This is a genomic window from Neorhizobium sp. P12A (genome assembly GCF_008365395.1).
Classification (GTDB): domain Bacteria; phylum Pseudomonadota; class Alphaproteobacteria; order Rhizobiales; family Rhizobiaceae; genus Rhizobium.
The window spans coordinates 230,687-314,844 of record NZ_QOVX01000007.1; the positions used below are offsets into that span (position 1 = coordinate 230,687).

The following is an 84,158-nucleotide window of genomic DNA, read 5'->3' on the forward strand; positions in this document are numbered from 1 at the left end:
CTGACGACGCTTTGCGGCAACCGGCGCCTGGCGCAAATGTATCTCGGGCTTGCGCGCGAGCTGCACATCCAGCGCTACAGGGCGCTCGCCAGCGGCGATGTCCTCAACACTTCCAATGCCGAGCATCGAGAGATCCTCGACGCCGTCAAAGCGCATGACGAACAGCGCGCCTTTGCGGCGGGCTATGCGCATATCGCCAACGGCACGGTTCGCACGCGCCGGGCAGCCTGGGCACGTCATCCCGCCTAAGCGCAGTCATCGGCGACTGGTCGGAACACTCCAACCTTCTTTGGCATCCTGAGCCTTCGAAAACCTACGCTCTTGCCCTGGCCGGCGCCGTAAAGGCAGCGATTGCCGTCTCGTCATGCCCTGCTTCCACGAGGAGCCGCCGTGCAAGTTCCATCGCCGGCCCGCTCAGGGCACCGTCAGGCCGGACAAGGTGAAATGCCACGTGGTAGTCCAGGGTCCGGTCAGAAACCGGGACCAGGCGGCCGGACGCAAGCGCTGCATCCGAAAGCGGAGGCCGCGCCAAGGCAATGCCGACGCCCTGGATACAGGCATCGATAACGAGATTGTAGTCCTCGAAGCGGCGATCCTGGCCGCGAGGCAGATACTCGACATCCTCGGCCGCAAGCCAGCGGCGCCAGCCCTCGATATTTGAATCGTGCAGGATCGGTATCGTCAGCAGCGATCGTGCATCGCAGCTCTGCCCGAGCCGCTTCGCTATCGAGGGAGCCGCAACCGGAAACGATTTCTCGTGCCACAGGGCCACTGCGCGCACGCCGGCCCAGGGTCCCTTTCCGCAACGGATCGCAAGGTCCGTTCCCTCGCTGAACTCCGCCAGCCGGTGTTCGAGCAGGAGATCGAGATGAATGTCGTCGCCTTCGAGATCAGGCAGTCGCGAGAAGAGCCAGAGGGAAGCCACGGACGGTATCAGCGAGAGACGAACCGTCGTCTTGTGCCGCCGGGGGATCCAGCGCTCATCCGTGTCGCCGAGAAGGGCAAGCGCCTCTTGTGTACGGGCGAAAAAGCGGATGCCCTCCGGGGTAAGGCTGACGCCTCGGGCCTGTCGCGCAAAGAGCCGCAAACCCAGCCAACGCTCCAGCCGGGATATCTGCCGGGAGACCGCGCCATGGGTGATGCCGCCTTCCTCCGCCGCCGCGGAAAAGGAACCGAGGCGTGCTGCGCGGGCGAAGGTCTCGAGCGTATCGAGTGGCGGCAGGCTTTGCGAGCTGTGAACCATAGGCACATCAGATCACTGATTGCGGTGCTTTTCAAGCCGTAGCCGAACGCCTATTCAGCTTTCGAAACGGGTGGGAGGAGAGCATGACCGCAATAACCGGTGATACCGGGGCAAAAAGCAGATTTGACGTCGTGGCCTTTTTGGCAATCGTCGTGACGATCGTCTTCTGGGCCTCGTCATTTGTCGTCATCCGTGTCTGCCTCGGGCCTTTGACGCCGGTTGAACTTGCGACCGCGCGTTATGTAACGGCCGGTCTCATTGCCTTTGGCTATCTGGCGTTCCGATGGATTGCGCCGAGCAGGCAGGATTTTCTGCGCATCTCGGTCGCCGCGATTCTGTTCATCGCGGCTTACGCCGTTCTCCTCAATACCGGGGAGCAAACCGTGCCGGCGGGGCCTGCGAGCTTCATCATCAATACGATGCCTGTTTTCACCGCGTTGATCGCGACTTTTGTCCTTGGAGAGCGCTTCGGCCACTGGGGATGGTTCGGCACAGCCGTGTCCTTCGGCGGCGTTGCCCTGATTGCAGTTGGTGCGGATGGCGGGTTCGGGCTTGATCCCAATGCCGTCCTGATCCTCGGCGCTGCCCTTTGTTCCGCGGTCGCAAGCGTGCTTCAGAAGCCGGTTCTTGGCCGCATGCCGGCGCTGACCGTCACCGCCTGGGTTCTGCTGATCGGTTCGGTTCCGCTTTTCCCCGCGGTTCCCACGACCGTCAAGGCGCTCATTGCAGCGCCGGCGATCGTGAACTGGAGCGTCGCCTATCTGGTGATCTTCCCGACAGCGATCGGCTATGTGACCTGGGCGATCGCCTTGAAGCGCCTGTCGGCCGCGCGTGCCACCAACTTCCTCTATGGTGTACCGCCGACGGCGACGTTGGTCGGTTTCCTATGGCTGGGCGAAGCCCCTTCGCTGGTTGGAGCGATCGGTGGGGCCATGGCGATCCTCGGTGTCGTCATCGTCAATGTGATGCGACGCAGGTAAGCACACCGTAGCGAGTTCAGGCTCTTACAAAAGCAAGAAGCCGCCCTTGTTGGGCGGCTTCTTGTCATTAGGCGTCACATCTCAGTGGAACAGGTTCTGGACGAACATCGACACGCCAGGGATGAGGGTCACGATCATCAGCGTCGTCCAGAGCGCCACCATGAAGGGCCAGATCGAGCGGACGACCTTGCTGACCGGCACTTCGCCGATTGCGCAGCCGAGATAGAAGGCAGCGCCGACCGGCGGCGTGTTGAGACCGATGGTGGAGTTCAAGAGTACGATGATGCCGAACTGGACCGGGTCCATGCCGTAATGCGTGACGATCGGCAGGAAGATCGGCGTGCAGACCAGGATGTGTGCCGCCATGTCCAAGAAGATGCCGAAGATGAAGAGCGCGATATTGACCAGGATGAAGATCACCCAGGGCTGGCTGGAAATATCGCTCAGCGCATCGCCCACCATGTCGGCAACGCCATAGATGCTCATCAGATAGCCGAACATCGTCGAAATGCCGATCAGCAGCAGGACGACACCCGTCGTCTTCGTGGCCTTTGCGACCGCCTTCAGGAAATTGTCGAGCGACAGGCTGCGATAGACAAAGATCGTCAGCAGCAGCGCGTAGAGAACCGCGACTGCACCGGCTTCGGCGGCCGTGAACACGCCGGAGAGAATGCCGCCGACGATGATCACGATGATGAACAGGCCCGGCACTGCCGAGGCAAGGCTGCGGAAGACCTCTTCCCAGCCCGGAAACTCGCCGCGGGCATAGCCGCGTGAGCGGGCGACGAAATAAGCGGTCAGTACGTTGGCGATGGTGAGGATGACCGCAGGTACGGCGCCGGCCATGATCAGCGCGTTCATCGATACGACGCCGCCGGCGGCCAGCGAATAGATGATCATGTTATGGCTGGTCGGCATCAGCGCGCCGACGAGCGACGAATAGGTGGTGACGTTGACGGCGTAGTCGGAATCGATGCCCTCGCGCTTCATCAGCGGGATCAGCGCTGAGCCCATGGCCGAGACGTCGGCGACCGGCGAGCCGGAGACACCGCCGAACATGGTGCAGGCGACGACGTTGGTCATTCCGAGACCGCCCCGCACATGGCCGACCATCGCCTTCGAGCAGCGGATGAGGCGGTCAGCAATGCCGCCATACATCATCAGTTCGCCGGTGAAGATGAAGAACGGAATGGTCAGGAACGAGAAGGTGCTCATGCCTGATGCCATGCGCTGGAAGACGACGGCGAGCGGCAGGCCTTCGTAAAGCACGGTCGCAATGGACGACAGCCCGATCGCGAAAATGACCGGCATGCCGAGCAGCAGCCCGACGATGAAGGTAACGCAGAGAAGGATCAATGCCATGACGGGATAACCTTGATATGCAGGACGGCAGCAACGATCCGCTCGACTGCGAAGAGGGCGATCAGCAGGCCGCCGACGACCAGCGGCACGTAGCTCCAGGCCTGCGAGATCGGCAGGCCGGGATTGATGTAGGCGGCCATTTCCATGGCAAGCTCACCGCCGCTCCAGGCCATGGCGAGGCCGAAGGCGATCATGCCCAGATAAACGATGATCTCGGCGCAGAGATGAAAGAAGGGCGGCGCCAGCTTCAGCAGCGAGTCCATGCCGATGTGGCGACCGTCGCGCACGCCGACGGCGGCGGCAAAGCAGGTCACGTAGAGCATCAGCACCAGCGCGAAGATTTCGGTCCAGGCCGGCGAGTCATTGAGAATGTAACGTCCGAAGATCTGGTAGAGCACCGCAGCGACGATCAGCAGCGTGCCTGCCACCGCGACCATGAGGCAGATCTTGGAAAGCCACGCGTGAATGGCGAAATAGACACCGAGGGCGCCTGTTGTATTGACGGTCGTACGGATCTCGCCGGATTCAATGCTGGCCCCATCGGGCGTGACATGCGCATGCGCGACCATGGCTTTCTCCTCGAATAGACTGAGAGAAGAGGAAAAGCCGGGGCCGCTTGTGTGCGACCCCGGCGGGCAGGATTACTTCGTGGCCTTGATCTGCTTGATCATGTCCTGCAGCTTGGGGTCGGTGACGAACTGGTCGTAGATCGGCTTCATCGCCTGCTCGAAGGGTGCCTTGTCGAGCGTGATGACTTCGACGCCGGCTGCCGTGACCTTCGCCTTCGAGGTCGCTTCCATCGCGTCCCACTGCTGGCGCATGTAGGTGACGGACTGCTTGGCGAGCTTGCGGATCAGCTGCTGCTCGTCCGGCGACATGCTGTCGTAGAGATGCTTCGACATCAGCAGCACGTCAGGAGACATGGAGTGTTCGCTGAGCTCGTAATACTTGGCGATCTCGAAGTGGTGGAAGTTATAGAAGCTGGACCAGTTGTTTTCTGCGCCGTCGATCAGGCCGGTCTTGAGGCCGGTGAAGACTTCGCCCGTTGCCATCGGCGTAGCGTTGGCGCCGAGTGCCTTCATCATGGCGACCCAGACGTCCGACTGCTGCACACGGATCTTCATGCCCTTCAGGTCTTCGAGCTTGCGAACCGGCTTGGTCGTGTAGAAGGAGCGCGAACCGCTGTCGTAGAAGGCGAGGCCGACGAGGCCGTGCGCATCGCAATCGCCGAGGATCTGGTCGCCGATCGGGCCGTCGAGAACGGTACGCATCTGTGCCTGGTCATGGAACATGAAAGGCAGGACCGGAACCATCATGGCCGGGCAGATGGTGTTCAGCGTGCCGGCGTTGACGCGGATAAAATCGAGCGCGCCGAGCTTTACCTGCTCGATCGTGTCCTTCTCGGAGCCGAGTTCCGAATTCGGGAATACCTTGATGGTGTACTTGCCGTTGGTCGCCTTGCCAAGCTCATCGCTCAGATACTGCACGGCCTTGACGGTCGGATAATCCGGCGGCTGAACGTCGGCCGAACGCAGCGGACGTGCTTCTGCGGCGGTGAATGCGCCGAGGGCCAGAAGGCCGGCAAACGCGGTGCTCAGGAGTGTATTGCGAAACATGGATGGTTCCCCTTTCCCTATGAAAAGACATGACCCGACCCCTCCGCGCCCTGCGAGGCAGGCGGCCGGTTGGAATGCTGCAATGATGATCGAAAGGATAGGATCGGCGCGGCTAGTTGCGATCAGCCGCCCGAACCCTTGAAATCAGGTTCGGCGGGACCCCCGCCACGCGGTCTATTGTCATGATGTCTTCCTCCCTTGGGCACCGGAACCCCCTCGTTCCGGTAAGATGTTGTTATTCCTGGTAAGCCGTCAGACCAAAAAGCGCTTCCGAATTGTCGACCAGCGCCAGCTTCCTTGCATGCTCGTCCGGTAGCCAGCCGAGTACGGTGTCGGTCAGGTCGGCATCGTCAGGATAGTCGGCCTGTTGCTTGGCAAGATTGTGCGGCCAGTTCGTGCCCCAGACGATCCGCTCGGGCGCATAGGCGGCAAGTTCGCGCGCCACGGCTGCGATATCCTCATAGTCAGGCCCACCCGACTTGGACGACTCGTAGCAGCCGGCGAATTTGAACCAGCAGCGGCCCTTGTCGATGAGCCGCTTCAGCGCATCGATCTGCGGGCTGTTGGGTGTCACGCCGGAAAAGAACTTGCCGTGATGATCGAAGACCCAGCGCGACTGCATGTTCGAAAGCCGCGCTTCGTGGTCGAGAATGTTGCTGCCGTCGAATTGCACGGCGACCATCCAGTTGCGAGCACTGGCCCGCGCATCGACGGCTTCCAGCGCGCTGAGACCGACGGCTCCGCCCGGGAGATCCATGATCCGCGCGCCGACCACGCCGGCTGCGGCCAATGCATCGAGTTCGGCGTCCGCTGTGGTTTCGTCGATGACGGCGACGCCCTTGGCGACCGATCCCATTTCGGCGAGGCAGGCGATGAGATTGCCGTTGTCACGCTGATGCGCATTGCCCTGCGTGACGATCACGCGATCGATGCCGAGCCAGGTCATGAACTGACGGTATTGCTCGGGGGTGGGCAGCGATCCGACGGGAAGGCCGGGACCGCCCGGCTGGGCGGGATAACCGGGCAGATATATGTGTATCTGCGTATCTACAGCACCCCTGGGTAGAGGAAGACGAGGCAGTCGGCCTGTGAGGGGACGAACGAGCATCTCAGGCGTCCTTCATACGGAATTCGGTGAGCGCATCGCGATTGATCTCGATGCCGAGACCCGGGCCATCAGGGATGGCAACCACGCCGCCGACGTGCTCGATCGGCGTCTTGACGATCGCCTGACGGAAGGGATTGTCGGTCCGGTCAAATTCGAGAATGGGCTCGATCGGATTGACCCGAACCGGGTTCGGGATCATGGCCGCCATGAATTGAAGGGCGGCGGCGATGTGAACGGCCGTGCCCCAGACGTGCGGCACGACGCGAATGCCATGAAGTGCGGCAAGATCCGCGACTCGCTTGGCCTCGGTAAAGCCGCCAACGCCGGCCAGATCCGGCTGGACGATATCGATGGCGCGGGTCTCTATCGGCTCGCGCATACCCCAGCGCGTGTGCCAGGTCTCGCCGCCGGCAACCGGGATCGGCTGGTTGGCGCGAACCTGGCGATAGGCGCCGAGTTGCTCGGGCACGACAGGCTCTTCGTACCAGTCGATGCCGTATTCAGCGGCCCGGCGGCCGAGTTCGACCGCCTCCATCGCGTCATAGCCATGGTTGGCGTCGATCATCAGCCTGACATCGGAACCGATCGCGTCGCGCACGGCACGGATGACACGAAAATCCTCTTCGACATTGAAGCCGATCTTGATCTTGACCGCGTGGAAGCCGGCTTCGGCATGGCGCTTGGTCTCGGCAGCGTTGTCCTCGACGCGGTCGACGCCGTCGCGTTTGAAGCTGCCCGTCGCATAGGCACGGACGCTCTCGCGAAAACGACCGCCGAGGAGGGTCGAGACCGGCACGCCGAAATGCTTGCCCTTGATGTCCCAGAGCGCGATGTCGATGCCCGAAAGCGCCGTGATCGTCAGGCCGCGCTGGCCCTGATCGCGCAGCGCATTGTAGAGCGTGGCCCAGATCTTCTCGGTTTCGAGTGGGTCGGCGCCGATCAGCCTGGAAGCATAGGCTTCGACCACGGCCGCATTGGGCCGCGCCGGACCGAGGCATTCGCCCCAGCCCGTCGTGCCGTCGTCGCAGACGATCTCCACCAGGATGTGCGAGCGGCGGTCGAAGCGCATGGAAGCGCTTTCGAACGGCGTCGGCAGCCGGTAATCGAGGAGATGGGTGCGGACGGCTGATATCTTCATGGTCTTAGCGCTTCCAGGGCGCGATCAGCTTGTCGAGCATGGCGTCTTCTTCCGCCGTCAGGTCGTCGAGCGGCGGACGAACCTTGCCGGCGGCAAAACCCTGCAGGCGGACGCCGGCCTTGATAGCGGCAACCGCATAGCCCTTGCGGCGGGCGCGGATCGCCATGAAGGGATAGAAGAAGTCCTTCAGGATTTCCTCGCAGCGGGCACGTTCCCCAGCGCGCAACGCCTTGTAGAATTCGACGGCCAGCGCCGGCACGAAGTTGAAAACGGCCGAAGAATAGGTGGTAAAGCCGGCGCCGAGATAGGCTTCGGCATAGAGCTCGGCCGTCGGCATGCCGCCGAGATAGGTCAGGCGGTCACCCATGGTCGCCGTGATCTGGCGCACGAGGCCGATATCGCCCGTGCCGTCCTTGAAGCCGACGAGGTTCGGGCATTCGTCGCAAAGGCGCTTCAGCGTATCGACCGCCAGCACCGAATTGTCGCGGTTGTAGACCATGACGCCGATGCCGACCGACTGGCAGATGCGCTTCACATGAGCGTAAAGCCCTTCCTGCGGTGCATCGATCAGATAATGCGGCAGAAGCAGGATGCCATCGGCGCCTGCATTTTCGACATTGCGGGCAAGCTCGACGCCGACATGGGTGCCGAAACCGCAGCCGGAAACGATCGCCGTCTTGCCGGCGGCTTCCTTGGCCGACTTGACGATGCCGGGGATTTCGTCGGGAGACAGTGAGAAGAATTCGCCCGTGCCGCCGGCGGCGAACAGGACGGGAGCATCATAGCCGGCAAGCCATTCGATGTGGCGCTGGTAGGTGTCCTGACGAAACTTTCCTTCGTCGTCAAAATGCGTCACGGGGAACGACAAAAGGCCTGCGCCGAGCGCTTCCTTGATTTCTTGCGGGGTCATCTGGCTTTCCTCTTCTGCCTCCTCAGGCAGGATTTGTCATATAGGCACGCGAAATGCCTGTCAACAACTTATCATACAGGTTTCCGCTGCTCGCGAAGCAGGGCGCGATATCTCTCCTGGCTGCCGCGCAAGTGCCGCCGCATCGCGTTGCGAGCCGCCTCTTCGTCGCCGTCCGAGATGGCAACGACGATCTCGTGGTGCTCCGCATCGATGAGTCGGATATAGTTGATCTGGTCGGCTTCGGTGTCACCGTCGCGGACAGCGGCGCGCGGGATGACACGCGGGCCGATCATGGCCAGAAACTCCCGGAAGCGCGGGTTGTTCGTCGCCTCGGCGATGGCGAGATGGAGCGCGAAATCCGCCTCGCTCGTCGGTGCGCCGGCCTCAAGACATTGGCGCAGCGCGTGGTGGCGCTCGAAGATCGTTTCCTCCTGCGCCGGTGAGCGCCGAAGCGCTGCAAGCCCTGCTGCCTCGACTTCAACGGCGGTTCGCAGCTCCAGCAATTCGATGATCGAAGAGACTCTGGCCAGATCGGGTTGTAGGAGAGGCTGGGCCGGTTGGTCCAGAACGAAGACGCCGGCGCCCTGTTGCGCTTCCACCAGACCGTCGGCGCGGAGTGCTGCGATCGCCTCGCGCACGACAGTCCGGCTGACGCCATGCGTCTCCGTCAGCTGCGATTCGCTCGGCAGTTTTCCACCCGGCGGGAACTGTCCCGTGATGATGGCATGGCGTAGGGTATCGCTCAGCCGCGCAACCAGCGTCTTCGATCGTGATTCCGTCTGCGGCTTTGCCTGGATGGCCACCCTTGCTTCTCCCAAACCCAATGTGGCTGAGAAGGAAAACACTGAGGGAACTCATATGTCAAGTTGATCTCATAAACCTGTGCATCGTCAGTTTGTTGACGGAAGCGTATCAACATGTATGATGAGTTTAGATAACAAGATTGCATATTCGAAGGAGGATTATTGTGCGACGTTTGCTGATCACGGGTGCAGGCGGGGGATTGGGCCGCGCTATGCGCAAAAGGCTTGCATCCATGGCCGAGACGCTTCGTCTTTCCGACATCGTCGATCTCGGAGAGGCTGCGCCGAATGAGGAGATCGTCACTTGCGATCTCGGCGATGCAGAGGCTGTTCATCGGCTCGTCGAGGGTTGCGATGCGATCCTGCATCTCGGCGGCATCTCCGTCGAGGACAAGTTTTCCAAGATTCTCAACGCCAATCTTCTTGGGCTCTACAATCTCTATGAGGCGGCACGCGCCCATGGAAAGCCGCGCATTCTCTTTGCAAGCTCCAACCACACAGTCGGTTTCTATCGACAGGACGAGCATCTCGACGTGACCGATCCGATGAAGCCGGACGGGCTTTACGGCGTGTCGAAATGCTTCGGCGAAGCACTTGCGAGAATGTATTTCGAAAAATTCGAACAGGAGACGGCGATCGTCCGGATCGGCAGCTGCATGGAAAAGCCGACCAACTACCGCATGCTCTCCACCTGGATGTCCTACGACGATTTCACCGACCTGATCGGCTGCGTCTTCCGCGCGCCGATGCTCGGCTGCCCTGTTATCTGGGGTGTGTCGGACAACAATAGCCGCTGGTGGGATAATTCCGCAGCAAGCTTCCTCGGCTGGCGTCCGAAGGACAATGCGGAACGTTTCCGCGCCGAGCTTGAGGCCACCGTTCCGAGGCCGGATCCGGATGCGCCGATCGCCAAATATCAGGGCGGCCAGTTCACGCAGGATCCGATCTTTTCGGAAAACTGACCGAGGGAGAGGAGGCTGTAGCTTCCGATTCCATCTATCGATTGCAGCGGCGCGGGATTTTGGTCCCTCGCCGCAAGTCTTTCTGGATGGCTCTGCCTCTTGCGCCTCAGGCTTTGCATCTGATCGCGGAATCGTCGAAATCCCGTTCAAAACAACCCGCATTTGTCGCCCGATGTCTTGACATAAGCATTGACGCCAGCCACGGTGAAACCGGTTTCAATCGGGATCGAGGAGGAGATCGTGCGGTTCGACCTTTCGATTCTTTGGCCCCATCTTGGCTTCCTTGCCAAGGGTGCGCTTCTGACAGCGGAAGCCTGCGCGCTGGCTTTGATAGGCAGCGTCGTGATGGGCGCTCTTGTCGCCATTGCCCGCACATCAGCCTCGAAGTCCGTCCGTAACGCCGCCTTCGTCTATGTCGATATTTTTCGCAATGTCCCGTTCATCGTCCAGCTGTTCTTCTTCTATTACGGCCTGCCCGAAATAGGGATCTATGTCGACGCCTTCACAACGGGGGTGGTCGCGCTTTCGATTGCCGGTGGCGCCTATGCCTCGGATGTCATTCGCGCCGGTATTCTCGCAATCGACCAAGGCATTATCGAAGCTGCCGAGGTGAGCGGTCTTTCGCGGCGGATCATCTTCACGAAGATCGTGCTGCCGATCGCGCTGCGTACGTCGATCCGGCCGCTCGGCTCGGTGCTGATCAACATGATCCTGACTTCCTCGATCCTCTCGACCATTACGCTGAACGAGTTGACGGGCTCGGCGCAGATCGTGGTCTCGCAAACCTATCGGCCCTTTGAGGTTTATGTCGTGCTTCTGGTCGCCTACGCCGCGCTGACCTATCTCGTCTCGCTCGGCATTGCGCTGCTTCACCGCCGTCTCAACCGCGACATGATGGAGGCGGTGGACTGATGCGCTTCTCGGATTTCACGCCTTATGATATCTGGCTGCTGTTGCAGGGGCTTGGCGTCAGCGTAGGTCTGTTCCTTGTCACGTCGGCGATCGGGCTTCTCATCGGCACCATCTTCGCTGTCTGCCGCTTCTATCGCATTCCGATATTGACTGCGGTCATCGGCTTCCTGACCGAGCTTTTGAAGAATTCGCCGGTGCTGGTGCAGCTCTTTCTCGTCTTTTTCGGGCTTCCCGGCCTTCTTCATATCCGCGTCACGCCGGCGACGGCTGCTACGATCACGCTTTCGGCCAATACTGCCGCCTTCGTCTATGTCATCGCGGTCTCGGCTATCGAATCGATCGGCCGCGACCAGATCGAGGCCGCACGTGTCTTCGGCCTTACCCGATGGCAGGTGCTGCGCCATGTCGTAGCGCCGCAGGCTATGGCCTTTGCCATCGGGCCGTTGACGGCGCTCATGGTCAACCAGTTGCAGGTCACCTCGCTGATATCTGTCATCGGCGTTGTCGATCTGACGAAGATCGGCAACATCCTCAACATGCGCACGCTGAAACCCTTCATCGTGTGGACCGCCGTTGGCCTGCTCTACTACGTCTGCGCGAAGCTTCTTGCCAAGCTCGGCACCCGATTTGAAAACCGGCTCAGGGCGCATGCCGCCTGGAGAGGGCTCTGATATGCTGAAAGTCGAAAATGTCCGGAAATCCTTCGGCTCCGCTACCGTTCTTGACGGAGTTAACCTGACGATCAATCCCGGCGAAGTGGTCTCTATCCTCGGATCCTCGGGTTCCGGCAAGTCGACGCTGATCCGCTGTATCAACGGGCTGGAGAAGCTGAATGGCGGTGCCATCACCGTCGACAATTTCGATGTGAGCAAGCCGAATGAGCTGGCCGAAGCGCGCAAGCGCTCCGCCACGGTGTTCCAGCTCTTCAATCTCTATCCGCACATGACAGTGATTGGAAACATCACGCTGGCGCCGATCGAGGTGCTCAAGAAGCCACGGGCCGAGGCCGAAGCTGCGGCGCGTGCGCTCTTACAGTCCGTTGGCCTCGGTGACCGCGCCGAGGCCTATCCGGCGCAATTGTCCGGCGGTCAGCGGCAGCGCGTCGGCATATGCCGGGCGCTGGCCATGCAGCCGCGCTATCTGCTGCTCGACGAAGTGACGAGCGCGCTTGATCCGGAAATGACGGCAGAGGTCTTGACGATCCTCGCCAAGCTGGCGGCTGAGGGGACGACGATGCTGTTCGTCACACATGAGGTCGAATTTGCCAGGCAGATTTCCAACCGCGTCGTCTTCCTCGACAAGGGCAAGCTGCTCGTCGACCTGCCCACCAAGGATTTCTTTTCCGCCGAAGGCGGCATGGCGAATTCGCGCATCGCCCAGTTCCTTTCCAAAATGCGCAAAGATTAGAGGTATTCATGCTGCTCTTGGCCAATAAAGAAGCCTGGCCCGGTTTCCCGACAACGGTGCAGATGCTGCGAGATGGCGCCATCAGCCTCGACGCCATGGTCGCCGGCATCAGCAAGGTGGAAAGCGAAGTGAAGGTACGCAGCGTCGGCTACGGCGGCTGGCCCAATATGATCGGCGACATGGAGCTCGATGCGGCCGTCATGGACGGCAACACGCGTGATGTCGGCACCGTCGGCGCCGTACCGAACACGCTTCCCGTTGCCCGTCTTGCACACGAAGTGATGAAGCGCCTGCCGCATGTCATGCTGACGGGAAATGGCGCACGGCGGTTTGCAAGTGAAATCGGTTTCGCCGAAGATGACGTGTTGTTTGCCGATAGCAAGCGCGTCTGGTGGGAGCGGCTCGAAAAGGAATTGTCGCCGGAGGATCTAGCGAAGTTCCCGGATATCCCGCTCGCGCCGCTCAGCCGGGCGATCACCGATCCCGAGCGCGTGCGTGATACGACCGTCTTCCTCTCGGCCGACCCGGCGCGCGGCATTCATGCGGCCACGTCAACCTCCGGCTGGGCCTGGAAATATCCTGGTCGCCTCGGCGACAGCCCCATTCCCGGCGCCGGCTTTTATGCCGATAGCCGTTACGGCGCGGCGGCCTGCACCCATACCGGCGAGATGACCATGCGCTGCTCGACGGCACGGACGGTCGTTCTCGCGCTCAAATTCGGCTATTCGCTTTCCGACGCCGTCAAGCTGGCGGTCGAGGAGCTCAACGAACTGACCTCCGGCTTCTTGGCAGGCGTTGTCATTCACGCCGTCGATGCAAAGGGAAACCATGAGGTGGTGAATTTCAGATGCGAGGGCGAGATTCGCTACTGGCTCTGGGAGGACTCGATGCCCGAACCTGAATTACGGGCAGCGAAATCGGCATAAACAAAAGAGGGAAATCAATCAATGAAACGCATTCTCACTGCTGTGGCAGCGCTGGCAATCGTTGTCGGTTCGGCACTGCCGTCCGTTGCCGGCATGCTGGACGATATTCGCTCCCGCGGTACGATCCGTATCGGTGTTTCGCTTGGCGGAGAGCCGATCGGCTTCCGCGACGATCAGAACAATCCTGTCGGCTATGACGTCGACGTCGCCAAGCGGCTGGCGGAGAAGATCGGCGTGCCTGTCGAATTCACCGACGTTTCCGGCGATGCGCGTATCTCCATGCTGGTGTCAGGCCAGATCGACGTGGCGATCGCCAATACCTCGGCCACGCTCGAGCGCGCCAAGGTCGTCGATTTCTCGATTCCCTATAACCGCGCCGGCCTGCGTGTCATCGTCCAGAAGGATGCCGGCATCAAGGATCTCAAGGATCTCGCCGGCAAGAAGGTCGTCGTCGGTCGCGGCACGACGGGTGAAACCTTCCTGAAGACGGCCGTGCCGGATGCGCAGCTGGTCTATGTCGATCAGTTCGCGCCAGATGGCGTTCTCCAGCTTCAGCAGAAGCGTGTCGATGCGGCAATCGAGGACTCTTCGCTGCTCGACTACCTTGCCACCAAAAACCCGTCGCTGGTGACCCTGCCGGGTCTTTATTCCAACGATCCGATCGGCATTGCCGTCGCCAAGGGCGACCCGGAGTTCGTCCGCTGGCTCGACATGTTCGTCTCCGACTACATTCAGTCGGGCGCCTATCAGGCAAATTACAAGAAGTGGTGGGGTCCGGAATCCAACCCGCCGGCATTGAACCCGCAGTGGTAATGTGAGGGGCAGGCCGCTTTCGGGCGGCCTGTCCCTCTACGACGTCAATCGCGGAAAGAAGCGCGTCGGTACGATGACAGGCGGCTGGCCGGCGTGGAATTCGCAGGGATTGGCGATGAATTCGACCATCTGGCGCGCATAGACATTCTTGTCGTAGCCGATGGAGGAAATCGGATAGGCGTCGAAATCCGTCAGCGACAGATTGTCAAACCCGTAAAGCCTGAAGCGGCTTGGCTTGTTCTTGGGAAAATCCGCTCGGCATACGTCGAGAATACCCATTGCCATCGCGTCCGACGTGCAGAAGATCGCCTCCGGACAGTCATCGCCGGTAAGGATAGCCGCGGCGGCATGACCGCTCTCATAGGAATAATCGCCTTGGACCGTCCTCACCAGCTCTATGTGGTTTTCGGCAAAGCCTCGTTTGTAAAAGGCTATGCGTGCCTGCTCGACGGGCGAGGATGCACGGCCGGTCACAAGCCCGGCGCGCTTGACGCCCTTGGCGGCTGCATCGGAAACTGCTTCCGCAATGCCGCTGCCCTCGTCGGGAATGACGACGGGCGAAAGGTTGTCGTGCAGTCCGTTCAGCATGACCACGAGATCAGAGCGGAACATGCGCCGCACGGTCGCCGCATCAGCGAAATCGGAAAAGACCAGTGCCGCGTCGACATGATAAGCGACACCGTTGCGCAAAAATTCCTCGACGTGGCCGACCGAGCCGATGCGGATGATGACGACCTGCTTGCCGATCGCCTGGATCTGGTCGATCAGCCGGTCGAAAAGATCGAGATCGGAAAGATCGTGAATATGGTTGACGACGACAGCCACCAGATTGACCGTCTTGGTGGTCAGGCTCTGCGCGAGCAGGTTCGGCTTGTAACCGAGCGAGGCTGCGGCCTGGATCACGCGCTCGCGCTTTTCGGCCGAAATCGGCCTCGGCTCGTTCGAAAGCGCCCTGCTTGCGGCCGCGCGCGAGACACCCGCAAGCTGCGCAACATCGGCAATCGTCGGAGCGGACTGGCGGCCTGGTCTGTCGTTCATGCTAAGCTTTCCCAACTGTCATGGCGTGATAACACACGCGCCAGCATCTCCGTCACCGGAAACACGCATTCATCCATTGAGAAACAGCGGAAAGCAACTCGCGCCTCGCTATCCGCTACATCTCGTCAAAGTTCGCAGATCGCCTAAAGGGAGGAACCAATATGCCGATTAAGCTTGCCCCGGTCGCCTTGCCGGATTTTGGACCGCTCGGTGAACAGCCGAAGATACTGCCGCAGACCTATGCCGCCCGCGCCGATGCGGCGTTGAAGGCGTCCGGCACGGATTGGCTTGTCGTCTATGCTGACCGTGAGCATTTCGGAAATATCATATTCCTCTCCGGCTTCGAGCCGCGCTTCGAGGAAGCTCTGTTGCTGCTCGGACCGAACGGCAAGCGGATCATCATCACGGGCAATGAATCGGTCTCCTACACGGTGCTTGCCGGCCTGCCCGGCATCGAGGTCTTACGCGCCCAGACCTTCAGCTTGATGGGCCAGACGCGTGCGGACGATCCACGTCTCAGCGATCGCCTCCGCGACGCCGGCTTGAAACCGGGCGACTCGATAGGGCTCGTCGGCTGGAAATATCTCGGCGCAGACGAGGATCAGGATCACTCCAACCTGTTCTTCGTGCCGGACTTTGTCGTCGCGGTCCTTCGACGGTTGATCGGGCCGAACAGCACGCTGAAGGACGCCACCCCGGTCCTCATGCATGCGGAAAAAGGCCTGCGCGCGGTTGTCGATGTGGACCAGCTCGCTGCGTTCGAATGGGCGGCGGCGCGCTGCTCTACTTCCCTCTGGCGCGTCGTTTCCGGCGTGCGCGAAGGCGATAGCGAGTTCGAGGCGCTCGGACGTCTCGGCTACGAGGGCGATCCGCTGAACGTCCACACCATGTTTGCGTCGGTCAGTGCCGGAGAAAACATGGTCGGGCTGCGCAGCCCGACGGCTCGCCGGATGAAGAAGGGCGATGGTGTGACGACTGCCCTTGGTTTCTGGGGTGCGCTCTCCTCGCGCGCAGGCCTGCTGACCGATCACGACGAGAGCTTCCTGACGCCCGCCAAGGCCTATTTCGAGGCTTTGATCACATGGTACGAGACGGCCGATATCGGTGTCGAAGGCGGCACGCTTTTCAGCGCGGTCACCGAGAAGCTGAAGTCTGCCGGGCTCGATTCCGCATTGAATCCAGGCCATCTCGGAAGCCACGAGGAGTGGCTGCATTCTCCTGTGCGTCCAGGCTCGACGGAGAAGCTGCGATCCGGCATGCCGTTTCAGGTGGATGTTATTCCCGTGCCGATGCCGGCCGGCTGGGCATTGAATTGCGAGGACGCCGTTGCCTTCGCCGATACCGATCTGCGGGAGGCCATCCGCACGCGCTATCCCGAAATGCACGCCCGAATTTCCGCTCGCCGGGCCTTCATGGCGGACGCGCTTGGCGTGTCGGTCAACGAGAATATCCTGCCGCTTGCCAATACGCCGCTCTATCTGCCTCCCTTCTGGCTGAGGTCGAACCACGTTCTCACACGGGCCTGACGGTTCGAATCGATTGGCCACGGCCCCCCAAGGTTTCCGCCGCGGCCAATGGGTCGCGTTTCAGGGAGAAATGCACAGGCTGAAGCGGATGCTGTCGCGCGATCAGGTCGCGTCAAGATAAGGCTTCAGCGGCATGTCGTCGTGCCTGGGTACGGTCTGCCGTTCAATCATATGGTGGATTATCGGCGACTGTTCACCGCGGTGCAGCGCGTTCAGCCTTTCGGCGATCTCCGCATCGGCATAGGTTTGACGTTGATTGTGTCGCACATAGTCTATCCAGGTCGGTAAGTGATAGCTTTCCGTCCAGACGCTTGGCTTTTCGAGATCGCGGAGCAATGCCCATTGCTTCGCGCCGTCGCGAATTCTCGCCTTGCGCCGCAGGGCCATCATCGAGAGGAAGTCTGTAATGTCCTCCTGGTCGATATTGTAATCCACCATGACGAGGATCGGTCCGCTCCGCGATCGCAAATCGAGCTGCAATTGCGGTTCGCTGAACAGGTTTGCCGGATCGAGATTGAGCGACTCAAAATCGGGTTGGCGCAGGACAAGACCGAGCAGCCCGCCGACTGCCAGTGCACAGCTGGCGACAAGAAGCGCGCCGGTCACGCCGTGAATGTCGGCGAGCGCGCCCCAGGCCCAGCTTCCCGCCGCCATGCCGCCGAAGGTCGCCGTCTGATAGAGCGAGAGCGCACGTCCGACGACCCAGCGCGGCGTGGACAGCTGCACCGTGACATTGAACAGGGAGAAAGCCTGGACCCAGGCGACCCCTGCGGGCATGAGAATAAGACAGCTCAGCCATAGCTGATGGCTCAGCGCCAGACAGGCGCAGCTGACTGCCAGCGTGAAGAAGGCGCCGCGGATGACCCATTCATTGCTCAGGAGATCGCGAATGCGCCCGATCAACATCGCGCCACAGATTGCGCCGAGGCCGAAAAAGCCGAGCATGATGCCGTAGGTGATTGCCGTGCCCCTGATGTGGTCGCGCGCCACGAGAGGCAGCAGCGCCAGGATGACAATCGCGGTCAAACCAAAGACGAATCCGCGGCACATGACCGTCAGAAGGTTCGGCGACATCAGGACATAGCGGAATCCCGCCGACATTGCGCCACCGAAGGGTTCGCGCGGGAGCGTGCTTCTCGAGGCGTTGGTTTTCCAGCGTAACAAAGCGAAAATGAGCGCGAAATAGCAGAATACGTTGAACAGAAAAGCGAAAGGCGCGCCTGCCGTAGCAACGATGACGCCACCGATCGCCGGACCGATGCTGCGCATAAGATTGTAGCTCATGCTGTTCAGCGCGACGGCGCCCGGCAGATGCTCCCGCGGCACGACATCTCCCATGGATGCCTGCCAGGACGGATTGTGGAGAGCGCCGCCGCAGCCGATCAGGAAAGTGAAGCAGAGGAGCAGCCATGGCGTCAGGGCATGGGAATAGGAAAGTATCGCCAGCGTCGCCGATACGGACAGCATCAGCAATTGGGCGATCAGCATGATCCGCCTTCGGTCGAAATTATCGGCAAGAGCGCCGGCGGCAAGCGAGAAGATCATGACAGGCAGGGTGGTCGAGGACTGGACGAGCGCCACCATCCCGTGGGAGGTCGCCAGGCTTGTCATCAGCCAGGCGGCACCGACGCCCTCGACCAGGCCGCCGAGATTTGAAATCAGCGTTGCCGACCAAAGCAGACGAAATGTGTTCGATTGGAACGCGACGAGCGGAGAGATTCTTTTGGGCATGAGGGATTGTCGTTGTTGCTGGTCCTCGTTGCTGCGGCGCAACGTCGCCAGCACAACCGAGTCGGTTACGAACGTAACGTGGTTTGCTAAGTTTGGGAACGATTATGGAAGAATATGCTCAGAAACCGGAGCCATGCGACAAATTGCGTTAAGGGACGCTAGCGGCGGGTGTGAGTCAGAGGGAAACCGTGCGGCGGCACCTTTCCGAGCCTCTACTAACTTACTTTCGACTCTATGATGACGAAATTCCCGCTGATTAATGCGATCAGCGAATCTGGCCCATGATGCTTCATGTGCCATACTGCCTGCTTCCTGCAAGCGCTGTCATGATTGATCAGATAGTTGCATAGCCGTCGCCATCCTTCATGCGAGAGCGCGATCTTTTCGGCCGTAGAGATATCCACCCCCGATGCGGCCCTGATCTCTTTGATCAGTGCCGGCCAGGTGGCCTTGTCCTGGAAAAGTCTGTCGACCAGCACTGCAACGTCATCTCGCATTTGCATAGTGAACGGCTGCTCCGTTTCAAAGTCAGTAAGAAATTCCAATCAAAGAGCATTTTGTCAACGCCAGCGCTTGCCCGATGGATAGACCGGGAACCGGCAGTTGCCGGATTAAAGTTACGGTGCACCAAAGTGCCATTGGAACGGCTTGCAAAAGTATCTATGTTCAGGTTCGCAACCTTCCGATTGTGGTCGCCTCCAGGGACCGGCCGCTAACCAGCACGGGCATTCATCCATGACCAAAGGCTCTGATCTCCTCGTCGCCGCACTTGAGAACGAGGGCGTCGACCGCATCTTCGGTATTCCCGGCGAAGAGAACCTCGATGTCGTCGAGTCCATTCGCAAATCATCAATTCAGCTCGTGCTTACCAGGCATGAACAGGCCGCCGCATTCATGGCAGCGACCTACGGTCGTCTGACGGGAAAGCCAGGCGTGTGCCTGACCACGCTTGGGCCGGGAGCGCTAAACCTTTCGACGGGCGCTGCCTACGCGCTGCTTGGCGCGATGCCGATGGTGATGATAACCGGCCAGAAGGGCATCCTGTCGTCCCGTCAGGCACGATTCCAGGTGGTTGATATCGTTGCTTCGATGAAGCCGCTCACCAAACTTACGCGACAAATCGTTTCGCCGCAGATGATCCCGACCATGGTCAGGGAAGCATTCAGAATTGCGCAGGAAGAAAGACCCGGACCGGTTCACCTCGAGCTTCCGGAAGATATCGCGGCCGAAGAATGCGAAGAAGTAGCACTTATAGCGCCGCATCAGCTCGAACTGCCGACGGCGAGCGACGTTGCGCTGGACCGCGCAGCCGCGCTGATCACAGCCGCCAAGCGTCCACTGCTGATGTTTGGAGCGGCGGCTTCGCGCCCCCGCTCGACCTCGGATATCGCGCAGTTCGTCATCCGAACCCGCATTCCCTACTTCACGACACAGATGGGGAAGGGGACGGTTCCGGGGGGAACCGAGCTCTATATGGGCACCGCCGCACTATCGGAGCGCGACTATGTCCACGAGGCGATCGAGCAGGCGGACCTCATCGTTACGATCGGCCATGACACCATCGAGAAGCCTCCGTTCATCATGGGCAAGGGCGGTCCGAAAGTCGTGCATGTGGGATATCAGCCGGCGACCGTCGAACAGGTCTATTTCCCGCAGGCTGAGGTCATCGGCGACATGGGCCCGTCACTGAAGGCTCTGGCCGATCGCCTCGAAGGCAAGCAGCCCAACGCTGGGGCTCTCATCCACTTGCGGGAGCGCATTCTCGAGCGGATTGCGGCAAGGGCGACGGAGGATCGCTTTACGCCTCAACGCCTCGTCCACGACATCCGCGAAGTCATGCCGCATGACGGCATCCTTGCGCTCGACAACGGCATGTACAAGATATGGTTCGCCCGAAACTACCGGACGCGGATGGCGAACACCCTGCTTCTCGACAACGCCCTTGCAACGATGGGGGCAGGGCTTCCATCGGCCATGGTTGCCTCGATGCTCTATCCGGAGCGGCGCGTAATGGCGATCTGCGGCGACGGCGGCTTCATGATGAATTCGCAGGAACTGGAAACCGCCGTCCGGCTGAAATTGAACCTCGTCATCCTTGTCATCGAGGACGACGCTTACGGGATGATCCGCTGGAAGCAGGCCGTCGATGAGTTCCCCGATTTCGGGATGACGTTCGGCAATCCTGATTTCGTGAAATATGCCGAATCCTATGGTGCCAAGGGCACCAGGGTGGATGACATCGGTCAGTTCAAGCAGGCTCTTGAAAATGCGTTCACGGGCGGTGGCGTCCATCTGGTGAACGTTCCCGTCGACTATTCTGAAAACGAACGTGTGTTAGTGAAGGAGCTTCGCGAGCGGCTCCCTGCAATATTGGAGTCGTGAAATGTCACTTACCATTAAGGTTCACCAGGCATTTGATCGCGCCGTCATCGCGGAGGTGCCGGCAGACGATGCGGCCGCTCTCGAACGCAAGCTTGATATAGCCGCGAAAGCTTTTTCCGATCGCGATGCCTGGATGCCGGCGCATCAGCGTATGGCGATCCTGAGGAAGGCGTCGGAACTGCTGCAAAACAACCGCGACCGTTTTGCCGTGATGATCGCCCGCGAAGGCGGCAAGCCGCTGACGGATGCGATCATCGAGGTGACGCGGGCGATAGACGGGCTCGTCAATGCGGCTGACGAACTCCGCAATTTCGGCGGCAAGGAAATCCCGATGGGGCTGACCGCCGCCAGCGTCAACCGCCTGGCCTTCACCACAAAGGAGCCGATCGGCGTCGTTGCGGCGATCTCGGCTTTCAACCACCCGCTCAATCTCATCATCCACCAGATCGCTCCGGCGATCGCCGTCGGCTGCCCCGTCATCATCAAGCCTGCCGCAACGACGCCGATCTCCTGCATCGAAGCCGTCAAGCTGCTCCGGGAAGCCGGCCTCGACGAGCGCTGGTGCCAAACATTCATTACCGACGACAACGCACTGGCCGAGGCGCTCGCAACGGATCGTCGCGTTGCGTTCTTGAGCTTCATCGGTTCGGCCAGGGTTGGCTGGTATCTGAAGAGCAAGCTGCCGCCAGGCACGAGATGTGCGCTGGAGCACGGAGGCGCTGCCCCTGTCATCGTCGATCGAAGCGCAAAGCTGGATGCGGTCGTCGGTCCGGTCGTCAAGGGCGGCTACTACCACGCCGGGCAGGTCTGCGTTTCGGTGCAGCGGATCTTCGTGCACGAGGAATTGGTCGCGGAGTTCACCGAGAGGCTTGCCTCCAAGGTCGCGGCTCTTCATGTCGGCGATCCCACCCTGAAAGAGACCGAGGTCGGTCCGCTTATCCTGCCGCGCGAGACCGAACGGGTGGCAAACTGGATCAAGGAAGCGACGGACGCCGGAACAGTGCAGCTTGGGGGAGGGCGGTTGTCGGAGACGACGCTTCTTCCTTCGGTTTTGGTGAACCCTCCTGCAGACGCCAAGGTATCGCAGCTCGAGGTCTTTGGGCCGCTGACCTGCGTCTATGGCTACCGGGAACTGGACGAGGCAATTCGCATCGCCAATTCGCTGCCCTATGCGTTCCAGGCGAGTGTATTTTCATCGGACATAGCGGTTGCTCTGAAAGCCGCCAAGCATCTGGACGCCGCCGCCGTTCTCGTGAACGACCACACGGCGTTCAGAACGGACTGGATGCCATTTGCCGGACGTCGCCAGTCGGGATATGGCGTCGGTGGCATTCCATGGACGATGGAAGAGATGGCCGACGACAAGATGGTGGTGTTCAACGGCGTGGGATGAGTGAGGCCGGCTTGTTTCGCCGGCCCCGCCCTGATCAACAATCACGGCAACAATTTTCGTCTCCGAGGACGGTGAGCGTTCATTCCGCCGCCACCAGCGGTTGACAAATTGCCGCAGGTCCATAATCTGCGTTCAGCTTTGGTAATTGTCGTTTTTCGGAGACGAAGACAATGCTGGTGCCTTTGCGCGGCATGCAGATCTGGCCAAGCGTATGAGATGGTTGCGGCTTGCCGGTCTTGTTGGGTTCATGGCGGCCTCCGCTGCGAGTGCCGGGACCGTTGATGCGGTTACCCAGCGCGGCAGCTTGAGAATTGGCTACATCGCCGACGAAGCTCCATTCTCCTCCAGCAAGCCGAACGAAAAGCCGATGGGATACGCCATCGACCTCTGCGAAAAGGTGGCTAACGAAGTCGAGCACGCGGTTCCCAACGTGAAGCGCGAGTACGTCGAAATGACGCTCGCGAACGGCTTCGATGCGGTCAAGAGCGGTCAGATCGACCTGCTTTGCGGGGCGATCACTGTTAATCTGCAAAGGCGAGAAATCGTCGACTTCTCGCAGCCCATCTTCCTGACGGGAGCAAGCGCTCTGTTGCGCAAGGATTCGCCCGACTATCTGCAAAACCTTTTTCTCGACAGACCCGGCGCCCGTGCCGTCAGCCAGCCTGTCGCCACCAGCGTCATCGGCGTGCGCGCAGACACGACGACGGGCGCGATTTTGGGTGAGGCGCGCAGCATGGAAGAGTCGAAAACCCGGATCGCCGATTTCGACACCCATGAAGACGGGCTTAGGGCGCTGGAGGAGCACAGGATCGATGCCTATTTCGCCGATCAGGTGCTGCTTATGAGCCTGATCAAGCGAGCCCGCAATCCATCTGCGCTTGAGGTTGGCGACCGCCTGTTCACACACGAACCATATGCAATCGCCCTGAAGCGCGACGACGCCGACTTCCGGCTGCTGGTCGATCGAGCGCTGACGGACTTCTACCTGTCGGACGATTTTCTGCCGCTGCTCAAGACCTATTTCGGCAACGAAGCGCCGATGTTGCACACGCAAATCCTGATGGAGCATGTGCCCTAGCATCCAGGAAAGTCGTGTCTCAGGACGACGGTACGCGCGGGTCCTCTACCAGGTAGAACTCGGGAACCGGTGTCAGGTCGGTGATGAAAAAGCCAAATGCCGCCCTGTCCATGGGATCGACGTGACCGTCGTCAAAGCGCAGCATATCGGCGCTCTCGAAGTGGTTCTCGAAATGGGCGAACCGGTCGGACGAGATGAAGTCAGGATTGGGGTTCATCTGGTCGAATGACAGACCATCATAGAAGTCGCTCGGTTTGCCGCGAATCTCCTGAAGTTCGAAGTCGAACCCGATCCAGCCCAACCCGCTCTTGTTCCGAGTGACGACGCGCAGATGGAAGGCGCCCTCGGGAAACTTCAGAGATTCAATCGGCTTTGCGGCCCTCATGACGAGAGTTACGGGGTTGACTGTATAGAGCTCCTCGCTGATTTCGATCGGATCGATTGCTGTGCCTGAGCCCTTGATCGACAGGATGCGAAAGCCGCCAAGCTCATCGGAGAAGGAATAATCCCCGGCATACCAACGTCCATCGTCAGCCGGCCCGGCACTGATGAGTGACAGTGACAGCAGCGCGACCGGAATTCGCAAGCAACGCGTCATGGATCCGCTCCCCTGCTGGAGTATCGCACCGGAGCGGCGAATTTCAATACTGTTGCAGCGGGTGAAGTCGCCTAAAGGGCGCAATAGTGTGGAGCGAAATCCAAAACTCAAAGACGTGATAGGGCGGCATCGCTTTGATGGCGACGCCGATCTGCTTTATCGCTGAATTCGACCCGGGATGCTTCCCACAAAGCCTCTCGAAAGGATGCACCAAGAAAGAAGGCGTGGGAGCACGGGGCCTTATCTCTGAAATATCGCCAGTAGCCGACCTACCAGACCCGGCGGCCGCATAAGCGTCGTGCGGATGTGATGGGCAGCCGTCGCCGCGCTCACCGTCGTACCGAAATGGCAATAGCAAACGAGGTTGTGCAGTTGATTGTCTGAGAGTTCGAAGAAGCGCTTCGCTTCGCCGTAGCTGTCATTTTCCAGGCCGGCTGCTCTGAGAATTGGATCATCAAACGCGACCGATATCGGCGAACCGTTGCCGCGCATTGCGTAGCGTTCCGCGATTGGCTGATGTTCCGTCTGGTGCAGCGTCGCCAGGGCGCGGGTGGGATTGCGCTCGAGAAGCTCCGCCCAGCGTTCAAGGCGTTCGATGCGTGTGGCGGCGCGTGGGTAGTTCTGGTCGATCTTGGCGACAGTCTGCAGTTGCTCAATTGCATGGTGCTTCATCTTGGCCTCCTGTTCAGACGATAGCTGGTCCATCCATTTGGGAATTCATCCCACGATAAGGGTGACTCCATTGGGCTGCGAAGTCCAATCACGATAGCACCCGGCCTGCTCTCGGCTGGCTGACGCATCCAGTCCGCAGAGATTACACAGGAGTTCAGTGACCGGGGCTACGTTCATCATTCCCCAAGAATGAGGCTTGCTGCGCCTATGAGACCGGAATGGGGGCCGAGTTTAGCAGGGACGATGGGAACGTCGCGATAGGCAGGCATGGCACGATCGCGAACCGTCGCGACAATGGCTTCACTCAGAAGATCGAACCCATGGGAGATACCGCCGCCAATGACCAGTATGTCGGGGGAATAGAGGTGAAGGAGGTTGGTAAAGCCGATTCCCAGCCACCGCGCCTCCTCATTCAACAGTTCCATGGCCCGCGCGTCGCCCTTTCGCGCGGCCTCGACGACATGCCGTCCTGTAACATCCGCACCGGCCGAAAGTTCGCGCAGCAGGGAACCGTCGGCGTGTCCGGTGCAGGCCGTTGCTCGTCTTCCAAGCGCCGTGCCGGAAGCGACGGCCTCAAAGCAGCCGATCGCGCCGCAGAAGCAGCGCTCTCCTTCGCTGGTAATCGTCATATGGCCGATTTCAGCAGCCAGGCCGCGCCTGCCATGCAGGATGCGTCCGTCAGCGATGACGCCGCCGCCGATACCGGTCGAGACGGTGACGAACACCATGGACCGTGCACCGCGGCCGGCGCCATATCGCCATTCGCCGAGCGCTGCCGCATTCGCATCATTTTCGAGGCGGACCGGTAGCTGGAAACGGGTGGAGAGGATATGGGCGAGCGGTACCTCGTTCCAGCCTGCTAATGTCGGTGCTGCAATCACGACGCCGGCTTCAGGATCGAGAGGGCCGGGCGCGCCGATGCCGATGCCGATCGGAGAAAGATCAGGTGCCTTTGTTAGTATCGCGGTCGCCAATTGTTCGATCTGATCGATTACGGCCGCCGGTCCGTCGGTCGCGCGTGTGGGTACCGCCGAAAATGACAGAAGGTCTCCCGCATCGTTCACCAGCGCAGCGCGAAGCTCCGTCCCACCAAGATCGAAGGCGAGGGCGACCTTTGTCACTGGAATCTACTCTCCAGTCCATGCAGCCAGGCCATCCTGCTTCCGAGATCCTTGTCCCCAAATGCAAGCGAGCCGAGCACGACGGTCTGCGCGCCTGCGGCGCGCAGGAGTGGCACGGTCTGTTCGCGGATACCGCCGTCAGCGGCTAGAACGACATGATCCTCGCGGTCGGCGTCCCTAAGCAGCGCGCGCGCTTCCAGCAGCCTGTCGCATGCCTTTTCCGAAAGGCTCTGGCCTTTGACGCCGATCGAGGTTCCAAGCAGGGTCACGAAGGCGACCTGATCGAGAAACGGCTTGACCGCCGAAACGGGCGTTTCCAGCCGCAGCACCACGCCGGCCTCGGCGCCCAGCGTCTTTGCAAGGGCAATGGCGCGCAGGCCGGCCTCGCCGTTCTCGGCATGGACGCTGACGAGATCCGCGCCCGCCTCAATGAACTGACGCACCTGCTCTTCGACGATCTCGGCCTCTATCATGAGATGGACATGGATCGGTTTGGCGGTCGACTTGGCGATGCGCGCGACAAAGTCGGGAAAGAATAGGAAGCCCGGCGTGAAGCGCGCATCGGCGACATCGATGTGATGCAGGTCGACATAGGGTTCTATGCGCTTCAGGTCGGTTTCCATATTGGCAAGGTCGGCCGACCAGAGCGAGAACTCGCCAAGCAACCGATTGCGCGGTAATGCGGCGATGGCCGCCGGGCCTGAAAGGGTCTTGGACGGCATCATGAAATGAGGCTCCGGATTGTTTTGGAAGCAAGGAAAAGGCCGATGGCATCCTGGACTTCGGCGAAATGCCGTTCCTTATCGGCAGCCTTGGCAGCGACCTCGACAAAGGTCGCGTCGGGAATGGTCTCCGCAAGTACGCGCGCATATGAGAGCGGATGAATGGCGTCCTGCTGGTTGCCGATGACAAGCGTGGGAATGGCAAGGGCCGCAGCTGCCGCTTGCGAAACGCCCGGGCCATCCGACGCGATATCCGCCAGCACGGAGGCGAATTCAAACCCATTTGGTCGGTCGAAATAGCCAAGCAGGGAGGCGAAGTTGTCGGGAGAGCCTGCCTTCATCTGCATACCGATTTCGGAGCGTTCGAAAAGGCTCCTGGCCTCCTCAGGAGGATGCGAGTGGATCGAGGAGGCGACAGCGCGGGCGGCCGCCATATTGTCCGGCGCGACGTCAAACATCCAGGCAGGACGAACGAGGACGAGTGCGGCGACGCGCTCCGGATGATGATGTCCGAGATGCAAGGCAATCGCCGCACCCATCGAGATACCGCCAACGATGAAGCGATCGAGCCCACGATCCTTCGCGGCGGCCAAAACATCTTCGGCAAACATTGCAATCGAGAACGGCCGCGTGCTGCCAAGCGATGATGCACCATGTCCGCGGCACTCGACGGTGATACGCCTCATGTCTCCGGTTTCAGGAAAATTTTGCGCCACTTGCGCCTCATCGCCGCCGAGGCCATGCTGGAAGAGGACCGGAAGCCCTTCGCCGTAATCATAAACGGCAAGGCTTGCATCGTCGCGCATGAGGGTTGTCTTTTCGCCCACTAGACAAGCTCCTTGAGGAAGCGTGCGACACCGGGGGCCTCTTCGGCCGACAGGCCGTGAGTGATAAGCGGTCCATCGAAGCCGACGGACTTCAGCCGAGCGATGAAATCGGGAAAATCGACCACGCCTTGGCCAGTGGTCGCGAACCGTCCGTCAGCGTAGCGATCCTTGGCGTGCGCCATGGCGATATGCCCGGCAGCCGTTTCAACAGCCCGCTGGACGATCGAAAGCGCCTCGCGCTGCGTTGCCGTCTCGAAGAGATTGGCAGGGTCGAGGACGATACGCAGCCGCGCGGAGCCCATCTCGGCAATCAGTCGCCTGGCGTCAGTGGCCGAGGTGACGATGTTCGCCTGTTCCGGTTCGATGCCGAGATCCACGCCATGCTCTTCGGCCAGAGCCAGAGCCTTCGCCATTTCCCTTGCCATATCGGCCCATGCCAGCGGATCGCCATTGTCGGGATGATAGGCCCATTGATCGCTTGCATGGCGCGTCCCCGTGCACAGCGTCACCAGCGGAATGGATAAAGCCGCCGCGGTTTCAATGACCACGGAGAGCTGGCGCAGGCCTGCCTCTCGAACCGAGATATCGGGATGAGCCATGTTGTAGGTTCCAGACAGGGCCGCAAGCGAAATGCCCGCCTTCTCCGCCGCTAAGCGCACCGCATCAACGACGGAACTCGGTACCGCGTCCGGCATGGATGGAAGTCCGCAGCAGGCAAGATTGAACTGCGAGGTGGCGTAGCCGCTGTCGCGCACGGCAGACAAGACTTCCAGAGGATCCGTTCCGGGAAAAGTCTTGGCGAAGATACCGATCTGCATCAGACCGCCCCCGTTACCGAGGCGAGCGCGACCCGTTCGCCTGTCCCCACCGATCGCGCGATCGCCACCATCGCGCGAATGGAGGCGATGCCGTCTTCGACATCGGCTCCCCGCATCGGCGCGCCGTTGAGTACTGTGTCAGCGAGGCCTTCGAGCTGCCTGCGGAAAAAGTGTCCATCGGCGCCAAGCGGCTTTCTGCTCGTTGCATCTTTCTCGTGGAAGATTTCAACCTCGCTGGAGCGAAAATACCAGGGATTGAAGGTCTTTGCGAGAACGGAGCCATTTTCGCCGTAGAGCTGGAAACCCTCGTGCCAATCCATGCGCACGGCGACTGTCAGGTCGAGGTGACCCAAGGCACCATTGGCGAATTCGGTCTCGACAAACCAGCAATAGGCGCCGGCACGCTGCAGCAGGCGCGCTCGCACGGCGACGATATCGCCGCAGAAAAAGCGGGCGGTGTCGACCAGATGCGAACCATGTGCCAGCATGAAATATTGCCGCAGATCGGCCTTGGGATTGCCGGCCGGCTTTCGTGCCAGCTTGCTGGTGACCGGGAGCGGCTGGATCGCATCGGTATTGGTATAGCGGTGTGTGGAGTCGCAATACCAGGCCTTGAGTGCAAGGATCTGGCCGATATCGTCGCGGACGAAGTCACGCGCTGCCTCAAGCGCCGGATCGAAGCGCTTCATGTGCCCCACCTGCAGGACCTTGCCCGAGCGCTTGACGGCAGCCGCAAGCGTCTCGCCTTCTTCGACCGAAACGCCGATCGGCTTTTCGCACAGGACATGCTTGCCGGCATCGAGCGCCTTGATGGACATCGGTACGTGATAGGCATCCGATGTGGCGATGATCACCGCTTCCAAATCGGGGTCGGCGAGCATGGCGTCGAAATCGCCGAACATCTTCTGCGGCTCGTAGGTCGCTCCCATGCGTGCCAGCAGGTCGGGTGCGGCGTCGCAGATCGCGTAGAGATCGGCATTCCGTGCTTTCACGCAGGATTCCAGATGGGCAAATTGGGCAATCGGCCCACATCCCAGCACGCCGACGCGGAGACGGCGATTTTCCTTCTCGATCATGGTCCCTCCTCAGGCGCCATATGCACATCGTTTCGCGAGGCTGATCGAACGGCCGCAATGGCCGCTCACACAAATCCAGACATCGGAATCTCGTCGAGAGAAACGGCTATCCGCCGATCATCAGCTTGACGACTTCGTCATGCGTCGTTTCGCTGATCTTCCGTTCTCCCGCCACGATCCCGCGGCGAAGGACGACGATGCGGTCGGAGACGGCGAATATGTCCTGCAGGTTATGCGAGATAAAGATGACGCCGTGCCCCTTCGCTTTCAGCGACTTGATCAGGGCAACGACCTTCCGCTGCTCGGGAACGCCGAGGGCAGCAGTCGGTTCATCCATGATCAAAATGCGGGCGTTCCAGTAGACCGCACGTCCGATCGCGACCGCTTGCCGCTGGCCGCCGGAAAAGTTGCTGACCGGTGCCTTCAATCTCTTCACATGGAAGTCGAGTTGCTGCATCGTCTTGGCAGCCGCATCGGCCATCGCCTTGCGGTCGATGACGGGGAGAAAGCCGAAAAGCTTCTTCATCGGCTCGCGACCAAGGAAGATATTGGCGCCGATCGTCAAATTGTCGGCGAGCGCCAAGTCCTGGTAGATCGTCTCGATCCCTTTCTCCCGCGCATCCTGCGGCGAGGAGAAGGTGACTGCCTGGCCATCGATCAGGATCTCACCGGCGGTCGGCGGATAGACGCCCGAGATCGCCTTGATCATCGTCGTCTTGCCCGCGCCGTTGTCGCCTGCCAGCGCAACCACTTCGCCGGCATGAACGGTCATGGAGCAATCGTCCAGCGCGCGGACGGCGCCGAAGTACCGCGACAGGTTCCGGACTTCGAGGAGAGGGGCTGCACTATTCATCCTGTTTTGCTCCGCTGAACCGGCGCTGCGCCTGATCGATGAGAACCGATATGATGATGACGATGCCGACGGCAATGAACTGCCAGAACGGTTCGACGTTCATGAAGACGAGGCCGTATTGAATGACGGCAATGACAAGCGCGCCGGCAATGGTGCCGATGATCGTGCCGGAGCCCCCAAACAGGCTGGCGCCGCCGATGACGACCGCAGCGACGCTGTCGAGCAGCAGCGGCTCACCGGCCTGCGCAGCGCCGGCAGTGAACCGGGCGGCATAGAGCGCGCCGCCAAGACCTGCGCAGACCGCCGACAGGATATAGAGCCGCAGGATATGGAATTTTATGTCGATACCCGCGCGCCGCGCCGCCTGCACATTGGCGCCAATCGCGTAATTGTGCTGGCCAAAGCGCGTCTGGCTCAAGATGTAATGCATGATCACCACGAAGAGAATGGTGACGATGACGAGGTAGGGCACGCCGTAAAAGCGGCCGTTGCCGAGTTCGGCGAAATAGGAATTCTTGACCGGCACGGTCGTGCCGCCGGCCAGAAGAAAAGCGGTACCGCGGGCGACGCCGAACATGCCGAGTGTCCCGATGAAGGGCGGTACCCTGAGGCGGGAAATCAGCAAGCCGTTGATAAGGCCCGGCACAGCGGCAGCAACCATCGCAACGAGAATTCCGATGATCATCGCCACCGGCAGCGGCATATAGAGGCCGGCAACATTGGTGATATGTGCTGCGACAACGGCAGCCATGCCCATGATGAAGCCGGTCGAGAGGTCGATGCCTCCTGAAATGATGACGAAGGTCTGCCCTATTGCGAGCAGGAGCGGCGCCACGGCAAAGACTGCAACCGACTGCCAGTTGTAGGCCGAGCCGACAAAGGTGCCGCCGAAATCAATCCGCGCCCAGATCTCAAAGATAACGACCAGCGCGGCCAGGAAGAGCCAGGCGCGCAATTGGGCGATGTAGTTGACGATGGTGTTTGCCTGGTCGGCGTGGTCTGCCTGCGGCGCCACATGCTGGTCCGCCTTGCCGGCCTCGATGTTGTCGATTGTCATGGATCAACCCAAACTCAGGCGAGACGTACGGATCGCCACGCCCTTTCCTCTACTGTGGCCAAGGATGTGCCTCGCTCCGTGAGCGAGGCACCTGACGTCATCCGATCAATCGGAGTAGATGAATTTCGCGACGTTCTTGTCGGTGACATTCGATTTGTCGATGACCGTGAAACCGGTGCCGATTGCGGTCGGGATCGAGTTGCCGGTCAGATGGGCATAGGCTGACATCACCCCGTAATAGCCGATTTCGGCCGGATGCTGGGCAATCGCAAGATCGACGAGGCCGGAATTGATGTTGTCGATGATTGTCGTCGGAGCGTCGAAAGCAACAACACGGATCTTGCCGGTCTGGCCCGCCTGCTGCACGCCGTTCGCAGCGCCGAGGGCCGAGAACAGGTTGGCACCGAACACGCCGTCCAGATCAGAGTTGCGGGCGTAAACTGCCTGCAGCTGCGACGCTGCCTTGTTGGCATCGTCATCATTGTACTGCGTTTCCAGAACGGTGATGTTCGGATATTTCTTCATCTCGTCCTTGAAACCCTGCTCGCGCTGGTCGGTTGTCGAGATGCCCGGCTTGACGTTTGAAACGTAAACCTTGCCTTTTTCACCGACGGCCTTTGCAAGTGCGCGCGCAGCAATTGCGCCGCCCAGCAGGTTGTCCGAGGCGATGTAGGCGAGCGGGAAATCGGCGTCGCCGGCACCCGTCTGGTATACACCGGTGCCGATGAAAGTATCGACGGTGATAACGGGAATGCCCGCATCGAAAGCCTTCTTCAACGGCTGGATCAGCTGATCCTTGTCGGTCGGCGCGATCAGGATCGCATCCGGCTTCTTGGCGATGACGGCATCGAGAACCGGCACCTGGGTAACCGGGTTGAAGTCCGGTGCGCCCTGGAATACGAGCTGCGCACCAACTGCCTTGGCGGCGGCTTCGGCACCCTTGCGCATGGTGATGTAGAAAGCATCGGTCGTCAGGCCCGGAATAAGGGCAATCGTGAACTTCTTATCCTGTGCCTTGACGCTGCCGGCGGCGGCCACGCCAGTGGCAAGCGTCGCCACAGCGGTGGCTTTTAGAAATGAACGGCGTTCCATAATTTCCTCCTCTGGAAACCGGACCTCCCCTGTCCGGCGGAATAAATAATCACGTAGCGGGCATAAGGTCGTCAAGTAATTTTTTTCTGTAATTAATTGCTTTCTGATGAATAACAGTGCGCTTAGCCGGCTTTTATGGCGCAATATGATTATGATCTGCGTCGGCGGAAAAGCGCAGACGCATCCATGACGAGCTTTGGCTGACGGCATAGCGCAGCCGTCTTCAATCCGGATCAAAAACCCCTAAAATCCAGGCCATCACTTCGTCCATGTCCGGTTCTTTGGTCTGATCAAGCATCATCGCGGGACTGCATCCCATGGGTTCTGCCTGATCTGCGAGCACCACCAGTTCCGAAACATATTCAGCGCCGGGGTGGCCCGGTAGTCTGTCTTTCAACCGGCTGGCGTACCGTTCTCCTGCGACCGTCCCGGGAACCTTGCACCAAAGCTCTGCCACGCGATCGACACCTGCCTTTTCGATATAGGCCTCGAGCAAGGCTTTCGATTGAAAGCCAAACCATGCATCGACGATGAATGTGGACCCCGGTGGCGCTTCACGAATTAGTGACCAGATCGCCTGATAGCTGGCCTTTCCCAATGTGCGATTAAACTCCCGGTCCACACCGCCGATATGCTCCAGGAAAGGATTCTTGATGCCATCTAGGGAGATGACCGGCCATCCGGTGCGTTGCGACAGCAATTTCGCAAGGCTGCTTTTTCCCGATGCCGGCACACCGTTGACGAGTACCACGCGCTTTTCGGCAAGGTTGCGGTCAGGCGTCAACACCGATAGGCCAGCGCCGATCACGCCCGCGTCGTCTCCGAGTTTTGCGGGCAGGATCGTCGGCCGAAACCAAGGCGCTACCGCCGGAAGGCAAGCGACGGCTCGTGCGGCATCGGCGCCAAGGCCGCCGCCCAGAACGATGACCTCCGGATCCATCGTCGCGGCGATATTGTCGAGGGCAGCCCGCAGCGGCGACGCCCATGCCTGCAGGACTGCCTCGGCGGCGGAGTTTCCGCTCTCAGCCATTTCAAAGACTTCGCCCACGGATGAGGCTGCCAGCCCGGCCTCGGTAATGTGACGGCGCAAAGCGGTTCCGGAGCTGAAGGTTTCCACGCAACCACGTCTTCCACATGGACATAACGGGCCTTCCTGCAGGACGCAGATATGGCCCAGCTGCCCGGCCGCCCTGTGGCCGTGATAGATATTGCCGTTGCTGGCAACTGCGCCGCCGATGCCTGTGCCGATTGTTAGCATCGCGACGTTTTTGTAGCCTTTGGCAGCACCGATCCTCATTTCAGCAATCAGCGCCATGCTGCAGTCGTTTTCGATGACGACGCTCTTGCCAACAATTGCCTCGAGGCGATCGGCAAAATCGATGCCGGCCAAATTCAGAATACCGCCTGATAGGATCGTGCGGCTGGCACAGTCGACACGACCCGGGATGCCGATACCGACCCCGGTTACACCAGCCATATCGAGTTCGCCCGCCATCGCCGCGATACGCTCGACGACCTGCAAAGGATCGGATGGTGTCCGCTCCGACAGCTTCCTCAGTATTTCGCCCCGATCGGAGACCAGAGCGGCACGAATGTTCGTGCCACCAATGTCGACACCGATGGCGAGTTCAGGCATTTGCTTTCTGTCCCCGGTCGATGCCTGCAGACCGGGCGCCTTTAAAATGGGCCGCGATCACAGCCTGAATTTCACGCAGTCGCGGAACCGCGACCGATTCCAGTCTATCCTTGGTGATCGACCGGTCCAGCGAAATGCAGTCCTTCCACAGAGAGCGGCCCGCGATCACACCGGAGGCTCCGTTGCGCATGGCATCCTCGACCTGGCTCAGGAACGTCGAATGGTCGACGCCGGCCGACAGGACAGCCCACGGCACGTCGCCTGCGAGCCTTGTGACTTCCGCGCAGGCTTCCGGAGTGCCGGGATAGGGGATCTTTAGGACCTTCGACCCGCAATCCAGGCAAATTTTGCTCCCGCCGACGATCAGCGATGGCAGCTTCGCCTTGTAGTCGGCCTCGTCTTCGCCATCGAACCTGTATGTCAGGAATTCGACGACGAGCAGCAGATCCTCGTTTGCGAAGTCCTCGATGCATTGGCGCAGGATCTTGATGTTATGAACGTTGGCTTCATCCCGATCCGAGCGCAGATAGACCATGATCTTGCCGCCGGTTGCCCCAAGTTGGCGGACACGTCGGGCGGAAATGCCAGGAACCAGCTTGGAAAGGCGATAGCCTTCCGGCGACGTATCCCACCCGGAGGCGTCTAGGCCGATCAGAAGCGCGGTATCGCGTTGAATGATACGATCATCCACCAGGGCTGGAACAGCGCAGATCGGATCGACAAGAACGCAGGATGCCTTGCTTGCAAGAAATTTCGCGATGTCGGCCTTTGTGTCACCGAGGGTTTGGTCGGAGATCGCCGCCTGCGCCTCCGGTTCCTTCGCAAGCAGGCTGCGCATACCGCCGCGCTGATCACAGGCGATAACCATCATGGCTCCGTCACTGCCGCAGATTTGCTGGTAGCCACGCATCTCCGCTGTCGTTAATCTCGACATCTGTTCCTCCCTGCTAGCTTAATATCCGAAATAGGACATTGAATGAACATCCCGCCCTCCTGCGCCGCATAGTCGTTGCGAGAACGGCCGTTTTGAGCGATAAATCCCTCATGTCCGGAATGTGTAACACATTGCAGAAAGGAATTTCAACCTGAATCCGTCTCAGACCAACGAGGCTGCGGCAAACCGTGCGCTTCTGCACATGGTTGCGAAGCTGCACTACCAATCCGACATGTCGCAGGTTGATATCGCCAAGAAGCTTGGCCTATCGACGGCTACGGTTTCGCGGTTGCTCAACAAGGCGCGTCAGGCGGGGATCGTTCGGATTGAAGTCATTGATCTTTCCTCCTCGGAGGATCTGAGCGCGGGGCTCGTCGAAGGCTTGAAATTGAGCAAGGCTGCCGTGATAGACACGCCGCCTTCCAATGTTCTCAGCGCACTTGCCCAGCCGGTGGGAGCAATGCTTCGGCAAGCGGGGCTGCGTTCCGGTTCGACGCTCGGCGTCGGCTGGGGACGGGCGGTTCGGGAAGTAACGCTTGCCGGCTTACCGCGTTTTCCCGGCATAGCAGTCACCGCCCTGAATGGAGGAATGCAGCAGGCCGCCCCGCATTTCCAGATCAACGAATTCGTGCGCCAGGCGGCGGAACAGATGGGCGGTGTACCGCACTTTCTGCACGCTCCTTACATTTCGTCATCCGAATTGCGTGACGCGTTCCTCGCCGATCCGACGGTGCAGCAGGTGACGTCCCACTGGGACAGGCTCGATGCGGCTATCGTCGGCGTAGGTCTGACGCATGCGGCAAATCCGTCCGAGGCGACGGCGGCCCTCCCGGCGGAGAAGGCATTGAGCCTCGCGGCAGGCGATGTTCTGCGCCACTATGTCACCGAAGCAGGCGAAATCCTTCACTGGGATGGCGAAGACCGCATGATCGCCGCATCCCCGCAGCAGCTCCGGCAAACGCCTTTGACCATCGCGGTTGCGGCGACACCTGCCAAGGCGGCGGGCATTATCGGTGCAGCGCGATCAGGGATGATCAACGCTCTCGTTACGGACGCTAATACGGCGCAGGCCGTTCTCGATCGCTTGTCGCTGGCGGAGAAAGGTTAGGGCCACATCTGGGAACCTCGCCTTCAGGCGATATCGTAGTTCCAAGGAAAAAACGGCCTGATAGGAGGATGCCAATGGAGATCGATCCGAAGCGGATCACGATCGGGTTCGTCGGGACGGGAACGATTACGGAAGCGGTCGTCACCGGACTGTGCAAAACAGAGTTTCGCGACACCCCGATCATAGTGTCGCCTCGTAACGAAAGCATTGCCGCCCCCCTTGCGGCGGCGAACCGGAACGTGTCGATCGCTTCAGGCAACCAGGATGTCCTCGACCGATCCGACCTCGTATTCGTGGCGGTGAGGCCGCAGATTGCCGAGGAAGTCGTCCGTGAACTCCGATTTCGGCCGAGCCACCATGTGATCAGCTTCGTCGCAGCCACGCCACTCGATCGACTGCTGGCGTGGATCGGTCAGCCTGTTAGGGTGAGCCAGGCCATTCCGCTTCCGTTCGTCGCCGATCTCCAGGGCGCGACCGCTATCCATCCGCCGGACGAGGTTTCAAACGCTGTCTTCTCGGCGCTCGGCACGGCGGTTCAGGTTGAAAGCAAACGAGAATTCGATCTTCTCGCTGTGGCGAGCGCCATGATGGGCACCTATTTCGGCATCCTGGACGCGACGGCGAACTGGCTGGATAGCCAGGGTCTTCCGAGGGCCGCCGGCGACGCCTACCTCCGTCAGCTGTTCTCCGGTCTCGACCATGCCGCTCGATCAAGGCCAACCGCGAGCTTTGAAGACCTCATCGGCGAGCATTCGACCAAGGGCGGGTTGAACGAACAGGTATTGCAGGACTTTCGCGATTTCGGCGGGACCGCGGCGCTGCAGAAGGGCCTTGATCGCGTTCTTACGCGCATTCGTCCCGTAGAAAGCAAGCTCTCCTGAAGTCCGAACGAGGGTGCGTTGGCCTTGCTCGATCTGCACAGGGTCTGTTTCCCTGGGCCGTTGCGTGTCACAGGCAATGCGAACGCTTGCTATATCTCTCGCGATATCCTCAGCGCTTTATCGTCGATGCTCTGGCACCCGACGTGGACCATAGATAAGTGTGATTATGAGCAAGATAATCGTTATCGGCAGCGTCAATCACGACCGGGTCTGGACGTTGAACGGGCCGCTCAGGTCCGGCAGCCGTCTGTCCTTTGCCAAGCGCACGGTAATGATCGGCGGTGGCGGATTTTATACTGCAAGCCAGCTTTTGCGCCTCGGCGAAGAGGTGGTGATCGTCACCAGGTTGATGGATGATGAACTCGGCCATGCAGCGCTCAAAGAACTCGGGACCATGGGCTTCGATGTCCGCTTCGTCGCGATGCATTCCGGTGAGACGGCGCTGGCTGAAATCCTCCTTGAACCAAACGGTGAGCGCACAATCATTGCCGATGCCGGTCGGCCAGGAATAGCTCTTTCAGCGCGTGAAAGGATCGCGGGAAATGCGGCATATATCAATGCCTTGCTTCTCGACGAGACATTGCTTTCCAGTCTTGATCATATTCCTTTGGTCATATCGCAACTTCCGCTTCGTCCTGCAGTGTCTCGTCCGGCGGATATCGTCATTACGTCGAGGACGGATGTCGCCGGCAAGGAGATGGATGCCGTCTGGGAGCAGGCTCGGGAAATCGCCGGAACCCGTTTGCGGACGCTTGTATTGACCGACGGACCTCGTCCTATTTCGCTCTACGATGGACAAAGCCTCACACACGTCGAACCGCCAACCAAGATCGACGTCGTCAACACGCTCGGCGCCGGCGATAGCTTCGCCGGATGCTTCGTTTCAGAGTTGCTTCGCGGCAAAGGTCTTCCGGCTGCCGCCACTGAGGCGAGCCGGCTCACTGCTGAATGGCTGAGCCAGAGAGACGCTTCCGCCTGACGCGCGTATCAGGGGCCGGCGCCGAAAAAGGCGAGCCGGGTCAGCAGCGTATATTGCGATTCCGATACCATCAGCGCCACGAAGACCAATACAATGATCGGGGGGAGGAGGATGGCATATATCAGCGCCAGCCGCTCCCATGCCATATGCATGAAAATCGCGACGATGAGCCCGGCTTTGAGGATCATGAACACGATGATCAGGAACCATCTCGGGTAACCCTGGATGCCGAGATAGTCGACCAGATAGGAGCATGTGCTGAGGACGAAGAGCAGGCCCCATACCACGAGATAAAGTTTTATCGGGTGATGCTGGTCTGTTTGTGCGTGCGGCTGCGACATGGTGCTCTCCTCACCAGAGATAGAAGAACGCGAAAATAAAGACCCAGACCAGATCGACGAAGTGCCAGTAGAGCCCGGTGATCTCCACCACTTCGTAGTTGCCTTTCCGGCTGGTGAAGAAGCCACGCCTCTGCTGTTCGAAATCTCCTCGCCAGACTTTCCGGGCAATGACGAGGAGGAAGATCACGCCGATCGTGACATGGGTGCCGTGAAAGCCGGTGATCATGAAGAAGGACGAGCCGAACTGCGCGGCTCCCCAGGGATTCCCCCAGGGACGGACGCCTTCGCGGATTAACTTGGTCCATTCGAAGGCCTGCATGCAAACGAAGGTCGCTCCAAGTGCGGCTGTCGCGAGCATCAACGCGGCGGTCTTGCGCCGGTCATGACGGTAGCCAAAATTGACGGCCATGGCCATCGTTCCGCTGCTGCTGATGAGAACGAATGTCATGATGGCGATCAATATCAGGGGAACTTGGGTACCCCCGATCGTCAGGGCAAAGACCTCGCTTGGATTGGGCCACGGAACGACGGTCGACATCCGCGCCGTCATGTAGGCAAGCAGAAAACAGCCGAAGACAAAGGTGTCGCTGAGGAGGAAGATCCACATCATGGCCTTACCCCAGGAGACGTTCTTGAACGCCCGCTGATCCGAGGACAGATCGGCCGCGACGCCCTGCAGTCCCCGGGGGCGGGGGAGGGGCGTGTCAGTCTGTGTCTCCAGTGATTGCTCCATCATCGAAACTCCTCAGGTGACCACCAATTGGCGGCAGAGATAGGCGAAGCTGTTGGCCCATCCGGCAAAAAGCGCGAACATAACGAGCCAGATGATGAGCATGACATGCCAATAGGTGGCGCACAGGTCCACGCTGAGACGCATCTTCGACCATGTGAAATTGCTTCGGGCGCGGACCGTCGCGCGTCCCAGCACGAAAAGCCCGCCGATGATGTGCAGGCCATGAATTCCGGTGATCATGTAAAAGAAGCTGTTTGCGGGGTTATCGGCAAGCACATAGCCAGCCGACACGAGCTGCCACCACACGAGAAGCTGGCCGAGAAGGAACAGAAAACCCGTTCCGAACGCCATAGCCAACGCGGTGTTGAGGGTCTCGCCGAGGCTGAACCTGGCCTCGGCTTTCGCCCATTCCATCGATGCGCCGTTAACCAGGAGAACTGCCGTGTTGACCCATAGCAAAGGCGGCACGGGCATTCCCCACCAGTCGGCGCTGCCCATGCGTGTAAGGTAGGCGCTGATAAGCAGGGTAAACAGCGCACAGACGACAGCGAGAAAAATGCCAAGACCGATCTTGGCGGTCGGTAAAGGGGATCGCTGGATATCGGGCAAATCGCCAGCACGCTCGGTCTCCAGCCAGGGTTTGGACGTCAGCCGCTGTCTTGCCAGCCACCAGCCGACGATGCCAAAGATGCCCGCGAGGAAGACGAGGATCGCGCTCATGCCGCGGCACCCCTTGCCGTTGCGCTTGAAGGTGGCTGGTTCTGCGGTATGAAGTCCTCGGGCGCACCCGGAACGCTGTAGTCGTAAGGCCAGCGATAGACGATGGGCAGCTCCTTGCCCCAGTTTCCGTGAACGGGCGGCGTTTGCGGCGTCTGCCATTCCAGCGTCGTCGCGCACCAGGGGTTGCCGCCGGATGCTTTGCCCCGGAACAGGCTCCAGCCCAGATTGAACAGGAACAATATTTGTGCCGCGCCGACGATCAGGGCGGCAACCGTAATGAACTCGTTCAGCGTATGCGCCGATGGCGGAATGAAGGCGGTCTCGCCCAGTTCGTAATAGCGGCGGGGCACGCCCAGCAGGCCGAGATAGTGCATGGGAAAGAAGATTGCATAGGCGCCGAGGAAGGTGATCCAATAGTGGATATGGCCCATCGTCACATTCAGCATGCGACCCGTCACTTTGGGATACCAGTGATGGATCGCGCCGAACACGACCATGATCGGCGCCACGCCCATGACCATGTGGAAATGCGCGACGACGAACATCGTGTCTGATAGCGGCACGTCGACGACGACATTGCCGAGAAAGAGCCCGGTGAGGCCTCCATTGACGAAGGTGACGATGAAGGCGAGTGCGAAGAGCATCGGCAGCGTCAGATGGATATCGCCGCGCCAGAGGGTGAGCACCCAGTTATAGACCTTGATCGCAGTCGGGATCGCGATGATGAGGGTGGTGGTCGCAAAAAAGAACCCAAAGTTCGGATTCATGCCGCTGACATACATATGGTGCGCCCAGACAATGAAGCTTAGCGCCGCAATGATGAGGATCGCCCAGACCATCATCCGGTAGCCGAAAATATTCTTGCGGGCATGGGTGCTGATCAGATCGGAAACGATGCCGAAAGCGGGCAGGGCGACGATGTACACTTCGGGATGTCCGAAGAACCAGAACAGGTGCTGGAAGAGAATGGGACTGCCGCCACCCTGCTTCAACTGTTCGCCCATTTCGACAATTGCGGGCATGAAGAAACTGGTGCCCAGCAGCCGGTCGAACAGCATCATCACGGCGGCGACGAAGAGTGCCGGGAAGGCAAGGAGCGCCATGACTGTTGCGGTGAATATGCCCCACACGGTCAAGGGCATGCGCATCAGCGTCATACCGCGGGCGCGCCCCTGAAGCACTGTGACAACATAGTTCAGGCCGCCCATGGTGAAGCCGATGATGAACAGGATCAGCGAGGAAAGCATCAGAATGATGCCCCAGTCGCGTCCGCCGGGCGTGCCGGATAAAAGCGCCTGCGGCGGATAGAGCGTCCAGCCGGCGCCCGTCGGTCCGCCGGGAGCAAAAAAGCCGGCGACAAGCACCAGTACAGCCAGCAGATAGAGCCAATAGCTCAGCATGTTCGCATAGGGAAAGACCATGTCGCGCGCGCCGAGCATCAGCGGGATGAGATAGTTGCCGAACCCGCCCAGAAACAGCGCTGTCAGCAAATAGATCACCATGATCATGCCGTGCATGGTGATGAACTGATAATAATGTTCCGCATCGATAAAGGAGAAAGAGCCGGGAAATCCGAGCTGCAGCCGCATCAGCCACGACAGAACGAGTGCCACCATGCCGATCGCAATGGCGGTCATGGCATATTGGATGGCGATGATCTTGGCATCCTGGCTGAAGACATATTTCGTCCACCAGCTCTTCGGGTGATAAAGTTCCACATCCTCAACTTCGGCAGGTGGGATCGCTTCCCCAACGCCCGATCGAATGTCGACCATGCTGCATCCTCCCTATTCCCTACGGCACGCCTTTCATTTCTGACCGCCTCATCCTCACTTCGACGGCAGATTTTCTATTGATGCTAAGGATTGCGAAAATGTCGGCTGTTGCTGCAGCCAGGTCCGGTAGGCGTCGTCGTCATCGATGACCACCGTTCCGCGCATTTGCGGATGGCCGACGCCACACAATTCTGCACAGAGGACTTCGAAAGTTCCCGTTCGTGTCGGCGTGAACCAATAGTAGGTGACGGTGCCGGGGATCATGTCCATCTTGGCCCGAAATTCGGGAACGTAGAAATCATGGAGAACGTCGATCGAGCGCAGCAGAACCTCGACCGGCTTGCCGATTGGCAGATGCAACTCGCCTCCTGAAATGACGACGTCATCGAGGGAAGCCGGATCATTTCGGTCAACACCAAGCGGATTGTCGGACGTGACGTTGCGCGTCTCTGCCCGACCGAGCCGGCCATCCGCCCCCGGCAAGCGGAAGCTCCACTGCCATTGCTGACCGACGACTTCCACCTTGCTGGCATTGGCAGGGACGGTAACGAACTGGCTCCATACGAAAAGGCCGGGCGTCAGCATTGCCGAGACACCAAGCGCGGTTCCGCCGGCAAGCCACCACTCCAAGCGCTTGTTTTCGGGTTGATAGGCAGCCGTTGATCCCGGCCGATGCCTGAAGCGCCAGACGCAATAGGCCATGAAGGATATGACCGCCGCAAAGACGAAGCCGGTAATCCAGAATGTTATGACGATGGTATTGTCGATGTAGCTCCAGTTCGACGCTATCGGTGTCCACCACCACGGACTAAGCAGGTGGAAGACGATTGATCCCACCACGACAAGTACAAGAATCAGCACGACAATCATGCGCTGCCCCCTGACCGCGACCCGGCGGTGGACATATCCACAATCTGTCGGAGAAGCTTATTAGTATTATCTCACACAAAGCCTGAGCGGACAATTAGGGGATGAAAACAGTCCGGCAGCGAAGCTTGTGGGATTTCGCCCTCTATTTGGAATATTGCTTCAGATAGGCGATGAGATTGGTGATCTCGGTATCGTCCTTCAGACCGACGAAGGTCATCTTCGTTCCCTTAACCTTAGTCTTGGGATCATGAAGGTAATCGCGTAGCTCTGTTTCACTCCACACCAGTCCACCCTTGCCTGCCTGTTGCATCGCCGGCGAATAGCTGAAGTCAGGGTGCGTGCCGGCCGTCCTGCCGAATAGACCGTTCAGTGATGGCCCGATCTTGTTCTTGTCCGTATCGGCGATATGGCAGATGGCGCATTTCTTGAAGACGACGGCACCGGCTGAAACATCTCCTTCCTGAGCCACTGCGCAGTAAGGCGAAAGACTTACAATAAACAGGCTGATCAAAGCAAAACGGTTCCACATGGCAACTCTCCTCTCCAAAAGGCTGCCCTGAACGAAGCTGAATTCCATTTTATACATGAAAGACGAGTATAATTCCATTCACCGTTTAACAGACGGCGCGATATGGTGCGTTGCGAAAACAGGACCGGCATCTCTTTTCGAGAACGAGCCGCCGTTCTATTCAATTTTTACTGAAGGTGGACATTGCGCGGGGAGGAACAGGCGGGACTTGCGACCGCGCATTTCGCAGTCGCAAGTCCGATTTTTCAGGAAGCGCAGCTCTTCCTATATCGGAGATCACTCGGCGACGCGCTCCATTTTCCCGACCAGGAAAATGTATGAAAACGCCGCGATGATCGCCAGCAAGGAACACATTGCTAATGCTGCCCCGAAACCGCCTGCCTGGACGAGATAGCCGATCGCGATCGGGATGATCACGCCGGAGAGCCCGCCGAAGAGGTTGAAGACCCCGCCGGTCAGGCCGATCAGGCGCTCCGGAGCAAGAGCGGAGACAGAGAAACAGAATGATGAGTTCCGGAGCATCGACGAATTGCGCGCCAATGATCAGCACCGATAGGGCGATGCCGACAAGCACTGGAATTTTGCGCGAAGCACCGAGCGTAAAGCCCCGACGAAGCAGAGCGTCGGAAAAGAAACCGGACACGAGCACCCCCGCGAACCCGGCGAGAAACGGTATCGATGCGGCCTTGATGAAATCAAGGTGTCGATATTGAACCAGATAGGTCGGAAACCAGGTCAGGAAAAAATTCGCTGATGCCAGGTAGCAGAACTGGCCGATATAGATGCCCCAGAGCTTCTTGCGGCTGAGTACGATGGCAAGATCGTGCCAGGAAAAGGCATCGCGCTTGGACTGCTGTGCGGCAAGGCGCGTGCTGAGGTCAGGAATGCCGCCGCCCTCGGCGATAAGATCGCGTTCGGCCTGATTGGTGCCGCGAAAGCGATCCGGATCACGATAGACAAGTGCCCATATCGCAGCGACCGCAAGGCCAAGCACGCCGGTGAAGACGAAGACCGACCGCCAGCCGTAGCCAGCCTCCATCCAGACCAATAGCGGCGTGAGAAAGCCAAGTCCGACATATTGGGCCGAGGTGTAGATGCCGATCGTGCTGGCGCGCTCCCGCTCCGGAAACCAGGTGGTCACGATACGGTTGTTCATGATGTATGCCGACCATGCCCTTTGATTCCATGCGCTGAGCGTTGCTCTTCTGCGGATTGGTCCAGTCGTCGGCGGCCGCATCGAAGGTGCCGTTGACGACGCCGACGACGCCGAGTTCATGGCTGCCGGAGAAAGGCGTCTTGGAGAAGAAGGTGGAAGGATCGATGCCTGATTTCTTCATGAAGTAGAGCGGCACGGCATAGCCGGAGGTCGAGTTCGGGTCGGCCCAGGCAAGTACCTTGCCCCTCAGGTCGTCGATCTTCTGGTACGGGCTGTCAGCCTTGACGACGATGACCGAGTGATAGCCGGTCGAGCCGAAATTGTCTTCGCTGGTGGCAACGGCGGTGATGTTGTTGCCCATGACCTTGCGACCGAGCGCGTAGTTGGCGGCGCCGATCGTGGCGAACTGGATCTTGTTGGAGTGCAGCGCTTCGAAGACGGCGGCGTAGTCCGTGCCCCAGATGACATGGACGGGAACGCCGAGCTTCTTCGTCATATAGGCAGCGAAGGCATCGTAGCGGGCAACCGCATCGCGCTCGTTTTCCGAGCTCGAAATGCCGAAATTGAGTTCCTTGAACTGGTCATGCCAATCGGCTTTAGCAGGAACGGCGCCGATCATCAGGGCGCCGGCCAGGAATGCCGCGACCGTGGCGCGGCGGGTGATATTGGACGTCATTGAAAAACTCCATACATTTTAATATTTTACTGGACATATGACGGGCGGGTGCCCGTCAAGCTGTGGCGAGCGGTTCCGTCCAGACCGGGTGGGTCTGGGGACGCCCGAATTGACCGGAGGTGAGACGTTCGTCGACCGGTGCGCCGCCATCCTCTCCATAGATCCGTTGCAATATGTCGTTGGTCAGAGCTTCCGGCGCTCCGTCGAAGACGACGGAGCCCTTGGCGAGACCGATGATGCGGGTGCAATAGGTGCGGGCGGCATCGAGCGTGTGCAGATTGCAGATGACGGTGATGCCGTCTTCGCGATTGATCGTCTTCAGTGCCTCCATGACGAGACGCGCATTGTGCGGGTCGAGCGAAGCGATCGGCTCGTCGGCAAGAACGATGTCAGGCATCTGCACGAGCGCGCGGGCGATCGCTACACGCTGTTGCTGGCCACCGGACAGCGTATCGGCGCGCTGCAGGGCGTGCGGGAGCAGGTTGAGGCGATCGAGCGCCTTGGCCGCCATCGTACGCTCCTCAGCGGAAAACTGCTTGAAGAGGATCGGCAGGGTTCCGCTTGACGCAACGCGGCCGACGAGCACGTTGGTGAGCACGTCGAGGCGGTTCACCAGATTGAATTGCTGGAAGATCATGGCGCAGCGCGCACGCCACAGCCGAAGATCCCGACCCCTCAATTCGCTCACGCGCTTGCCGTCGAATTCGATCGTGCCTTCGCTCGGATCGATCAACCGATTGATAATCCGCAGCAATGTCGATTTGCCCGCGCCCGAGCGTCCGATGACGCCGATGATTTGACCCTTGTCTATGTCGAGATCGATACCGTTGACCGCTATAGATGAGCCAAAACGTTTCGTTACAGCGCTGAGTTTCAGCATGCTGTCTCCAATCTTATCGTACCTATCACCAAGAAGATTCGCGCGAGAAGCGAACATATATGCTTGGTGGTATGGTCATAAAAATGATTTATTCTGCAAAAGCACAGGTTTTTATTTCGGATGGGTCCGTTTGTACATACTGATGTGTTATCTTATACTTAGAAACGTGACATTTGTATTACGCGTTGGATTTTTGGATGCCGTGCGACGCATCGGCAGGCGCCTGCGCAGGCGTCGTATCGGCGCTTTAGCAGGACAAACTATCTTTAGAGGAGGGTTTTTTGAGCGGAAGTCGGCGCTGTTGCGCAGCCTGGCAGCCCATCTGATTTGGGCTTTGTCTCGGCTTCATGGCGCGTGACAACGCGCGAGAAGTCCATCATGGCTCGGATGGACTTCTCGCAATCTCGGATCCCGATCGCAGCCGGGTATGATCGCTTTGCGGAGCGTTATGCGGCGGCTACGCGTCGCGATGGGTTACCGCTTGACTGCCCGGCGAACACTGTAGGCGAGGATCGCGAGACAACCGACCAGGAGGAGAAGACCGCCGATCAGCGGAGGCAATGCAGCCAGCTTGATTGCGGCTGTTACGGCCAAAATCAGGATCACTGCCAATGCGGCAAGGCTGCCGTCATCGATGAACATGCCGATCAGTTCGGAAATTGCGATACGAATGACACTCATTTGGCGGCCTTTGCTGTAGATGTCTGGCTGGCGTTGCGCATGCTGCGGATGATGGCGTAGGACGCAGCGGCCACGACGGCGAAGATTGCGATGAGGGCGAGATCGGCACCTGGCCAATCCGCTCCCAATCCTTCTCCCGTCCAGAAAATCCCGAAACTCGTCAGCATGAGACCGACAACGAATTTCAGCGTGTTCTCGGGCACTGTCGCAAGCGGACGGTGGACCAAAAGGCCGATCAGCATGACGAGGATGAAAGCGGCCAAAGCACCGAGGCTGGCATAGAAGGTCAGGCCATGGGCGCCGCCGACCGCGATGACGATAAATACGACCTCGACCCCTTCGAGCAGCACTGCCTTGAACGAGGCAATGCCGGCAAGATAGTCCGCGCGGCTATGCCCCGCCTGCTGCCGCAAGGCGGCCGTCTCTTTCGAAAAGGCGGCATCCTCATCGTGGAGCGCAATGACGCCGAGTGAACGCAAGATCGCTTTGCGCAGCCAGCGCATGCCGAACAGGATCAGCAGAACGCCGACGACGAATTGCAGCGTGGTTATCGGCACCAATGCCAGCAGCGGGCCGAAAACAACCACCAGCGCGGCAAGCACGGCGAGCGCAAGAGCCGCTCCCGTCAGTGCCGGGCGCCAGCTTCTGGTGATCCCGACGGCAAGGACGATGGTGAAGGCTTCGACCACTTCGACGAAGGAGCCGAGAAAGGACGCCGTGACGGTCGATAGAATGGGGGTGAGATTGTTCAATGCAATGGTCCTGGATTCAACTGAAAGACGTTAAGCGGCGAGCACGACGCAGCGTTCGGGCGGGAGGGAGAAGGTCAGCGGCGCTCCAGCGGGCATCGCCTGCGGCCAATCGAGCTTGATGCGGTGCGGCCCGATATCGAGTATCAGACGCCAGCAACGTCCCTGAAACGCCGAGGACTGAACGATACCCTGAACGCTGTTGTCAGGGAAGGCATCGCGGGGGCGAGCGTCTTCGGGGCGAACGACCAGAAGCGCATTGCCATTGTGGGCGCCGGATGTCCGCAACGGTTCGTTCGACGCATTCTCGATCTTGAACTGGCCGTTGCTGGCCTGACCGGGCACGATCGAAAAGCCGCCGATGAAGCTTGCCACGAAGGCATCAGCGGGTGTCTCATAAATGGCCTGAGGTGTGTCGAGCTGGGCAATGACCCCTGATCGCATGACCGCGATGCGGTCGGACACCGCCATGGCCTCCGCCTGATCGTGGGTGACATAAACGGCCGTGATCGCTTCCCGGCGCACCAGCTCCATCATTTCGACGCGCATATCTTCCCGCAGGGCTGCATCGAGATTGCTGAGAGGTTCGTCAAACAGCATCAGTGCCGGCCGCGCCGCCAGGCAGCGAGCGATGGCAACACGCTGCTGCTGGCCGCCGGAAAGCTCGGCCGGATAGCGATTGCGATAGGGGGCAAGCCGCGTAACCTCCAATGCATGCTCCGCCCGCATCGTCTGCTCGGCGTCGGACAGCCGCTGCGATTGAAGGCCGAAGGTCAGGTTCTGCGAAACGGTCATGTGCGGCCAGAGCGCATAATCCTGGAAGACCATGCCGACGCGGCGCTTTTCCGGGGGAACGACTGATCTGTCGCTCCAGACAACGGTGTCGTCGAATTTCACCAGGCCGCTATCGGGATTGATCAGGCCGGCGATGATCCGCAACAATGTCGTCTTGCCCGAGCCGCTGGCTCCAAGCAATGACACGACTTCACCCGCATTGATCTTCAGATGCAGGTTGCGAAGCACCGGCGCGCCCCCAAGGCTCTTGTTGATGCCGACGCAATCCAGGGAAGCGGTCATGAGTGGCTCCTTCCGGCGATGAGGCGATGGTTCTTCGGTTGAAAGCGCCGCGCGACCATCCAGATCAACGAAGCGCTGCCGCCGGCAAAGATCATGGCGAGCAGCGCGATCGCGCATGCAAGCCCGTCCTGGTCGTGGCTGAACAATTTCAGAATGAGCGTCGGCGCGACCGGGCCGTTGAGCGGTATGAGCATCTGTGACATCGGCAGCTCGAATACAGTGCGAATGAACGTCAGCAGGAAAGCCGTCACCGTGCTCAGGAAGATCAACGGCACCGTTATTGCCCGCAGGCGACGAAATGCACCAACCCCCTGCAGGCGGGCCGCATCGGTCAGGCTCAGGGCGAGCTGGCCGATGGCCGACAGGATCACGACAAGACAATAGGGCAGGGCGGCGGCGACGTAACCTGTTACGAGCAGGGAGCCATCGCCATAGTGCGGGAAGGGCCAATCCCTGAAGCCGGGCAGCCGGTTCCAGACGAGTATGTAGCCGAAGCCGAGGACAATGCCGGGGATGGCAACGGCGCCGAGCGACAGGCCGACGGCGATCGTTCGCATCACGGAATTGGCTTTGTCCAGTCGCACACAGAGGAGAAGGGCCAGGCAAGTCGAGATTGCCGCCGCCAGACCTGCGTATCCGAGGCTGCGCAATAGTCCCGCATGCGCTGGCGTGTCCGAAGCCAAGGCCGCACGGACATTTTCCAACGTGAAATTATCCCAGCCGAGCCCAAGACCCAGGGTCTGGCTTAGCGCGCGTATCGAAACGGCAATAATCGGCAAGAACAGTGCAAGGAAGACGACCGCCAGGCCTGCCCCGGCAGCGAGCCATCGAAAGGCGCCGAGCTCGTAACGACGAACAGGCCGGCCGCGCCCTGTGATCAGGCGTGGGTCCGCCCTGCGTCGCAAAAGACGATCGGCCATGACGACCAGAAGAACCAATGTCAGAAGGATAAGCGCCTGCGCCCCGGCGGATGCAAAGTCGACGGGGTAGTCGCTGGTTGCGGAATATATCCCATAGGTCAGGACGCCGAAATTCGAGGTCCTGGCGATGGTTGACGCCAGGCCGAAATCCGACAGGACTTCCGCGAAGGTGGCGATAATGCTGAGGGCGATGGCCGGTGCCAGCAAAGGACCATTAACCCTAAGCCATATCGTGGAGGGCGACGCGCCCGCGAGCCGTGCGGCGTCTTCGAGTTCACTGCCGAGCCCGGTCAGAGCACTTGATATGATGAAGCTGGCGAGCGGGAAGAGACCGAGCGTATGAACGAAAACAAGACCCGCGATACTGAAAAAAGCTTCGCTCCATCCTGAGGGCAGCAAGCCGATTTGCACAAGGTAGCCGCCGGGCGACATCAGCAAGACCCATGCAAGCGCCTTCAGATAGGAGGGCGTCAGGAACACCAGCCAGGGCGCGGCGCCGATGAGCCCACGCAAGGGGATATTGCATCGCTGGATGAGAACCGCAAACGCGCCGCCAAGTGCGGTGGTCGTGATCGCGACAGTTGCGGCAAGCTCCAGCGAATTCAGGATCGATTGCACGATGCGCGGCGAGGCAAAGGCTCTTTCCAGCGGTCCGAGGCTGAAAACCGCACTCGCAGTTTGGATATCGAACAGTTTCGGCATGATCGCCTGGACCAGCACGAGGGATAGCGGAAGCCCGATCAGCAACAGGAAGACGGTATAGATCGCAACGGGCGCGGCAAGCCCGCCGATCCGAGCGAAGATCCGCCCCGGCAAAAGCCGCCCGATGCCGGCGCCGCGAACTGATGTCGCGGCGCTTCCGAAGTTCTGGAGAACTGTCATCTTTGACACTGTTCAATCACGGGACAAAGTGATCCTTATACCATTGCTTCCATTCCGCCTCGTGGCTGGAAGCCACCTTGTCGTCCAGCCTGATGAAGGCGATGTCTGCCGGACGGCCCGGCTTGCCCTTGACGCCGACGATTAGCGGCATGAAGTAGAAATCCGTATCCTTGCCATCCTGCATCGCAGCCTGGCCCTCGGCGCTCGTCACGAAATCGATGAACTTGCGGGCCGCGTCCATATGCTGCGTCTTGGCGCTGATGCCCAGGCCCTGCGGCAGTGCGATCGAGCCTTCGCTCGGATAGACCGCCTTGACCGGTTCGCCGCTGGCAATCTTGGAGAAAATCGCGCTGTCCTGATTGATGCCGACCGAAGCCTTTCCGGTCAGAACCGCAGCATTGACCTTGCCGCCGCTCGACAGGCCGGATTGAGACTTGTTGGTCAGGACTTTGGCCAGAAGATCCTTGCCCGTATCGAGACCGTTGGTCTGGAAGAACCCTGCCAGCCACTGATAGGCCGGGCCGGAAAGATTTGGATCCTTGGCGGCGACTTCGCCCGCGAAATTCTTCAGGTCGGCCCAAGACTTGGGGGTCTTGTCGTCTGCAACCTTCTTAGTGTTGACTTCGATCGCCGTGGTGCTGGCGCCGGTCGGAAGGAAAGCATGGCTCGTCGGTATCAGCGACTTGCCGAAATCCGTGAAGGCTGCCTTGTCGATGAGGTCGGCGGGAACCGGCTGCAGAATATGATCTGCTGTCATGCGCTCCATGACCGCCGATCCGTCGAGCCAGACGATATCGAATTGCGGGTTGTCACCCTCGGCTGCAATCTTGCCCAATACTTCGCCGGTGCTGCCGGGCTCGACAACGTCAACCTTCAGCCCGGTCTTGGCTTCGAATGCCTTTGCGACCTTGCCGCTGAAATCCAGCGCATCGTAAAGTACGAGATCAGCCGAAAATGCCGGGGCCGAGAACGACGTAATCGCCGCGCTCAACGCAAGCATAGTGATAGATTTATTTAGCATCTCCGCTCTCCATTATTTAAATTTTCAGGATTATGACAATTTTATACTAAAACATTACTTTAAACTATTTGTGTCAGTTCGGTGTTTTCTGAAGCTTTTTCTTCCTGGTTCCTCTTTTGGCCCAGGCCTTGTCGATGGAACCACGCAAAGCACTCAGTCGATCAAGGCTGTCGAAGGCTGCCTCAGGAGATCGTCCGGCAAGGGCAATGATCATGGCCTCGAGGAGCACCATGGTGCCGCCATGCATGGCGAGATGGTCGGCCTTGCCGCGAGGGACAGGCAGGATCTCCGCGACCTTATCGGCGACGAAGGGGCCGAGATTGTCGCTGATCAGGACAACAGGCAAGGAGAGGCGGCCGGCGACCTCAAGCACGACCTCGACCTCACGATAAAGAGGCGCGTAGGCCATCATCAAAATCGCGTCATCCGGGCCAAGGTTCAACAGATGGTCCGCGAGCGCTATGCCTGGGGAGGAAAGCGCATTGGTCGGAAGGCCAATTCGGTTGAACTGCAGAGTGGCGTAGTCCGCCATCGAACCCGAAGGGCCGATGCCAAAGACATGGCGGCGCTTGGCCTTTGCCAATATGTCGACGGCGCGCTCGAAGCCTTCGGCGATACTCGGCCGCCGCAGGACATCGAGAACACTCTCATGAATTCCGATGACATGCTGTAGCGCGCCGCCGCCGTCTCCATGCGTTGCAGCCAATGTTCGAGCCAGGCGATTTCCAGGCGATGCGCTGCCGGTCAGCTCCGACAGGAGTGCTGCGCGAAGTGTGGAGAGACTTTCGAAGCCAAGTGCTCGCGCGGTACGCACGACTGTCGCATCGCTTACGCCCGCAAGCTCCGCGATCTGCGCGGCAGATCCCAGAAGTGCCGCCTGCTTCTGATCGATGAAAAACTGTGCGACCCGCTGCTCCGCTGGCTTCAGTTCGCTCATCACGCTGTGCACGCGCTGTTCGAATGTCGTTGCCTGCCGCTCGGTGTTGTCGACCACGCTCAAATTCCTGTCTGTAGTAGCTGCTACCAAGATCACAATTAGGTAGTAAATATTGCATGCGCATGACAGCCGGGCGAATGGCATCACAAAACCGACACCATTCTCAAGCGGCGAGCGACCGAGGTTTTGATCTGATAGTGCGGAACCATCCGCCCGATTGCTGACAGGCACCTGAAAATGTGCCTACGCGATAGAGCCGCACCACTATCTCGGGCTGGTGGGGGCAGGAATCGACGTCTTCCGTCGGCCACGAAATTTGTTAGCCCATGTCATATTTCTTGCGTCGAAAAATCATAGCTTGGGTCGCAGATCTTAACGACGTCAATACCTTATCGACCCCGGTCAGATGACTTGGGCCGCTGCAGATGGATTGTGCCAAACAGGGTTTCCGATAGCGCTTCGTCACGCCGCAGAATTTGAGCTGCTGCATCCGAGCGAACGGGAACGACGCTGGGTTGAATCGGCAGCGATGGCATTCGGACTGGCATGATAATCAAAATCCATTGATTAGAGGAGAATATCGTGGACGAGATGACCAACGTCGATGCAGTGCAGAAGCATCTTCAACTTCACGATTTCAACTCGGTTCCCTTCGTCGGGCGCGCCGATGCGATGTTTGAGCGCCATCTGCTATCCGACGCCCTGGTGGTGCCAGAGACTGCCTACAAGCGGCAGCACTTCGAGGCCGTGGCGCGATCCGTGCGCGACATCCTGGCGCAGCGCTGGATCAAGACCCAGCAGACCTACGATCAGGAAAATCCCAAGCGCGTCTACTACATGTCGATGGAATTCCTGATCGGCCGATCGCTGACCAACAACCTCGTAAACCTTATGCTCCATCCCTTCATCGAGCAAACCGCCCTGCAGAACAATCTGGATTGGTTGGGGCTGATGGAACAGGAGCCCGATGCCGGGCTTGGCAATGGTGGCCTCGGACGGCTGGCGGCATGTTTCCTCGATTCGATGGCGACGATGGAACTCCCGGCGATGGGTTACGGGCTGCGCTACGAGTACGGCATGTTTCGGCAATCGATCGAGGGTGGCTGGCAGCGCGAACAGCCGGATAACTGGCTGCGCCGCCAGGACCCATGGGAGATTTCACGCCGCAGTGAAGCCGTCGAGATCAAGCTGGGCTGCACCTTCGAGATGCATCAGGGCAATCTGCGGATTGTCGGCAATCGCCCCTCGACATTGATCGGCGTCCCCTATGACCGGCCGATCATGGGTTTCGGCGCAAAGACCATCAACAGCCTGCGGCTCTGGAGCGCCACCGCTCCGGATTCTTTCGACTTCCAGGAATTCAGCTCCGGGGACTTCGTTGGCGCGCTGGTTGGCAGCATTGCAGCCCAAACGCTGACCCGTGTCCTTTATCCTGATGATTCCACCGAGATGGGGCAGGGGCTGCGCTTTGCGCAGGAGTATTTCCTGGTCGCCTGCTCGCTGGCCGACCTCGTCCGTCGCTTCCGCCGCGACAACGTCGATTGGAACCGGCTGCCGGAAAAGATCGCCATCCAGCTCAACGATACCCATCCCGCCCTGGCAGTGCCCGAACTGATGCGCATCCTCCTCGATGAAGCGCAGCTTGGCTGGGAACATGCGTGGGACCTTACGCGGCGCACGCTTGCCTACACCAACCATACGCTGCTGCCCGAAGCCCTCGAGAAATGGCCGTTGCACTATTTCCAGCAGATGCTGCCACGTCAGCTTGAGATTATCTACGAGATCAACAGGCGCTTCCTCGACGACGTGCGCAACCGCTATCCCGGCGATGAGGCAATTGTCGAGCGGGTAAGTTTGATCCAGGAGGGCGCGGAAGACAAAGTTCGCATGGCCAATCTGGCCATTGTCGGCTCGCACAGCACCAACGGGGTTGCGGCTATCCATTCAGGCCTGCTGCGCACGACCACGGTCCGCGACCTCGCCGACATATTCCCGCAGCGCTTCAACAACAAGACGAACGGCGTCACGCCGCGTCGGTGGTTGCTGCTTGCCAATCCGGACCTGTCGCGCGTCATCTCCGACGCAATCGGCGATGGCTGGATGACCGATTTCGAAAAGATCGCCGCGTTGAAGCCAATCGCCGAAGACGCGGCATTCCGCAATGCCTTCCTGAAGGCAAAACGCGATTCAAAGGCAAAGTTCGCAGACTGGCTGCAGCAAACCTCTGGTCAGTCGGTCGATCCCGACAGCATATTCGATTGCCATATCAAGCGGATACATGAATACAAGCGGCAGCTGCTGAATGCGCTGAGGGTCATCGTGCTCTACAACAGACTGCGCGAGAACCCGCAACTCGATGTCACGCCCCGCACTTTCTTCTTTGCGGGCAAGGCAGCGCCGGCCTACAAAGTGGCAAAGCAGATCATCAAGTTCGTCAACAACCTTGCGATCAAGATCGACAGCGATCCCGTCATCCGCGACAGGATCAAGGTCGTCTTCCTCCCGGAATATTGCGTTTCGCTCGCCGAGCGGCTGATCCCCGCCGCCGACGTCTCCAACCAGATCTCGACAGCGGGCTTCGAAGCCAGCGGCACCAGCAACATGAAGTTCATGATGAATGGCGCATTCACCATCGGAACGCGGGATGGCGCGACGATCGAGATGGCGGAAGAGGCGGGAGAAGAAAACTTCTACCTGTTCGGCCTGACGGCTGACCAGGTCGCCGAAAGCCGTGGCTGGTACAATCCGTACTGGCACTATGAAAACGAGCCGGAGACGCGACAGGCTCTGGACCTGATTGCCAGCGGCTATTTCAATGAGGACGAGCGAGGCGCGTTCACCTCACTGCACGACGTTCTGTTGAAGAACGGCGATCGCTACATGCACCTTGCGGATCTTACTTCCTATCTGGAGGCAGATCAGGCGCTCTTTGAACTCTACGGGGATCGCAATGCATGGGCGCGGAAGGCGATCCTGAATGTCGCAGGCTCCGGGAAGTTCTCGAGCGACCGTGCAATCGCGCAATACGCCTCCGAAATCTGGCAGGTAAAGCCCTGCCCGGTGCGCTGACATCTCGGTGCGATATAGTCGCTTAGCGGCTAAATCCGGAGCCGTTGACCTGCGGTAAGAATCGAAACTGCGCGTGATCCGCCCGTTGGGGGATCACGCGCAGAAAGGCCTTGTCGCAGGCGCTTACGAGGGTAGCGGTTTCCCGGCCTGTTCCTTCACAATGTACTCGGCGTACCAATCTGGCCAGTTCTCATCATGCTGGCCGCCGGTTCGTTTTTCGTGTTCGCCATGCGCGGTCGCAGCACGCCGGAGAGCCGATGCAAGCTCAGGCGAGGAGGTAAAGGTCGTGATCTCCGTATCCACACGTCCGGGCAATCGCTCGGTCACCTCCTGAAGCAACCAGCCGTTGCCATCAGGATCGGTGAAGGTGGCGTAGGAGCGATAGCTGCGCCGCTGAGGATCCCGGCCGCTGACCGCCGGCTGTCCAGGACCCTCACGGTGAAAGACTTCGCTGACATTAGCGCCGCGAGCGACGAGTTCTGCACGCGCGGTCTCGATGTCTGATACGACCAGATAGAGCCCGCTCGCCGAGCCGGGTGCGGCAGTCGTTAGCCCGATGCCGAAGTGTATCGATGCCGGCGAACCCGGCGGCGTGAACTGCACCACCCGGAACGCATCGCCGACCGGGAAGTCGGCGTCCAGCCGCCAACCCAGCCCATCGTAAAATCGCTTGGCGCGATCGACGTCCGAGACAGGGATCAAGACGACCTCGAGCTTCAGATCAACGGTTTGCACGCCTCTGCTGACGGTAGCTGTCATGGGTTCTCTCCTTGTGACTGGTAGCTGAAGGCGCGGGGCGCCCCTTCTTGTCTCAACTCGACTGACGCAACGACTTGAACGATCCCCGTGTCCCGGGGTGAAGACCTGCATTGTTCCCGGCCGTTTTATCGCGGCGGGTAATCGTGGACGAGCTTCAGAAACGCCCTCCGCCCGGAATTGCGATGCTTCATATGGTTCATCGGGAAAGGCACTGACGGCAGCAGATATCAACATAATCTTCCGAGCAAAAAAGGCGAGGTTGTTCCCTCTAAATGCTGGCCACCGAAGACGCGCGATCAATGATAACTGCATGATGCATGGCGCAACGCCTGAGAAGCTGACATCGCAGCTCGAACCATTATGATATTTTGGGGAACGTTTTGATCCATCCAACATCCAACTGGGTGATCGGAGCACCACGATGTCGATGAAGCCCATAAATGCACATCCAGCCTTGTCAAAGAATGACGCCGGCGAAAGCGACCTCATTCTCGCGGCGCTCGCAAACGATCCCAATGCCTTTCGAGCGATCATGCGTCGCCACAATCAAAGACTGTTCCGCATCGCGAGAGGGGTCGTTCGCGATGACAGCATTGCCGAGGATGTCGTTCAGGAGGCCTATCTGCTGGCATTCAGGCATCTCAAGGAGTTCCGCGGGCAATCATCGCTGTCGACATGGCTGCACAGGATCGTTCTCAACGAAGCGCTTGGCCGTGTCCGTCAATCGGCGCGACGCCGCGAGATTGCCATTCCGACAGACGGAAGCGGCGCACAGATCCTGAATTTCCCAAGCAATTCGTCCCTGGACGATCCGGAAAAGACAATGGCACAACGGCAGATCCTGCGTCTTGTGGAAGAGGCAACCGATGAATTGCCGGACGAGTTCCGGCTGGTTTTCATTGCCCGCGTGATCGAGGGAATGAGCGTTGAGGAGACGGCTGAACTTCTCGGCATCAGGCCGGAAACTGTCAGGACGCGATTGCACCGCGCAAGAAAACTGCTGCGACAGCATCTGGACCAGCGCATCGGACCGGTCCTGCTCGATGCCTTCCCCTTTGCGGGACGGCGTTGCGAGCGGCTGACAGAAGCCGTGATGAGCCGGCTCGGCCTAAAAGATTAGAGCGCGCAATTTCCTCAGGAAAACTCGCTGAATTGGGAACGTTTTCGACGCTTCGGCATCCAATGATGGTCGATAACGGCCCGGCAGCAAAAGCCGGCCAAGCAGGAGCCAAACCTATGTCTGTTCGATTGAGCGCAGCAATCGCCGTCATCTGCTTTCTGAGCCCAGCGGCTTATGCAGCCAGCCCAACCCCCACCGATCCAGAGATAGCGCATATAGCCTACACGGCCGGTGCCATCGACATCGAGGCTGCAAAGCAGGCGCTGAAGGTCTCCAAGAACAAGGAAGTCGTTGATTTCGCAAAGGACATGCTGCGCGACCATGAGGCCGTCAACACCCTGGCGCTCGATCTCGTCAAGAAGCTCAAGGTAACGCCCAAAGACAATGACACGAGCCGTTCCCTAACGAAGGCCGCCGCCGCCGAGCGGGAAAAGCTCGCCAAGCTTAAGGGCGCTGCCTTCGACAAGGCCTATGTCGAAAACGAGGTTGCCTATCACAAGCAGGTCAATGGCGCGCTTGAAACGCTGCTCATCCCTTCAGCTAAGAATGCGGAACTGAAGGATCTGCTGGAGACGGGTCTGAAGGTCTTCCAGGGGCATGAACAGCATGCCGAACACGTCGCAGCCATGCTGAAATAGGACCATCGCAATGCAAATGAAGCGCCTCTTTTTCTCGGCGCTGAGTGGGGCGGCCATCATCATGGCCTCCTTTCCAGCCCAGGCGGCCACGATCGAAATCACGATCGAGAAGCTCACATTCAACCCGCCCGCCGTCGATGCGAAGATCGGCGATACGATCGAGTGGGTGAACAAAGACATCATGGTGCATACGGCAACCGCTGACGGGCGCTTCGACGTGATGATCCCGGCCCATAAATCCGCGTCCTTCACCGTCACGAAAAGTGGGGCCTTTGACTACTATTGCCGGTTCCATCCCAATATGCGCGCCCGGCTGAATGTCGCGGCGAACTAGTCCTCGCGGACCGACTGCAATGCCGTCAGAATCTGGATCAGCCGTGGCGCCATGTCGCGAATCTCGGTCAAGTGGATGGAACTGAGCTTACGTAGGACCCGCTCTGCATGCTCCGTGAGGCGAAGAGCCTGACGGCGCTTGTCGATCGGATCGGGTTGGCGGGTAACGTAGTCTGCAGCGACCAGCCTGCCCACCAATTCCGTTGCCGTATGGGGGGCGATCAACAGCCGTTCCGCAAGGATGCCGATCGTCATCGGTTCTGTCGCCGAATGCGCCTTGATGGCAAGCAAGGCCTGATGCTGCTGTGTCGGCAAGCCCTCCTGCTGGGCCGCCGAGGTGCTGAAATCCAGGAATTGTCTGAGCGTATAGCGCAGATTTGCCAGGGCCTCGTAGTCAGCGGGGGTCAGTGCTTCATCTCTATCCTTCAAAATTCCATCCTCATGGCGGCCAACGGCGTTGCTTACCGCATCCAGGCGAATTGCTCCATCTTTCGGCGGTCCTGCAAAACGCGCAATGCCTGACGCTCTTGTGATGACAGCTCCGCAAAGCGTCCCGCCATGTGCATCGCGCATCTCATTTTGCCGACGACAACAGTATTGATTTATATCGTATCACGATATAAAAGCTCGAAACGCTTTGAACAAATATCGGAATAATGACGGCTGCGGCCGTTCGAACAGGCTTTCAACCATGTCGAAATCTTCCCAAAGGCGCCATGATTTTACAGGCGGGCTTGCGCGCCGTGAGGCGGGTGACTTTACGACCGACCGCAGAGTCCTTCTGTTGATCGGCATGTCCGTTATCGTTGGAACGGGAGGCGCCCTTGCCGCCTGGGTGCTGATCAAGCTTATAGCGCTTGTGACCAATCTCGTCTGGATGGGCCGGCTGAGCACGACAGCTTCATCGATCGCTGACGCCCCGCGCGGCCCATGGATGGTCGCGGCGCCTGTTCTCGGCGGTTTGGTGATCGGTCTGATGGCCCGCTACGGCTCCGAAAAAATCCGCGGACATGGCATTCCTGAGGCAATCGAGGCAATTCTGATCGGCGGCAGCCGAATGTCGCCAAAGGTCGCTGTCCTCAAACCCTTGTCATCGGCCATTTCGATCGGCACCGGCGGCCCCTTCGGCGCCGAAGGTCCGATCATCATGACGGGCGGCGCGATCGGCTCGCTCTTTGCCCAATTTTTCCATATGAGCGCCGCCGAGCGTAAAACCCTGCTGGTTGCCGGTGCCGCCGCAGGCATGACGGCCATCTTCGGTTCGCCGATCGCTGCTGTGATGCTGGCTGTCGAATTGCTGCTTTTCGAATGGAAGCCGCGCAGTTTCATTCCGGTCGCGGTTGCAGCGGCCGTCTCGGTCTCCTGGAGGCCGTTTCTCCTCGGAACGGGGGCGCTCTTTCCCGCGCATTTCCAAATCAATCTTCCCTGGTGGGGGATCTTTCTCTTCGCCGCCATGGGCATTCTGTCGGGTCTGCAGTCGGGCTTGCTGACGACGCTGCTCTACAAGATCGAGGATGCCTTTGAACAGCTGCCGATCCACTGGATGTGGTGGCCGGCATTGGGCGGTCTCGTCGTCGGGCTAGGTGGACTGATCGAGCCGCGCGCGCTTGGCGTCGGCTACGATATCATCTCCGATCTCCTTGCGAGCCATATTGTCGCAAAGGCGGTTCTCGCAATCCTTCTCGTCAAGGCGGGCATCTGGCTCGTAGCGTTGTCGTCGGGCACATCAGGCGGCGTTCTTGCGCCTCTTCTCATTCTGGGCGGCGCGCTTGGCTGGCTTGTGGGTCTGGTATTTCCTGGCGACCCTGGTTTATGGGCGCTGCTTGGCATGGCTGCGATGATGGGCGGGACCATGCGAGCGCCGCTGACCGGAACATTCTTTGCGGTCGAGATCACCGGAGACATGAGCGCACTTCTGCCGTTGCTTGTTGCTACGGTCGCTGCCTACGCCGTAACCGTGCTCCTCCTTCGCCGTTCGATCCTGACTGAAAAGATTGCACGTCGCGGACAGCATATAACGCGCGAATACGGCATCGATCCTTTCGAATTGTCGCGCGCCGGCGAGATCATGATCAAAGAGGTGGATACGCTGCCAGCCTCCATCACGCTCGAGGCGGCCTATGAATTCTTTGCGTCGCAGCAAAAGACGCATCGGGTCTATCCGGTCGTAAATGATGATGGCCGGCTGATAGGGGTCGTTTCGCGAGGCGACGCGCTGAGCTGGCAGGGGGACGATGATCTGGCGGGCCAAACGCTTGCCGAAAAGATCTCAGACGAATCCATTCCCGTAGGCCATCCCGATGACACCGTGGGATTCATTGCGGACCTGATGATCTCAGCCGACACCGGGCGCATTCCTGTGGTTGATCCGGATAGCGGCAGGCTTGTCGGACTTATCACCCGCAAGGATCTGTTGCGGCTGCGAAGCGCGCTGAAATCGTCGGAGTCCGAACGTCGGCCTTATCTTGGATCTCGATCCGCAAAGATTGGATAGGTTCCGTTTTCTCGTTGCCCATGCAGCCGCCTTGCATGGGCAATCTCTTCCGCTCTATCCGATAGCAGGTGCCACCAACCAGAATTTCGAGATGCGAAGGCATGGTCGCTTGCGGCGTGCGGAGGTATGATGGGAGTTGGAGACCTCGCATAGAGACGTCAACGGGCAGTTTCTGAGCGGCGCCGATGCAACTGTCATGGCCCGATAAGGGCGTCGTTGGCGTTGCCGGATTTTCTGCGCCTGGAGTGGTGGAGGATCGCGGTGCCAAAAACACGCGTCGGGTCGCAATCGAGACGGATGAGACGTCTCTTTTTCTATGCGCTGTACCAGCAAATTCACCTGCTATGGCCGATCTTTTCCGGGCTTCTTGTCCTCATGGCCGGATGTGGAGTCGTGATCGGGCGCATTGAAGACTGGCGCCTCGACCAAGCTCTTTATTTCACCTTCGTCACGGGACTGACCATCGGCTACGGCGATATTACGCCTAAACATCTTATGGCTCGGCTGCTGGCCCTGGTGATCGGCTTTTCCGGTATTGTGTTGACCGGCCTCGTGGCGGCCGTCAGCGTGCAGGCGCTCAAGGCGACAGATCCCGATCAAGAATGAAATGAATGCAATCAGCCAAGCCGCATCCGGAAACAACCCGGCTCGGCCAATTGTGGCAGCGGGCGGCCTCCGTTACTACGCACCCCCGGGAGGCAGAAGAAACAGCGTGAGCCCGAAAATGGCATAGACCGCCAGCGCCATGACACCCGCATACCATGCGCCGCGACCGCCGTTCGACAGGAGAGATGCCGCCATAGTGGCGATCAGCATCATTGTGACCGCGCCGGGCCAGAATTGCAGGGACATCGGCTGCGGACCGATGAAGTAGCTGACGAGCACCAGGACCGGAGCAACAAAGAGGGCGATTTGTGCCGCACTGCCCAAAGCGATGCCGACGCTCAGGTCGAGGCGATTTGCACGCGCGGCTGCAAATGTGGTCGTCATTTCTGCGGCTCCGCCAACTAAAGCGACGACAATGAAGCCCACGAAAGCGGGTGTCATGCCGAGATGCTGGGCGGCAACCTGGACCGAACCCACGAAGATTTCGCTGACCACGGCGACAAGGAGGGTCACGACAACAAGGATGACGACGCTCACCGAGAGCGGCCACAGCGCTTCATCTTCATCGGCGTGACTGACACTGGCGAAGAGCTCTCGATGGGTTTTCAGCGAAAACAACATGCCGAGCGCGTAAACGGCAATGAGAAGAATGGCCAGCCCCAGGCTTAGCTTTTGGAAGAAATCGGCAGCGGGCACCTGATCAACTCCGCTGATCAGGGAAGGGACGAGTATCGCGATCGTTGCGAGGAACAGCAGGCACGCCTGGAAGTGGGCATTTACCCTGTTGAATTCCTGAATATGATGCTTGAGCCCTCCCAAAAGGAACGCGCCCCCCAGCATAAAAAGGGTGTTGGTGACGATCGCGCCGGCAATCGATGCCTTGACCAGCAAATATTGTCCTGCCTGCAGAGCTGCCAGTGAGATCACAAGTTCGGTCAGGTTGCCAAGCGTGGCGTTGAGCAAGCCGCCGATAGCATCTCCCGTCTTGGCGGCAACCGCCTCGGTCGCGCGGCTAAGCACCGCCGCCAAGGGGACGATGGCGACCACCGAAAGGAGAAACAGCATGGTGTGGGCCTCGGGCGAGACGCGCTCGAGGATAATGACGATCGGGACAAAAACGAGGAGTGCCAGAAGCGGCATCTGTCGAAATTCGGACAGGATGGCCCTTCCGACGGCAGAGCCGCTCGGCGCGCTGGATTTTCCTTCTTCGAAGTTGCCCATGTCCTCCCCCCGGAGTCAGAGCACCCGCAGCGTAGCATGCCATTTCACAGCGACGGTGGAGCTTGCAGGGCTGCATCTTAGAGATGCCAAACTCAACCGTAGCACGGTGCCGAAAGAAATGCACTGATTTGGATCAATACGGTAGGAATAGGCACCAATTTTGCGTCTTTGCTGGAGCCGCGGCGGCGATAGTGAAAAGAAGGAGCGAGCGTGGAGTTCTGAATTCGTGCGAACACGACCGAGCCTTCCCGAAGTTAATCCGAAACCACAGAGGAAAGGACCGCATCCTTCAGCGCTTGCGAATAGGGATGCTGCGGATTGTCCAGAACGATTCTTGCGTTGCCCTCCTCGACAATCTCGCCCTTCCTCATGATGATGATGCGATCGCTGATGTAGTAGGCGGTAGCGAGGTCGTGCGTTATGTAGATGATCGAAAGGCCGAGGTCCTTCTTCAATTGGCTGAAGAGATTGACGATCGCCATCCTTAGCGACGCATCGACCATCGAGACGGGTTCGTCGGCGACGAGCAGCCGCGGCTGTGGTATCAGCGCACGGGCGATCGCTGTGCGCTGGAGCTGGCCACCCGAGAGTTCATGGGGAAACCGGCCCTTCACCTCCGCGAGCGTCAAGCCGATATGCGAGAGCGCGACATCGGCCATGCGCTCGATTTCCGCGCGGTTCGTCCGCTTGCCGTTGGGCGCGAAATTCCGCGCCGTTTCGAAGAGATAGCGATCTACCCGCTTTAGCGGATTGAAAGCCTCGAACGGATTTTGCAATACCGGTTGAACTTCTCGCATGAAGGCGCGCCGCTCAGTTTTACCGTGAACCGCCACCGGTCGCCCCCGAAAATCCAGTTTTCCTTCCGTCGGCGCCGTCTGGCCGAGGATCATTGCCGCGATGGTTGACTTTCCCGAGCCGGATTCGCCGACGATCGAAAGGATCTCGGGCTCATCCCCGAGCGTCAGGCTGACATCCCGGACCGCCGTGATGTGGCGGCGGCCAAGCATGCCGCCCTGTCGGTAGACTTTCGTGACATGCGAGAGCGAAAGCAGATCGTTCAACTCTGTTCTCCTGTCACGGCAAAGCAGGCAACACGTCGACCCGGCTCGACTGTGACCATCGGTGGCACCTTGTGACTGCAAATCTCCATACGCTTGGGACATCTCGGATGAAAACGACAGCCTTCCGGGGGCATGGCGAGATTTGGCGGCCGCCCCTCCAGCGAAGGCCGGGTGGTCATATCGCCGATACGCGGAAGGCTTGCGACCAGATGCTGCGTATAGGGATGGAGCGGCAGGTTGAAAAGCTTGCGGGTCGGTGCCTCCTCGACCAGACGACCCGCATAGACGATGCCGATGCGGTCGGAGACGGTGGCGTGCACGCCCATGTCATGGGTTACAAACAGGAAGGACGAACCCATCTCACGCTGAATTTCGCGGATCATCGTCAGGACGTCGCGTTGAACGATGACATCGAGGGCCGTGGTTGGCTCATCGGCGATGATGAATTCCGGCGTCAGAATGGTAGCGAGCGCAATGGTCATTCGCTGACGCATGCCACCGGACAATTCATGGGGATAGGCATCGAGCAATTGAGGATCCAGCTTCAGCCGCTGGAGGTGTGTGGCTACGCGGTCGAAGAAGACCGATCGTTCGACCTTCATGTGGCGAAAGGCAAAATCCGTGAACGAGTGGCGGATGCGTCGCACCGGATTGAGCACGTTCATCGAGCCCTGCATGATGTAGGACAGATGCCGCCACCGCAGGGCCGCCCTCTCGCCTGGCGTCATCGCATAGATATCCTGCGTGCCGCCCTTGAAGTGAAAGGTGACTGCGCCGGAAACGACCCTTAGCGGCGGACGGATGGCACCGGCAATGGTCTTGATGAGCGTCGTCTTACCGCTGCTCGATTCACCGGCAACACCATAAATCTCACCGCGACCGATCGTCAGGCTGATGTCGTCGACCGCGCGCACTTCGCGATCGACGCCGTAAAGGAATGCTCGATAGTAGGCCTTGAGATCTTTTACCTCGACCACCGCTTCCATGCTCAGCCTCCCATCCGGTTCAGTCGGCTGCGCGGATCGTTGTATTCATTCATCGACATCGACAGCAGGAAGAGCGACATGAAGAGAAGCACGATGGCGGCGACGGGCGCGGCCACCCACCACCAGTTCCCGGCGATCAGGGCGGAATGCGCGTTCGCCCAATAGATCATCATCCCCATGGTCGGGGTTTCGATATCGGTGAAACCAAGGACGGAGAGCGTGATCTCCATGCCGATCGACCAGATCATGTTGTTCATGGTCGTCGCAAAGACGATCGGCAGCACATAGGGCAGATGCTCCTGGACCAGGATCTTCCGCATGCTCATGCCGGAATAGACGCTCTGGGTGGTGAAGGGCCGGCTTTTTAGACTGACCGCGACAGAGCGGATGAGGCGCGCATCATAGGACCAGCCGAGACCGGCCATGATGGCGATGAGGACGGTCCAGGTCATGCTGTCCTTCAGCACGAAGTAGAACAGGATCAGCAGCGGAAACTGCGGAATGACCATGACGCTGTCGTTGATCGCCATCAGGGCGCGGTCGACTGCACCGCCGGCGTAGCCGGCTACCAGCCCCACCACCAGCGATATGATGCGCGACAGGAAAGCGACGCCGATGCCGAAATAGAGCGTGTTCCGCAGCGCGGTTGCCAACTGCCAGAAGACGTCTTGTCCGCGCGAAGTCGTGCCGAACCAATAGTCGCCATCCGGCGGCATGTCCGGGGGCAGGAGATAGAGGTCGGTCGCGCCGTAGGGCGAGAAATAGGATGCAATGATAAAAGCGACGATGATGGCGAAGAGCACAAGGCCGCAGAGAAATTCCAGGTTCTGCCGCGCGAGGTCGCGAACGATTGTGAGCATGCGTTATTCCACCTTGATGCGCGGATCGATCAGCGGGCTCAGGATGTCGATGATGAAAACGGCGGCGGCGACGCCGACGATCGACAGGGCGGCCAAGCCGAGCACGAGGCTGTAGTCGCCCGCATGCACGGCCGAGATGAGCAGGTTCCCGATGCCGGGATAGCCGAAGACGATCTCTGTTATGACGGTGCCGTTAAAGATTGCGCCGAGCGACATCGCCAGGCCGGTCAACTGCGGGATCATGGCGTTGCGGGCGATATAAGATCTCAGGATACGCCTCTTCGGCACGCCGCCGAGCTCCGCAAAGACCACATAATCTTCCGTGATGATGTTGGAGACGAGCGCGCGCATGCCTATCAGCCAGCCGCCCGTGCCGACCAGGATCAGCGAAAGCGCCGGCAGGATCGAATGCTTGAGGATGTCCAGCACGAGGGAGAAAGAGAGGTCCAGATTGGTATTCATCTCATAGCCGCCGTTGATCGGCAGGATCGGCCAGACATAGCCGAAGATGATGAGAAGGACGAAGGCGAGGATGTAATAGGGGATCGGCTGCATGGCGATGAAGACCAGGCTGACGGCCTTCAGCAGCATGCTCTTCCTGTAGTAGCCGGCGAACGCGCCGATGGCACTGCCGAGCACGAAGGTCATGAGGGTTGCGACCGTCATAAGGCCGATCGTCCAGGGCAGGGAGCGCAGGATGATGGTCGAAACCGGCGTCGGGAAGGCTGATAGCGAAGGGCCGAGATCGCCGACGGCGAGCCTTTCCCAGAAATGCAGGTATTGCTGCCAGACGGAGCCTTCGAGGCCGTAGAGTTCTCTCAGTGACTGGCGCATCAGCTCGACGGCGCGCGGATCGGATTGCCCCATCTGCTGCAGCGTGCCGATGCTTTGCTCGACGGGATCGATCGGTGTCAGGTGCGTAATGAAAAACGTGGCGGTGATGCCGAGGAACACCACCAGCAGAAACTGGCCGAAGCGTTTCAATACGAAAATCGGATAGGACGCCATCAGGCCTCTTTCCTTGCTATATTCTCACGCCGGATCATAGGGTTCGCCGGACTTGACTAGCGTGACTTGGCTAGGGTCCGGCGACAGGAGACCGACGCGGCGGACCGCGTCGGTGGCGGGAGATCATTTCTGGACCTGCTTCAGCTTGACCATCATCAGGCGCGAGTTCGCCCAATTCGGAACCGGGTCCGTGTAGGGATCGGCGATCGTCGGATAACCCGTCCAGTAGGTCGTATCCATCGAAGTGAAGACGTTATAGGACATCAGCGGAATGGTCGGCATCTGCTGCGCCACCAGCTTCAGATAGTCCTTGCCGAGTTCGACGCCCTGGGGATCATCGGCGCTGATCGTTCGGATCTTCTCGATGATCTTGTCGAGATCCGAATTGGACCAGCGTTGCCAGTTGCGCGGCGGTTGGTTCTCGCCCTTCTTGGCCACGAATTGCGAATGCCAACTGTCGAGGAAGAAGGAGAGATCGGGATCGCCGCCCCAGGTTTCGACGCTCCAGGCGATCGCCACCTGGAAATCGCCTGTCGGCAGGGCGGTCTGGAACAGACTGGTCGTCGGCGTGGCCTTGGAATCGATGCCGGCGGCGGCCCATTGCTGCGCAATCAGTGTTCCGGCGCGCGTGAAGACCGAGCGCGTATCGCCCTCAACGGTCATGCGGATCTTGAAGGGTTGGCCGTCAGGCATCATCCACTTGCCGCCCACCTTCTTGAAGCCGGCCTTTTCCAGAAGCTCGGCCGCAGCCTGTGGATCTGGCTTCCACCAGCCATAGCCGAAGGCGCTATTGATGGCCGCCGGATCGGTCGGGATCTGGTCCTTGAACTTCGGCTGCTTGCGCAGGAGATCGGCAATCTGCTGGCCGATAGTCGGATCGTAGGGCTTGATCTTGCGCTTGCCGGTGTCGATCTCGAAGTTCTTCAGCCAGTCCTGCATCGGCGCCTGATAGTCCGTCATCGCGATCGCCGTCGGCGGCACGCCAAGGGCGGAGAGCGTCGCAGCACCGCGATAGCTCGCCATATCGACCGCCTTGATGTCGATCAGTAGTGCGAGCGCCCAGCGGACATCAGGATTCTGGAAGGTCGGATCCTGCGTGTTGAAGATCACGGCCGGCAGCGTCGGATCTGGATGGGCGAAGGGGAAGCCCGGGAACCAACTCTGCGACGTCTTCGACTTCTCCTTGATCGTGAACATGCCTTCCGGCGTGTTGTCGTGGATGATATCGAGATTGTGTTCGAGCTGCGCGATGGTGCGCTTATCCGGCGGGCCGGGATCGACATAGGTCACGTATTTCGGGGCCGGCTCGCCAAAGCGGGCAAGCGAGGTACGCTGCCAGTCGTCACGCTTCTCCCAGGTGTACCATTTGCCCTGCGGATCGAAGGACTTCAGCTTGTAGGCGCCGAGCGAAACGGGATTAGCGAAGTCGTAGCGGACAGGATCGGCCACCTTCTCGAAGACGTGCTTCGGCATGATCCAGGCGCCGTTCCAGCGCACCGTGAAGAGGGCGTGGAAGCGCGAATTCGGCTTCTTGAGCTTGAAGACAACAGTATAGGGATCGGGCGCCTCGACGCTTGCCACCTGCACCGAGAAGGCCGCGCTCCAGACCATGCCTGGATGGTCCATCTGTGTCTTGACGGTGTAGACCACGTCGTCGGCCGTGAATTCAACGCCGTCGCTCCAGTAGAGCCCCTTGCGCAACTTCACGGTCATCTCCGTGAAATCGGCATTGTATTGCGGCTTGTCGGCGGCAAGGGAATTATCCCAGGTGGAGCCGCCAAGGCCCTTTTCGGGATCGATGTACCAGAGCGTGTCCATGGTCAACTGCTGCAGGCCGGTGGAGACACCGCCGCCGCCGTTGACCCAGATATTGAACCAGCCGGGATTCTTGATCGTCCCTTCCGGATTTTCAACGATCAGCGTCTCCTTGCGCGGCAAGGAGGTATAGTCATCGGCCTTGGCCGTCGCCATGAGGCCGATTGCGGCCAGCGCGACACCGAAGGCAAGCTTCTTCCAATGCTGCATAATCTCCTCCCTAAATTGTTCCTCCGAGGGCGCGTCGAGCAACGTCAAGCACGCCGCAATCTTCCAATTTCGTTTGTCAGTTCGGCCTTGGACAGATCCTGCCCAAATCGGCCCTTATCCGGCGCATCTCGCCTCCTCGCGAGATAGCCTGATGTCATTACAGGCCGAGACGTGACTTATTTCGCGTCCCGGCGACCGGCGTCATACCGACAGCCGGATCACATTGTAAGACAGCGGCTTCAGCGTGGCGCGAAGCCGGCCGTCCTCGATCTTGGCATCCCCTGTTGTCGCGGGAACGACGGCATTGGGCTGCGAGGCCGTATTGACTGCCGCAAGATTTCCATGCGTCATCTCATGCTGTTCAACGACGCGTGCGGCGGGGAAGCCTTCCAGCCTTGTATCGAGATCGAGCGCGGTGTCCGGGTGGCGGTTCACCGCAAACAGGGTGACTGCATTCGAGTTGGCGTCGTGAACCGCGCTGACATCGAGATAAGGCACGTCATCGGCCTCGTCGCTGTCATAGGTCGGACCGTCGGTGACAAGCCGAAGCGCGTAGCCGCGACCATATTTCGAGGCGAAATAGAGCGGATAGTAAATGGTCTGCCGCCATGCGGGGCCGCCATCTTCGGTCATGATCGGCGCGATGACATTCACAAGCTGGGCGATGCAGGCGATGCGCACGCGATCGGAGCGGCGAATGAAGGTATTCAGAATGCCGCCGACCTGAAGAACATCCTCGAAATTATAAACGTCTTCCAGGAGATGTGGGGCGTCCGGCCACTCGTTACGTGCCAGAATATCCTTGTCCTGCTGGTTCGAATGGTACCAGACGTTCCATTCGTCGAAGGAAATACCGATCGTCTTCTTCGACCGCTTCTTGGCCTTGATATAGTCGATCACCCCGCTAATGGTGTTGATATAACGATCAAGCTTTTCCGCCTTGGCGAGATAGTTGAGCGTATTCTTTTCCCGGTTGGCGAAATACATGTGCAGGGAAATGTGGTCGGCGCTGTCGTAGCATTGTTCGAGAACCTGCGCTTCCCAATCGGGATAGGTCTTCATGTCCGAATTGGAAGAACCGCAGACGACCAGCTCCAGCGACTTGTCGAAGCCGCGCATCGCCTTGGCCGTCTCGTCGGCCAGCCGGCCATATTCATAGGCCGACTTGTGGCCAACCTGCCACGGGCCGTCCATCTCGTTGCCGAGGCACCAAAGCTTTACATCGTGAGGCGCTGCCCAACCGTGCTTGCGGCGCAGGTCGGACCAATAGGTGCCACCGGGATGATTGCAATATTCCACGAAGTTGCGCGCAGCGTCGAGACCGCGTGATCCGAGATTAACGGCCAGCATCGGCTTGGTGTTGGCCTTCTTGCACCAGTCGACGAATTCGTTGACGCCGATCTGGTTGCTCTCACGCGTCCGCCAGGCAAGATCAAGACGCACGGGACGCTCGGATCGAGGACCCACGCCGTCTTCCCAGTTATACGCTGATACGAAATTGCCGCCGGGATAGCGGCAGTAGGGGGAATTCAGATCGCGGACCAGCTCGATGACATCCTGGCGAAATCCATCCGCATCGGCTGTCGGGTGACCGGGCTCATAGATGCCCCCATAGATCGCCCGGCCCAAATGTTCAAGAAAAGCGCTGTAGAGCCGATCGTCGATATCGGCAATTCGGAAGTCACGATGGATGACCACTTGCGCCTTCACGGCTAACCCTCCTGTATTGTATCAGATATTATGTTATAATGCGCCGATCCTGATATAACTTTGGGGATGCGTCAACGTCAAACTGTCGGCCATTTTATTCAAAAAATGCGTAATTTCGATGGAAAAGCCAAATTTCTGGAGCAATATCAGTTCGATAAAAAAGCGAGAAAAATAATATCTAATAGAAATACGGCTATGTATCAAAATTTATGATCTAAATTCAATCGAGATCGATCCGCATCAGGATGTCTTGACCGTAATTGCCGAAGCCGCGGCCAAAAATGTTCACGCCACCGGTGTGGCGCGCGTCGTCGGCGATGCCGATCCGCAGGCGAATGGAGGAGTGCTGGCCAATGGCGAGATCGCCTATGGTGACATCGGACGCGACGGTACCGTCGATGAAGGTCCCCTTCCTTGATATCCGCCATGTCTTCAACTTGCCGTATTGGGACCCTTCAAGCTTCCACCACCCGGGCGTGAAGGCGCCGCGTTTGTCGCCATAATCGCCCGGCGACGTCCATGTGCCGACGGCAACTCCGTTGACCCAGATGGTGATATCAGAAGGCCAGTCGGGATTGGTTCCGGGGACCTCGGAAGACAATTCCATCGAGAACTCTATGGCGTTGACATTCTTGTTCAAGATCTTGGCATTGTTGGGGAATTTGTATTCCACATGCCCACGCCCAAACCAAAGCAACCCGGCCTGCATGCGTTGCGGATCAAGAAAATAGTCCGGAACGTCGAGCAGCCCGATCACGCCTTCCGTCGAGCAAAGACCGCAAGGAGCATGGGTCTCGCAACTCGTATAGAGACCAATCGGCATCGCGACTTCGATCACGTCCTCGCTGCGCTTCAGGGTTGTGTCCTCGAAGCTCAGAAGGATCTCGTCGTAAAGTGCGGAACAAATCTTCTGGTAGCCTTTTTTGGCCTTTGCCGCCTTGGTCTCGACAAGACCGGCTTCTTCGAGGATCATGATCCCGGTGGCAACGGTCGACTGGGGCAGGCTCAATGCCCGCGCTATTTCATTGACGTTCAGCGGGCCTTTGGAGCAGAGCAACTTTAGCATGTCTACGCGAGCCGGAATCGAAAGTGCTCGCAATGCCTCGGCATTTTCGCCGGCATGAATGGTCAAAAAGCTGCGTTTCATTCGTTTCTGAAGCCCCATCAATTGGCTTCATTTATATCAATAATCCTGATTTCACAAGTAAGACCTTCGTAGCTGGATTTTCCGGGACGTTCTTACGGCTTGGAAGCTGCTACAAGTTTCGAGAGATCGGCCAGCGTGTCCAGAGCCGAAATGTCGAAATCCGCGCTTGCGAGATCGAGACCATAGTCCTGTTCCAGAGCGACGATCAGTTCGGTTGCGGCAAGCGAATCCAGGCGGCCGGCTGTGAAGAGCGGTTCACTATCCGAGAAGGGATTGCGGTCGCCTCTTGCGGCAAGCAGGTCGGCAACAGTGTTGCGCAGTCGGTCGATCACCATGATGGTCATTAGATCACTCCAAATAGGCTGAGAAAGAATACGGCCCGGTCATGCATCGAAAAGAGCTCCGGCGTTTCGTTGAAGACTGCGACCAGGCAAAAGAAGAGGCCAACGCCGACACGCGGCAGGACCTCATAACGCAGGAAGCCATCTTCCGGCTTCGGTTTGCGGCCGCGCAGTTGGGAGATAATGAGGCCGCCTGCCAGCAACAACGAATAGACTGCATAGCTCTCGAAATGCCGCATGGCGCCGATAAGGCCGTATTCGAGCGTCAGATTGAGGTTCCAGGTAAAATGGAACAGCACATTGCCGAATGACGCCGCACATAGCGTAGCGAAGGCGACTCTTAGCTTTGGCTGCTTCTTGAAATAGCGAAGGAAGGCGGGAAAGAAGAAGAAATCGACCAATAGTTCCTTGAAATAGAAATAGTAGCGATTCCAGAATTCGGCGAGCGTGCGCGAGGAGAGGGGCCGTGCCGTGTTGCGTGGGATCGCATAGCCGGCCATGCGCACGATAGCGACCACGACATGGCTCCAGCCGGCGATGAAAGCGACATCAAGCAGGTAATGCACAACCAGCGATGTCCACGCCTCATAAGCCGGGATCGGCGTGCCGCTTGAAGAAAGCTCCATCGCATGGTGCAGCGTCGGCAGGCCGGCCGTCTCGTTGATGAGTCTCGACAGGCCGAGATAGAGGCCGGTCAGCATGACGCCCCAGACCAGAAGTTTCAGCGCCTTCAGCCGGGTGACGGCAAGGCCGGCGTCATCCTTGGCCTCGAATTTGCGCAGGTAGGCCGCCCCTTTGCCCGTCGGCAGAGGTGGGCCCTCCCAGAAGGGGTGAAAGAGACCGAGCCGCTTTGCGTTGGATGTCGGATCCTTTGCCTTTTGATCTGCCAGCGCATAGGCAAGAAACCAGAAGCCGGAGGCAAAGGCCGCGAGGAAGGTCCACAGGAAAGCAAGCGGCAGCGCCGGCAGGAAGCCCGATACCGCAACCAGAACCAGGCACCAGAAGACAATGACCATGGACAGCAAGGGGCGTTTGGCGGCTGACGTGTCGCGATAGCGACCTTGCAGATACAAGGCGAGCCAGGCCAGCACCATGAAGGCGGCCGTCGCCGCCCAGGCAAGATTTCGGGCGCTTATGTTTGTCAGACCGACGCGCTCGAGGATCGCCGGCGGTATCACCGCCAGTTCATAGGCATGGAACGGGCGCACCACCAGAAAGATCAGCGTCGAAACCGAAATCACGAGCGATCGCTTCGAGGGAAGGATCGCGCAGCCGGTGAGCCCGGCAATGGCGATTGCCGCGGTCCCGAAGCCGATGTCCGGCCCTGCGACGAGAAGGACAGCGAAGAAGGCGAGGTGAAGGACGGTGACGCCGCGCGCAGTGCCGGCAAATCGGATGGCATCCGGATTCTTGTCCATCTCCAGCCATGCGCGGCGCATAGCAAGGAGGCGCCCGATTGCGGAAGGGCGGCTAGTGACGCCGGGAAACGTGCTGTCGGTCATCAGGCGCGCTCCGCGACCGGGACGGCCGCCTCGAAATCGAGTATTGCCACAAGAGCCTTTCGATCGACCTTGCCATTGCTGTTGAGCGGAAGGTCATCGAGGTGTCGAATGATGCTCGGCACCATATAGGCAGGCAGACCCTTGCGTAGATCGTTCTTGATTGTCTCCGCGCTCTGCCGCGAGTTCGAGAGGAAACCGACGATGCCCTTGGCGGAGCCATCCGAAATCGGCCAGGCTACGGCGGCAACGTGGTCGGAGCCGGAGGCGGCGCGAAGATGCATCTCGATCTCCTCCAGCTCGATGCGATTGCCGAGAACCTTCACCTGATTGTCGAGCCGCCCGAGGTGGTGGAAGACGCCGTCGTCATCCTCGACGCCGAGATCGCCGGTCAGATACCAGCGCTCACCGTTGATCGTCGGAAATCGGCTGGCGGTAAGCTCTGCCTGTCCGAAATATCCTTCGGCGATCTGCGCGCCTGAAAGTGCGATTTCGCCGGGGACGCCTGGTAGCTGCGGGCGCAATGCAGCATCGACGATCTGGGCGGCCATGCCGGGATAGGCCCTGCCGATCGCCACGATCTCGCGATTGACTGTCACCGCAATGGGCTCGATGACTGGCTGTCGCAGGCAGGCGATCGTTGCCTCGGTCGGGCCATAGATATTTTCGACGCGGCTGTTCGGCGCGGCTTTTGCCCAGGCGCGGGCTGCACCTACAGGCAAGGCCTCTCCGCAGAAGAAGGAATGGCGCAGGCTCGGCAGGCTTCCCACCTCCAGCGTCCGGTTCTGCCGCATCATCGCGATGATTGACGGAACCGAGAGCCATGTCGTGATCGCACGGTCACGGATAAAGCGCGCGGGCGCGACCATCTGCAACGGGTTCATCACATGCAGCGAGGCGCCGGCCTGCCAGGTCAGGAACATGTTATGCACGGAAAGGTCGAAGGTAATGTCGCAGGTCTCGGCGGCGCGATCGTCCGGTGTCAGACCGATCCAGTCCTGCATCACTTTCAGATAGTGATTGACCGCGCGGACCGGCACCATGACACCTTTCGGCAAACCCGTCGTGCCCGAGGTGAACTCGATATAGGCGAGATGATTGTCGGAAATTTCAACGGGTCGCGGCGAGCCTCTTTGCTCGATGGCAGCGAAAGAGACGAATGTCTTGCCCTCGACCGATGGAGTGACTTCAATATCGTCGGAAACGATGATTGTGCGCGGTGCGGCAGCCAAGGCTGCCGTACTCAGCAGCGCCATGCCGCGAGAGTCGACGATCAGGGCATCGAGGTCGAGTGTCGAAAGCAGGTGAACGAGCCTTGCTTCCGGCAATTTGAGGTTAAGAGGGACATAGGTCCCGCCGGCCCATGCCGTGCCGAGGATGCCGGCACAGGCAGCAAGACTGCGGGATGCCAGAATGCCGACGCGGCCAGTCTTTGCAACCTGCTCCAGCCGGCCGCCTATCCGGCTCGCCAAAGCCGCAAGCTCGCGATAGCTCAGATCCCGCCCGTTGACGGAAAGCGCAAGCGCGTCCGGTCTCTCGAGACTGTGGTTGTATAGCGGCGATGCGAGGTTGGCGGTCATGGCAATCGTGGTCCGGAAAGGACCTCCCGTTCGTGACCGGCGCAGTTTTTCCGAAAGCCGAAGCGATGCAACGCATTTCCGGCGGTATGGTTACCGTGGAGGGGGCGAAGTACTAACGTTCACCGCTTTGTGAACGTGGCCTTTGTGATTGCCATCTGCTTATTGAATAGGGCACGCCTGTCGATAGTCGCTTTCGACTTTCGACACGGTTTCCTGGCTGATGGTCGCGTTTACCGTCAGGCTGTATTTGGGCACCAGTATCGTCAAGTCGTGATTGCTGCCATTTTGGCCCCATATATCAAACAGGTCGCGAACGACGGTCTTGTAGCTCGGGTCGAGCACAAGTCTTTCCCGCTCCTGCTCGATCGGGACCGTAAATCCATGCACCGAAAACGGGTTGGCGGTCTGTTGGTCGAAGATTGCGACGACCTCCTCGGAGTTGCGAAATTCAGCAGGCGGGCGATCGAGGTCCACCGAGATCCCCGGATTGGGTTCCCCGCAGGAAAATTGCAACGTCAAGCCGACTGACGAGGTGGAGGACAATGGCACCTGGATCGTCTGTCCATAGACGATGGTCGAGAAGCCAAGCACTGTCAGCGCCGCAAAGGCCATGGTCTTGATACACATCATTCGCGCAAAAAAGCTCCCCGCTTTTGCCAGCCGTCCCATCGTCCGCAGTACCATTCTTTAACCGTGCCGACACTTGCCGGAGGGGTCATGACCGGGCCTTAACGACCGTTGTTTTAGGCTCGAAGCATGAAAAAGAGAACTATTCAATTTGCCGCCTGGGCAGCACTCGTTGCGATCGTGTTCGTGACGATATCACCGATCGAGTGGCGACCGCGGGACATTTTGCCCGTCGACATCGATCGGGCTCTCGCCTTTGCGGCAATGACGGCACTATTCGTCGCGGCCTATCCCAGGCACTGGTTTGCTCTCTCCGTCCTCGCCGTCATGGGCGCAGGCGGTATCGAACTTCTGCAGCAGCTATCTCCGACACGTCACGCGAGATTGGACGATGCAACTGTCAAGGCCGCAGGAGCTTTGGCTGGAGCGCTGTTCGCCCAAGCCGCGAACATCATCCGTGAGCGCAAGATCTCATCAAGGCGAGGCCCGCTGAAATCCTCGCGTCAATCGCGGCCTGGGCGGCATTTACCGGCCTTGAGTGACGGGATCAACCCGGTGACGCGACTGGCCGTGGATTCACGGCTGATCGAATCGATCTATTTCGGTCAGGCCGACGGGCGCCTGCGCATACGGTTCAGGAATGGCGAGCAGCGTCTGTTCGAAGGCGTTCCCGAAGAAGAGGCACTCGCAATGGCCGTGGCCCCGTCGCCGGGCCGATACTATGCCGATCGGATCAAACCGAACTTTAAGCGCATCGCCGCGTAGAGATTGCCAGCACGCGCGGACCGCTGTCCTTGCACCTCCCGACTACGCGACGGGTGCCGCCAATCTCAGTTCTCAGTCGGGCTCGCGCAGGCGATATCCGACCCCCGTCTCCGTCGTGATGTAGTGGGGTTGATCCGGGCTTTGCTCGACCTTCTGCCTCAGTTGCCTGACATAGACGCGCAGATATTGCACATCCGCGGCCGGTCCCCACACCTGCTTCAGCAGAAACTGATGGGTCAGCACCTTGCCGGCATGCTGGGCGAGCACGCGCAGGATGTCGTACTCCTTCGGTGAAAGCTTGATCTCCTTGTCATCGATCTTCACGATGCGCTTGACCAGGTCGATCGACAGGCCACCTGTCTTGAAGATTGCTTTCTCGCCCTGCTGCTGCAGGCGGTGGCGAAGTGCCACGCGGATACGGGCGCCAAGCTCGTTCATTCCGAAGGGCTTGGTCACATAGTCGTCGGCGCCGGTCTCCAGCGCCTTGACGATACCGGCCTCGTCGGTGCGGCTCGAAAGGATAACAACGGGCACGGACAGACCCGCCTCGCGCCATTCCCGCAGCAAGTCGTGGCCTGGTTTGTCGGGGAGACCGAGGTCGAGGACAATAAGGTCCGGCGGGTCATCGGTTGCGGATTGCAGCGCAGCACCTGCGCTTGCAGCCTCGTTGACGTCATATCCTTGCGCGGTCAAACCGACACGAAGCAACTTGCGAATTGGGGGCTCGTCGTCGACGACGAGAATCTTGACGGCTGAGCCGGTCATGGCAGTTCGTCCAATTTGGGAATGTCGTTAGGTATGGGAAGGCGAATGGTGAATACCGCGCCGGACCGATCCGTGCGGTTGCCGGCAACGATCGTGCCGCCCATTGCCTCGATGAAGCCTCGGCTGATCGAAAGACCGAGGCCGGTTCCGGCGCGCACCTGATCGCCTTTGCGCACGCGGTAGAAAGTGTCGAATACGCGGTTCAAGTCCCCGGGTGGAATACCAGGTCCCTCGTCGGAGACCTGGATGATGACGTTTTCCTCATCCGCTCTCGCTGAGATACGGATGACCGAGCCTTCAGGCGCGTATTTGGCCGCATTGTCGAGCAGGTTGAAAACCGCCTGCTCGAACAGGACGGCATCGACGCGGACCATCGGCAGATCCGAAGGGATCGACATGTCTGTCTTGTGATGCCCAAGGATTTTTGCTGCCCGACGCATTGCGCTGCCGGCGATATCACCGGCATAGTGCAGTGCGTAGTTGGGTTCCATCGCGCCCGATTCAATTCTGGTCATGTCGAGCAGATTGGCGATGAAGCGGTTCAGGCGCTCGGATTCGTCAATGACCGTCGAGAGAAGATCGTTGCGATCGTCCTCCGGCATGGAGTGGAAATACTCGCGCAACGTCCCGGAGGCGCCGAGGATAGCGGCGAGGGGGGTCTTGAGGTCGTGCGAGATCGAGGTCAGCAGGGCGGAGCGCAGCCGGTCGGCCTCAGCCGCTAACTTGGCGCGGTCCACATCTGCGACGAGCTGAATGCGTTCGACTGCAAGGGCTGCCTGGTCGGCAAGCGCATCGAGCAATCGCTGTTGTTCCGGCGTCAGGAGCGGGCCGTCGCGGCGGTCGCTGTCGAGCCCGATAACGCCGACGGCGGTACGCCCGGTGCGAAGTGGCACGTAAAGGCGTTGCGCGCCGGGCAAGGTATCGGCGCCGCGGCCTGCGGCATGATTGTGCTCCCAGGCCCAACGAGCTGCGGCTATATCGGCATCGACAAGCGTATCATCCGGCGGATAGCCTGCCTTGACGGCGATCGTATCGCCTTCGGGCAGCAGCAGCACGACGCGGACTTTCAACATGGAGGCAAGCTGGAAGGCGGTCGCCCACAGGACGTCGTCGAGCGTGCCCGTGCCTGCGAGCTTCTTGGAAAAGAGGTATAGGTCTTCTGTCGTGCGGGCGCGCTGCCGCGCCGCCGCGGCCTGCCGCTGCACCGTGGCCGTCAGGTTGCTGGCGATGACCGCGACGACCAGGAAGAAGACGAGCGCAATCACGCTCTCTGGATCGCTGATCGTCAGCGTATAGCGAGGCGGCAGGAAGAAGAAGTTGAAGGCGAGCGCGCTTGCCACGCAGGCATAGAGCGCCGGCCGTAGCCCGTGAAGAACGGCCGATGTGAGCACCGCCATCAGGAAGACGAGCGCGAGATTGCGGACGTCGAGCACCTGATCCAATATGACGCTGACGCCGAGCGCGATGGCGACGTAGGCGGTCGCCAGGAGATAACCTTTCAGATCGAATGGCTGGCCTGTCGACGCCGCCTCGACACCGCGGCTTTTCAGAGCGTCCGTTTCTCGCCCTGAAATGACGTGAACGCTGATGTCGCCGGCGCGCCGGATCAGTTGGTCGGCAAGCGAGCGCGTCATCATCTCGCGCCATGTTTGCTTCTTGGGCGCGCCGATGACGATATGCGTGACGTTGTTGCTGGTAGCATAGCGAACCAGCTCTTCGAGAATGCTCGATCCCGGCAACGTCAGGGCTTCGCCGCCGAGTTGCTCCGCAAGCCGCAAGGTCGCTGCTGCCGTATCGCGATCGGCCTCGCTCAGATGCAAGGAACTTGCGGTCTCGATGTGAACGGCGGTCCACGGTGCTCGCAGCCGCGATGCCATGCGGGCCGCATAGCGCACCAGCGAGGCCGAACGCGGATGGTGGTCAACCGAGACGAGGACACGCTCGCCCGCGGCCCAGGGACCGGGAATGGCATGGGCCTGCATATGGTTGAGCAACTGATCATCGACCCGCTGCGCGGTGCGCCGCAGCGCCAGTTCGCGCAAGGCCGTCAGGTTGCCCGGGGTAAAATAGTTGGTCAGCGCCCGTTCCGCCGTTCTCGGCATGTAGACCTTGCCGTCGTGCAGGCGCTTGATGAGATCATCCGGAGTCAGATCGATGATCTCGACATCGTCGGCCATGTCGATGACGGAGTCCGGGACGGTTTCCCGCACCCGGACGCGGGTGATCTGCGAGACAACGTCGTTGAGGCTCTCGACATGCTGGATGTTGAGCGTCGTATAGACATTTATGCCGCGCTCCAGCAATTCCTTGACGTCGAGGTAGCGCTTTGGATGACGGCTCCCTTCCGCATTGCTGTGCGCCAATTCGTCGACGAGCACCAGATCCGGCTTTCGCGCGAGTATGGCGTCGAGGTCCATCTCCTCCAGCGCTCTGCCCTTATAGTCGGTGCGAATGCGGGGAATGATTTCGAAACCCTCGACAAGGGCCTCGGTTTCCTTGCGGCCATGGGTTTCGACGATGCCGATGACGACATCCTGGCCGTCGGCTATTTTTGCGCGGCCCGAAGCAAGCATTTCATATGTCTTGCCGACACCGGGGGCGGCACCAAGAAAAATCTTCAAACGGCCGCGTGCTTCGGCGCGCGCTTTTTCGAGCAGCGCCTCGGGCGACGGCCTGCCGGCCTGTTCGCGGCTATCATCTGGCATCCACGTGATCCTTGTTCACTGGAAGAGGCCCTTGCGCCGGCTCGACAAGACGCAAGGGCCTGCAATTTTCACTGAGTCATAGAAGCATCAAGTGACTGATTCAATGCCAGAACATTGACCGTAGGTTCGCCAAGAATACCGAGCTCACGGCCCTGAACGGCATTGTCCACGAGCGTTTTCACCTTGCCTTCATCCATGTTCCGCGCCTTTGCGACGCGCGGCACCTGGAAGTATGCGGCTTCAGGCGAAATGTGCGGATCGAGACCGCTACCGGATGCCGTCACCAGGTCTGCCGGGACTTCGGCGTTGGGGTTCGAAGCCTTGGCCGTGTTGTAGTCACCTTTGACGCGGTCGATCAGCTTCTGGTTGGTTGGGCCGAGGTTCGAGCCGCTGGAGCTCGTAGCGTCATAACCATTGGTGCCGGCGGCGGAAGGACGGCCGTGGAAATATTTGTCGCTGGTAAAGGCTTGGCCGATCAGCGTGGAGCCGATCACCTTGCCGTCCTTTTCGACCAGGCTGCCATTTGCCTGGGTCGGAAAGATTGCCTGGGCGACGCCGGTCATTGCGAGCGGATAGACAAGACCGGTGATAGCTGTCGTTGCAACGAGCAGGACGATTGCCGGACGTAGTTGTTTCAACATGGATTTAACTCCTTAGGCGAGGCCGATTGCCGTGATGATCACGTCGATCGCCTTGATGCCAATGAAGGGGACGATGATGCCACCGACGCCGTAGATCAGCAGGTTGCGGGAAAGCAGTGCGCCGGCACCGATCGGACGATAGCGGACACCCTTCAGCGACAGCGGGATCAGCGCGATGATGATCAAGGCATTGAAGATGATGGCCGACAGGATGGCGCTCTGCGGCGTGCCGAGGTGCATGATATTGAGCACGCCGAGTTGCGGGTAGAAGGTCAGGAACATTGCCGGGATGATGGCGAAGTACTTGGCGATGTCGTTGGCGATCGAGAAGGTCGTTAGCGCGCCGCGGGTCATCAGCAACTGCTTGCCGATCTCGACGATTTCGATGAGCTTCGTCGGGTCGCTGTCGAGATCGACCATGTTGCCGGCTTCGCGTGCCGCGACCGTGCCGGTGTTCATGGCGACGCCGACATCGGCCTGAGCGAGTGCCGGAGCATCGTTCGTGCCGTCACCGCACATGGCGACCAGCTTGCCTTTCGCCTGCTCCTCGCGGATCAGCGACAGCTTGTTTTCAGGCGTCGCCTGGGCAAGAAAGTCGTCGACGCCGGCTTCTGCGGCGATTGCCGCAGCCGTCATAGGGTTGTCGCCAGTGATCATGACGGTGCGGATACCCATGCGGCGCAGTTCGGTGAAGCGCTCGCGGATGCCGCCCTTGACGATGTCCTTCAGCTGGATGATGCCGAGCAGACGTCCGTCACGGGAAACGGCAAGCGGTGTGCCGCCCGACTTGGCGATCTCGTCGGAGATGGCCTGCAGCTCGCGCACGGTCTCGCTGCTGTTGCGGGCAGACGTGTCGCCACTGACATGGGCAAGTATGGCGTCGACCGCGCCCTTGCGGATGGAAGAGCCTTCGACGTCGACACCGCTCATGCGGGTCTGGGCTGTGAAGGGCACGAAAGTAGCCTTCAGGCTTCCCATGTCGCGACCGCGAATGGAGTATTTCTCCTTGGCGAGAACGACGATGGAACGGCCTTCCGGCGTTTCGTCGGCAAGCGAGGCGAGTTGTGCCGAGTCGGCGAGTTCCTGTTCGGTGACGCCGCGGACCGGACGGAACGTGGTGGCCTGGCGGTTGCCGAGCGTGATCGTGCCCGTCTTGTCGAGCAGCAGCGTGTCGACGTCGCCTGCAGCTTCCACCGCACGGCCGGACATGGCAAGCACGTTGAAGCGGACAAGACGGTCCATGCCGGCGATGCCGATGGCCGAAAGCAGGGCGCCGATCGTGGTCGGGATAAGCGTCACGAAGAGTGCGACGAGGATGATGATCGGGATCGAGCCGCCGGCGTAGGCCGCAAAGCTCGGAATCGTCGCCGTAGCGAGAACGAAGATCAGCGTCATGCCTGCAAGCAGGATGTTGAGTGCGATTTCGTTCGGCGTCTTCTGACGTTCGGCGCCTTCGACAAGCGCGATCATGCGATCGAGGAAGGTGGAGCCGGCGGCCGCGGTGATGCGAACGCGGATCCAGTCGGAAAGTACCTGCGTGCCGCCTGTTACAGCCGAGCGGTCGCCGCCGGACTCACGAATGACCGGGGCCGATTCACCCGTGATCGCGGCTTCGTTGACCGAGGCAACGCCTTCGATCACTTCACCGTCTGACGGAATGATGTCGCCGGCTTCGACGAGCACGAGATCACCGACCTTGAGGCTGGTGCCGGGCACCATGCGGTAGCCGGTGCCATTGTTGGCGGTCAGCAGCTTTGCCTGCGTTTCGGTGCGTGCCTTGCGCAGGGAGTCGGCCTGCGCCTTGCCGCGACCTTCTGCGACGGCTTCGGCGAAGTTGGCGAACAGCACCGTAAACCAGAGCCAGAGATTGATCTGGAAAGAGAAGGCGAGGTTCCCGCCGCCTGTCACGAGGTCGCGCAGGAAAAGGACGGTTGTCAGGGTTGAAACCGCAGCCACGACGAACATGACCGGGTTTTTGGCAAGCGTGCGTGGGTTCAGTTTCTTGAAGGCGTCACCCACCGCCGGAATGAGGATGCGAGAATCCATGATACTCGCTGATTTTGCCTGGCTCATAAGAGAACTCCAGCTTGAATAAGAGGGCAGCGTGACCGGCGGGGCCGGTCAGCCGTGTAAAAATCGAAAGGCAGCAAGGGTGACGAGGAGCGCGACCATCATGAAGAGTATGATGTCGGAGGCACGGGCCATCCGTTCTGTTTCACGCCCCGGCAGTCCGGGGCGTGGATTGAGGGGCCTTCGAAGTCTGGTGAACATCAGACGCGACATGGCGGATCATCCTTAGAAAGTCTGACCGGCGAGCGCGACGAGGTGTTCGACGATCGGTCCAAGCGCAAGCGCCGGGAAGAAGGTCAGGCCGCCGACGATCAGGATCGTGCCGACGAGAAGGCCGACAAAGAGCGGACCATCGGTCGGGAACGTACCTGCCGAAGCGGGAACCGTCTTCTTGGTGACGAGCGAACCGGCAACCGCCAGGGCCGGAATGATAACGAGGAAGCGGCCCATCAGCATGTCGATGCCGAGCGAGATGTTGTACCAGGGCGTGTTGCCGGTCAGGCCACCGAAGGCGGAGCCGTTGTTTGCTGCGCCTGATGTATAGGCGTAGAGGATTTCGGAGAAGCCATGTGGCCCACCGGTGCCTACGGATGCCACGGCCGAGGGAAGAACGGATGCGATGGCAGTCAGTACCAGCATCGCAAGCGGCAGGCAGAGAATGGCAAGGACTGCCATCTTCATTTCCTTGGCTTCGATCTTCTTGCCCAGATATTCCGGCGTGCGGCCGACCATCAGGCCGGCAACGAACACGGCGACAACGATGAACATCAAGATGCCGTAGAAACCGGCGCCGACGCCGCCGACAATGACTTCGCCGAGCTGCATGTTGATCAGCGGAACGAGACCGCCGAGTGCCGTGAAGCTACCATGCATGGCATTGACGGCGCCGCACGAGGCAGCCGTCGTGATGACCGCGAACAGCGAAGACATGGCAACGCCAAAGCGGACTTCCTTGCCCTCCATGTTGCCACCCTGCAGGCCAAAGGCATGCATGAGCGGGTTGCCGGCAGCTTCCGCCCAGTAGGTGACGATGACACCGGCGATGAACAGAACGCCCATCGTGGCAAGGATCGCCCAGCCCTGGCGCTGGTTTCCGACCATACGGCCGAAGACGTTGGTCAAAGCAGCGCCGATCGCGAAGATCGTGACCATCTGGATGAGATTGGAGATGGCATCCGGGTTTTCGAACGGATGAGCGGAGTTCGCATTGAAGAAGCCGCCACCGTTCGTGCCGAGCATCTTGATCGCAAGCTGCGAGGCGACAGGCCCAACGGCGATCGTCTGCTTGGCGCCCTCTAGCGTCGTGGCGTCGACATAGGGTCCGAGCGTTTGCGGCACGCCCAGCCAGACATAGACCAGCGTCAGCACGATGCAGAGCGGCAGCAGAACGTAAAGTGTGGCGCGGATCATATCGACCCAGAAGTTGCCGATCGCCCTACCGGATGCGCGGGAGAACGCACGGATGAAGGCGATTGCAATCGCGATGCCGGTTGCCGCAGAGAGGAAGTTCTGCACCGTGAAGCCCGCCATCTGCGTCAGATACGACATGGTGCTTTCGCCGCCGTAGTTCTGCCAGTTGGTGTTGGTGACGAAGCTGACGGCGGTGTTGAACGAAAGCGCCTCCGGCACGGCGGCCATACCCGCCGGATTGTAAGGCAGCATGCCCTGCAAACGCAGCAGCGCGTAGAGCAAGAGGACGCCGAGCAGATTGAACATCAGCATGGCGAAGGCATAGGAGGTCCAATGCTGGTCCTCTTTTTCGCTGGTGCCGGCAATACGATAAAGTCCCCGTTCCAAGGGAACGAGAACGGGCGATAGAAATGTGCGCTCGCCATTGAAGACACGCGTCATGTAACCGCCGAGCGGTTTGACGAGCACAAGGACGATCCCGCAGTAAAGCAGGATCTGTAGCCATCCGTTGAGGGTCATGGGGTTAACTTTCCGTTCCCGGTTGCTTTGCGAAAATCAGAAGCGCTCGGGGCGAATGAGGGCGTAGACGAGGTAAACGGTGATAAATAAGGTCACCGCGCCGCTGAGGACATAATCGAGGGTCATGGTTGCTCTCCGCCTATAGGCTGTCGCAGGCTTTGGTATAAACAAAGCAAAGAACGAAAAACAAAACGCTGGCCCCGATAAGAATAATATCCATCATCGATGTTGACTCCTGGGTTGTTCTTTTCTGGAGTCAGACAAGACAAAGGGCGCCGTCAAAGAAAGCGCCTTTTATTCTCTCTGGCATGGAGATGATCTTGCCGATCTCTCGAGCATTAATATGCGACCGAACCGCATAAACGTTCGAGACGGAGGGACGGCGGCCAATATAAAAATCTTATAAATGCCCGTCGGTGAGACCAGCCTAGCTAGTGCCCATCCATAAACGGTAAATCGCTGAAATTATTGACGGAATCGCGATACATCGGCGGGCAAAGCCCGGCGGTTTCAGGTATACTTTAGATCAAGCTACTGATTCTAAAGACGA

General features: G+C 59.6%; 79 protein-coding genes and 1 pseudogene (1 of these 80 cut by a window edge). 22 read left to right on the top strand and 58 right to left on the bottom strand.

Annotation, left to right across the window (positions count from 1 at the left end):
* Positions 1-249 carry the end of an FCD domain-containing protein gene (locus DTW90_RS21000; RefSeq protein WP_149340676.1) on the top strand. Its footprint begins 453 nt before the window's first position, so only the last 249 of its 702 coding nucleotides appear in the window; its start codon lies off the left edge, out of view; the stop codon is at positions 247-249.
* A 64-nt stretch (positions 250-313) separates the two neighbouring features.
* On the opposite strand, the gene DTW90_RS21005 is transcribed toward DTW90_RS21000, so the two are convergent.
* Complete coding sequence (locus DTW90_RS21005) at positions 314-1,243, bottom strand: LysR family transcriptional regulator (RefSeq protein WP_149340678.1); 930 nt, start codon at positions 1,241-1,243, stop codon at positions 314-316.
* 83 nt (positions 1,244-1,326) lie between these two features.
* On the opposite strand from DTW90_RS21005, the gene DTW90_RS21010 reads away from it, so the two are divergent.
* Positions 1,327-2,223, top strand: a complete 897-nt coding sequence (locus tag DTW90_RS21010) for a DMT family transporter (RefSeq protein WP_149340680.1) — start codon at positions 1,327-1,329, stop codon at positions 2,221-2,223.
* A gap of 81 nt (positions 2,224-2,304) precedes the next feature.
* On the opposite strand, the gene DTW90_RS21015 is transcribed toward DTW90_RS21010, so the two are convergent.
* The 7 genes from DTW90_RS21015 to DTW90_RS21045 form a co-directional block, all read right to left on the bottom strand.
* Positions 2,305-3,585, bottom strand: a complete 1,281-nt coding sequence (locus DTW90_RS21015) for a TRAP transporter large permease (protein WP_149340681.1) — start codon at positions 3,583-3,585, stop codon at positions 2,305-2,307.
* Positions 3,576-4,154 carry a TRAP transporter small permease gene (locus tag DTW90_RS21020; RefSeq protein ID WP_132523479.1) on the bottom strand — a complete coding sequence of 193 codons (579 nt, stop codon included), beginning with the start codon at positions 4,152-4,154 and terminating at the stop codon, positions 3,576-3,578. Before DTW90_RS21020 ends, DTW90_RS21015 begins: the two co-directional genes overlap by 10 nt.
* 72 nt (positions 4,155-4,226) lie before the next feature.
* The gene (locus DTW90_RS21025) at positions 4,227-5,201 is read right to left on the bottom strand and encodes a TRAP transporter substrate-binding protein (protein WP_149340683.1); all 975 of its coding nucleotides are present in this window, start codon (positions 5,199-5,201) and stop codon (positions 4,227-4,229) included.
* 235 nt (positions 5,202-5,436) lie between these two features.
* Complete coding sequence (locus DTW90_RS21030) at positions 5,437-6,309, bottom strand: amidohydrolase family protein (RefSeq protein ID WP_149340685.1); 873 nt, start codon at positions 6,307-6,309, stop codon at positions 5,437-5,439.
* Position 6,310: 1 nt separating this feature from the next.
* Positions 6,311-7,447 (bottom strand): mandelate racemase/muconate lactonizing enzyme family protein, encoded by a 1,137-nt coding sequence (locus DTW90_RS21035; protein WP_149340687.1) that lies wholly within the window; start codon positions 7,445-7,447, stop codon positions 6,311-6,313.
* A gap of 4 nt (positions 7,448-7,451) precedes the next feature.
* A complete protein-coding gene (kdgD, locus tag DTW90_RS21040) occupies positions 7,452-8,357 on the bottom strand; it encodes a 5-dehydro-4-deoxyglucarate dehydratase (RefSeq protein WP_149340689.1) in 906 nt (301 codons plus the stop codon).
* Between the two features lie 71 nt (positions 8,358-8,428).
* Positions 8,429-9,160, bottom strand: coding sequence for a FadR/GntR family transcriptional regulator (locus tag DTW90_RS21045; RefSeq protein WP_149340690.1), 732 nt, complete (start codon positions 9,158-9,160; stop codon positions 8,429-8,431).
* A 164-nt stretch (positions 9,161-9,324) separates the two neighbouring features.
* Between DTW90_RS21045 and DTW90_RS21050 the strand changes: the two genes are divergently transcribed.
* The 6 genes from DTW90_RS21050 to DTW90_RS21075 all read left to right on the top strand — a co-directional run bounded on the left by DTW90_RS21050 (position 9,325) and on the right by DTW90_RS21075 (position 14,180).
* Positions 9,325-10,122 (top strand): NAD(P)-dependent oxidoreductase, encoded by a 798-nt coding sequence (locus DTW90_RS21050; RefSeq protein WP_149340692.1) that lies wholly within the window; start codon positions 9,325-9,327, stop codon positions 10,120-10,122.
* A gap of 240 nt (positions 10,123-10,362) precedes the next feature.
* Complete coding sequence (locus DTW90_RS21055) at positions 10,363-11,034, top strand: amino acid ABC transporter permease (protein WP_149340694.1); 672 nt, start codon at positions 10,363-10,365, stop codon at positions 11,032-11,034.
* Complete coding sequence (locus DTW90_RS21060) at positions 11,034-11,705, top strand: amino acid ABC transporter permease (protein ID WP_132523471.1); 672 nt, start codon at positions 11,034-11,036, stop codon at positions 11,703-11,705. The genes DTW90_RS21055 and DTW90_RS21060 overlap by 1 nt, the downstream gene beginning before the upstream one ends.
* Position 11,706: 1 nt before the next feature.
* Positions 11,707-12,441 carry an amino acid ABC transporter ATP-binding protein gene (locus DTW90_RS21065; RefSeq protein ID WP_132523470.1) on the top strand — a complete coding sequence of 245 codons (735 nt, stop codon included), beginning with the start codon at positions 11,707-11,709 and terminating at the stop codon, positions 12,439-12,441.
* An 8-nt stretch (positions 12,442-12,449) separates the two neighbouring features.
* Positions 12,450-13,367: an isoaspartyl peptidase/L-asparaginase gene (locus tag DTW90_RS21070; RefSeq protein WP_132523469.1), complete on the top strand. Its 918-nt coding sequence runs from the start codon at positions 12,450-12,452 to the stop codon at positions 13,365-13,367.
* A 21-nt stretch (positions 13,368-13,388) separates the two neighbouring features.
* A complete protein-coding gene (locus tag DTW90_RS21075; protein ID WP_132523468.1) occupies positions 13,389-14,180 on the top strand; it encodes a transporter substrate-binding domain-containing protein in 792 nt (263 codons plus the stop codon).
* A gap of 36 nt (positions 14,181-14,216) precedes the next feature.
* On the opposite strand, the gene DTW90_RS21080 is transcribed toward DTW90_RS21075, so the two are convergent.
* Entirely contained in the window at positions 14,217-15,218 is a 1,002-nt protein-coding gene (locus DTW90_RS21080) for a LacI family DNA-binding transcriptional regulator (protein WP_149340695.1), read from the bottom strand.
* Positions 15,219-15,379: 161 nt separating this feature from the next.
* Between DTW90_RS21080 and DTW90_RS21085 the strand changes: the two genes are divergently transcribed.
* Entirely contained in the window at positions 15,380-16,744 is a 1,365-nt protein-coding gene (locus DTW90_RS21085; RefSeq protein WP_149340696.1) for a M24 family metallopeptidase, read from the top strand.
* A gap of 102 nt (positions 16,745-16,846) precedes the next feature.
* Here the strand turns inward: DTW90_RS21085 and DTW90_RS21090 are convergent, their stop codons facing one another.
* Both DTW90_RS21090 and DTW90_RS21095 read right to left on the bottom strand, forming a co-directional pair.
* The gene (locus DTW90_RS21090) at positions 16,847-18,475 is read right to left on the bottom strand and encodes an MFS transporter (protein ID WP_149340697.1); all 1,629 of its coding nucleotides are present in this window, start codon (positions 18,473-18,475) and stop codon (positions 16,847-16,849) included.
* Between the two features lie 215 nt (positions 18,476-18,690).
* The gene (locus DTW90_RS21095) at positions 18,691-19,020 is read right to left on the bottom strand and encodes a hypothetical protein (protein WP_149340699.1); all 330 of its coding nucleotides are present in this window, start codon (positions 19,018-19,020) and stop codon (positions 18,691-18,693) included.
* Positions 19,021-19,210: 190 nt separating this feature from the next.
* Here DTW90_RS21095 and DTW90_RS21100 point away from each other — a divergent pair, with 190 nt between their 5' ends.
* From DTW90_RS21100 to DTW90_RS21110, 3 genes are all read left to right on the top strand, one after another.
* Positions 19,211-20,857 (top strand): acetolactate synthase large subunit, encoded by a 1,647-nt coding sequence (locus tag DTW90_RS21100; protein WP_149340700.1) that lies wholly within the window; start codon positions 19,211-19,213, stop codon positions 20,855-20,857.
* A 1-nt stretch (position 20,858) separates the two neighbouring features.
* A complete protein-coding gene (locus DTW90_RS21105; RefSeq protein WP_132523462.1) occupies positions 20,859-22,250 on the top strand; it encodes an aldehyde dehydrogenase family protein in 1,392 nt (463 codons plus the stop codon).
* Between the two features lie 211 nt (positions 22,251-22,461).
* Entirely contained in the window at positions 22,462-23,328 is an 867-nt protein-coding gene (locus DTW90_RS21110; RefSeq protein ID WP_149340701.1) for an amino acid ABC transporter substrate-binding protein, read from the top strand.
* Positions 23,329-23,347: 19 nt separating this feature from the next.
* Here the strand turns inward: DTW90_RS21110 and DTW90_RS21115 are convergent, their stop codons facing one another.
* The 12 genes from DTW90_RS21115 to DTW90_RS21170 all read right to left on the bottom strand — a co-directional run bounded on the left by DTW90_RS21115 (position 23,348) and on the right by DTW90_RS21170 (position 34,734).
* Positions 23,348-23,926 carry a hypothetical protein gene (locus DTW90_RS21115; protein ID WP_149340703.1) on the bottom strand — a complete coding sequence of 193 codons (579 nt, stop codon included), beginning with the start codon at positions 23,924-23,926 and terminating at the stop codon, positions 23,348-23,350.
* 240 nt (positions 23,927-24,166) lie between these two features.
* Complete coding sequence (locus DTW90_RS21120) at positions 24,167-24,598, bottom strand: hypothetical protein (RefSeq protein WP_149340704.1); 432 nt, start codon at positions 24,596-24,598, stop codon at positions 24,167-24,169.
* 176 nt (positions 24,599-24,774) lie between these two features.
* The gene (locus DTW90_RS21125) at positions 24,775-25,719 is read right to left on the bottom strand and encodes an ROK family protein (protein WP_149340706.1); all 945 of its coding nucleotides are present in this window, start codon (positions 25,717-25,719) and stop codon (positions 24,775-24,777) included.
* Positions 25,716-26,441, bottom strand: a complete 726-nt coding sequence (locus tag DTW90_RS21130; RefSeq protein WP_149340763.1) for a ribulose-phosphate 3-epimerase — start codon at positions 26,439-26,441, stop codon at positions 25,716-25,718. Before DTW90_RS21130 ends, DTW90_RS21125 begins: the two co-directional genes overlap by 4 nt.
* Positions 26,441-27,268 carry an alpha/beta hydrolase gene (locus DTW90_RS21135; RefSeq protein WP_246664994.1) on the bottom strand — a complete coding sequence of 276 codons (828 nt, stop codon included), beginning with the start codon at positions 27,266-27,268 and terminating at the stop codon, positions 26,441-26,443. Before DTW90_RS21135 ends, DTW90_RS21130 begins: the two co-directional genes overlap by 1 nt.
* Positions 27,268-28,086 carry a sugar phosphate isomerase/epimerase gene (locus DTW90_RS21140; protein WP_149340707.1) on the bottom strand — a complete coding sequence of 273 codons (819 nt, stop codon included), beginning with the start codon at positions 28,084-28,086 and terminating at the stop codon, positions 27,268-27,270. The genes DTW90_RS21135 and DTW90_RS21140 overlap by 1 nt, the downstream gene beginning before the upstream one ends.
* The gene (locus DTW90_RS21145) at positions 28,086-29,162 is read right to left on the bottom strand and encodes a Gfo/Idh/MocA family oxidoreductase (protein WP_149340708.1); all 1,077 of its coding nucleotides are present in this window, start codon (positions 29,160-29,162) and stop codon (positions 28,086-28,088) included. The genes DTW90_RS21140 and DTW90_RS21145 overlap by 1 nt, the downstream gene beginning before the upstream one ends.
* Before the next feature lie 106 nt (positions 29,163-29,268).
* Entirely contained in the window at positions 29,269-30,015 is a 747-nt protein-coding gene (locus DTW90_RS21150; RefSeq protein WP_132523455.1) for an ATP-binding cassette domain-containing protein, read from the bottom strand.
* The gene (locus DTW90_RS21155) at positions 30,008-31,072 is read right to left on the bottom strand and encodes a ribose ABC transporter (RefSeq protein ID WP_149340710.1); all 1,065 of its coding nucleotides are present in this window, start codon (positions 31,070-31,072) and stop codon (positions 30,008-30,010) included. Before DTW90_RS21155 ends, DTW90_RS21150 begins: the two co-directional genes overlap by 8 nt.
* A gap of 105 nt (positions 31,073-31,177) precedes the next feature.
* Positions 31,178-32,164 (bottom strand): substrate-binding domain-containing protein, encoded by a 987-nt coding sequence (locus DTW90_RS21160; RefSeq protein ID WP_132523453.1) that lies wholly within the window; start codon positions 32,162-32,164, stop codon positions 31,178-31,180.
* 223 nt (positions 32,165-32,387) lie between these two features.
* A complete protein-coding gene (locus DTW90_RS21165) occupies positions 32,388-33,800 on the bottom strand; it encodes an ROK family protein (RefSeq protein ID WP_149340711.1) in 1,413 nt (470 codons plus the stop codon).
* Positions 33,793-34,734, bottom strand: a complete 942-nt coding sequence (locus DTW90_RS21170) for a tagatose-bisphosphate aldolase (protein WP_149340713.1) — start codon at positions 34,732-34,734, stop codon at positions 33,793-33,795. Before DTW90_RS21170 ends, DTW90_RS21165 begins: the two co-directional genes overlap by 8 nt.
* Positions 34,735-34,936: 202 nt before the next feature.
* Between DTW90_RS21170 and DTW90_RS21175 the strand changes: the two genes are divergently transcribed.
* The 3 genes from DTW90_RS21175 (at position 34,937) to DTW90_RS21185 (ending at position 37,702) form a co-directional block, all read left to right on the top strand.
* A complete protein-coding gene (locus tag DTW90_RS21175) occupies positions 34,937-35,842 on the top strand; it encodes a sugar-binding domain-containing protein (protein ID WP_149340714.1) in 906 nt (301 codons plus the stop codon).
* A gap of 74 nt (positions 35,843-35,916) precedes the next feature.
* Positions 35,917-36,723 (top strand): pyrroline-5-carboxylate reductase, encoded by an 807-nt coding sequence (locus tag DTW90_RS21180; protein ID WP_149340716.1) that lies wholly within the window; start codon positions 35,917-35,919, stop codon positions 36,721-36,723.
* A gap of 166 nt (positions 36,724-36,889) precedes the next feature.
* The gene (locus DTW90_RS21185; protein ID WP_149340717.1) at positions 36,890-37,702 is read left to right on the top strand and encodes a PfkB family carbohydrate kinase; all 813 of its coding nucleotides are present in this window, start codon (positions 36,890-36,892) and stop codon (positions 37,700-37,702) included.
* 8 nt (positions 37,703-37,710) lie between these two features.
* Here the strand turns inward: DTW90_RS21185 and DTW90_RS21190 are convergent, their stop codons facing one another.
* From DTW90_RS21190 to DTW90_RS21260, 15 genes and pseudogenes are all read right to left on the bottom strand, one after another.
* The gene (locus DTW90_RS21190) at positions 37,711-38,043 is read right to left on the bottom strand and encodes a cytochrome C oxidase subunit IV family protein (protein WP_149340719.1); all 333 of its coding nucleotides are present in this window, start codon (positions 38,041-38,043) and stop codon (positions 37,711-37,713) included.
* A gap of 10 nt (positions 38,044-38,053) precedes the next feature.
* Positions 38,054-38,776 (bottom strand): heme-copper oxidase subunit III family protein, encoded by a 723-nt coding sequence (locus DTW90_RS21195; RefSeq protein ID WP_149340767.1) that lies wholly within the window; start codon positions 38,774-38,776, stop codon positions 38,054-38,056.
* Between the two features lie 12 nt (positions 38,777-38,788).
* Positions 38,789-39,496 (bottom strand): cytochrome c oxidase subunit 3, encoded by a 708-nt coding sequence (locus tag DTW90_RS21200; RefSeq protein ID WP_149340720.1) that lies wholly within the window; start codon positions 39,494-39,496, stop codon positions 38,789-38,791.
* Entirely contained in the window at positions 39,493-41,271 is a 1,779-nt protein-coding gene (locus DTW90_RS21205) for a cbb3-type cytochrome c oxidase subunit I (protein ID WP_149340721.1), read from the bottom strand. Before DTW90_RS21205 ends, DTW90_RS21200 begins: the two co-directional genes overlap by 4 nt.
* 54 nt (positions 41,272-41,325) lie before the next feature.
* Entirely contained in the window at positions 41,326-42,141 is an 816-nt protein-coding gene (locus DTW90_RS21210; RefSeq protein WP_132523444.1) for a cytochrome c oxidase subunit II, read from the bottom strand.
* A 142-nt stretch (positions 42,142-42,283) separates the two neighbouring features.
* Positions 42,284-42,670, bottom strand: coding sequence for a cytochrome c family protein (locus DTW90_RS21215; RefSeq protein ID WP_149340723.1), 387 nt, complete (start codon positions 42,668-42,670; stop codon positions 42,284-42,286).
* Between the two features lie 160 nt (positions 42,671-42,830).
* On the bottom strand, positions 42,831-43,826 hold the full coding sequence (locus DTW90_RS21220) for an MFS transporter (RefSeq protein ID WP_207910549.1): 996 nt from the start codon (positions 43,824-43,826) through the stop codon (positions 42,831-42,833).
* Between the two features lie 34 nt (positions 43,827-43,860).
* A pseudogene (phnD, locus tag DTW90_RS37630) lies at positions 43,861-44,502 on the bottom strand (phosphate/phosphite/phosphonate ABC transporter substrate-binding protein); the annotation flags it as partial.
* 55 nt (positions 44,503-44,557) lie between these two features.
* The gene (gene phnC, locus DTW90_RS21230; protein ID WP_132523442.1) at positions 44,558-45,382 is read right to left on the bottom strand and encodes a phosphonate ABC transporter ATP-binding protein; all 825 of its coding nucleotides are present in this window, start codon (positions 45,380-45,382) and stop codon (positions 44,558-44,560) included.
* A 474-nt stretch (positions 45,383-45,856) separates the two neighbouring features.
* Complete coding sequence (locus DTW90_RS21235) at positions 45,857-46,063, bottom strand: hypothetical protein (RefSeq protein ID WP_132523441.1); 207 nt, start codon at positions 46,061-46,063, stop codon at positions 45,857-45,859.
* A complete protein-coding gene (locus DTW90_RS21240) occupies positions 46,060-46,815 on the bottom strand; it encodes a COG4280 domain-containing protein (RefSeq protein WP_149340726.1) in 756 nt (251 codons plus the stop codon). The genes DTW90_RS21235 and DTW90_RS21240 overlap by 4 nt, the downstream gene beginning before the upstream one ends.
* Positions 46,816-46,845: 30 nt before the next feature.
* A complete protein-coding gene (locus DTW90_RS21245) occupies positions 46,846-47,889 on the bottom strand; it encodes an ABC transporter ATP-binding protein (RefSeq protein WP_188080003.1) in 1,044 nt (347 codons plus the stop codon).
* Complete coding sequence (locus DTW90_RS21250) at positions 47,886-49,691, bottom strand: ABC transporter permease subunit (RefSeq protein WP_246664999.1); 1,806 nt, start codon at positions 49,689-49,691, stop codon at positions 47,886-47,888. The genes DTW90_RS21245 and DTW90_RS21250 overlap by 4 nt, the downstream gene beginning before the upstream one ends.
* Positions 49,692-49,707: 16 nt before the next feature.
* A complete protein-coding gene (locus DTW90_RS21255) occupies positions 49,708-50,712 on the bottom strand; it encodes an extracellular solute-binding protein (protein ID WP_149340731.1) in 1,005 nt (334 codons plus the stop codon).
* Between the two features lie 73 nt (positions 50,713-50,785).
* Positions 50,786-51,706, bottom strand: a complete 921-nt coding sequence (locus tag DTW90_RS21260; protein ID WP_245512696.1) for a MurR/RpiR family transcriptional regulator — start codon at positions 51,704-51,706, stop codon at positions 50,786-50,788.
* A gap of 534 nt (positions 51,707-52,240) precedes the next feature.
* On the opposite strand from DTW90_RS21260, the gene DTW90_RS21265 reads away from it, so the two are divergent.
* Entirely contained in the window at positions 52,241-54,718 is a 2,478-nt protein-coding gene (locus DTW90_RS21265; RefSeq protein WP_149340770.1) for a glycogen/starch/alpha-glucan phosphorylase, read from the top strand.
* A gap of 123 nt (positions 54,719-54,841) precedes the next feature.
* Here DTW90_RS21265 and DTW90_RS21270 read toward each other — a convergent pair whose 3' ends face one another.
* On the bottom strand, positions 54,842-55,477 hold the full coding sequence (locus DTW90_RS21270) for a VOC family protein (protein ID WP_132523436.1): 636 nt from the start codon (positions 55,475-55,477) through the stop codon (positions 54,842-54,844).
* Between the two features lie 427 nt (positions 55,478-55,904).
* Here DTW90_RS21270 and DTW90_RS21275 point away from each other — a divergent pair, with 427 nt between their 5' ends.
* From DTW90_RS21275 to DTW90_RS21285, 3 genes are all read left to right on the top strand, one after another.
* A complete protein-coding gene (locus DTW90_RS21275; RefSeq protein WP_245512714.1) occupies positions 55,905-56,597 on the top strand; it encodes an RNA polymerase sigma factor in 693 nt (230 codons plus the stop codon).
* Positions 56,598-56,713: 116 nt separating this feature from the next.
* Positions 56,714-57,235: a DUF4142 domain-containing protein gene (locus tag DTW90_RS21280; RefSeq protein ID WP_132523434.1), complete on the top strand. Its 522-nt coding sequence runs from the start codon at positions 56,714-56,716 to the stop codon at positions 57,233-57,235.
* Positions 57,236-57,245: 10 nt separating this feature from the next.
* Positions 57,246-57,569 carry a cupredoxin family copper-binding protein gene (locus DTW90_RS21285; protein ID WP_132523433.1) on the top strand — a complete coding sequence of 108 codons (324 nt, stop codon included), beginning with the start codon at positions 57,246-57,248 and terminating at the stop codon, positions 57,567-57,569.
* Here DTW90_RS21285 and DTW90_RS21290 read toward each other — a convergent pair.
* A complete protein-coding gene (locus tag DTW90_RS21290; protein WP_245512713.1) occupies positions 57,566-58,000 on the bottom strand; it encodes a helix-turn-helix domain-containing protein in 435 nt (144 codons plus the stop codon). The two genes, DTW90_RS21285 and DTW90_RS21290, sit on opposite strands and share 4 nt — an antisense overlap.
* A 259-nt stretch (positions 58,001-58,259) precedes the next feature.
* Between DTW90_RS21290 and DTW90_RS21295 the strand changes: the two genes are divergently transcribed.
* Both DTW90_RS21295 and DTW90_RS21300 read left to right on the top strand, forming a co-directional pair.
* Positions 58,260-60,062, top strand: coding sequence for a chloride channel protein (locus tag DTW90_RS21295; RefSeq protein ID WP_132523431.1), 1,803 nt, complete (start codon positions 58,260-58,262; stop codon positions 60,060-60,062).
* Between the two features lie 297 nt (positions 60,063-60,359).
* Positions 60,360-60,668, top strand: coding sequence for a potassium channel family protein (locus DTW90_RS21300; protein ID WP_132523675.1), 309 nt, complete (start codon positions 60,360-60,362; stop codon positions 60,666-60,668).
* Positions 60,669-60,743: 75 nt separating this feature from the next.
* On the opposite strand, the gene cax is transcribed toward DTW90_RS21300, so the two are convergent.
* From cax to DTW90_RS21360, 12 genes are all read right to left on the bottom strand, one after another.
* Complete coding sequence (cax, locus tag DTW90_RS21305) at positions 60,744-61,889, bottom strand: calcium/proton exchanger (protein ID WP_132523430.1); 1,146 nt, start codon at positions 61,887-61,889, stop codon at positions 60,744-60,746.
* A gap of 254 nt (positions 61,890-62,143) precedes the next feature.
* Positions 62,144-62,950, bottom strand: a complete 807-nt coding sequence (locus tag DTW90_RS21310; RefSeq protein WP_149340733.1) for an ABC transporter ATP-binding protein — start codon at positions 62,948-62,950, stop codon at positions 62,144-62,146.
* Positions 62,947-63,936: an ABC transporter ATP-binding protein gene (locus tag DTW90_RS21315; protein WP_132523428.1), complete on the bottom strand. Its 990-nt coding sequence runs from the start codon at positions 63,934-63,936 to the stop codon at positions 62,947-62,949. Before DTW90_RS21315 ends, DTW90_RS21310 begins: the two co-directional genes overlap by 4 nt.
* Positions 63,937-63,938: 2 nt before the next feature.
* Positions 63,939-64,796: an ABC transporter permease gene (locus DTW90_RS21320; protein WP_149340734.1), complete on the bottom strand. Its 858-nt coding sequence runs from the start codon at positions 64,794-64,796 to the stop codon at positions 63,939-63,941.
* A gap of 3 nt (positions 64,797-64,799) precedes the next feature.
* Positions 64,800-65,804: an ABC transporter permease gene (locus DTW90_RS21325; RefSeq protein ID WP_149340736.1), complete on the bottom strand. Its 1,005-nt coding sequence runs from the start codon at positions 65,802-65,804 to the stop codon at positions 64,800-64,802.
* Between the two features lie 123 nt (positions 65,805-65,927).
* Positions 65,928-67,829 (bottom strand): ABC transporter substrate-binding protein, encoded by a 1,902-nt coding sequence (locus tag DTW90_RS21330; protein WP_132523425.1) that lies wholly within the window; start codon positions 67,827-67,829, stop codon positions 65,928-65,930.
* A gap of 201 nt (positions 67,830-68,030) precedes the next feature.
* On the bottom strand, positions 68,031-69,539 hold the full coding sequence (locus tag DTW90_RS21335) for an alpha-N-arabinofuranosidase (protein ID WP_149340738.1): 1,509 nt from the start codon (positions 69,537-69,539) through the stop codon (positions 68,031-68,033).
* A 220-nt stretch (positions 69,540-69,759) separates the two neighbouring features.
* Complete coding sequence (locus DTW90_RS21340) at positions 69,760-70,686, bottom strand: ArsR family transcriptional regulator (RefSeq protein ID WP_149340740.1); 927 nt, start codon at positions 70,684-70,686, stop codon at positions 69,760-69,762.
* A 92-nt stretch (positions 70,687-70,778) separates the two neighbouring features.
* Positions 70,779-71,030: an acyl carrier protein gene (locus DTW90_RS21345; protein WP_132523422.1), complete on the bottom strand. Its 252-nt coding sequence runs from the start codon at positions 71,028-71,030 to the stop codon at positions 70,779-70,781.
* Positions 71,030-72,529 carry a hypothetical protein gene (locus DTW90_RS21350; RefSeq protein WP_149340742.1) on the bottom strand — a complete coding sequence of 500 codons (1,500 nt, stop codon included), beginning with the start codon at positions 72,527-72,529 and terminating at the stop codon, positions 71,030-71,032. Before DTW90_RS21350 ends, DTW90_RS21345 begins: the two co-directional genes overlap by 1 nt.
* The gene (locus DTW90_RS21355) at positions 72,529-74,106 is read right to left on the bottom strand and encodes an AMP-binding protein (RefSeq protein WP_149340744.1); all 1,578 of its coding nucleotides are present in this window, start codon (positions 74,104-74,106) and stop codon (positions 72,529-72,531) included. The genes DTW90_RS21350 and DTW90_RS21355 overlap by 1 nt, the downstream gene beginning before the upstream one ends.
* Positions 74,107-74,265: 159 nt before the next feature.
* A complete protein-coding gene (locus tag DTW90_RS21360; protein ID WP_132523419.1) occupies positions 74,266-74,736 on the bottom strand; it encodes a hypothetical protein in 471 nt (156 codons plus the stop codon).
* 126 nt (positions 74,737-74,862) lie between these two features.
* On the opposite strand from DTW90_RS21360, the gene DTW90_RS37635 reads away from it, so the two are divergent.
* The gene (locus tag DTW90_RS37635) at positions 74,863-75,498 is read left to right on the top strand and encodes a KTSC domain-containing protein (RefSeq protein ID WP_246664995.1); all 636 of its coding nucleotides are present in this window, start codon (positions 74,863-74,865) and stop codon (positions 75,496-75,498) included.
* 72 nt (positions 75,499-75,570) lie between these two features.
* On the opposite strand, the gene DTW90_RS21375 is transcribed toward DTW90_RS37635, so the two are convergent.
* The 6 genes from DTW90_RS21375 to kdpF form a co-directional block, all read right to left on the bottom strand.
* Positions 75,571-76,263, bottom strand: a complete 693-nt coding sequence (locus DTW90_RS21375) for a response regulator transcription factor (RefSeq protein ID WP_132523418.1) — start codon at positions 76,261-76,263, stop codon at positions 75,571-75,573.
* Positions 76,260-78,968: a sensor histidine kinase KdpD gene (locus DTW90_RS21380; protein ID WP_132523417.1), complete on the bottom strand. Its 2,709-nt coding sequence runs from the start codon at positions 78,966-78,968 to the stop codon at positions 76,260-76,262. The genes DTW90_RS21375 and DTW90_RS21380 overlap by 4 nt, the downstream gene beginning before the upstream one ends.
* A 68-nt stretch (positions 78,969-79,036) precedes the next feature.
* Positions 79,037-79,609, bottom strand: coding sequence for a potassium-transporting ATPase subunit KdpC (gene kdpC / locus DTW90_RS21385; protein WP_132523416.1), 573 nt, complete (start codon positions 79,607-79,609; stop codon positions 79,037-79,039).
* 12 nt (positions 79,610-79,621) lie between these two features.
* A complete protein-coding gene (gene kdpB / locus DTW90_RS21390; protein ID WP_132523415.1) occupies positions 79,622-81,682 on the bottom strand; it encodes a potassium-transporting ATPase subunit KdpB in 2,061 nt (686 codons plus the stop codon).
* Between the two features lie 222 nt (positions 81,683-81,904).
* Positions 81,905-83,608, bottom strand: coding sequence for a potassium-transporting ATPase subunit KdpA (gene kdpA / locus DTW90_RS21395; RefSeq protein ID WP_132523414.1), 1,704 nt, complete (start codon positions 83,606-83,608; stop codon positions 81,905-81,907).
* Positions 83,609-83,644: 36 nt separating this feature from the next.
* On the bottom strand, positions 83,645-83,734 hold the full coding sequence (kdpF, locus tag DTW90_RS21400; RefSeq protein ID WP_132523413.1) for a K(+)-transporting ATPase subunit F: 90 nt from the start codon (positions 83,732-83,734) through the stop codon (positions 83,645-83,647).
* Between the last annotated feature and the right edge of the window lie 424 nt (positions 83,735-84,158).

Excerpts from the sequence above, each read along its gene's own strand:
- DTW90_RS21005 (WP_149340678.1), bottom strand. The coding sequence starts at position 1,243 with ATGGTTCACAGCTCGCAAAGCCTGCCGCCACTCGATACGCTCGAGACC.
- DTW90_RS21010 (WP_149340680.1), top strand. The coding sequence starts at position 1,327 with ATGACCGCAATAACCGGTGATACCGGGGCAAAAAGCAGATTTGACGTC.
- DTW90_RS21015 (WP_149340681.1), bottom strand. The coding sequence starts at position 3,585 with ATGGCATTGATCCTTCTCTGCGTTACCTTCATCGTCGGGCTGCTGCTC.
- DTW90_RS21020 (WP_132523479.1), bottom strand. The coding sequence starts at position 4,154 with ATGGTCGCGCATGCGCATGTCACGCCCGATGGGGCCAGCATTGAATCC.
- DTW90_RS21025 (WP_149340683.1), bottom strand. The coding sequence starts at position 5,201 with ATGTTTCGCAATACACTCCTGAGCACCGCGTTTGCCGGCCTTCTGGCC.
- DTW90_RS21030 (WP_149340685.1), bottom strand. The coding sequence starts at position 6,309 with ATGCTCGTTCGTCCCCTCACAGGCCGACTGCCTCGTCTTCCTCTACCC.
- DTW90_RS21035 (WP_149340687.1), bottom strand. The coding sequence starts at position 7,447 with ATGAAGATATCAGCCGTCCGCACCCATCTCCTCGATTACCGGCTGCCG.
- kdgD (WP_149340689.1), bottom strand. The coding sequence starts at position 8,357 with ATGACCCCGCAAGAAATCAAGGAAGCGCTCGGCGCAGGCCTTTTGTCG.
- DTW90_RS21060 (WP_132523471.1), top strand. The coding sequence starts at position 11,034 with ATGCGCTTCTCGGATTTCACGCCTTATGATATCTGGCTGCTGTTGCAG.
- DTW90_RS21065 (WP_132523470.1), top strand. The coding sequence starts at position 11,707 with ATGCTGAAAGTCGAAAATGTCCGGAAATCCTTCGGCTCCGCTACCGTT.
- DTW90_RS21070 (WP_132523469.1), top strand. The coding sequence starts at position 12,450 with ATGCTGCTCTTGGCCAATAAAGAAGCCTGGCCCGGTTTCCCGACAACG.
- DTW90_RS21075 (WP_132523468.1), top strand. The coding sequence starts at position 13,389 with ATGAAACGCATTCTCACTGCTGTGGCAGCGCTGGCAATCGTTGTCGGT.
- DTW90_RS21080 (WP_149340695.1), bottom strand. The coding sequence starts at position 15,218 with ATGAACGACAGACCAGGCCGCCAGTCCGCTCCGACGATTGCCGATGTT.
- DTW90_RS21085 (WP_149340696.1), top strand. The coding sequence starts at position 15,380 with ATGCCGATTAAGCTTGCCCCGGTCGCCTTGCCGGATTTTGGACCGCTC.
- DTW90_RS21090 (WP_149340697.1), bottom strand. The coding sequence starts at position 18,475 with ATGCCCAAAAGAATCTCTCCGCTCGTCGCGTTCCAATCGAACACATTT.
- DTW90_RS21100 (WP_149340700.1), top strand. The coding sequence starts at position 19,211 with ATGACCAAAGGCTCTGATCTCCTCGTCGCCGCACTTGAGAACGAGGGC.
- DTW90_RS21105 (WP_132523462.1), top strand. The coding sequence starts at position 20,859 with ATGTCACTTACCATTAAGGTTCACCAGGCATTTGATCGCGCCGTCATC.
- DTW90_RS21110 (WP_149340701.1), top strand. The coding sequence starts at position 22,462 with ATGAGATGGTTGCGGCTTGCCGGTCTTGTTGGGTTCATGGCGGCCTCC.
- DTW90_RS21115 (WP_149340703.1), bottom strand. The coding sequence starts at position 23,926 with ATGACGCGTTGCTTGCGAATTCCGGTCGCGCTGCTGTCACTGTCACTC.
- DTW90_RS21120 (WP_149340704.1), bottom strand. The coding sequence starts at position 24,598 with ATGAAGCACCATGCAATTGAGCAACTGCAGACTGTCGCCAAGATCGAC.
- DTW90_RS21130 (WP_149340763.1), bottom strand. The coding sequence starts at position 26,441 with ATGCCGTCCAAGACCCTTTCAGGCCCGGCGGCCATCGCCGCATTACCG.
- DTW90_RS21140 (WP_149340707.1), bottom strand. The coding sequence starts at position 28,086 with ATGCAGATCGGTATCTTCGCCAAGACTTTTCCCGGAACGGATCCTCTG.
- DTW90_RS21145 (WP_149340708.1), bottom strand. The coding sequence starts at position 29,162 with ATGATCGAGAAGGAAAATCGCCGTCTCCGCGTCGGCGTGCTGGGATGT.
- DTW90_RS21150 (WP_132523455.1), bottom strand. The coding sequence starts at position 30,015 with ATGAATAGTGCAGCCCCTCTCCTCGAAGTCCGGAACCTGTCGCGGTAC.
- DTW90_RS21155 (WP_149340710.1), bottom strand. The coding sequence starts at position 31,072 with ATGACAATCGACAACATCGAGGCCGGCAAGGCGGACCAGCATGTGGCG.
- DTW90_RS21160 (WP_132523453.1), bottom strand. The coding sequence starts at position 32,164 with ATGGAACGCCGTTCATTTCTAAAAGCCACCGCTGTGGCGACGCTTGCC.
- DTW90_RS21165 (WP_149340711.1), bottom strand. The coding sequence starts at position 33,800 with ATGCCTGAACTCGCCATCGGTGTCGACATTGGTGGCACGAACATTCGT.
- DTW90_RS21170 (WP_149340713.1), bottom strand. The coding sequence starts at position 34,734 with ATGTCGAGATTAACGACAGCGGAGATGCGTGGCTACCAGCAAATCTGC.
- DTW90_RS21175 (WP_149340714.1), top strand. The coding sequence starts at position 34,937 with ATGGTTGCGAAGCTGCACTACCAATCCGACATGTCGCAGGTTGATATC.
- DTW90_RS21180 (WP_149340716.1), top strand. The coding sequence starts at position 35,917 with ATGGAGATCGATCCGAAGCGGATCACGATCGGGTTCGTCGGGACGGGA.
- DTW90_RS21185 (WP_149340717.1), top strand. The coding sequence starts at position 36,890 with ATGAGCAAGATAATCGTTATCGGCAGCGTCAATCACGACCGGGTCTGG.
- DTW90_RS21190 (WP_149340719.1), bottom strand. The coding sequence starts at position 38,043 with ATGTCGCAGCCGCACGCACAAACAGACCAGCATCACCCGATAAAACTT.
- DTW90_RS21195 (WP_149340767.1), bottom strand. The coding sequence starts at position 38,776 with ATGGAGCAATCACTGGAGACACAGACTGACACGCCCCTCCCCCGCCCC.
- DTW90_RS21200 (WP_149340720.1), bottom strand. The coding sequence starts at position 39,496 with ATGAGCGCGATCCTCGTCTTCCTCGCGGGCATCTTTGGCATCGTCGGC.
- DTW90_RS21205 (WP_149340721.1), bottom strand. The coding sequence starts at position 41,271 with ATGGTCGACATTCGATCGGGCGTTGGGGAAGCGATCCCACCTGCCGAA.
- DTW90_RS21210 (WP_132523444.1), bottom strand. The coding sequence starts at position 42,141 with ATGATTGTCGTGCTGATTCTTGTACTTGTCGTGGTGGGATCAATCGTC.
- DTW90_RS21215 (WP_149340723.1), bottom strand. The coding sequence starts at position 42,670 with ATGTGGAACCGTTTTGCTTTGATCAGCCTGTTTATTGTAAGTCTTTCG.
- DTW90_RS21220 (WP_207910549.1), bottom strand. The coding sequence starts at position 43,826 with ATGAACAACCGTATCGTGACCACCTGGTTTCCGGAGCGGGAGCGCGCC.
- phnC (WP_132523442.1), bottom strand. The coding sequence starts at position 45,382 with ATGCTGAAACTCAGCGCTGTAACGAAACGTTTTGGCTCATCTATAGCG.
- DTW90_RS21235 (WP_132523441.1), bottom strand. The coding sequence starts at position 46,063 with ATGAGTGTCATTCGTATCGCAATTTCCGAACTGATCGGCATGTTCATC.
- DTW90_RS21245 (WP_188080003.1), bottom strand. The coding sequence starts at position 47,889 with ATGACCGCTTCCCTGGATTGCGTCGGCATCAACAAGAGCCTTGGGGGC.
- DTW90_RS21250 (WP_246664999.1), bottom strand. The coding sequence starts at position 49,691 with ATGACAGTTCTCCAGAACTTCGGAAGCGCCGCGACATCAGTTCGCGGC.
- DTW90_RS21255 (WP_149340731.1), bottom strand. The coding sequence starts at position 50,712 with ATGCTAAATAAATCTATCACTATGCTTGCGTTGAGCGCGGCGATTACG.
- DTW90_RS21265 (WP_149340770.1), top strand. The coding sequence starts at position 52,241 with ATGACCAACGTCGATGCAGTGCAGAAGCATCTTCAACTTCACGATTTC.
- DTW90_RS21270 (WP_132523436.1), bottom strand. The coding sequence starts at position 55,477 with ATGACAGCTACCGTCAGCAGAGGCGTGCAAACCGTTGATCTGAAGCTC.
- DTW90_RS21275 (WP_245512714.1), top strand. The coding sequence starts at position 55,905 with ATGAAGCCCATAAATGCACATCCAGCCTTGTCAAAGAATGACGCCGGC.
- DTW90_RS21280 (WP_132523434.1), top strand. The coding sequence starts at position 56,714 with ATGTCTGTTCGATTGAGCGCAGCAATCGCCGTCATCTGCTTTCTGAGC.
- DTW90_RS21285 (WP_132523433.1), top strand. The coding sequence starts at position 57,246 with ATGCAAATGAAGCGCCTCTTTTTCTCGGCGCTGAGTGGGGCGGCCATC.
- DTW90_RS21295 (WP_132523431.1), top strand. The coding sequence starts at position 58,260 with ATGTCGAAATCTTCCCAAAGGCGCCATGATTTTACAGGCGGGCTTGCG.
- DTW90_RS21300 (WP_132523675.1), top strand. The coding sequence starts at position 60,360 with ATGAGACGTCTCTTTTTCTATGCGCTGTACCAGCAAATTCACCTGCTA.
- cax (WP_132523430.1), bottom strand. The coding sequence starts at position 61,889 with ATGGGCAACTTCGAAGAAGGAAAATCCAGCGCGCCGAGCGGCTCTGCC.
- DTW90_RS21315 (WP_132523428.1), bottom strand. The coding sequence starts at position 63,936 with ATGGAAGCGGTGGTCGAGGTAAAAGATCTCAAGGCCTACTATCGAGCA.
- DTW90_RS21320 (WP_149340734.1), bottom strand. The coding sequence starts at position 64,796 with ATGCTCACAATCGTTCGCGACCTCGCGCGGCAGAACCTGGAATTTCTC.
- DTW90_RS21325 (WP_149340736.1), bottom strand. The coding sequence starts at position 65,804 with ATGGCGTCCTATCCGATTTTCGTATTGAAACGCTTCGGCCAGTTTCTG.
- DTW90_RS21330 (WP_132523425.1), bottom strand. The coding sequence starts at position 67,829 with ATGCAGCATTGGAAGAAGCTTGCCTTCGGTGTCGCGCTGGCCGCAATC.
- DTW90_RS21340 (WP_149340740.1), bottom strand. The coding sequence starts at position 70,686 with ATGAAACGCAGCTTTTTGACCATTCATGCCGGCGAAAATGCCGAGGCA.
- DTW90_RS21345 (WP_132523422.1), bottom strand. The coding sequence starts at position 71,030 with ATGACCATCATGGTGATCGACCGACTGCGCAACACTGTTGCCGACCTG.
- DTW90_RS21350 (WP_149340742.1), bottom strand. The coding sequence starts at position 72,529 with ATGACCGACAGCACGTTTCCCGGCGTCACTAGCCGCCCTTCCGCAATC.
- DTW90_RS21355 (WP_149340744.1), bottom strand. The coding sequence starts at position 74,106 with ATGACCGCCAACCTCGCATCGCCGCTATACAACCACAGTCTCGAGAGA.
- DTW90_RS21360 (WP_132523419.1), bottom strand. The coding sequence starts at position 74,736 with ATGATGTGTATCAAGACCATGGCCTTTGCGGCGCTGACAGTGCTTGGC.
- DTW90_RS37635 (WP_246664995.1), top strand. The coding sequence starts at position 74,863 with ATGAAAAAGAGAACTATTCAATTTGCCGCCTGGGCAGCACTCGTTGCG.
- DTW90_RS21375 (WP_132523418.1), bottom strand. The coding sequence starts at position 76,263 with ATGACCGGCTCAGCCGTCAAGATTCTCGTCGTCGACGACGAGCCCCCA.
- DTW90_RS21380 (WP_132523417.1), bottom strand. The coding sequence starts at position 78,968 with ATGCCAGATGATAGCCGCGAACAGGCCGGCAGGCCGTCGCCCGAGGCG.
- kdpC (WP_132523416.1), bottom strand. The coding sequence starts at position 79,609 with ATGTTGAAACAACTACGTCCGGCAATCGTCCTGCTCGTTGCAACGACA.
- kdpB (WP_132523415.1), bottom strand. The coding sequence starts at position 81,682 with ATGAGCCAGGCAAAATCAGCGAGTATCATGGATTCTCGCATCCTCATT.
- kdpA (WP_132523414.1), bottom strand. The coding sequence starts at position 83,608 with ATGACCCTCAACGGATGGCTACAGATCCTGCTTTACTGCGGGATCGTC.
- kdpF (WP_132523413.1), bottom strand. The coding sequence starts at position 83,734 with ATGACCCTCGATTATGTCCTCAGCGGCGCGGTGACCTTATTTATCACC.